Origin of the sequence: Paenibacillus sp. FSL R5-0713, from assembly GCF_037973325.1 — a bacterium.
Classification (GTDB): Bacteria; Bacillota; Bacilli; order Paenibacillales; family Paenibacillaceae; genus Paenibacillus.
The window spans coordinates 2,479,874-2,595,216 of sequence record NZ_CP150229.1; the positions used below are offsets into that span (position 1 = coordinate 2,479,874).

The following is a 115,343-nucleotide window of genomic DNA, read 5'->3' on the forward strand; positions in this document are numbered from 1 at the left end:
TCGATCGTGGTACAGAGCGTACCATTTTGGACTCGCTTGAAATTCAGGATCCGGAGCTTGCAGAGGAAATCAAAAAACGCATGTTTGTATTCGAAGATATCGTCAATGTGGATGATCGTTCTATCCAGCGTATTATTCGTGATATCGACAACGCTGATCTGCAACTCGCACTCAAGGTGGCAAGCGAAGAAGTTCGGGATGCGGTGTTCCGGAACATGTCGAAGCGGATGTCCGAAACATTCAAAGAAGAGATGGAGTTCATGGGTCCTGTGCGATTGCGTGATGTTGAGGAAGCTCAGACACGCATTGTAGGCACGATACGCAGATTGGAAGAAGCCGGTGAGATCATTATCGCACGCGGTGGAGGAGATGATATCATTGTCTAATTTGATTAAATCTTTCCAGTATGTACCCGTTGATGACCACAAAAAACTAGAAAATCATCATCATTATGGTGGTGACGAAGAGTCTGAGACGGAATTATCCGGTGATCGTGCTGAAGGTTCTGAAGCAGAGACGCTTCAAGCACGCGTGGACGAAGAAACACAACGTCTTACCGCAGAAATGCTGGAAGATGCCAAGGAGTTTGCAGAAAAGCAAGTACGTGAAGCTTCAGAAGAGGCAGAGCGCATGCTTCAAGAAGCCCGTGAACAGATCGACAGCTGGTGGCAGGAACAACGACAACAGGATGAACATCTGACCGAAGCGCTTCGTTCACAAGGTTTCCAACAGGGTTTTGAAGAAGGAAAAGTACAAGCTGAAGTAGATCTCCAGGTGCAGATCGATAAGATGATGATTGAAGCTCAGGAAGTACTCAAGGAAGCTTATGTAGCTAAAGATCAGATCATTCAAGAAGCCGAACCGTTCCTTGTGGATCTCGCTTGCGGGATTGCTGAGAAAGTCATTGATAAGCAACTTACCATTGAACCTGATCATACACTGGAATTGATTCGTCAGAGTTTGTCACGTAAACGGGAGCAGGGGTTAATCACACTTTGTGTGGCACCCGATCAGTTTACATTTGTACAGGCAGCTCGTGAAGAATTGTCTCTGTCTATTGACTCTCAGGCAGAACTGCAGATTTTGCCTGATTCAACAGTCAAAGATAAGGGATGTGTCATTCGTTCTTCGTTCGGAAGTGTAGATGCGAGAATTGATACACAGCTTGCTGAGATTAAAAAAGAACTGGTCCGCATAGCACTTGAGGATGAGGAGCGAAGAAATCAACATGAAGGTTCTTAGTTCACAGCGATATATGGAACATTTGAAGCAATTCGATCCTGTTCGTATTAACGGCAAAGTTACTCAGGTCATTGGTCTTATGGTGGAGTCAGAAGGGCCAGATGCAAGTATCGGTGACGTATGTTATATCTATCCAGGTAAATCGGCCAAGCCTCTTCAAGCCGAAGTCGTTGGGTTTCGGGATAACAAAGTGTTGCTTATGCCGCTGGGTGAACTTCAATCCATTGGTCCTGGTTGCGATGTAGTAGGTACGGGCAAGCCACTGGGTGTTCAGGTGGGCTCCGAATTGCTCGGTAAAGTATTGGACGGACTTGGACAACCGCTGGACGGCTCACTCCTTCCATCAAGAATGCCAATGTACTCCACCTCCAATACTCCGGTCAATCCAATGGATCGTCCACGTGTACTTGAAACGATGGGTGTTGGTGTAAGAGCTATCGATGGATTGCTGACTGTAGGTAAGGGACAGCGTGTGGGCATTTTTGCTGGTTCTGGTGTTGGTAAGAGTACATTGATGGGCATGATTGCTCGTAATACAGCAGCGGATGTTAACGTCATCGCGCTTGTGGGTGAGCGTGGACGTGAGGTGCGCGACTTTATTGAACGGGATCTGGGTCCGGAAGGACTGGAACGCTCCGTAGTCATTGTTGCAACTTCAGATCAGCCTGCTCTGATTCGGATCAAGGGAGCAGTTATTGCGACCACGATTGCAGAGTATTTCCGAGATCGTGGAATGAACGTGATGCTCATGATGGATTCGGTCACTCGATATGCGATGGCACAGAGGGAAGTTGGTCTGGCCGTAGGTGAACCTCCGGCAATGAGAGGATATACGCCATCGGTTTTTGCAAGTTTGCCCAAACTACTTGAACGAGCGGGTACAGGACCTACAGGCTCGATTACAGCCTTTTATACGGTGCTGGTTGATGGTGATGACATGAATGAACCGATCGCGGATGCGGTAAGGGGTATTCTGGATGGCCACATTGTGTTAAATCGATCCATTGCGAACAAAGGACATTTTCCAGCGATTGATGTGCTAGCCAGCATAAGTCGTGTTATGAAGGATATTGCTCCGGAAGAGCAGTTGGAAGCTGTTAATAATATGAAACGTTTGATGGCTGTGTACAAAGAATCGGAAGATTTGATCAATATTGGGGCTTACCAGCGGGGATCAAATGCAGCCATAGATGAATCGATAGACCAGATTGATAGTATATGGAACTTTACCAAGCAGAAAGTCGACGAGAAAGTCACCTTAAGTGAAGTGCAGGAACGTTTGATTCTTGAATTTGCAAGGAGATGAATGGGTAAACGATGAAATTTCGATATCATTTCCAGAAAGTTGTTGACTTGAAGAGTAATGAAAAAACACAGGCAGAATGGATGTTATCCACAGCGATCGGTAAACTTCAGACGGAGGAAGAACATCTGATACAACTTCTTAATGACAGAAGTAATCTGGTCGCCATTATCCAATCTGCTACGGAAAATAAAGCGTCTGTAAACAGTCTGCAGGAGATGCAGCGTTATGTACATCACCTTGACGAGTGCATTTCACGCAAAAACAGTGATGTTAAACATGCTCAGGTCAACGTGCAGCGGAATCAGACATTTCTCAACGGTAAGATGATTGACGAAAAAGTATGGCTTGGAGCGAGAGACAAGGCCAAAATCAAATTTCAGCAGGAGATGCTCCTCCGGGAACAGAACGATCTGGACGAGATGGCTACTGTACGCTTCGCTGCCAAAGCCGGACGCGCGAATTGATGTGAGCCGGACGCGAAGTTGTCTCGTGAAGGAGGAATGAACGATGGCTGTTAAAGATGATAGCGACATGGAAAAAGAGTCGGGAGGCGGTTGGGAAAAGTTTCTCATGATTTCAATCCCGATTGTATTCACCGTAGTATTGCTAGGTGTATTACTTACCCTATTTAATGTAGATATTCGTAATAACTTGTTTGAATTCGCCAACAAAATACCGGTAGTCAAGGAATGGGTACCTGATCCTGTACTGGATCCAGAGAAAGAAAAGCTGGAGAAGAGTGAGCAGCAGGTTGAAAGTGCTGAAGCCACAATCGAAAAGCTGAAGTCCCAGGTGACGGCTAAAGAAACAGAGCTCAAAGCAGCACAGGCAGCGACAACCACCGAAGCGAAGAAAGCAACGGAGCTTCAGAAAAAATTGGATGATGCGGAAAAAGCGGCTGAAACCGCAACAGCGGCAACGCCTGAAACGGAATCCGATTATCAAAAGCAAATCAAAGATTTGGCAAAGATGTATGCTGATATGAGCCCGAGCAAAGCTGCACCGATCCTGCAAAATATGACGAATGAAGAAATGGTTTTGTTATTGAATGCCATGCAATCATCTGCTCGGACCAAGGTGCTTGAAAAGATGGATCCAAAAACAGCAGCCGATGTGACCATGATGATGAAGGATGCCAAACCGTCCGGCGATCTGGCACTGGATGCACTGCAATCCCGATTGAAGAAGGAAACCGCAGCAACTTCAACTGCATCCACAACGACAAGCAAAAACCTGGATAAAAATCAGCTTAGTCAAACATTTGCTTCGATGTCTGCTTCAAGTGGTGCCAAGTTATTATTGGAAACATACAAGTTAAGTCCTGATAAAACATTGACCATCCTGAATTCGGTAGATGATGCAACACGCTCTCAATTGCTTGAGAACATGTCTTCGGAGGACTCGGTTGAAACTGCAAAAATTTTGAACAGATTAATGGGCAACAAATAGATCTCATTACACTGAACTAACCGAGAGGAGGTGAAAATAAATGTCGATTGTATATCAAATGGCATCCACAGCATCTGCAAAAGCAACGGGAACAGGTCAGGCGACTGGAGCACAATCGAAAGGTTCAGCTGCAGGGGCTAGCGGTGAATTTCTCCAAACTCTTGCACAATCGTTATCTGGAGGAAACACAGAAGGTGATAGTTCAAGCGCTGCTGGAAGTTTAACTGCTAATCCGCTGATGTTTTCCTTTGCTGCGAATGAAGAAGGGGAAGCGACATCAATCACGGATATACTGAATTCGTTGTTCACGGACTTGGATTCACTTGACGAAGCTTTGGAAAATGATCCAGCTCTACTTGCAGGTTTACAAACTCTGATTCAACAGATGTATACACAATTAAGTAATCCTTCAGGTTCTAATGCGGAAGGCTCCGACGAACCTTCGAACGGAGCGGAAAGCATAAATACAGTACCTGCAATTGAACTGTCCCAACATCCGGCAGCAGTACGTTTTGTTCTGCAGGATATGCTTACACAATTAGTAGCCGGAATGAATGATCCTGAGAGTAACGTTGCGAAGAACGCTCCGGAATTCAAGCAACTACTACAATCTCTGCAGGGTCAGCTTCAAGAGGCTGGAGTGGATACTAGCCATAACAAAGGATGGACTCAACTGAAATCCATACTGGAAACATTGACTGCAGTTAAGGATCAGACTGCACAAGTCGCTCCAAGTACTTCACTTCAAGCACCCAAACAGGATTTGGTCGTACCTCAGGTTCTTGTTGCGGCAGTGGCAAACACTGGAAGCCAGGTGAAAGATGAGACGGAGACGACATCTGCTTCGAATGCAGGTGGAGAAGTCGAACACTCAACGATCATTACTGCGGGAGAACTGTCCTTGCGTTCATCAGGTACAACAGCAGGGAAACCGGCTGAACCTGTAATGCAAACATCACAGTTTGCCAAAGAAATGACACAATTTGTAGTCAACAAGCTGGATATTGTGCAGCAAAAAGGATTTTCCGAGGCGACCATCTCACTGCGGCCTGAGCACCTAGGGAAGTTGGATGTTCAAATCACCTTGCAGAATGGGCAGTTGGTTGCACGGTTTATGACTGAACATACGATGGCCAAAGACATGCTTGAACAGCAAATGACACAGCTGCGTTCTTCACTTCAAGCCCAGGGAATTCAAGTGGAACGACTTGAGGTTACCCAGAACAGTTCAATCGGATCACAGATGTATCAGGACGGAGGCCGTCAGCCGGGAAGTAATTCTCAGCAACAACGCCGTTCGCGTGAGCGTGAGGAACAATCGGATGATGCTATAGCTACAGCAGGAATTCAGGAAGAATTGCGTAACTGGCGTAGCGAACAAGTCGATGGAAATGAATTACAGAGAGATACGTTTAGTGCAGAGGCTTAAACAGAAATGAGGTGAGCAAATGGCTAACGAAATTGTTTCAATGAATAATACCTGGCCGAATTATTCGGCAGCCAATAAAGCAACCACAAGTGCTGCAACAAAAGAATTGGGCAAAGATCAGTTTCTAAAAATCCTGATTACCCAGCTGCAAAATCAAGATCCTATGCAGCCGATGGAGGATAAGGAATTTATCGCTCAAATGGCACAGTTCAGCTCCGTGGAGCAACTGGTCAATATTTCTACACAGCTTAAAACATTGAACCAGTCACTTGGTGCTGTATCCGGCATGATTGGCATGGAGGTAAGTTGGCTTTCTTCTAATAAAGATGACAACGGAACTCTTCGTCAGGGTATTGTGGATTCCATCATTGTAAGAGATGGTGTTCAATACGCAAAAGTGGGCAACGACGAGATTAAGCTGGATGAGATCATTCAGGTGAATTATCCAAAACAGGCAGAAGAGAGTCAAACTCCGGTACAGAACGTTCAAGGCGTAGCCCCTGAAACGAACGAGAGCCAGGAAGTTGAATCATCCGCTGAACCGGGTGATACGGAAGATAGCGGGAAAACGATATGAGTGATCGCATAACGGTTGGACAATTATATGCAGGCCCGATTACACCGAATATGCTTCAAAGACCCAAAACGGGAGAATCTTCGGCTGTCCCGGAAAAACCCTTTGCCAAGGTGCTGGAAGACAATCTTCTGAAATTGAGCAATCATGCTGCCAAACGATTGGAACAGCGAGGTATTGAGCTCAAGACCGAGCAAATGGAACAGATTGGTTCTGCTTTGGACAAAGCTGCTGCCAAAGGAGCCAAAGAGTCATTGATTTTAATGCAGGATATGGCTTTTATCGTCAATGTCAAAAATCGTACTGTGGTTACAGCTATGGATAGTGAAAGCATGAAGGATAATGTGTTCACTCAGATTGATAGTGCTGTAATCATTTCTTGACCGGCTGGCCCTTCTCGGGAGCCGGAATGCCGCTGACCGACTGATGCGGTAACCAAATGAAGACTGGGAGGATTTTTAAAAATGTTGAAATCAATGTACTCAGGCGTTTCCGGGATGCGGGGTTTTCAAACAAAACTCGACGTAATTGGTAACAATATTGCGAACGTAAACACGGTTGGCTTCAAGGGCAGTCGGGTTATGTTCAAAGATATTATGAGCCAAACGACGGCGGGGGTGACTGCCCCTGGAGATGCATCTGGTGGTGTCAATGCGAAACAAATCGGTCTTGGTGTATCCGTAGGTTCGATTGATACGCTGCATCTGGCAGGTAGCCCAATGACAACGAATAATCCAACAGATCTTCGGATTAATGGAGACGGATTCTTCTTGGTACGTTTGAGTGAAGATCAGGAAGTGCCCTACCTGACTCGTGCTGGGGACTTCCACGTGGATGCTGCGCGTAACCTTTTGACATCGGATGGATTGTTCGTTCTGGATAACGGTGGTGGAAATATTACCATTCCAGACGACGTCGTTTCCTTTACGATTGGTCAGGATGGAACGATTAACCAGACTATGGCAGATGGAACGATTGAAGCAGGTCCACAGATTGGAATAGGTAAAGTTGTCAATCCAGAAGGTCTTGAGAAAATTGGGGGCAACTTGTACCGTATGACAGCTAACGCGAATCCGGACGGGGCACTGGAACCATTGACAGCAAACAGTGCTGAGGACGGAACAGGAGCGATCATTGCTGGACAGCTCGAAATGTCAAACGTGGACTTGACTGGTGAATTTACTGAGATGATCGTAGCTCAGCGTGGATTCCAGGCCAACTCCCGGATCATTACAACGTCGGATGAAATACTTCAGGAAGTTGTTAACCTGAAACGTTAATAGCTGATTAATGAATTTTTTTAAAATGTGGGGGAGCTTGCTCCTCCCACTCTGATCAAGGGGGCTTAGCATGATTTCGGTTACGCGGTTAAATGGTTCTCCCATGTGGTTAAATGCGCTGATGGTTGAAATAGTGGAAGAGACGCCGGATACGTATATTACTCTGGTAACTGGAAAGAGACTGATTGTGCTTGAAAAAGCCGATGACGTTATTTCCAAGATTAAAGATTACAACCGTGAAATCGGGGTTCAGGCAGCCACTATTAAAGTGCAGCAAACGGAGGAATCCTGATGAAAAAAATGATGCCCTGGCTTGCAACGATGTTGCTTGCAATAACACTCATTGTGGTGGTTGTGTTTGTATTTATGCAAGGACAGAACGGGAATAAGGACGACACACATACGGCGGCAGCTTCAGAAAAGAAGATGACTGCGGATGAGATTGTAGAGGTTTCCTCTGAGCTTGGAGAAATTAAAACCAACTTGGCTGATACGGATCATGTTGTAGTTGTCAGCTTCTCATTCAAGTTGTCAGACAAAACAGCCAAAGAAGATTTTGAGAAAATTAAAGAAATTACAGTGAAGCCTATTATCATTCAGACGTTTGCGGATACAAAGTCTGAGGAGCTGGCTACAGCGAAGGGCCGAGTACAATTTAATGAGAGATTGACCGGACTAATTAATGAAGCTTTACCTGAAGGTAAGTTGAGCAGCACCAGTTTTTCAGCTTTTGTAATGGCGCCAATGTAAATGAACAGAACACGCTGTAGACCTGTAAGGGGGTGAGAACATGGTGGATGTATTATCACAAAATGAGATTGACGCCCTATTAGCAGCCCTTTCTTCTGGTGAGATGGATGCGGAAGAATTGAAGAAGGAAGAAACTCAGAAGAAAATCAGATCGTACGATTTTAAGCGGGCAGTGCGTTTTTCCAAAGACCATATCAGAAGCTTGACTCGTATTCATGAAAACTTTGCACGCTTTCTCACCACTTATTTTTCAGCCCAACTGCGGACGTTCGTTCAAATCAATGTCGTTCAGGTCGAACAGTTGCCTTATGATGAGTTTATCCGTTCTATTCCTAAGATGACGATATTGAACATTTTTGAAGCGGAGCCACTACAGGGAAGAATGGTGATGGAAGTCCATCCGAACGTGGGATATGCGATGTTGGATCGCCTGCTTGGTGGAACGGGGAGTGCTCCGACAAAGATTGCATCGATGACGGAGATTGAAACGACCATCATGGAGCGAATATTCAGCCGTGCATTTGAAAGTTTGCAGGAAGCATGGAAGACCGTGTTGGATATTTCCCCAAGGATGGAAGCGCTCGAGACCAATCCGCAATTTATGCAGATTGTATCTCCCAATGAAACGATTGCTCTGATCTCGCTCAGCACCAAAATTGGTGACACGACAGGCATGATCAATCTATGTATACCGCATGTCGTTCTTGAACCTATTATGTCACGGTTGTCAACTCATCAGTGGTTTGTTTCGGAGAAGAAAACCAGAGCTCCGGAAGAATATGATGCTTTAAGAGAGCGTGTGAACAAAGCCAAATTACCCATCGTTGCGGAATTGGGAGAATCCAGAATTTCAATTGCAGAATTTCTGGGTCTGTCCGTTGGTGATGTCATTACGTTGAACAAACCAGTGGATGAGGGACTTTCCATTAAAGTGGGTGACAAACTGAAATACATGGGCAGTCCGGGGACAATCAAGGACCGTGTGGCTGTGCAAATAGACGAGATTGTCACCGAAGGAGTTGAAGAATTTGACGAGTAAGGATTATTTATCCCAAGAAGAAATCGATGCTTTGCTCAGGCAATCGGAGTCGATAAACAGCTCGGAGCCCGCTGAAAAGACGGTTGATGATTTTTTGACCGAGCTGGAGCAGGATGCCTTGGGGGAGATTGGTAACATTACATTTGGTAGCGCGGCAACAGCCTTATCCACGCTATTGGGCCTCAAAGTAGATATTACAACACCTAAAGTTTCTATTATTAGTCGAACGCAGTTTGAAGAAGCTTTTCCCAAGCCGCATGTTGCCGTTCATGTGAATTACGTGGATGGATTTGAAGGCATTAACTCGCTTGTTATCAAGAAGAGAGATGCTCAAGTCATCGCTGATTTGATGCTGGGTGGCGAAGGAAATCCGGTCGATGAAGAACTGAACGAAATCCATATTAGTGCAGTACAGGAAGCAATGAACCAGATGATGGGTTCATCTGCAACTTCAATGTCCACGATTTTTAATCGTTTTGTGAATATTTCTCCTCCGGGAATCGATATTCTCAATCTGGAGAGTGGAGAAGGTGTAAGTAATCTCCCGGCAGATGAGACTCTTATCCAAGTTTCATTTCGTTTGTTAATCGGGGATCTGATTGATTCCAATCTGATGCAGTTGCTTCCAGTGCATTTTGCCAAAAACATGGTAGATATGTTGATTGGAGGTGCTCAGGAGTCAACTGCCAGCGCACCAGTGGCATCAACCCCTGAACCTGCACCAGCACCCGTACCCGCAACGCCACCACCAGTGGCTGAGCAGCCGCCCGTTCAACACCAGCAGCCCCCACAGGCTCCTCAGCAGCCTGTTCAGGACTATAACGGATATGGACAGACTCCGATGGGGATGCCGCAAGGAATGCCGCCACAGCAGCCGTATGGCATGCCACCGCAGCAACCTTATGGTGCACCTCAACATTATGGTGGAATGCCAAATAGGAATGTTAACGTACAGCCAGTTCAATTCGCCAATTTACAAAATGGGGCGTACGGTCAGGTAGACGAAAACAATTTGAATTTATTGATGGACATTCCCCTTAAAGTCACCGTAGAATTAGGAAGGACCCAGAAGCAAATTAAAGATATTTTGGAACTGTCACAGGGTTCGATTGTCGAACTGGATAAGTTAGCCGGGGAACCTGTCGATATTTTGGTGAATAACAAACTGATCGCCAAGGGAGAAGTTGTCGTTATAGACGAAAACTTTGGTGTTCGTGTTATAGATATCGTTAGCCAATGGGACCGAATTCAGAAATTACAATAAGCACAATTTAGGGAGGACTTGAATCAAGATGGCAAACCGAATTTTAGTCGTAGACGACGCTGCATTTATGAGAATGATGATCCGGGACATTTTGTCTAAAAATGGATATGAGGTTGTTGGTGAGGCACAGGATGGTTCACAAGCCATTGAGAAATTTAAAGAGCTTCGTCCGGATCTGATCACCATGGATATTACGATGCCTGAGATGGATGGCATTGCAGCTTTGAAAGAAATCAAGAAGATTGATGCTAACGCTAAAGTGATTATGTGCTCGGCCATGGGGCAACAAGCAATGGTAATCGATGCTATTCAAGCAGGTGCCAAAGACTTTATCGTTAAACCGTTCCAATCTGATCGGGTTATCGAAGCGATTAGCAAGACACTGGGCGTTTAAGAGACATGATGATGGCTCAGGGTGATATACCAGGAGGAGCTGGCGCGGGAACCAATTATTATTTACAGCTTGTATGGGTGATTGTTGTCCTGGCCGTCATCCTGGCCCTTATTGTCTATCTGATCCGGTTCTTAAACAAACGGAATCAGCAGTGGTTACGTCAGGGCACGATTCGTACCCTGGGCGGGGTTGGACTGGGGCAAAACAAGTCGCTGCAAATTATGGAAATTGGTGGAGTTGTATATCTGCTTGGTGTAGGTGAAGACATCCAGTTGATAGATAAGGTTTCGGACCTGGAAGAGGCGCAAAGAATCATTGATTCCTTCGAACGGGATGCTGCTTCACAACAAGGGAATCTCTCACCTCTCATTGCCAAGCTCACAAAACGTTTCCGTAGAGAAGAACCGCCGAGGGAAATGGAACTAGAGGACACAACTTCTTTTCACGAAATGTTTGAATCCAAACTTCGGCAGATGCCTAACCGTAAAGAGAAGATGGAAAAGCTCCTAGATAAAGACAATACTACAGATCGGTCGAGGGATTCATGAAGAAAAAGATTTGGTTAGCGTGTTGTTTATTAGGACTTATCAGTCTGGCATCTGTAACGGTTGCCTTTGCCGAACCTATTCCGAATATTGATATTCAGATTGGGAACGGAGATGGAGGGACACCAAGCACGAGTTCACTGTCCATTATACTGTTAATTACGGTGCTTAGTATTGCTCCGGCCATGCTTGTGCTGATGACCAGTTTTACTCGGATTGTGATTGTACTAGGTTTTGTACGTACATCTTTGGGTACACAACAAATGCCACCCAATCAGGTGCTCGTCGGTTTGGCGCTATTTCTGACACTTTTCATTATGTCGCCAACGTTGTCTTCCATAAATCAGGTAGCGCTTCAGCCCTATCTCCAGGGAGATCTTACGCAAACCGAGGCACTTGAAAAAGCAGCGGATCCGATAAAGAAATTTATGTTTAGTCACACCAGAGAAAAAGATCTTCTGCTGTTTATGAAGTACAATCAGACTGAACAACCCAAGACTTATCAGGATATCCCAATTACTGTTATGGTGCCGGCATATGTAATCAGTGAGTTGAAGACAGCATTCCAGATGGGATTTATGATTTTTATTCCGTTTCTTGTTATAGACATTGTTGTTGCGAGTACACTCATGGCAATGGGCATGATGATGCTTCCGCCGGTCATGATCTCATTACCTTTCAAAATACTGCTCTTTGTCCTTGTGGACGGGTGGTATCTGGTTGTCAAGTCACTGTTACTGAGTTTTAACACTTGATCCGGAAAGTTAAAGGAGGACGGTCATGACTTCGGAATTTATTATCGGTCTGGCCGGGAAAGCGGTATACACGTCATTGCTGGCCAGTGCACCCATGCTTATACTAGCTCTGGTTGTAGGACTTGCAATCAGTATTTTTCAAGCGACAACCCAAATTCAGGAACAAACATTAGCTTTCGTGCCAAAGATTGTTGCCGTACTTTTGGCGGTACTTTTGTTTGGACCTTGGATTTTGAATATCTTGGTCGATTTTACGTTTAACATTCTCGATAATCTATACAGATACATAGGGTAGGCTTTAGCAGATGGAGACATTATTGCAAAGTTTCCCTGTCGCTCTGCTTATGTTTTGTCGAATCACATCATTTTTTGTAACTGCACCGGTTTTTTCGGCTCGAAATGTACCCGCTTCAGTTAAAATTGGACTCTCTGCTTTTGTCACATTGACCGTATATATGACATATGGCATAAACCAGACAGTACCCACGGATCTGAGTTATATTTTGCTCATCATCAGAGAGATTCTAATAGGTTTGCTTTTGGGATTTGTTGCGTATCTATTGATGACAGCTGTACAGACAGCAGGTGCTTTTATTGATATACAAATTGGTTTTGGTATTGCGAACGTATATGATCCAATGACAGGTGCTTCAGCACCGCTTACAGGTAACTTCAAATATGCATTCGCAGTGCTTTTATTCCTAACCATGAATGGACATCATTATCTCCTGGATGCCCTTGTATACAGTTATCGCTGGATCCCGTTGTCGAATGTATTTTTCATAAGGCTGGCCGATGGAAGTATTGCTGAATTTTTGATTCGTACGCTAGGTGAATCGTTTATGCTTGCGTTTCAGATGGCTGCACCTATGGTAGTTGCGTTGTTTTTAACGGATGTAGGATTAGGATTTTTGGCAAAAACAGCTCCTCAATTTAATGTTTTTGCTGTCGGAATGCCGCTTAAAGTGCTCGTCGGGCTTGCTATTTTGCTTTTGCTGGTTCCCAGCTTCGCCTTTGTATTTGGTCAATTGTTCGAAGTGATGTTCAGATCCATGGAAAAATTGCTTGGGACCATTGGGCAAAGGCCGGGATGAGTGAAACGGAGGACAAGATTCGAATGAAACTTCAACTCGACCTCCAGTTGTTTTCAGGGGAAAAGACGGAGAAAGCTACCCCAAAAAAGAGACAGGATACACGTAAAAAGGGACAGGTTGTCAAAAGCATGGAGATATCAGGTGCCTCGATTCTCCTGTTTACCTTTTTAATCATGATGGTTTTCAGTGATTTTTACAAGGAGCGTACGGTTCGACTCTTCACGGATATCTTCATCAATCGATTGAGCATGGAAGTCACTGATGAAAATGTAATGTCGCTTATGATGCGATACGGTATAGAAGTGATGTTGTTGCTTGCTCCTGTTCTGCTTGGTGTAGCATTAGTTGCTCTGATCGTTAACTACATGCAGGTAGGTTTTCTACTTGTAGGTGAAGGTTTAAAGCCGAAGCTGGAGAAGTTGAATCCGATTAAGGGATTCAAAAATATTTTTTCTCTTCGTTCGTTGGTCGAATTTGCTAAATCCATTTTGAAGATGACCATCATTGGTTATCTTGTGTATAGCACAATCACAAGTTACCAGTCCGACATTGCTTCACTTTCTCATTTTTCAATGGATGCCATTTTACATTTTGCTGCTTCAATTACTTTAAGTCTTGGAGTCAAGATTGCGGTAGCTCTGTTGGTACTTGCGATCTTTGATTACATGTATCAGAAGTATGATCATGAGAAGAAGATCCGTATGTCCAAGCAGGACATTAAGGATGAGTACAAAAAAATGGAGGGTGACCCGCTGATCAAAGGTAAAATCCGGGAACGTCAGCGTCGTATGGCTATGCAGCGTATGATGCAGGAAGTACCGAATGCGGATGTAATCATTACGAACCCAACTCACTTTGCGGTTGCATTAAAGTATGAAGGTTCCGAGATGGAGGCACCACAGATTATTGCCAAAGGTCAGGATTATGTCGCCTTGCGAATCAAGGAAATTGCCAAAGAAAACGGTGTTATTACGATGGAAAACAAGCCGTTAGCACGGGCGTTGTTCCAGAGAGCCGAGATTGGTGACGCCATACCGGCCGATTTGTTCCAAGCGGTAGCCGAAGTGCTAGCTTATGTATATAAACTAAAGGGCAGAACGAAATAAAAGGGGATCGGAGGCCGTACATTCATTGAAAATTAAAGATATAGCTGTCCTTGCGGGTATCATTGGCATTGTGTTAATGATGATTCTCCCGATCCCGACCTGGCTGTTGGACTTGTTACTGGTCGTCAATATTTCAATTGCTCTGATGATACTCCTTGTTGCCATGAACAGCAAAGAAGCATTGCAGTTTTCTATTTTTCCGGCTTTGCTGCTGATCACTACACTATTCCGACTGGCACTGAACATTTCCACAACCAAGTTGATTCTTGGTAATGGTGATGCAGGAGCTGTAGTTGCTACCTTTGGTAGCTGGATTGCTGGAGGGCAAATTGCAATTGGATTTATCGTGTTTTTGATCCTCGTTGTCGTTCAGTTTATCGTTATTACCAAGGGTTCTGAACGCGTAGCTGAAGTTGCTGCTCGATTCACTCTCGATGCGATGCCTGGTAAACAAATGAGTATTGATGCGGATCTGAATGCGGGTCTGATCAACGAGCAACAAGCTCGTGAGCGTCGTTCCAAAATTGAACGTGAAGCCGATTTCTATGGAGCGATGGATGGAGCAAGTAAATTTGTAAAAGGTGACGCAATTGCAAGTATTATCATCCTCCTGATCAATCTTATCGGTGGATTTATTATCGGTATGACTGTACATGGGATGGCTTTCGCAGATGCAATGTCAACGTACTCTGTATTGACTATTGGAGATGGATTGGTAAGCCAAATCCCTGCTCTGCTTATTTCCACAGCAGCAGGACTTATTGTCACCAGAGCGTCATCAGAAGGAAACTTGGCAGATGATATTACGGGGCAACTGTTTACATATCCAATACTTATTTATATTGTAGCTTTCGTTATTGCCATGCTCGGTTTCTTTACGCCAATTCATGTTATTACTACGCTTCCGTTGGCAGGTGTGTTGGCATATGCCGCGTGGCGCATGCAGAATAATTTGAACTTGAAACAGGAAGCGGAAGAACAGTTGGAAGAAGAACAGCAGATTGAAGAGGTCAGAAGTCCTGAAAGTGTAATTAACCTGCTTCAAGTGGATCCTATTGAGTTTGAATTTGGTTATGGTTTAATCCCGCTTGCTGATAATCAGCAGGGGGGGGACTTGTTGGATCGGATCATTATGATTCGGAGGCAGTGTGCTCTTGAACTGGGGTTGGTTGTTCCGGTTATACGGATTCGAGATAATATCCAGCTCAGACCCAATGAGTATGTGATCAAAATCAAGGGTAATGTGGTAGGTGGCGGAGAGCTGTTGTTGAATCACTACCTTGCCATGAGTCCAGGTTATGATGAGGAGTCAGTGACAGGTATTGAAACGACAGAGCCTGCTTTTGGACTTCCGGCACTATGGATTGATGAAGTAACCAAAGACAGAGCGGAACTTGCAGGATATACGGTCGTAGACCCGCCTTCCGTTGTCGCTACACATCTGACGGAATTGATCAAAAAGCATGCGCATGAGTTACTTGGAAGACAAGAAACGAAAGCCCTTGTGGATAATCTCAGAGAGAACTATTCTGCCCTGGTGGATGAACTGATTCCTTCACTGCTTTCTATTGGTGATGTGCAGAAAGTACTCGCCAAGTTATTGCGTGAGAAAATATCCATTCGTGATATGGTTACCATCTTCGAGACACTAGCTGACTATGGTACATATACGAAGGACCCTGATGTGTTAACTGAGTACGTCAGACAATCCCTCTCACGTCAGATTACTCAGCAATTCTCACAGAAAGGTGAGACACTTAGGGTGATCACCGTTGGACCTGGTCTCGAGAAGAAAATTGCTGAAAGTGTGCAACAATCGGATCAAGGTAGCTATCTTGCGCTAGATCCTGTTTCTACACAAAGTGTTTATCAGAAGCTGAGTGAACAAGTGAACCGTTTGATTCAATCAGGTCAACAACCTGTTGTATTAACTTCTCCAACCATTCGGATGTATCTGCGTCAGGTTATTGAACGTACTATGCAGGACATTCCTGTGCTTTCCTACAGTGAATTGGAGCCGAATGTTGAAATTCAAAGTATCGGGGTGGTGAACTTATGAGAGTAAAACAATACGTTGTTGAGACCATGCCCGAAGCTATGCTTCAAATTCGCAAAGACCTGGGAAGTGATGCCGTCATTCTGTCCACCAAAGAGATTAAGGTGGGCGGTGTGATGGGAATGTTTCGCAAAAAACGGATCGAAGTTGTAGCTGCAGTGGATAAGGAAGAAAACAAGCAAACGACAAAGCCCGTACAAAATCAATTCACACCTGTACCTCGTGCATTTGTACCTGAGGCTTATCGGCAAACAGCACGTTCGTTTGTTGCGGCTTCTGATGAGTCGGCGACAACGAATACAGCTGATCAAAGTGTACAGGAACAATCTGCTGCCGCGCCATCTGTGTTTGAATCGCGTAATATCAGTTCAGACATAGACAGCGGCTCAGGTTCTTCGAGCACGGATCATAAACCGCGACCGCAAGGGGCGGATTTTTCGGGTTCAACAACTGCGACGAAGCCAACAGGTTCAGACCTGCAGCAGGATAAGTTGATGACTGAATTGCAGGATCTTAAACAGATGGTGACCAGGCTTTCTAAGCAAGGTACTTCCGCGGACCCTCTGACAGAGGAACTGCAACCGATCCGAGAACGTCTGACAGAACAAGATGTTTGGCCTGAAGTTTGGGAAGCCTGGTTCGATTCAATCCAAACAAGATTGTCTGAGGATGAATTTAAGAAACAGGATGTAGAGCAAGTTGTGAAGCTTGAGGTCATGCACTTTTTGGAACAACGTATTGAAGAAGGCATCCTTCCTACCACTCGAATCGTCTATGTTGCTGGACCAACAGGTGTAGGAAAAACAACGACAATCGCAAAATTGGCTGCTGAGCAAATGTTCAAAAAACATCGTAAAGTTGGATTCATTACATCAGATACGTATCGGATCTCGGCGGTAGAACAGCTTAGAACATATGCATCTATACTGAATGTTCCACTTGAGGTGGTGCAATCGCCCGGGGATACACAACGTGCCATTTCTCGATTAGAGAATTGTGACTTGATTTTTATGGATACAGCAGGTAGAAACTACAGAAATGAATTGCTTGTTTCGGAACTGCAAAGTTTGCTTGCTCCGGTAGAGAATAGCGAAACCTTTCTGGTCATGAGTATGACTTCCAAAAGCGCTGATATGGTTCAGATTACGGAACATTTCAGTAAATATGGCCTGGATAAGGTAATTTTCACCAAAATGGATGAGACTGGGAGCTGCGGTCCGTTATTTAATTTGTTACACCGTTTTCCACTCAAGCTCGCATATGTGGCTAATGGACAAAATGTTCCGGACGATTTGTTGAAGCCGGATGCAGATTCATTGTCTAAACAGTTGCTGGGAGAAGGGCCACAATGAAGGATCAGGCAGCTGCACTTCGAAATATGGTCTCCGCGCCATTGGAATTGGAAGGTATTGAGCGAGATATTCGATCCTCTAAAATCATTACTGTGGCCAGTGGTAAGGGAGGTGTTGGTAAATCCAATTTCACACTGAACTTTGCCTTGGCACTGCAGGCTTTGGGGAAAAAGGTACTTGTGTTTGATGCCGATATTGGAATGGCTAATATTGATGTTCTTATGGGTACGTCTTCTTCCTATAATCTTTATCACCTGTTATACCGACAAAAATCTATAAGGGAGATCATACAACTGGGTGCCAGCGGCTTGCCTTACATTGCTGGTGGATCGGGCATGAAAGAGTTATTCTCATTGTCTGATCGTGATCTGGAGTTCTTCGCCAGTCAAGTGGAGGATATTGCCCAGGAAATGGATTATGTCATCTTCGACACTGGGGCAGGACTCTCCAGGGAGAATATGAAGTTCATCGGTGCTGCCGATGAATGCCTGATTATAACCACACCTGAACCGACTTCAATAACCGATGCTTATGCTTTAGTCAAAGTTATGCACGGCCAGGAAAATGCTACGCCCTTTCGGATGATCGTTAACCGGGTGGAGGACGAACGAGAAGCGGAACGGGTGGCAGATAAAATAGCTGGAGTGGCAAGGCGGTTTTTGCAGACGGATATTCCGCTGCTTGGGTATATTTCGGAAGACGCCCAGGTGGTCAAGGCGGTTAAAAGGCAAATGCCCTATAGTCTGGCTTATCCCAATGCCAAAGCCTCCAAAGATATAGAGAAACTTGCTCTTCGTTATCTGGCTGTACCTGCAACTCCGGGATCCGGAACCTTGACAGGAATCAGGGGATTTATGAATAAGTGGCTTAAACGGACAACATGATTTCTGAAAAAAGGAAACAGGGGTGACACAACATGGCGGTCTATCAAGTATTGGTTGTCGATGATTCCGCTTTTATGCGTAAGATTGTTACGGATTTGATCCAAGCGGATCCGGAATTCAAGGTCACGGCAACGGCATCAAACGGTAGAGAAGCGATTCAAAAATCACTGGAATTGAAACCCGATATTATTACAATGGACGTTGAGATGCCCGAAATGAATGGGTTGGATGCATTAAAATCAATTATGAAGGAATCCTTCGTTCCTGTGATTATGCTCTCAGGTATCAATGAACAAGGCATGAAAGAAACCATTATGGCGCTTGAAGCCGGAGCATTCGACTTCATTCGGAAACCATCTATTTCACATGACCAGGATATTGCTCAAGTCGGTAAGGCCCTGGTTGAGCGCATGCGTGCTGCGATGAATGAGATCAAGCGAAAAGCTGATCGTGAGTTATCGTTGAAAAATAGAGAGATTTCGCGAGCAACAGTTGTCCCTTCAGCTCAGCAGCTACACAAAGAAATGCCAGGCAAGGATCGAGTAGAGTCTGCGAAAAAAATGATTGAACCTGCGAAGACGAGTCAACGCTCTCTTCAAGAGCGGACTGACGTCTTTCAGGCCAAATCCAAGAAACCTATTGAGCCATTATCACCTTCGAAACCAGGCCGCTTGGAGAAAAAAACGGAACCTTTGCCGAAAGCAGAGCGGACTTTGGAGACGAATGTAGAGAGAGTAGTGAAGTCAGCTAATCCAGTGCAGACTCCGAAGGAAGTTCGGCTACCTAATGCAGCTAGACTGGCAGCTGACCAAATAGCAGCAGCCTCTGCAAAAGCCAAGGAAGTAATCAAGCCTAATCCTGTCCCTAAAGGCGCAGGGGGAGTGGAAGGAACATTCAACAAGCTTGTGGCAATAGGTTGTTCTACGGGTGGACCGAGGGCTCTCAAGACCTTACTCGAGCAGTTGCCTGCTGATTTGCCTGCACCGGTCATTATTGTGCAGCATATGCCGCCCAATTTCACACGTTCTTTGGCTCAACGATTGAATACATTCAGTCCATTGCATGTAGTTGAAGCTGAAGAAGGCATGGTCCTGAAAAAAGGTACCGCCTATATAGCACCCGGCGGATTCCATGTGAAAGTTAACAAAACAGCAGACGGGAAGTTTATCGTGAAGTTGACTGAAGATCAACCAGTGAATGGACATAGACCTTCAGTGGATACGATGTTTGAGTCACTTCTGCCGTTTACATCTTTACAAAGGCATCTTGTTTTGCTGACAGGAATGGGAAGTGATGGAGCACGTATGATGAAGAGATTATACGAAGCTGGAGTTACATCAACCTTTGCCGAGAATGAAGAAACATGTGTTGTATATGGTATGCCGCGTTCTGCTGTAGAGCTGCAATGCGTTCGTCATCTTTTGCCACTGCAGGAGATTGCGTCTAAACTTGTTCAAGCAGTGAAATAACGGAGTGTAACTCACGGAGGAGGTGCCTCACAATGGACATGAACCAATATTTATCCATGTTTATTGATGAGTCTAATGATCATCTGCAATCGCTTAACGAAAACATGCTTCAACTTGAAGGCAATCCAGAAGATCTGGGTATAGTTCAGGTGATATTCCGCTCTGCTCATACTTTGAAGGGTATGGCAGCAACAATGGGCTTTGAAGATTTGGCATCACTGACACATAAAATGGAAAATGTGTTGGATCTGGTTCGTAATGAGAAGTTAAAAATGCAGGATTACATTTTTGACACCATGTTTAAGAGTCTCGACGCCTTGGAAACGATGGTTCAGGATATTACCGAAGGTGGACAAGGTAAAGCTGATGTTTCGTCAATCGTTGCTTCGCTTCAGGCCATTGAAAACGGTGAAATGACAAACGGAGATACATCTGCTACGGAAACAAAAAAGCCAGCTAACGCTTCAATTGCTTCGGCTGTGGAACTGGATGAATTCCAATATTCGGTGCTGGATCAGTCGATTGCCGAAGGTCATCGTGTGTTCTATGTGGATGTACTCGTTAGCGAGCATAGCCAGTTAAAAGGTGTACGGGCTTACATGGTCTTTGATATGCTGGAACGTTCAGGTGAAGTCGTAAAGGCTTACCCTTCCGTTCAGGATATTGAGCAAGAGAAGTTTGAGCGCAGTTTCTCGTTGTATTACATAACAACTAAAGAGGCGCACGAACTGGAAGAAGGCATCATGAGTATCTCTGAGATTGAAAGTGCAAAGCTGATTCAACTGGATCAGGAGACTCTTCAGCAGATGGCTAATCAGGTAGCAGCTACAGTTGAAGCGCCACCCGCACCAACAGCTGTAGCTGAAGTTGCTTCGCCGGATAACAATTCTGCACCTGCAGAAGAATCCAAAACGGCACCAGCCAAAACTGCTGCGCCGAAGCAAGCTGCTGCACCTTCACGTACCATTCGTGTGGATATTGAACGTCTCGACGTATTGATGAACCTGTTCAGTGAATTGTTGATTGATCGTTCACGTCTGGAGCAATTGGCCAGTGAGACAGGCAACAATGATTTATCCGATACAGTTGCACATTTAAGTCGAGTTAGCACAGATTTGCAAAATATTGTACTGAAATTGCGGATGGTACCGGTAGATACCGTATTTAACCGATTCCCGCGTATGATCCGTGATCTGGCCAAGACACTAGATAAAAAAATCGATTTGGTTATTACGGGTGCTGAGACGGAATTGGACCGTACGGTAATTGATGAGATTGGTGATCCGCTTGTGCATTTACTGCGTAACGCGGTTGACCATGGTGTGGAATCCATTGCAGAGCGTGTAGCTGCAGGTAAACCAGAGATGGGTACAGTAAACCTGCGTGCCTTCCACAGTGGAAATCACGTGTTTATTGAAATTGAAGATGATGGTAAAGGTATCTATCGCGACAAGCTTTTGAAAACCGCGATCAAACGTGGTGTTGTAACCGAAGAACAAGGTGCCAAGATGAGTGATGATGAAGTGAATCAACTGTTGTTCGCACCTGGTTTCAGTACTGCGGATATTATCTCGGATATCTCTGGCCGGGGCGTTGGCTTGGATGTAGTAAAATCGAAGATCACTTCGCTTGGTGGTAATGTAACGATTCATTCAACTCCAGGCAAAGGTACTAACTTCTCTGTTCAGCTTCCGTTGACTCTATCCATTATCGCGGCGATGCTGGTACGACTTGGTTCTGAGAAATACGCTGTTCCGTTATCCTCCATTGTAGAGACGGCCATTGTACAACGGGAACAAGTTCGTAATATTCACGGCAATAAAATGATTACGTTCCGTGAGTCACTGATTCCGTACTTGTCCTTGAGCGAAGTTTTCTCCGTACCGGACTTCAATGACGCTGATGAGCAGGAAACAGAAATTGTCGTGATTCGCAAAGGTGACCGTCTTGCAGCAGTAGCTGTTGAAGAATTCATTGGACAAAGTGAGATTGTTCTCAAATCAATGGGAACCTATCTTCCTGCTATAGAAGGAATCTCTGGAGCAACTATTCTCGGAGATGGACAAGTAGCCCTGATTCTTGATCCTAATGCATTTATTAAATAAGCATAGAGCGAAGTCTTACATTTAATAGGGAGGTTTTTTACATGGAAGAAGAGTTGAAAGTCATCGTCTTTAAATTGGGTTCCGAAGAGTATGGTATTGAGGTAGACAAGGTTCAGACGATTGAGCGCATGATGCCAATTACCCGTGTTCCCAAGACACTTTCCTTTGTAAAAGGAGTTATCAATCTACGCGGCGTTGTTATTCCGGTCATTGATCTGCGCGGTCGTTTCTCCCTTCCGGAATCAGAATACACGGATCAGACTCGTATTGTTATCGTAGGTGTTGACGACATGCAAGTTGGCTTCATCGTAGATTCTGCTAATGATGTTATCGATATCAAGAGCAGTGCGATCGATAGTCCACCAGAAGTGGTTGGCGGCGTTAAAGCGAGATACCTGCGAGGTGTTGCTAAATTGGAAGATTCACGCCTGTTGATTATGCTTAACTTGAACGAAGTATTAAATAAAAGCGAGATTGTACAGCTGGAAAGTGTTGAGGGCTAGTACCGTGGAGATGTTCAACCGATTTGAGGTATTCCAGATGGATGTGCTCAAAGAGGTCGGTAACATTGGAGCAGGCAACGCCGCAACGGCGTTGTCTCAACTCCTCAACAGACCGATTGACATGGGTGTACCTAAAGTACAAATGCTCCCTTTTGAAGAAGTTGCCGAAAAAGTGGGCGGAGATGAACGCATCGTTGTTACCGTTTTTCTTCGTGTGGAAGGGGAAGCACCGGGAAATCTTTTCTTTATGATGACACCAGAGGCTGCTAAAATGTTGTTGAATAGACTCGCCGGGTTTGATTTGAAAGAAGGACTTGCTTTTACAGATATGGAGCAATCAGCGCTTTCCGAGATTGGAAATATTTTGGCTGGATCCTATCTTTCTTCTTTGGCAGATTTCACGAAATTGTCCATGTATCCAACCGTTCCTGGACTTGCCATCGACATGGCGGGTGCCATTCTAAGCTATGGTTTGTTGCAGTTTGGCGAGATGGGTGACGCTGCATTGTTGATTGACACATCTTTCTTTGAAGGTGAAGATCAGGTTGAGGGTCAGTTTTTCCTCATTCCGGACCCACCATCCTTTGCAAAGATATTTGAATCGCTAGGGGTGCCACTGAGCCATGATTGAGGACAAAAGCGTCGTTAAAGTCGGTATGGCGGATCTAAACATCGCTCATCTTCCCGGTGTAATCCGCACGACTGGCTTGGGTTCGTGTGTGGGATTAACAATGTATGACCCACATTTGAAGCTGGCTGGAATGGCGCATGTCATGCTTCCTACTTCAGAGATCGCACGCGAAGGGAAACTGAACACTGCGAAATATGCGGATACGGCGTTGCCTGAGCTTTTGGAAAAGATGATAAAACTAGGCGCTTCTCACTCACGTATTGTGTCTAAAATGGCCGGAGGCTCTCAGATGTTTGCCTTTGCCGGGGCTGGAGATACCATGCGCATTGGACCACGTAATGCAGATTCTTGTCGAGAGTGGCTTCAAAAACTCAATATCCCTCTTCTTGCAGAAGATACCGGTGGAAATTATGGACGAACAATTGAAATGGATTGTGAAACTGGACTTTTGACTATTCGAAGTGTACAAATGGGTGTAAAGGAATTATAAGACTATGATAGGAAACTACCGCATTAATCTTGGAGCAGGCATCGTTGGGTTTATTATTACTTTTTTTGTAGCATACAGCAGCAATGTGTTGATGACCAGTTTAATTCGCGGATTGATCGGATTCGTAGCCTGGTTTGTCCTTGCATACGGTTTACGCTGGGGATTGGGATTGCTGCTGAACCCTCAGGTCGAGGGGAATGGATATGGTTATGATTCACCAAATGCTCAAGATCAAAGAGGTTCACAGGTGGACATTAAAATCGAAGACGATGGACAAGAGCTGAATGATTTGCTCAAGAGTGGACAGAACGCTTCATCTGGGGACGATCTTCCGCCATCTGAGACGAAAGCTCCAACGGGATTCGCTCCTTTGGATCCGCCTAAACTTGTCCGGACCAAGGATCCGGAGGAATTGGCGCAGGCCGTTCGTCACCTGACAGACAAATAAGGAGGGTGAAAGCAATTGAACGAGCGTAAAGCTTCACATTTGAACCATTCTGATCTGTGGGAAAAGTGGAAAGAACATGGAGATCTTGAAGCCAAGAAAGCTTTGATTGAAAAGTATCTTCACATTGTAAATTATGTATCCGGTCGACTGGCTGTTGGTTTGCCCAAAAATGTTCCCAAAGATGACTTGGAGAGTAACGGCGTTATGGGGTTAATTGATGCTTTGGAGAAATTCGACTATGAACGTGGTTTGCAATTTGAGACGTATGCATCATGGAGAGTCCGCGGAGCCATTCTTGACGGTCTGCGTCAAGGTGATTGGGTTCCGCGTTCTGTTCGAGAGAAGGCCAAGCGTATTGAAGACGCCTACCAACAGCTGGAACAAAGCTATCTGAGGTCCGTTAGTGATGAGGAAATGAGTCAGTATCTGGACGTGTCTACCAAAGATTTTCAACATATGCTTCAGGAAGTGGCAGTCATGTCACTTTGCTCGCTGGAGGACCCCATTCGTGAAGAAGAGTCTGAGACTCGTCTGTCTTTGATGGTGGATGAAAAAGCTAAAAATCCGGATTATAAAGTGAATGAATTTTATTTGAAGGAAGCTTTGGTGCAAGGGCTTGACAAATTGACGGTAAAAGAGAGAACGGTTGTATCACTCTTGTATTACGAAGATCTTTCTCTTAGTGAAATTGCGGAAGTCATGTCTCTTTCTCCGTCTCGTATATCTCAGTTACATTCCAAGGCAATATTACGACTACGCGGCACATTGGACAAACAGAAAGATTTGTTGATGCGTAAAGATTAATAGAGATAAGTAATATAATTGGAGTTTGGGGAGTGGAAAGTCAAAAAGGGGGAAGAATTGCAGTGACACAGCGGACTGCTTTGGAACAATGTTTAAACATTGTTTTATCGGACGACAAATGCATAGCCTACCTTGAATTTTCCAAAGAGGAAGAGGGCTTTGCCTGCACGATCGATGAACTCGAACAATTCGTGGCGAACAAGGGCATCAAACAAGGTGTATTGCGGGAGGCATTACTTCTTTTTGTTAGTAACCCTGAAACCTATTTAAAAGATAAATATAAGATTGCCGAAGGAATCGCTCCTATCCAGGGAACAGATGGATTCATCAAAATTCTGGTTGGGATGGACGATACAAACGAACGGCGACCGCTTGAATCGGAAGATGGAACCGTCGATTACAAAGAAGTGACCCGGTTAAACAATGTCCGTAGTGGTCAGATCATTGCAGAGCGAATCGCTCCTTGCGAGGGCATACCAGGCAGGGCAGTAACGGGTGAGGAAATTCCTTATCGTCCGGGAAAAGAAGCTCGGTTTAAAGTTGGAAAAAACGTTGTGATTAACCCGGATGGTTCTGCAATGTATGCTGCACTGGATGGGCTGGTTACCAAAACGGACGGTAACAAACTGAATGTGTTTCCGGTCTATGAAGTCAATGGCGACGTTGACTACAATAACGGTAATATCGACTTTGTAGGCACGGTTGTCATACGCGGCAATGTACTTACCGGATTTAAAGTAAAAGCAGCAGGTGACATTCGTGTCGTCGGAGGTGTCGAAGGAGCGGAACTGGAAGCAGGCGGCTCAATCGAAATAACCGGTGGTATTATTGGGTATAACAAAGGACTTGTACAAGCAGGCCATAATGTTAAATGTACGTTTATTCAAGAAGGCAACGTGGATGCTGGTGAAGATGTTCTGGTTTCCCAAAGCATAATGCATTCCAATATTCGTGCTGGCCATGGTGTCATCTGTGCAGGAACTAAAGGTCTAATCGTTGGTGGTTCAATTCAGGCAGGTCAGAATGTATCAGCTCGTGTTGTAGGTAACAGTATGTCGACGGTCACTTCCATTGAAGTGGGGGTTCTGCCAAGGCTGCGTAACGAACTGAATGATCTGCGCAAGGAAGCCAGAGAGCAGATGGACTCCTTGGACAAAACGAAGAAGGCTCTGACTTTGTTAGACCAGTTAGCTGCCGCTGGACAATTAAGTCCGGATAAGATGTCGATGCGAATCAAGCTGAATGCTACGCAGAAATCTGCTCTTCGGATTAGCGAAGAAACGAAAATGCGTATCTTTGAAATTGAAAAGGCACTTGAAGATACAAGTAAGGCTCGTGTTGATATTCTGAAGATGGTTTATGGAGGCTCTAAAATAGTTATCGGCAGATACACGAAATTTATTAAAGATCCAGTGAGTCGAATTTCATTTTATTATCATGATGGCGATATTACGATGGTTCCATACGTTTAAGTACAGCATTCAGGCACAGGAAGAAATCCATTCGAAACCGTGAGGTGAGCGTATGAGTTTCAAAGCAGTGGAGTTGCAGATTGCGGTACCACGAACAAGCGAAGCGGGACGTTATCAAAGTGAAGCCCAGCAGCGACCGATTACGGATCAGAATCTTCTGGCAGAGCAAACGACGAAGGAAGCCAATGAAGCAAGGCAACGAAGTGAAGCAATGGACGAAACTTCACAGACTTCGGTGCGTGATGGTCATACCAATGATGGGAATCAGCAGAGTGGTTCCGATGGACAGCAGTCTGCTGAGGCTCAAGAAACTGTCAAACCTGCAGAGCACCCGTACAAAGGAAAACATATAGATCTGTCTTTATAATAAATGGTTGTTATAGACAATGCAGTCTTGCGCACCGATGGTTGAATCAGAAGGAGAGAACCCAATTTGTCACCATGGATCATTATTGTCATATTAGGGGCCTGCGCCATCGCCTACGCTTATATTATGCCTCGGAAAAATAAGGCGCAAGAGCCAGGGCATCAACTGGTGCAGGAGATGGAATCTACGCTTGAACACTACATGACCGAGATTGAAAATGATAATGATGCCCTTATTCAACGTGTGGCTGAAATGAAGGGAGAAGCGACAGCAGCCGATCAACGTATGCAATTGCAACTTCAGGAATTACAGCAGCGGTTGGATCAGCTGGAACAGAGCAAAAAGAACGAACCTGTCGCATCACCTGTTCTACACTCAGGTAATGTACCCGTACAAGCTTCCGAAGGTTTGCAAGCACAAGCGCTCGTGAAAAGTGTACAAGCAGAGGCGGCCCAGCAGGCGTTAGATTTAGACCCACAGAACGGCAAGGTCGAAACTTTGCCTGGGCGTGAATCAATTAAAGATCGATATGCAGAACTCTTTAATTTACATGCTGAGGGCAAGTCGATGGATGCCATATCCAAGCAGACAGGTATTCAGCGTGGTGAGGTACAGTTAATACTGCAATTGGCAGAACGGGAGGACAGCTAAGTCATGGACAAGCGATCCTTATGGATTGGTCTGGGGAGCGGCATGATTATTGGGGCAGTTTTGCTTCAACTGGCCACAGTTGGACAAAATGCATTAGCAGATAGTAATCTGGCCCCCGAGCAGACTACCAATATGACCAAAGAACAGCTTGAAACAGCGGCAAAAAGCCTGGATATGAAGTTGGTCGGTTCTGAAGAGGAGCTATACACAGAAGCAGAGTGGGTGGCGAAGAAAAAGAAGGAGAGCAGTGAGTTGCAGGGGAATACAGCAACACCGCCTGAGACAGTAACTTCTACGGATACACCTACAGAGCCTGAGAAGCCACAAGAGCCTGCGGCAAATGAAGTCGAAGGACAGAAAGAGATAACTGAGCCGAAGACATCAGAACCTGTAACGCCGAGCAATCCGAAAGGCGCAACAGTCTCATTTAAGGTACGTTCAGGCAATAGTCTGGCGATCGTTGCAGCAAATCTAAAAAACGCGGGAATCGTAGATGATGCTCAAGCGTTTATAAAAGCTGGCAAAGCTGAGCGAATCAACACCAAAATTCAAGTGGGTACTTATGCGCTTGAAAAAGGCGAAAGTTTTAAATCCATTATCGCAAAAATTACGAAAGAACCGTCAAACTGAGCATGCTCGGACAGGACGGTTTTTGCTTATTGAACGGTGCAATTTCAAAACTGAACAATAATTTAGTGTTGAGTTACATATCAAGGTTAAAATGATTCGATACTAGCAAAAAGTAAAAATAGAATTAGCTTCAAATACTGTTGCATCAGACCTCCAGTTGTGCTATATTAAATAACGGTGTTAAAACACACGCATGTGCTAATTTTGTTGAGGGTGCTTTCCTTATGGAGAGTCTTGGCGAAAAATGATGCCGGCGGAGGACACAATAAAACCATATTAGGAGGTGTGTGAAGATGGCAGTAATCTCCATGAAGCAGCTTCTCGAAGCTGGGGTACACTTCGGTCACCAAACTCGTCGTTGGAACCCAAAAATGGATCGTTATATCTTCACTGAAAGAAACGGAATTTATATCATCGACTTGCAAAAGACGGTGAAAAAAGTCGAAGAGGCTTACAACTTCGTTAAAGGAATCGCAGGAGAGAATGGTACAATTCTTTTCGTGGGTACTAAGAAACAAGCTCAAGATTCTGTTAAAGAAGAAGCTGAACGCGCTGGTCAATTTTACATCAACCAACGTTGGTTGGGCGGTACCCTGACTAACTTCTCAACTATTCAAAAACGTATTGATCGTTTGAAACAGTTGGAAGCTTGGGAAGAAGACGGTACATTCGCTGTATTGCCTAAAAAAGAAGTTATCTTGCTTCGCAAAGAAAAAGATCGTCTGGAGAAATTCTTGGGCGGTATTAAAAATATGAAAGGCCTGCCAAGCGCCCTGTTCATCATCGATCCACGCAAAGAGCGTATCGCTGTTGCGGAAGCTCGCAAATTGGGTATCCCAATTGTAGGTATCGTTGATACTAACTGCGATCCGGATGAGATCGATTATGTTATCCCAGGTAATGACGACGCGATCCGCGCTGTTAAATTGCTGACAGGTAAAATGGCTGATGCTGTAATCGAAGCTAACCAAGGCGAAGAAACTTCCGCTTAATAGATTCGAACATATGTTATAAACTAAATGAAAAGGGTGGTTGGCAGGTGGATAACCTCTCACTGCCCTTTTTTTAGAGTGTACGTACAATACTTAATTTTGGAGGGAATTTATAATGGCAGTTAATGCGAGTGCAGTAAAAGAACTTCGCGAAAGAACGGGCGCAGGTATGCTCGATTGTAAAAAAGCACTGGAAGAAGCAAACGGTGATGTAACGAAAGCAGCTGAATTGTTGCGTGAGAAAGGTCTTTCCGCAGCAGCGAGCAAAGCTGGCCGTGCAGCAACTGAAGGTGTTGTTGAATCTTACATCCACGCTGGTGGACGTATTGGTGTATTGGTTGAAGTTAACTGTGAAACAGACTTCGTTGGTAAAACGGATCAATTTAAGGATTTCGTTAAAGATGTAGCTATGCAAATTGCTGCAGCTAATCCTAAATTTGTTACACGTGAAGAAGTTCCTGCAGATGAGCTGGAAAAAGAAAAAGAAATTCTGAAAGCTCAAGCTCTTAACGAAGGCAAACCAGAGAAAATCATTGAAAAAATGGTTGAAGGTCGTATTGGTAAATACTACGAAGAGTACTGCCTGATGGAACAAACTTTCGTTAAAGATCCAGACAAAACGATCTCCCAATTGTTGAATGAAAAAATCAGCCAAATTGGTGAAAATATCTCCATCCGTCGTTTCGTTCGTTACGAACTGGGTGAAGGTCTTGAGAAAAAAGTAGACAACTTCGTAGAAGAAGTAATGTCCCAAGTAAACAAATAAGACGGTTTTTAAACCGGCGAGCAGGATTGATTTTCGAAGATATAAGAATGAACATACTTCGAAGCGTAAACTCCCTTATATCTCAGGAAAACAGTGCCTTACCGGTTAAACGTTTTTCCTAAAAGAGCGGAACACAACTGTGTTCCTTTCTTTTTAAGCAGGAGGCCATGCGCGAGAAGTTTTGTTGGTTGAACACCAAGCGTGTTCGATTCAAAGTGGAGGGTGAATAATTGGAACAGCCAGTATTTAAACGTGTTGTCTTAAAGGTCAGCGGAGAGTCTCTTTCCGGTCAAAACGGCTACGGTATTGATGCAGATACGATCTCGTCGATTGCCCAACAGGTAAAAGAGGTTGTTGCACTTGGTGTACAGGTTGCTATTGTATGTGGCGGCGGAAACATCTGGCGCGGAATTGCAGGTAGCGAAAATGGCATCGATCGTGCAACTGCCGATTATATGGGAATGCTGGCGACAGTAATGAACTCGCTGGCACTGCAGGATGCTTTGGAACAGATTGAAGTACCTACGCGTGTACAAACATCTATTGCAATGCAACAAATTGCAGAGCCTTATATTCGTCGTAGAGCTATTCGCCATCTGGAGAAAGGCCGGGTCGTTATTTTTGCAGCAGGTACAGGTAACCCGTTCTTTTCCACGGATACAACAGCAGCACTGCGCGCAGCGGAGATTGAAGCAGAAGTTATCTTGATGGCCAAAAATAAAGTTGATGGTGTATACTCAGCAGATCCGTTTAAAGATAGTACAGCTGTGAAGTTTGATCAGTTGACTTACATGGATATTCTTAACAAAGACCTTGGTGTAATGGATTCAACGGCATCCTCGCTTTGTAAGGACAACAACATCCCGTTGATTGTATTTGCCATTACGGAACAAGGTAACATCAAACGTGTTGTTCTGGGCGAACGTATCGGAACAATCGTTAAAGGGAGTGTAGATTAATGCCACAAGCGGTTAAACAACATGCCGAAGAGCGTATGGAAAAAGCAATTCAAGCATTGCGTCGTGACCTGGCTACTTTGCGTGCAGGCCGCGCAACTCCAGCTCTTCTGGACCGAATTCAGGTAGAGTATTATGGAGCGATGACACCACTGAATCAACTCGCTAATATCAGTACTCCGGATTCCCGTACACTGATGATTCAGCCTTGGGACAAATCTTCCATGGGTGAAATCGAGCGTGCCATCATGAAATCCGATCTGGGTCTTACTCCAGCCAACGATGGTAACATGATTCGTTTGTCTATTCCGGCATTGACGGAAGAACGTAGAGCGGAACTTGTGAAGCTGACGAAGAAGTTCGGTGAAGAAGGTAAAGTAGCGATTCGTAACATTCGCCGTGATGCGAATGATGATATCAAGAAAATGGAAAAGTCCGATATTTCCGAGGATGAATCACGGAGACATCAGGAAGATATCCAAAAATCGACCGACAAGTTTATTGCTGAAGTCGATAAGGTACTCGCTGCCAAAGAAAAAGAAATCATGGAAGTGTAAGACAAGCGCAGCCCCTCCAATACGGTGGGGTTTTGTCTCTTTTTCCAAGCTTCAGATGAAGAAACTTCAGGGATTTTGGAGGAACAGGAATGATCAAACGGGTTCGGTCGTGGTGGAATGGGGCTGACAAGCAGGAAACGCTGACTATATCCGAGGACAATATCCCGCAGCACGTCGCCATCATCATGGACGGCAATGGACGATGGGCCAAACGTTTGGGACTCCCGCGTATAGCCGGGCACCAAAATGGCATGAAGGCGGTCAAACGTGCGACCATCGCGGCGGATGAACTGGGCATCAAATATCTGACGATGTACGCTTTTTCGACAGAAAACTGGACGCGTCCAAAAGAAGAAGTGGATTTTCTGATGCGACTTCCGCAAGAATTTCTGGCCATAGAGCTGGATGAACTTATAGAAAAAAATGTGCGCATTCGCATGATGGGCCAAGAGGAACATTTACCTTCTCATACCATCAATGCCTTGCGGGAAGCCATTCGTCTTACGGAACATAATACAGGTCTCGTTTTGAACTTTGCAATGAACTATGGAAGTCGTCGTGAAATGACGGACTGTGTTAAACAGATTGCTCTGCAAGTAAAATCGGGGGAACTATCTGCAGAGGACATAACACCCGAACTCATTGACAGGCATATGCTGACGGTTGATATGCCTGATCCGGATCTGCTGATCCGGACGAGCGGAGAGCTTAGATTAAGCAACTTTATGCTTTGGCAGCTTGCATATAGTGAATTATGGTTTACGGATATATACTGGCCCGAATTTGGCAAAAAGCATTTGCTTGAAGCAGTAGCCGAATATCAGCGCAGAACAAGGCGTTACGGCGGTTTGAAATAGATGGAGGATGAAGCCGTTGAAACAGCGATTAACGACAGGAATCATAGCAGGTGTGTTGTTTTTAGGTTTTTGCATGCTGGGCGGACCCTGGTACCATGGTTTGGTATTGCTTATGGCTCTCATCGGTTATTATGAATTTGTTAAAATGACCGGGGTGAAGCCTTTTTCAGGTGTGGCCCTGATTGGATACGCTGGTGTTTTTGCCATTGTGTTTCCTTGGGAAATGCTTTGGGAGGCCAGACCGCTATCCTTATTTCAGGTCATCTGGATTGTAATGCTTGTACTGATGACCGCTTCGGTTGTTACCAAAAATAAGGTGCCCGTAAATACAGTGGCCATGCTTTTCCTTGGCGTGTTGTATATAGGAATCGGTTTCTATTACATTGCAGAATCCAGACATCTGCATCATGGGTTGTTCTGGACGTTTCTGTTGCTGGGCTCCATATGGGCCAGTGATGCAGGAGCTTACTTTGTAGGGAAACTCATTGGTAGAAATAAGCTGTGGCCTTCCATCAGTCCAAACAAAACCGTGGAGGGTGCATTGGGTGGCATCGTAATTGCAATTGTTACGTCTATTATTTTTGCATTAGTGTCAGATGGTTTGCTTTCCTGGCAGAGAGCAATTGTGATTGGGATTGCCTGTGCAGTTGTAGGTCAGATGGGTGACTTGATCCAGTCTGCTTACAAACGTGTATATAATATCAAGGATTCAGGTAATCTTCTCCCAGGGCATGGAGGCATTCTTGATCGGTGCGACAGCTGGATTGTTGTTTTTCCATTCGTACATATACTAATGCTACTGCCCTATTAAAGAAGAACATAAGTCTGAGATAACAGCATTGTTCGCCGTAGGCATTGGATAATTAAAGATGAGGTGCAGCATGAAAAAAATTGCGATTCTCGGCTCGACCGGTTCCATTGGAACCCAGACACTGGATGTAGTTGACATGCATCCTGAACTCTTTCAAGTGGAGGGACTGGCTGCCGGAGGCAATACAGACCTGCTGATTGAACAAACCAAACGTTACCGACCGAAGAAGGTATCGGTGGGGTCCAAGGAATTGGCGGATAAGGTTGCTCCACATTTGCCTGCAGGAACGCAACTGTTTTATGGCACAGAAGGACTTGTAGAAGTGGCGGCAGGAACTGATGCGCATATGGTTGTAACAGCAGTGGTGGGAAGTGTTGGATTGGAGTCGACGCTTGCAGCCATAGATGCAGGTAAACAGATCGGACTGGCCAACAAGGAGACATTGGTTACGGCAGGGCATATTGTTACTACAAGAGCGACTGCCAAAGGAGTCTCTTTACTACCCATCGATAGCGAGCACTCTGCGATTTTCCAATGCTTGAATGGTGAAAACAGAGAACGCTTGACAGGTATCACGCTCACTGCTTCAGGCGGATCATTCCGTGATCTTACCCGTGAACAGTTGAAGAGTGTGACTATAGAGGATGCGCTTAAACATCCGAATTGGTCAATGGGTTCCAAAATTACGATAGACTCGGCAACCATGGTAAACAAGGGACTTGAAGTGATTGAAGCACATTGGTTATTTGGTCTTCAATATGATCAGATTAATGTATTGCTTCATCCAGAGAGTGTGATTCATTCTTATGTGGAATTGGATGACACCAGCATCATCGCCCAACTGGGGAATCCGGATATGCGAGTTCCAATTCAATATGCATTGACTTACCCTGACCGTCTGCCATCGCCAGCACAGCGTCTGTCTCTTGCTCAAGTTGGGAAATTACATTTCCGCGAGATGGATATGGAGCGGTTCCCATGTTTAAGAATGGCATATGAGTGTGGTAAAATGGGAGGAACCGCAACAACGGCGTTTAATGCAGCCAACGAGGTTGCCGTAGCCCGTTTCTTGCGTAAAGAGATATCATTCCTTAAAATAGAAGATATTATTGCTTCTGTGCTGGAAGCACACCACAATGTGGACGAGCCTGATCTGCAGGAAATCGCCCGTTGTGATCAGGAGAGCCGTAAGCTTGCGTCCAGTCTGTAATCTCTTTTTTCATAACAAATTGGAAGAAGTGATTCTCTTGTGCGGCATCAGAGAATAATGATAATCTAGAGGGACAGACTGCGGTATGTGCCGTGAAGGAGGATGGATAGGGATTGGAAACCATACAAGTGGTATTTCTAACGGTGCTCATGTTCTTTGTCATCGTGACGGTTCATGAATGGGGGCATTACTATTTTGCCAAACGCGCCGGTATTCTTGTACGGGAATTTGCGATCGGTTTTGGTCCCAAATTGTTCTCATATAAAAGAAACGAGACCCAGTTTACATTGCGTTTGTTGCCTTTTGGTGGATATGCACGGATGGCAGGGGAAGATCCGGAACTGGTAGAGATCCAAGAAGGACAGACCATTGCGGTAAGATCAGCGGATGACCAGGTGAAGATGATCTATCTGGACCAGCTGGATAACCGTAAAAATGTAATACGTGGTGAAGTCATCTCCATTGACATGGAGAATGCCCTGAAGCTTCAACTTGATGTAGATGGTGAAATTCAGGAATACCGAATACATCCCCAATCGATGTTGGTAAGTCGGGGTAAACAAACGCAGATTGCACCGAAAGATCGTCAATTCGGAAGCAAAACGGTTGGACAGCGTGCGTTGGCTATTTTTGCTGGCCCGCTGATGAACTTTATTTTGGCCTTTGTGCTGTTCGCTGTATATGCGCAAATGGCAGGAGTTCCGGTGGAGAACCCTAAAAATCTCCAAATTGGCGAAGTGCTTGAAGGTGGGGCAGCTGATCAGGCGAACCTGCAAAAGGGCGATATTATCGAGACGATTAATGGTACTGCTATTGGTACAGATTCACAAAAAATGGTGTCGATGATTGCCGATTCCAAAGACAAGCCGATGGAATGGACGCTGCGCCGGGGGTCGGATACGTTTAATATAACGATTACTCCACGTGCTGTAGAGGGACAAGAAGGCGGTAAAGTGGGGATCGTACCTACGCTACCAACCCGATCTGTTGGATTTGCAGAGACATTTAAAGTCTCAGGTGTGGCCATGGTTGATACAACCAAAGTGATATTTGAAGGTTTTAAACATCTGATCAATCAATTCAACATGGATGATATTGGTGGTCCGGTTCGTACATTTGAAGTAACAGGGCAAATTGCCAAGCAAGGGATTGAGCAGTTAACGAGATGGGCAGCGATTTTGAGTCTGTATCTTGGGATATTCAACCTGCTACCAATACCTGCGCTGGACGGCAGCCGCCTGGTATTTTTGGGAATTGAAGCGCTGCGCGGCAGACCAGTTGATCCCAATCGTGAAGGTATGGTACATTTCATCGGATTTGCGATGTTGTTCGTCTTGATGCTGGCAGTAACGTATAATGATATATTACGTTTAATTAACGGATAATTACGTTTGGACTATGCTCTGAACTTTTCTTTCAGAGTGTAGTCGTTATGGGAGGACGCTGGAGTCTTATGTCAAAGGAAAATGATAAACAGTTCGTGACCGAAATCACACCACAGGGTGAGGATTTCTCACGCTGGTATATTGATGTTATCAAAAAAGCTGATCTCATGGACTATGCACCCGTACGCGGTTGTATTGTGTTCAAACCAGACGGATTTGAAATCTGGGAACATATTAAGGATGAGTTGGATCGTCGTTTCCGGGAAACGGGTCATCGCAATGCGTATTTCCCAATGTTCATTCCTGAGAGCTTCTTTCAAAAGGAAAAAGAACACGTGGAAGGGTTTAACCCTGAATTACCATGGGTTACGGAAGCTGGGGGAGAGAAGCTGGAAGAACGTCTGGCAATCCGCCCTACATCCGAAACGATTATTGGTCACATGTATTCCAAGTGGATTCAGTCGTATCGGGATCTTCCGGTACTGATCAACCAATGGGCTAACGTAGTCCGTTGGGAAAAAAGAACATTGCCTTTCCTTCGTACAAGTGAGTTCCTGTGGCAGGAAGGTCATACTGCGCATGAGACCGAAGAAGAAGCACGTGAAGAAACGATGAAAATGCTTGAGATTTATCGTGAAGTCGTTGAGGAGTATTTGGCTATTCCTGTAATTGTCGGTCAAAAAACCAAATCCGAGAAGTTTGCGGGTGCGGTGGATACGTACTCCATCGAAGCCATGATGAAGGATGGACGGGCTGTTCAAGCAGGTACATCTCACTACATGGGTACGAACTTTGCAAAAGCATTTGAAATTCAGTATCTTAGCCGGAACAATGTGCTGGAGCTGGCTTACACTACTTCATGGGGAGTAAGCACACGTTTGATCGGTGCTTTAATTATGGTTCACGGAGATGACCGTGGTCTCGTACTTCCTCCTAAAGTTGCACCGACACAAGTGGTCATGATCCCAATTGGACCTCCGAAAACGCGTGATGCTGTGGTTGGGCGTGCAGATGAGCTGTTCAGTGAGTTGAAAAAAGCTGGAGTCCGTGTGAAAATGGATGATCGCAGCGACGTTCGTCCAGGCTGGAAGTTCAACGAATACGAGATGCGTGGTGTTCCGATTCGTCTGGAGATTGGTCCACGTGATATGGAAAATGGCGTTTGTGTACTCGTATCACGGATCACAGGTGAGAAAAAAGTTGTAGAACAAGCGAACTTGGTAGAAGAAATCCAGTCTATGCTGACACAGATCCAGGTAGATATGTTAGAGCGTGCTCGCACATTTATGTCGGATAACTTCTACTCCGTGGATACACTCGATGAGATGAAAGAACTGATGGAAAATAAACGCGGGTTTACTCTGGCTGGATGGTGCGGTTCAGAAGCTTGCGAAGATAAAGTAAGAGAAGTCACTGGTGCAACAAGCCGGAACATTCCGTTCCAGCCTGCGGAAGAAAAGCATACGTGCCTGGCTTGTGGTGAAAAGGCAGAACACACGGTTGTGTTTGCAAGAGCGTATTAAGTCAGGATAACCTGACGAAGAGCACTTTTTCACCAGTTGAGTAATGAATGGGAGCTTCTGTCGGATAAAATGAGTCGGTGCGAGTTCGGATCGGTGACATTTTTGAATGCAGGGGCTTTTCATGCTTTAAGGGGGTACAAGGAGGAACACGATGAGCGGATTTGATGAGAAGAGAAAACGGTTTGAGTTGTTGATGAAACAGGCAGAGCTTCCGTCTGGTCTGTTAGATCCCTATTTTTTGGATGGATGGATTGAACAAGTAGAGACCAATCGAACTAATCGGGAATGGAATATTCTGATTGCGAAGGATACATTGGTACCAGCTCCAATCTATCGTACATTTTGTCTGCATATTCAAGAGAAGATGAATCATATCGCCAAAATTTCATTTGGCTTTAAATATACGGACAAGGTACAGAATGGCGATATCGTTAGTGAATATTGGAATTTGTTTCGGGAGTGGGTTACACGTGAGATTCCATCCGTGAATGGTTGGATGAACCGGACTACGTTTGAATGTGAAGCAGATCTCCTGCAACTGACGATGAGTGATGCAACGTCAATGGAATTGGCTCGTAAGAAACAGATTGATCAGGCCATTAAGACGTTCTATGAAAAATACTTTCATCTACCGCTCCGCATCAAGATGCAAGTAGGCGAAGTGGGAAGCAATAAAGAGGCCATGGAACAGTTCCAGGCCCAAAAACGTGTTGAGGAACTTGAGGTCATCGAAAAGATGATGAGTGAAGTGGATACAGAAATCCCGGTGGATGAGGAGCAGGGCGATCTGCGTTTGCAGATGGGTTACGATATCAAGGAGCCAGCAGTGCCTATGCAGGAAATCCAGGATGAAGAGAAAAAGGTTACGCTTCAAGGTACGGTGTTTGGTCTGGATCGCAAAGAACTGCGAAACGGCAATACGTTGTTTACCTTCTATCTGACTGACTTCACGGACTCCATGCAAATGAAGATGTTTGCCAAAACAAAAGAGGATGTCAAAATTCTCAGTTTGCTTGCTAATGGTAAATGGGTAAAAGTGCGTGGTCGTGTAGAGTATGACCGGTTTATGCAAATTCCTGAACTCGCAATGATTCCATCGGATCTGATTGAAGTCAAAGCACCTCCGTCTCGCAAAGACAATGCACCAGAGAAGCGGGTGGAGTTCCATCTGCACTCTACGATGAGTACCATGGATGCTGTAACTTCAATTGACAAATACGTGAAAATGGCAGCAGAGTGGGGTCATAAGGCCATTGCTGTCAGTGATCATGGCGGGGTGCAGGTATATCCCGAGGCTTCCAAGGCTGCTAAGAAAAATGGAATTAAAATGATCTACGGTCTTGAGGCTAATGTCGTGAATGACTCTGTCGCAGTTGTAATGGCTCCGCAGCCTTTGGATCTGCAAACCGCGACATACATCGTATTTGATATCGAGACCACAGGTCTTTCGGTAACGCAGAACAAAATTATTGAGATTGCTGCCGTGAAGATGCAAGATGGCAAAGAAATCGACCGGTTTGCGACCTTTGTCAATCCGCATGAGCGTATTCCCTACAACATTCAGCAATTGACGAATATTAATGATGACATGGTAAAAGACGCACCTGAACTTGAGCCTGTTATTCGTGATTTTGTGCAGTTTGCGGGAGATGGTGTACTTGTTGCCCATAATGCACGTTTTGATATGGGCTTTATCCAAGCTTCCCTGAAGCAAATTGGACTGCCGGAGCTCCCTAACCCGGTTCTTGATACGTTGGAACTGGCGCGATTGTTATTTCCGAAAAATAAAAACCACCGTCTGAATACGATGGCGGATAAATATAAGGTTGGACTCGAAAGCCATCACCGTGCCATTGATGATACGGTTGCACTCGCGGGTATCCTGATTGGACTGCTAAATGATGCTGCACAGATGAAAGGTTTGACGAGGCTCGATCGTTTGAATGATTATGTGGGTGTCGATTTGTCGAATACAAGACCTTTTCATTGTGGAATCTATGCACTGAATGATATCGGTAAGAAAAATCTATATAAGCTGGTATCTCTCTCTCATACGGAACATTTCAAGCGTGTACCTTGCATTCCCAAATCAAAACTGATTAATTTGCGTGAAGGCCTTGTTGTGATATCGGGCTGTGAAAAAGGGGAGTTTTTCGAAGCGGTACTTAACAAATCGCTCGAAGAGGCGGAAGAGATCGCCGAGTTCTATGACATACTGGAGATCCAACCACTTACCATGTATATGCATTTGGTGGATAAAGGTCTGGTGGCTACACCCGAAGAGATCAAAACAGCGATCCGTAAAGTCATCGATATAGGTGCAAAGCTTAACAAACCGGTCATAGCCACAGGTAATGTGCATTATTTGGAGCCTCGTGACAAGTTATATCGGGATATCACCATTCACGGAATTACAGGATTTAGTCCACTGAAAGATCAACGTAAACCGGATGCACATTTTAGAACGACAGAGGAGATGCTGGAAGAGTTCCAGTTCCTCGGTCAAGACAAAGCATACGAGGTTGTTGTTACTAATACGGTGGAGTTGTCTGACCGATTTGAGGAAATTAAGTTATTCCCGGACAAACTGTTTACTCCGATTCTGGAAGGTGCGGACGAAGAAATTCGTAATACCTGCTATAACACTGCCAAGTCCATCTATGGCGAAGAATTACCAGAAGTAATCGTGGCACGACTGGAGAAAGAACTCATTCCAATTATTAAATATGGTTTTTCTGCCAACTATCTGATCTCGGAACGCTTGGTTAAAAAATCGAATCAGGATGGTTATCTCGTAGGTTCGCGGGGATCGGTAGGCTCCTCTGTCGTTGCTACATTCCTGGGTATATCCGAGGTTAATCCGCTCCCAGCTCATTATATTTGTGTGAATTCAGAATGCAAATACAGCGAGTGGTTCCTGGACGGCAGTGTTCGTAGTGGATTTGACCTTCCAGAGAAAGAATGTCCGAATTGTGGTGGTACGCTTAAAGGAGAAGGCCAGGATATTCCGTTTGAGACTTTCCTTGGCTTTAAAGGAGATAAAGTTCCCGATATTGACTTGAACTTCTCTGGTGATTATCAGCCTCATGCTCATAACTATACGAAAGTACTGTTTAGTGAGAAGAGTGTTTTCCGTGCCGGGACCATTGGTACGGTGGCTGAGAAAACAGCATTTGGTTTTGCCAAGAAATATGAGGAAGAACATCACAAGAAATGGCGCGGAGCTGAATTGAATCGATTGGCTTCGGGATGTACAGGGGTAAAACGGAGCACTGGACAACACCCCGGCGGTATTGTGGTGGTTCCTGATTACATCGAGGTCGAAGACGTTACACCTGTTCAATTTCCGGCTGATGACGTTAATGCAGAGTGGAAAACGACACACTTTGATTATCATGCTTTTGAAGAAAACTTGCTGAAACTTGATATTCTGGGACACGATGATCCGACGATGATGCGGATGTTGCAGGATTTGACAGGGGTCGATCCAACGACCATTCCGATGAATGATCCCAAAGTCATGAGCATGTTTAACTCCACCGAAGCGTTGGGAGTCACACCGGAACAGCTTCGGTCGCCAGTTGCGACATTTGGTGTGCCGGAGATGGGAACGAAGTTTGTACGTCAGATGCTTGTTGAATCCCAGCCGACATCTTTTGCCGATTTACTGCAAATCTCCGGATTGTCACATGGTACAGGGGTATGGCTTGGAAACGCTCAGGATCTGATTAAGAACGGAACGTGCAACATTAAGACTGTAATCGGTTGTCGGGATGACATCATGTTATTCCTGATCTATAAAACGGGAATGGACGCCAGTCTGGCCTTTAAAATCACGGAGAGCGTTCGTAAGGGACGTGGTTTGCCACAGGAATGGATTGACGAGATGAAGAATTGTAAAGTGCCTCAATGGTACATTGATTCCTGTCTCAAAATCCAGTACATGTTCCCGAAGGCTCACGCGGCCGCTTATGTTATTTCAGCAGTACGTACGGCGTTCTTCAAGCTATACCATCCGATTGAATATTACGCAACCTACTTTACCGTGCGGGCGGATGAGATTGATATCGAACTGATGTGTCAGGGATATGATGCGATCTATCGAAAAATAACGGAAATTGAGCAATTGGGTTTCCAGGCACCTCCAAAAGAGAAAAACATGTTGCCTGTCCTGGAAATGGGTCTGGAAATGACAGCACGCGGATTCTCGCTGAAATCCATTGACTTATACCGTTCGGAAGCAACGAAGTTCATCGTTGACGGAAATTCATTAATCCCTCCATTTTCGGCGCTGGCAGGAATCGGGGATAATGCTGCTCGTAATATTGCTGCAGCTAGAGATCATGGTGAGTTTCTGTCGGTTGAGGACTTCCAGCAGAAGTCGAAAGCAAGTAAGACCATTGTTGAACTGCTGTCGAATATGGGATGTTTCCGCGGCTTGCCAGAGAGCAATCAGCTTTCTCTTTTCTAGGCCTGAATTTGGATCTTAAAATGGCGATTAATGGGGGCAACGTAATTTTTCCTTCATTAGTAAGTAAACCACCTGAATCATCGCTTACTTGTCACTATTACCAGACTATGTTATAATTTTTGAAGTGAACGAGATAGTACGAATTTCTAAAGAGTGGGGAAACCCACTCTTTAGTCTTTGGTATACAAGAATCTTGGGTATTGAATAATCTGCCAGTGCTTTTTTGCTGGTGTAACCTAAGTTGGAGGTTATTGGTTTTGAGCACAACGAACATTAAATCTACCGTGGAAGAAATGATCCAACCCTACTTGAACGAACAAGGCTTCGAGCTGGTTGACATCGAATACGTCAAAGAAGGCAGCAACTGGTTTTTACGGGTGTATGTCGACAAAGAGGGTGGCATCGACATCGACGATTGCGTCTTGATCAGCGAAAAGCTGAGCGCCAAGCTGGATGAGAACGATCCGATTCCAACCATCTATTTCCTTGAAGTGTCTTCTCCCGGTGCGGAGCGTCCACTGAAAAAACCTGAGGACGTTACCAAAGCTGTAGGCAAAAATGTTTTTGTTACAACCTACGAGCCGGTGAACGGATTGAAGGAATTTGAAGGCAAGCTGCTTTCCTTTGATGACGGGGAACTCGTGATTGAAGCGGGCAAAAAACAGCATGCCATTTCTTATGATAAGGTTGCCAGTGCGCGCCTAGCTATTTTGTTTTAAGTGCCTTGTTCACTTTATTAATGAAAAAGACACATCTCACGATAACGGCAAGGTGCTCATGAGTTCAGAGCCTTTCGCCGTTTTACGTATGAGATGCCATGTTTGAAAGGGGGATCAACATTCATGAGTATGGATTTTATTGAAGCAATGAATGAATTGGAACGGGAAAAAGGGATCAGCAAGGATGTGCTGTTTGAAGCGATCGAGGCTGCACTAATTTCCAGCTACAAGCGGAATTTCAACACGGCCCAGAATGTGCGTGTTGACATGAACCGTAATACGGGAGTTATACGGGTGTATGCCCGCAAATTGATCGTGGAAGAAGTCCTGGATTCACGTACCGAAATTTCATTGCCTGCTGCACGAGAAATCAACCCACACTTCCAGCTGGAAGATATTGCGGAGATTGAAGTTACGCCGCGTGATTTCGGACGTATCGCCGCACAGACTGCCAAACAGGTAGTGACCCAGCGGATTCGTGAAGCCGAACGCGGCCTGATCTACAACGCTTTCGTAGATAAGGAAGAAGATATCGTTACGGGAGTGGTGCAGCGTCAGGATTTGCGCAATATCTACATCGATCTGGGCAAAATCGAAGCGGCTTTACCGCTAACCGAATTGATGCCGAACGAGAAGTTTGTTCATGGTGACCGTATTAAGGCGTATATCACCAAGGTCGAGAATACGACCAAAGGGCCGCAAATCATCTTGTCCCGTACCCATCCGGGTCTCTTGAAACGTCTCTTTGAACTGGAAGTGCCTGAGATCTTTGACGGTGTAGTTGAAATTCGCTCCGTCGCTCGCGAAGCAGGGTTCCGCTCCAAGATTGCCGTACATTCCCGCAACGAGGAAGTTGATCCAGTTGGATCTTGTGTAGGTCCTAAGGGAATGCGCGTGCAGACCATTGTGGGTGAGCTGCGCGGTGAAAAAATCGACATCGTTCGTTTCTCCGATCAGGTAGACGAATATGTTGCCAATGCACTGAGTCCTTCCAAAGTGTTGGAAGTTCATGTATTTGAGGAAGAAAAGATGGCTCGGGTTATCGTTCCGGACTATCAACTGTCGCTCGCAATTGGTATCAAAGGCCAAAATGCCAGATTGGCAGCCAAATTAACTGGCTGGAAAATCGACATTAAGAGCGAGAGCCAGGCGGAACAGGAATTCGGCAGAGAAAAAGATTCTTCTTCTGAAATGCATCAGGATTCCGTCTCCGTCGACTAAAGTAAAGTACGGGGGGCGCTGACGTATGAAACCAAAAAAAGTGCCGCTGCGCAAATGTGTGGCATGCCAGGAAATGATGCCCAAAAAGCAGCTGATTCGCATCGTTAAAACGCCAGAGGATGAAGTGCTGATCGATTTGACTGGCAAAAAATCCGGACGTGGTGCCTATTTATGCGGCAAAGAGTCCTGTTTTAAGCTCGCACTCAAAAACCGGGCTTTGGATCGGGCGTTAAAAGGCAAAGTCTCACCTGAAATTTACGAGCAACTAGCAGCTGACTTCATCGCGGTTGAGGATGAATTCATAGCAGCACAGGAGCGTGAAAATGACTAATATTAAAACGCTGTCTTATCTGGGACTCTCTATGCGTGCAGGTAAACTTGTAACAGGTGAAGAAATTGTACTTAAAGCGATCCGTTCTTCCGAAGCTAAAATGGTTATTGTTGCGGGTGACGCCTCAGCCAATACACAAAAGAAATTTCGCGATAAATGCGGAACTTATAAGGTTCCTCTGTTGATCGGATTTGACCGGGATAGTCTGGGTTCAAGTATCGGTAAAGACACGCGTGTTGTTCTTGCAGTAACGGATCGAGGGTTTGCAAAAATGATCTCCAAGCAAGTCGGTATAATGTCGGAGGTGGAGTATATTGAGTAAACAGGAAAACAAGGATAAATTGCGAGTTTATGAATATGCGAAGTCCCTTAATATGAGTAGTAAAGAAATTATAACCATTCTTAAAAAGCTGGAAATTCCCGTAAACAATCATATGAGTGTCATGGAGAATGGTTCAGTCGGTAAGGTGGAACAATTTTTTAAAGATATAAAATCCACTGCTGCTTCCAAAAAAGGCAACGAAGCAAAACCAGTTGCTACTTCGGCAGTACGCAGTGACAAACCAGTGGACAGCAACAAGCCGGCCGGCGGAGTGAACACGCCGAATAGCAGTAACACATCCGGTAGTCCCGTACAAACAAAAATACAACAGGAAAAGCAGGTAGGTATGAACAATAGACCAAATTCCAACAATAACAATGGCACCCAAAGACCCAGCGGCCAAGACAGTCGCAACAGAACGAACTCTTCCCAAGGCTCAAGCCAAGGAGGACAATCAACTAACCGTCCAAGACCGGCTCAAGGTGGACAAAGCAGTACTGCATCCCGTCCGCAAGGAACGGGTCAACGTCCAAATAACAGCGGTGGCGGTCAAGTAAGAACTTCAGGACCTAACAGCGGCGGTAATACAGGTACTGGCGGCAACCGTAGCGGTGGCCAAGGTCAGAGCCAAGGACAAGGCCAACGCAGAAGTGGCCCAGGTGGTACTACTGGCAACAATAACAATAGTGGCAACCGTTCAAACAGCGGTGGCGGTGGACGTCGTTATGATGACAATCGTGGTGGCAACTATCGTGGTAACCGTGGTGGCAAGAACAATCGCAACAGAAATCAACAACAGTACCAGCAACGTGAGAAAATTGATAACACACCTAAGAAAATCATCGTTCGTGGTGATATGACCGTTGGTGAAACAGCGAAGTTGCTCCATAAGGATGCTTCCGAAGTTATCAAAAAACTCATCGCGATGGGTGTTATGGCAACAATCAACCAAGAACTTGATATCGAAACAATTCTGCTGCTTTCTGGAGAGTTCGGTGTCGAAGTTGAAGTGAAGATTGTGCTCGAAGATGACCGTTTCGAAACACTGGAAGAGAATGATGATCCTGCAGATTTGCAGTCTCGTCCTCCAGTAGTAACCATCATGGGACACGTTGACCATGGTAAAACGACATTGCTTGACGCGATTCGTTCTACGAATGTAACAGGCGGCGAAGCAGGCGGAATCACGCAACACATCGGTGCGTATCAAGTTGAAATCAACAACAAGAAAATTACGTTCCTAGATACTCCGGGTCACGAAGCGTTTACAGCGATGCGTGCGCGTGGAGCACAGGTTACGGATATTACAATTATTGTTGTTGCTGCGGATGACGGTGTTATGCCACAAACGGTTGAGGCCATTAACCATGCCAAAGCTGCTGGGCTTCCAATTATCGTAGCTGTCAATAAAATCGATAAACCGGGTGCTGATCCGGATAAAGTAAAACAAGAATTGACTAACTATGAACTCGTTCCGGAAGAATGGGGCGGAGATACCATCTTTGTTAACGTGTCTGCGAAACAAAGAATGGGTCTGGAAGGTCTGCTTGAAATGATTCTGCTCGTTGCAGAAGTGAACGAATACAAAGCGAACCCGGACAAACGTGCCCGTGGTACAGTGATCGAAGCCGAGCTGGATAAAGGACGTGGCCCAGTTGCCCGTATCCTCGTACAGCACGGTACATTGAAAGTCGGAGATGCTTTCGTAGCAGGTAACTGCTTCGGTCGTGTCCGTGCGATGGTCAATGATAAAGGTCGTCGTCTGAAAGAAGCTGGACCTTCAACACCTGTCGAAATCACAGGTCTGACAGAAGTTCCAGGTGCTGGAGATCCATTCATGGTGTTTGAAGATGAGCGCAAGGCGCGTTCCATCGCTGACAAACGTGCGATTACGCAACGTGAATCCGATCTGGGGACACATACTCGCGTAACGTTGGATGATCTGTTCCAACACATTAAAGATGGCGAGATCAAAGATCTGAACGTTATCATCAAAGGTGACGTACAAGGTTCGGTTGAAGCATTGAAAGGTTCCCTTGCTAAGATCGAAGTTGAAGGTGTTCGCGTGAAAATCATTCATAGCGGCGCTGGTGCAATCACTGAGTCCGACATCATTTTGGCTGCAGCATCCAATGCCATCGTAATTGGTTTCAACGTTCGTCCTGATAACCAGGCGAAAGCAACTGCAGATCAAGAGCAAGTAGACATCCGTCTGCATCGCGTAATCTACAGTGTTATCGAAGAAATTGAACAAGCGATGAAAGGAATGCTTGATCCGATCTACAAAGAAAAAGTTATCGGTCATGCTGAGGTTCGTAGCACGTTCTCCATCAGTAAAGTGGGTACCATCGCTGGTTGTATGGTTACCTCAGGTAAAATTACGCGTTCTGCGGAAGCACGCCTGATTCGTGACGGCATCGTCCTTTACGAAGGTAAGCTGGATTCCCTGAAACGTTATAAAGATGATGCCAAAGAAGTAGCCCAAGGCTATGAGTGCGGTATCACACTGGATAAATATAATGATCTCAAAGAGGGCGACGTTATCGAAGCCTTCATTATGGAGACAGTACAACGATAAGCAAGGAAGCATGAGGTGAACAACAATGGCTAAGATTCGTACAGGTAGAGTGGGCGAGCAAATCAAGAAAGAATTGAGTTTGCTCATCCAGTCTGAACTGAAGGACCCGCGTATCGGCTTTATTACCGTAACGGGAGTCGAAGTGACAGGAGACTTGTCGCAAGCCAAAGTTTATCTGAGTGTCTTCGGTGAACAGGAACAAAAAGATAACTCGCTCAAAGCACTGGCAAAAGCAAATGGATTTTTGCGTTCCGAGCTGGGCAAACGTATCCGGTTTCGTCATGTTCCCGAGTTGATATTCAAGATTGACGAATCCATCGCTTATGGTAGCCGAATTGAGAAGCTGCTTGGCGATATTGGTTCCGACAAGAACGAATCCCAGTAACAGAATAGAGGAGACGGCAATGCACACTTATGAACAGGCGCTCCAGGCCGGAAAGCAATTTCTGCTGGAGCATGATGATTACCTGGTCGTGTCGCATGTACAGCCGGACGGTGACGCAGTCAGCTCGACGGTAACGGTGGGCTGGCTGCTGTCATGTCTGGGTAAGACATTCACGATGATTAATGAAGGCGATATCCCGCATCGCATGCAATTTTTGTGGGAAGCAGGCAACATTGTGAACATGACCGAACAACCACCGCAGCGAAAATATAAAGCTGTTATCTGTGTGGATTGTGCAGACTTTGCCAGAGTAGGTTTGACGCGTCATTATTTCGAAGAAGATGCTGTTATTTTGAATATCGATCATCACCCTACGAATGACGGTTATGGTACTGTCAACATCATTAAGTCAGATGCTGCTGCAACGGCTGAAATTTTATTCGATTTTCTGAACCTTTTCCAAGTAACATGGGATAAAGATGTTGCGACAGCAGTTTATACAGGATTGCTTACGGATACAGGTGGTTTCCGTTATGCCAATACCAGTCCAAATGTAATGACAACGGCCTCCAGACTGCTTGAACATGGTGTGGATGGACCTTATCTTGCCCAGACCTTGCTGGAGCAGGTGACTCTTCCACAAGTTCGAATTTTGAATCAGGCACTAACAAGCCTACAGATGACAGATGATGGAAAGATAGCCTGGGTTGTTATTACACCTGATGATATGGTAGCTTGCGGAGCGGCTAATGAAGATCTTGAAGGGGTAGTAAACTACCCGCGCAACATTCAAGGCGTGGAAGTGGGTATCTTTTTCAAAGTCATCAACGAGAACGCCGTCAAGGTTTCTCTGCGTTCGGCTGGCAAGATTGATGTTGCTGCATTAGCACAGACCTTTGGCGGAGGCGGGCATGTGCTCGCAGCCGGATGTCGTCTCGAAGGCAGTCTTGATGAAATTGTTGCAAAAGTACTGAAGCAGGTGAATTCACAATGGTAAAGCCATTTGAAGGTGTACTTCCGGTATATAAACCGGCGGGATTTACTTCTCATGATGTTGTAGCCAAGATGCGTCGCATTCTCAAGATGAAGCGCATTGGTCATACGGGCACACTGGACCCACAAGTTACAGGCGTCCTGCCGCTCTGTCTTGGACGGGCGACACGCGTCGTAGAATACATGCAGGAGCTTCCGAAGGAATATCTGGCTACGCTTAGATTGGGACTGTCTACTGACACAGAGGACATGACAGGGGAAGTCATTGAGCGTGCTGAAACACCGGTGGAAGTCACACAGGTTCAGGTTCAACAGGTGCTTGAGCAGTTTCTGGGCACGATCTCTCAGGTTCCTCCCATGTATTCTGCGGTAAAGGTAGACGGCAAACGTCTTTATGAGCTTGCTCGTGAAGGGAAGACGGTAGAGCGTAAGAGCCGTGAGGTCACAATCTATGAGCTTGAGCTTACAGGGATTGAAACTCAAGGCGATACGACCGATATATCTTTCCGCGCCTTGTGTTCAAAAGGTACCTACATACGTACATTGTGTGTAGACATCGGTCGACAACTCGGATATCCATCGACCATGGTTCGACTGGAGCGTACGATATCGGCAGGTATCACTGCAGATCATTGTCTTCGTATTGAAGAAGTGGAACAACTTATGGCTGAGGGAACTTTGGCGGAGGCGCTGATTCCTGTTGACGAGGCCATTGCTTCGATTCCGGCCCACAAGGTTGGAGATGAACAGGCCAAAGGAGCACTTCAAGGTCAGAAGCTGTCTGCACGTCTTCTGGAACCGCCAGTAGAGCAACCAGGTTTATTACGGTTGTATGCTCAGGATGGTACGTTTCTGGGGATATTTGAACGGGATGAACTAAAACCAACGGTGAGGGCAGTTAAAGTCTTTTTGCCGGAATAAAGAGGTATCGGGCTTGGAGTTGTAGTGGTAATGCTCAAGCCTGGCCTATCTAGTGAAATGCAGGTGAATGATTGTGAAAACCGTAATGCTAACCTATCCGCAGACGTTACATTCGACTGAGCTGGGCGCACTTCCCCAAGTGCTTGCAATTGGTCAATTCGACGGACTGCATCTCGGACATGCAAGTGTCATTTTGTCAGCTGTCCGCATTGCGCGGGAAACGGGCATGCAGGCAGCGGTCATGACCTTTCATCCACATCCGAAGGAAGTTATGCGCAAAGGGGATTACGAGGGTTATCTAACTCCCTTGAGAGATAAAGAAGACATCCTGGCAGGAATGGGCGTTGATGTACTTTATGTGGTGGAGTTCAATGAAGAGTTCTCACGGTTGACTCCACAGCAATTTGTACACGACCTGTTGATTCCTCTTCAAACACGAACAGCGGTTGTGGGTTTTGACTTCCGTTTTGGTCATAAGGGGGCAGGGGACGAACAGCTTCTTCGTACGTTGGGAGAAGGAGAGATGACGGTGGAAACCGTTCCTCCTTTCTTGTTGAATGGTGAAAAAGTGAGCAGTTCTCTCATTCGTGGCCTGTTGAAGCGTGGGGAGATGGATGAGGCCAGTCAGTGGCTTGGCAGACCTTACAGCATCAGAGGAACCGTCATTCACGGGGAGAAGCGTGGACGAACGATTGGATTTCCCACAGCCAACCTTGAACTCACGGATCATTACGTTACTCCATCGAAGGGTGTTTATGCTGTTCGTGTGCAGTATGGCGAACAGGAACTGCATGGCGTAATGAATCTCGGTGTGAAACCTACGTTTCACGAAAGCGGGATGAAACCTACGTTTGAAGTGCACCTGCTTGATTTTGACGGACACTTGTATGACCAGGAACTAAAGGTTGAGCTCGTTCACTATATTCGTGCAGAACGAAAGTTCGACTCTATTGATGCATTGATTAGTCAGATTCGTGAAGATGCATTAACCGCCGGTCGCCTGTTATCTTAAAGGTTCTGGATTAAATGCATGTTTACATTTACTTTGACTAGGCAATTATGATATACTGTACTACGTTGTCGATGAGACAACATTAACCTTGGCTTGGTTGCTTGCTCTCACCGGCGGTGACGAGGCTAATGGCGATTATATTGAAGGAGGTGAACAGGATGGCATTGACTCAAGAACGTAAACAACAACTGATCGACGAGCACAAAACTCACGAGTCCGATACAGGATCTCCAGAGGTGCAAGTTGCTATCCTTACGGAAAACATCAGAAGTTTGACAGACCACTTGCGTACGCATAAGAAAGACCACCACTCACGTCGTGGACTTTTGAAAATGGTAGGTCAACGTCGTAAGCTTTTGGCTTACGTGAAAAACAAAGATGTTAAACGTTACAGCGCACTGATCGAAAAACTCGGATTGCGTCGTTAATTATCGTACATGTTTTCAAAACCAACCTGGCTGTTATCCGTCATTCTTTTGTCTAAAAGGACAAGCGGAACTTACAGCCGGGTTGTTTTGTAGATGAACATGTTGCCATATATTTGTAGATGGGGCTCCGTGAGGAGCTTTTGTTGTGCAGGTTAGCATGTTGAAAGATCCATACATAGCTAATGAATGCAGGACAAGCAGGAAATACTGTGAATATGCAGAATCCATTGAATTAGGAACGAATAAAAGGAGGGGTTTCATGGAACAGCGTGTTGAAATGCAGCTTGGTGGAAGAAAGCTTACGCTTGAGACTGGGCGTTTGGCCAAGCAGGCTAATGCTGCCGTTAAGGTAACATACGGGGATACCGTTGTATTGTGTACCGTGACAGCATCAAGTGAGCCGAAAGATCTGGACTTTTTCCCATTAACGGTGAACTATGAAGAAAGATTGTACGCCGTAGGTAAAATCCCGGGTGGATTTATTAAACGTGAAGGCAGACCGAGTGAGAAAGCAATTCTTTCAAGCCGTCTGACAGACCGTCCAATTCGTCCATTGTTCCCGGAAGGCTTCCGGAATGATGTACAAGTTCTGAATATTGTTATGAGTGTGGATCAGGATTGCGAACCGCAAATCGCTGCAATGATTGGTACATCAGCAGCATTGAGCATTTCGGATGTTCCATTCAGCGGACCGATTGGTGGCGTAAAAGTTGGACGCATTGATGGCCAATTCATCATTAACCCAACGATTGCACAGCTTGAAATCAGTGAACTTGAACTGGTGGTTGCAGGAACTAAGGATGCCATCATGATGGTTGAGGCTGAAGCAAACGAATTACCTGAAGAAGTGATGCTCGAAGCAATCATGTTCGGACATGACGAGATCAAAAACATTGTTGCGGTAATCGAACAACTCGTGCAAGTTGCCGGTAAGGAAAAAATGGCTGTTAAGTTGCATGCCGTTAATGCTGAAGTCAACAGCAGTGTGCGTGATTTCGCAAGTGCTCGTCTGGTTGAAGCTGTTAAAATTGCTGAGAAGCATGCTCGTCAAGATGCAATCGATGTAGTGAATGACGAAACGGTTGCTCACTTTGAAGAGAAATATATTGAAAGTCCTGAATTGCTTAAAGACGTGAAGGAAGTTCTGCACGATATCGTTAAAGAAGAAGTGCGCCGTCTGATTACGCATGATAAAGTTCGTCCAGATGGACGTGGTCTTGCTGAGATTCGTCCAATCGAATGTGATACTTCCCTGCTGCCACGTACGCATGGTTCAGGTTTGTTCACACGTGGTCAAACGCAAGCACTTAGCATCTGTACACTTGGTGCACTTGGCGATGTTCAAATTTTGGACGGAATTAGCCTTGAAGAAACGAAACGTTTCATGCATCATTATAACTTCCCACCATTCAGCGTAGGTGAAGCTCGTCCATTGCGTGCTCCAGGCCGTCGCGAAATCGGACATGGTGCTCTGGGTGAGCGTGCGCTTTCCAAAGTAATCCCTTCCGAAACAGACTTCCCATACACGATTCGTCTGGTATCAGAAGTTCTGGAATCCAACGGTTCAACTTCCCAGGCAAGTATCTGTGCCAGCACACTAGCTATGATGGATGCAGGTGTACCTATCAAAGCTCCAGTTGCGGGTGTAGCTATGGGTCTGATCAAAGACGGAGATCATGTATCCATTCTGAGTGATATTCAAGGTATGGAAGATCACCTCGGCGACATGGACTTCAAAGTAGCCGGAACACCTGAAGGTGTAACTGCGATTCAAATGGACATCAAAATTGATGGAATTGATCGTCAAATTTTGTCTGAAGCATTGGCTCAAGCCAAAGAAGGTCGTTTGCACATCTTGAGCAAAATGACTGAAGTGATGAATACACCACGTGAGCAGTTATCACAATATGCGCCTAAAATTACAACGATGCATATCAATCCGGACAAAATCCGTGATGTTATTGGTGCAGGTGGTAAAATTATCAATAAAATCATCGAAGAAACCGGTGTTAAAATTGATATTGAACAGGATGGACGTGTCTTTATCGCTTCTTCCAACCAGGAGATGAATGATAAAGCCAAAGCGATTATCGAAGGTATTGTACGCGAAGTATTGGTCGGCGAGATTTATGTCGGTAAAGTAAAACGCGTTGAGAAATTCGGTGCATTCGTTGAAGTACTTCCAAACAAAGAAGGTCTGGTGCACATCTCACAACTGTCAACAGAACGTGTTGCCAAAGTGGAAGATGTTGTAGCCATCGGTGATTCCATTACGGTAAAAGTAACGGAAATTGACCCACAAGGTCGAATCAACTTGTCCCGTAAAGCGGTTTTGACTGCTGAAGCTCCGGCTCAATCCTAGGATACCGAAGCAACAGGTTATAAATGGATAGATTGAATGAAGAGACAGAATGTGAATTTCTGGCTCTTTTTTTAACGTTTAAATACGAAAAACAAGGATGAAACCATGGCTTAGTATTCATATTCCTGCCCTTGTCCTCATATGATGGGGACAAAGACGGCGGGAGGATGGAGCTGTGGGAAACCAATCCAAAAAGCTGGCGGCTGTTCTGGCAGGTGTGACTGCGGTCATGTTGATCGGACAAGTTGGCAGTGTACGTACATACATTACGGAGATCCGTGATGGGCCAGGTACGCAAAATGCTTTTGACATGTTCAAGGAAGCAACGGGAGAAGATGCGCTGTTGTCGGCGATTCGGGATAAAGCGGCTGAGACAAAAATTGCTCCGGTAAATGCCAGGGTAGATCGGGTATGGAAAGCGATTCCTGGCTATAATGGCATGGAGATTGATGTGGAAGCGACATACCGTAAGGCACTGAGTGGAACGTTGAATACCAAAATTGCTTATATCTACCGTCAGATTGAACCGGCGATTCAGCTTAAAGATTTGGGTGCACATCCGATCTATCGGGGAAATGCGAACAAACCGATGGTTTCTTTTATGATTAATGTCGCGTGGGGGAACGAATATATCATACCGATGCTGGATACGCTCGATGCAGAGAAAGTGAAAGCCACTTTTTTTCTGGATGGAAGTTGGTTAAGCAAAAACGTTGAACTGGCCAAGGAAATTCAGAAACGAGGGCATGAGCTGTCCAATCATGCGTATTCTCACCCGAATATGAGTCGATTGAGCGCAGAACGAGCCAAGCTGGAAATTAGTAAAACGCAGGATCTGCTCCATAAAACACTGGGGGTAGAGAATCGCTGGTTTGCTCCGCCTTCAGGTGACTTTAATCAGAAGACCGTTGATATTGCTTCTTCCATGGGATTGCAGACCGTGTTATGGACAGTAGATACTGTAGATTGGCGTAAACCAAGCCCGGATGCCGTTGTTGCCAAAATTGCGAAAAATACCGAGGCAGGCACGTTAATTCTAATGCACCCTACAGCTGCTTCTTCGGGAGCTTTAAAGGGTATGATTCAATCCATTCGGGCCAAAGGTCTCGTGCTCGGAACGGTAAGTGAGACGTTGTCTTCGGAACGTGTAAACACGTCTGCGGTTGAGTGAACGTTGTTTTTTTGTTAATATCAAAAAGTTGGAACCAAATGTCGATTTCAATTTCAAGGTTGAGATCAAGGCAATTATAGAGATGTAGGAGGGCCAACCATGAAAAAAATTCAGCTGGGCAATGGCCTCAGAGTTGTCATGGAACAGATACCGACCTGCCGTTCTGTGTCTTTCGGAATATGGGTCAAGACAGGTTCGCGTAATGAGCAACCTGCAAGTAACGGAGTATCACATTTTATTGAACACATGTTATTTAAGGGAACAGATCGTTATGATGCCAAGGCGATTGCGGAACAGTTCGATGCGATTGGTGGTAACGTGAATGCGTTCACTTCCAAAGAATACACGTGTTATTATGCAAAAGTGTTGGATGAACATTTACCGATTGCTGTTGATGTGTTATCTGATATGTTTTTCCGTTCCAAAATGGATGATGGTGAATTGATCAAGGAGAAAAACGTCATCCTGGAAGAAATCTCAATGTATGAAGATACGCCTGATGATATGGTTCATGATCTGATGGCCTTGGCCGCTTATGGTGAGCATCCGCTCGCATACCCTATCCTGGGTACGGAAGAACGTCTCAAAGCGATGGATTCCAGCCATCTGCGTGCATATATGAAGGAGCACTACACAATTGAGAACACGGTCATTAGTATTGCGGGTAATATTGACGACAGTGTAATTGATCTGATGGAGAAGCATTTTGGTGCTTTTGATGTTAATGGAGTAACAGAAGCGGTGACGATGCCGGCGTTCCAAAGCGGACAGCTCTTCCACAAAAAGAAAACGGAACAGAATCATATCTGTATCTCGTTCCCAGGCTGTAAAATCGGAGATCCGCTTCAATTCGCTATGGTTGTTCTGAATAACGCTATTGGTGGAGGCATGAGCTCCAGACTGTTCCAGGAAATACGCGAGAAACGGGGACTTGCATACTCCGTGTATTCCTATCATAGTTCTCATGCAGACAGCGGACTGTTCACGATATACGCGGGTACAGCACCGAAACAGACAAAAGAAGTGCTCGACCTCACCAAAGAGGTTCTGGGCGACCTGGCTGTAAACGGCTTGTCCGAAGATGAACTCCGCAAAGGAAAAGAACAGCTGAAGGGAAGCCTGATTCTCAGCTTGGAAAGCACAGGCAGTCGCATGAACCGTCTGGGTAAAAACGAGCTAATGCTAGGCAGACACCATACGCTGGATGAGATGATTACCAAAATTGAGCAAGTAACCATGGACGATATTAACGCGGTACTTGATCTGATGTTTGCCGAGCCTTTTGCACTTGCCATGGTTGGCGCTTCGGATAAGACGATCGCTGGGTTGAGAAGGGATGATTTTGTTGCATTACGTTCAAATACAGAAACTGCCGGGCAATGAAGATATTAAACTGCCTCAAAAAATGTCGGAGCTGGCATCCGGCTTTGATGTCGTAGCTGCACTTCAGGAAGATGTTGTATTGCAGCCGGGTCAGCGTACGCTGATTCCAACAGGACTGGCAATGGCAATGCCAGCTGGATTGGAAGCACAGATTCGTCCTCGGAGCGGACTGGCTTTCAAACATGGAATTACCTGCCTCAACACACCGGGTACCATTGATGCGGACTATCGCGGAGAAGTTAAAGTACTGTTGATCAATCTGGGTCAGGAACCCTTCACGATTGTACGGGGAGAGCGCATCGCACAGATCGTCTTCCAGACGGTGCCTGCGGTTGAATTGACGGAAGTGACGGAACTTTCAGAAACGGTACGCGGTGAAGGTGGATTTGGTCATACCGGGAAATAAACAGCGTATATATACCCATTCTTTAGAGTCGTCCCTGACAGGGGCGGCTCTTTTTTACATTTGAGAAACGTACGGTTGAATGCAATTATTGTTTTCACCCCGCTGTGGGCCCCTGCATACGATAAGGCATACATGTGGTGAAAGGAGTGACGTCCCGATGCTGACCGGAGTCCGGATTGTAGTCCTGGGCGGAGATGCGCGGCAGCTTGAAGTCATTCAAAAGTGCGCAGAGCTGGATGCAACGGTAAGTGTGGTGGGTTTCGATAAAATAGAGCGTTCCATTCCGGGGATTGAGCATCAGGAACTGGAGGACGAAGTATTTGCTTCCGCAGATGTACTGGTACTGCCTGTTGTCGGTTGCGATGACCAGGGAAAAGTGAGTACTTCATTTAGTGACACGCCGATCTATTTGAAAAAGGAACATATTGCAGCATTACCGGAGCATTGTATTGTGTTCACAGGTATGGCTAAGCCTTACTTGCGCGAACTTTGTCTTGAAAATGGGCTGCGACTTGTTGAAGTACTTGATCGTGATGATATTGCACTATACAACTCCATTCCAACAGCTGAGGGAGCCATCGCCATAGCAATTCGGGAGACGGACTTCACAATCCATGGTTCGGAATGTATTGTGCTTGGCCTTGGTCGAACAGGATTCACAATGGCCAAAACACTGCAGGGACTTGGAGCAAATGTACGGGTGGGAATCAGGCGGGAAGAGGATGCTGCTCGCGCTACAATAATGGGCTGGAAGCCTTTCATGACAACGGATTTGGCCGCTCAAACCGGGGAAGTTGACTTGCTTTTTAATACGATACCGACTATGATAATCACAGCACAAATCCTGTCCAGAATGCCGCAAAAGGCTGTTATTATCGACCTCGCATCCGCTCCTGGCGGCTGTGATTTCAGGTATGCAGACAAACGCGGTATCAAAGCGCTACTTGCGCCTGGCCTCCCCGGCATTGTTGCTCCCAAAACGGCTGGCGGCATTATTGCCGACGCGTTGATCCGTTTGCTTTTGGAAGAACAGAACGCACGGGAGGTTAAATCATGAACTGGCAGGGAAAAACGGTAGGTTATGCAATTACGGGTTCTCATTGTACGTTTGAAGAGGTTATGCCGGTTATTAGCCGCTTCGTGGCTGAAGGTGCCAATGTCATTCCGATTATTTCGAATTCGGTGCTGACGACCGATACACGCTTCGGTACGGCGCAAAATTGGCAAAAACAGTTGAAAGATATAACAGGTAATGATATCATTTCTACAATTGTTGAAGCGGAGCCATTAGGGCCTTCCAAGCTGCTTGATGTGCTGGTGATTGCTCCATGCACAGGGAATACAACAAGCAAGCTGGCTAATGCGATGACCGACAGTCCAGTGCTGATGGCAGCCAAAGCGCAGATGCGCAATCAGCGTCCACTTGTACTTGCCATTTCCACGAATGACGGTCTGGGCTTGAATGCTGCGAATATCGCCAAATTGCTCGTGGCCAAATACTTGTATTTTGTGCCATTTGGGCAGGACGATCCAGTGAAGAAACCAAACTCGTTAGTCGCCAAAATGGAATTGATTCCAGAGGCTTGCTGGAGTGCCCTTGAGGGCAAACAGTTGCAGCCGATGATTGTGGAGCGTTCTTCACAAGCTTAAGAGATCAATGATTCGGTGACAACGTTTATGCGCTTGGAGAAATGAAGGGTTTGAGAGACAAAGAAAATCATGGGGGACGATATGCTGGATTGAACAGCTACTTGTGTCCACGTTCCTGTCTATAAGGCATTCCTGCTTGCGGGCAGTAAAGGTTAAGCAAGCGGGAGAGGTCTATTGTGAATGTATGCGTCATGATCTCGATAACAACCGCCACCTTTGAGTTGTGATTGTCTAAGACAATTACAAAAAAACAAAGAGTGGCATGGAATGCCGTATAAAATGCTGAAATTATCGCATCAGAACGCTCCCTAGAGTGATCCATTTGTTGATTTGACCCGTGTCCAGTCTTCTTGCGTACACAAATGGAGGAATAAAGATGCGTATCATGGTACAGAAATTCGGAGGCACGTCTCTCTCCACTGTTCAGGCGAGAGAGCATGTGCTCCGTCACGTTAAACGTGAACTTGAGGCAGGATTGAGTCTAGTCATTGTTGTGTCTGCGATGGGACGCCGAGGCGAGCCATATGCGACCGATACGTTGCTGGACTGGGCTGCACAGAACGGAAACGCACTATCCGCACGCGAAAAGGATTTACTGCTGTGCTGTGGTGAAATCATATCGGCGACGACTTTGAGCAGTTTACTCGAACATGAAGGCATTCCAACTACAGTGCTGACCGGTGCACAAGCAGGTTTTGTGACGGACGACAATTTCGGGAATGCCCGGATATTGGATGTCCGTCCTGTTCGTGTGTTGGAGCAGCTGCAGCTCGGTCGTGTCGTTATTGTAACCGGATTCCAGGGGCAGACGGAGAACGGAGACTTCACGACATTGGGTCGTGGGGGAAGTGATACGTCTGCTACAGCGCTTGGTGCAGCATTACGTGCTGAAATGGTGGATATCTACACCGATGTGAACGGGATACTCACAGCCGATCCGCGAATTGTTGAGGATGCGCGTCCGCTGACTGTTGTGAGTTATGCCGAGATCTGTAATATGGCCCACCACGGGGCCAAGGTAATCCATCCACGTGCGGTCGAGATTGCCATGCAATCCCAGATTCCAGTGCGGGTAAGATCTACTTTTGCAGACACGGAAGGAACGCTGGTCACGCATCCGGAAGGATTTCGGGATGTGCAGACAGGCATTGTTGACCGTTATGTAACAGGTATCGCCTACGTGAGCAATGTCACGCAAATTACGGTGGATGTACCTGGTGGTGCAGATCGGCTGCAACTAAAAGTGTTCAAAACCATGGCTGAGAATTCGATCAGCGTTGATTTTATTAATGTTACCCCCTCGGGAGTTGTCTATACGGTTTTTGACAGTGATTCCGAGAAAGCCATACAAGTATTGCAGGAGATAAGTCTCAAGCCACAAAGCCTGTCCGGTTGTGCCAAAGTGTCCGTCATCGGCGGAGGCATTAATGGTGTACCCGGAATTATGGCTCGAATCGTCGAGTCCTTGACACTGGCTGACATTCAGATCCTGCAATCAGCAGATTCGAATACAACGATCTGGGTACTCGTAAAAAAAGAAGATATGGTTCAGGCCCTGAGGGCACTTCACGCCTCATTCGAACTTCATTTGTAAATAACTGAAGTTAGAGGAGCCAAACCTGTTTTGAAGGAGGAATCGAATTGGACTTTGGAAGATTGATTACAGCAATGGTCACTCCGTTCAATGAACAAGGAGAGATTCATTGGGAGGAAACGGCACGTCTAATCGACTATCTGATTGTAGATCAAAAGTCGGAGACGCTCGTAGTTTCCGGAACAACAGGGGAGTCTCCAACACTTAGTGATACTGAGAAAGTTCAATTATTCGAATTTGCAGTGAAACATGCAGCCGGCCGGTGCAAAATTATAGCCGGAACGGGAAGCAATAACACGGCACATTCCATCCATTTGACACAGGAAGCTGAACGTGCCGGAGTGGATGGCATATTGTTGGTTGTTCCGTATTACAACAAACCAAGCCAAGAAGGCTTGTTCAGACATTTTGAAGCGATTGCTGGCTCTACCAAGCTGCCAATTATGCTGTACAACGTGCCTGGGCGTACAGTAACCAGCCTGTCAGCAGCAACAACGCTTCGTCTTGCAGAAATCCCGAATATCGTCGCTACGAAGGAATGTGCCTCTACAGAGCAGGTTACGCTGATTGCAGCAAGTGCTCCAGAACATTTCAGAGTCTATTCCGGTGACGATGCTTCAGGCTTGCCGGCGATTGCGGTTGGAGCACATGGAATTGTCAGCGTGGCGAGTCATGTCGTAGGGGCAGAAATGAAGAAAATGATTGACGCCTTCTATGGCGGTGCACCTCTTCAGGCCGCTCAGATTCATCAACAGCTGTTCCCTGTGTTTAAAGGCCTGTTCGAGTGTCCACAGCCTCTACCGAACCCGGTAGCGGTAAAATATGCACTGACATTGCGTGGTTTGAACGTTGGCTCTGTACGTTTGCCTCTTATTCCGCCAACGGAAGAGGAGCAGGTGTATATCAAAGGTCTGCTTAATTTGTAAACATTTTGGTTGTATATGGAACTATTTTATTAATCATGGGAATATCTTCAGATCAGGAAAAGAACCGCTCCTCTTCATAGAGGCAGCGGTTCTTTTTTTACGAGTAATGTGAGGTTTCTTTTCCATTGCTAAGGGGAAACCTACAGGTTAACGAGAGAGTGACTTGTTTTTTTTGTTTTTAATCATGTATAATGATGTCAAGTGACTGGGTGCGGTATTTTTTTGAAATTGAAAGCGACATCGTTTCGTGGTGTGGCTTTGCGGTGAAAAAGGAAGGAACGGCTAAGAGGGAATTTTCAACTCCAACTTGTTGGTAAAAGGGAATAACTTCGAAGAACTTCTTCCAAATATCGTGAATAAAGGTGTTCTTTTGCATTCATCCCAATAGATGGGCATGTGATGTATGGACTACTTTTCTTAACTTACAATAAATAATAAGGTACGACGTCCAACTACCATAGGAGGTTTAGATTCATTTGTCTAAGAAAAATAATAACGATAAACTGATGATTTTTGCTTTGGGCGGCGTAGGCGAGATTGGTAAAAACATGTACGTCATCCAATACGCCAACGACATTGTAGTCGTAGATGCTGGTCTGAAATTCCCTGAAGAAGATATGCTTGGTATTGATATTGTCATCCCTGACATTTCTTACCTGACTGAGAACCGTGACAAAGTAAGAGGAATTATCCTTACTCACGGACATGAGGATCACATTGGTGGTCTGCCATATGTTCTCAAACATCTGAATGTTCCTGTATACGGAACAAGACTTACGCTTGGACTTGTAGAGAACAAGTTGAAAGAAGCGAATTTGCTAGGTGAAACAAAACGTATTCTGATTGATGCGGATTCCGAGATTCAACTTGGAACTGCATTGAAAGCTTCGTTCTTCGCTACTAATCATAGTATTCCGGATTCTGTTGGTGTATGTGTCGAAACACCGGAAGGTGCAGTTGTTCACACAGGTGACTTCAAATTCGACCACACGCCAGTCAATGGTCAATATGCAGATCTTCAGCGTATGGCACAGATCGGAACAAATGGCGTGCTTGCGCTGTTGTCTGACAGTACGAACGCTGAGAAACCTGGATTCACACCATCGGAGAAAAATGTGGGTATCGTTCTGGAAGATATCTTCCGTAAAGCAAGTCAACGAGTTGTCGTAGCGACATTTGCTTCCAACGTACACCGTATCCAACAGGTGATCAATGCAGCAGAAGTGACTGGACGTAAAGTTGCAGTTATTGGACGCAGCATGGTGAATGTGGTGGGTATTGCTTCTGAACTGGGTTACCTTGAGATTCCGGATGGCATGATCATTGAACCTGAAGAAGTAGGCAAGATGGCTGCAGATCGTGTCGTGATTCTCTGCACAGGAAGTCAAGGAGAGCCAATGTCAGCACTGACACGTATGGCTCGTTCCACGCACCGTAAAGTGGACATCCTGCCAGGCGACACTGTCATTATCGCGGCAACACCGGTTCCAGGTAACGAAAAATATGTAGGCCGTACGATTGATGAACTGTTCCGTCTGGGCGCTAACGTGCATTACAGCGGTGCTAACAGTGGTGTTCACGTATCTGGTCACGGTAGCCAGGAAGAGTTGAAACTGATGCTCAACCTGATGAAACCGAAATTCTTCTTGCCAATTCACGGTGAATTCCGTATGCAGCGTCGCCACGCGGTTCTTGCTGAATCTGTAGGCGTTGAACCGGAAAACATTTTCATCACGGACATCGGTGAAGTGATTGAAATTCAAGGTGGAGCAGCACGTAGAGCAGGTAAAGTCACTGCAGGTAACGTATTGATCGACGGCTTGGGTGTAGGCGATGTGGGTAACATTGTACTGCGTGACCGCAAATTGTTGTCACAAGATGGTATCCTTGTTGTCGTGGTTACACTGAGCAAACAGGATGGAAAAATTGTTTCCGGTCCTGACATCATCTCTCGCGGATTTGTGTATGTACGTGAATCGGAAGGACTTCTTGATGAGGCCAACCGGATCGTTAGCAGCACATTGCAGAAGTTGATGAGTGAGAACGTTAACGAGTGGGCTTCACTCAAAACAAATGTTAAAGATGCTTTGGGACGCTTCCTGTATGAGCAAACTCGTCGTAGACCGATGATTTTGCCAATCATTATGGAAGTTTAAAATAGGCTAAACAAAACATATATTCAGGCACACAGTCGCCCCTTCTCTACGAGTAATATTGGACGGTTCCTCGTAGAGAAGGGGCTTTTTTTGCGTTTTTCAGGAAGATCCGCAATATGGTCAATATGTAAGCAATTTGGATGTAGCGGGTATAAGGCGGCTGGAAAAATCCCCATACTAAGGAATACATTAAATGTTTCTGGAGAAGGGGATTAATGAAATGAATGAACGTATGAATGGCAAGCAGGCGTCAAAATCCAATCAACCGGAAGTTGAAGCGCCAGAGATTCCGATTCAAGAGGACAAGAACATCTCGCCCGTGACAGAGACGATTCAGCAATTCGGGCAGACACAGTCGCCGGCAGGTGAATCAAATATTTTCTGTATGACCATTATTGGACAGGTCGAAGGGCATCTGATATTGCCGCCACAAAATAAAACAACAAAGTATGAGCATATCATTCCACAGCTGGTGGCTGCAGAGCAGAATCAGCGTATTGAAGGTATACTGATCATTTTGAACACGGTAGGTGGAGATGTAGAGGCCGGTCTGGCCATTGCAGAGATGATTGCTTCTCTAAGCAAACCTACGGTCACTGTGGTCATTGGAGGCGGACATAGCATTGGAGTGCCGATTGCTGTAGCTTCAACGTATTCCCTGATTGCCGGAAGTGCAACGATGACAATCCATCCCATACGGATGAACGGCCTTGTCATAGGTGTACCTCAGACGTTTGAGTATATGGAGAAAATGCAGGAGCGGGTTGTACGGTTCGTGACGTCTCATTCGAATATCTCGGAAGAGATGTTCAAAGAACTGATGTTTAAGACCGGTGAGTTGAACCGGGACATCGGCACAGCTGTAGGAAGCGCGGATGCAGTGAAATATGGATTGATGGATGCGGTAGGCGGAATTGGGCAAGCCATTGCTCAGTTAAATCAGCTCATAGGAGACAAGAGACAGACGCTGCAAGCGGGAGGTTATACCCAATGACGTTATATACAGTGATGCCCCCTGAACAACTCTGGTCAGGAATGTGGAAAGAGGGCGAAGATACAAGAGAAATCAAGATGAATGGTTTATTAATGCAGGTGAGGCCTGTAAATGACAATGAAGCCGTTATTGTACGTTTGCTGGATTGTCCACTCGAAGCCTATCTTAATCCTGCCAATATGCCCGGTTCGACCATTCCGCTTTCGGGTAACTTGGGATCAGCATAACGCGACGAATTCAGACAAATTGAGCAGAAAAAGAACATATGTACGGATTATATTTGTATGGTATAATATTCTTCTGGGGGTGACCTGATTTTGGCCAGAAGAAAAAAGAGGAAAAAAAAGGGCGCTGGTTTTAGTGGCGTTTTAAAATATGAAATTTACGGAATTGTGCTTATTACCCTTGCTGTCATAGCATTATCGGGTGAAGCCACCGTTGGACGTTCGCTTTCCAAGATGTTCGGACTGATGCTTGGTAAGTTTTATTTTGCGATTCCGCTTGTTGGTATTTATTATGGTCTCATGGTGATGATTCACCGGAAATGGCCGAGTGGCTGGACCACACGCAAAACAGGACTGGTATTGCTGGTCTTTGCCTTAACCCTGATGAGTACCGTCTCCGCAATGCACCAGAAGCTCATTCCGGTTGGTGCGCTTGAGCCTGGTGCTGTGATTACACAGGTACATAATGATATGCAAACCGAGTTATTAACCCCTGTTGTACCAGGGGAGAGGGACTCCATGCTTAACAAGGATATCAGCGGTGGTTATCTCGGAGCTGGGCAATTCGCTCTTTTCCTGTGGCTGTTCGGCAGTCTGGGTGCGAGACTCATCATGATTGTCATGTTTGTCATCAGTTTTATGTTGATTACGAGTCTATCTTATGTGGATCTGATTCGAATATTCCGAACCAAGGTCTGGGATGCCGGGAGTTCGATGTACAAGAAGATGGAATCGCGGTCTTCTGCACGATCAGCTGTAACTTCTGATGGAAGGAAAAAAGGTAACGCTCGTAAAGTGGTACCTGTCCCTGTTGAAGATGATGAAGACGAGTACGAGGATGAATTAGAGGAACAACATTTGCCAAAACGAAAAGCCCCAATATTCTTTCAGCTTTTTGGAAAATGGGGAGCTAATCGAGAGCAAGAGACATCAGGACGTGAAATGGATGAGGTCGATTCAGTTGAAACAGAACAGATTGTATACCGCGCCGAGCAAGATCACAATGTAGAGACGTGGCAGGATGCAACCGAAGACGTAGCGAACAAATCAGCTTCATCACATGTTCCGGTTCAGGCGAAACCTAACTCAGCGCCGATCATTCGAGACTTTTTTGAGCATGTCAGAGCCGAAGATGCAGGCATTGAAGATGATTTGGACGATGCTTATCCTTTCCCTGATGATCTCGCTGATCCAAACGTAGTTCAACAGGGCGAACATGACATTAAAATAACGGATGAACTGGTAGAGACAGAGTGGTCAGCATCCGGTGCAGGTATGGACGAGCTGAATGCTGAGGATGGGCTTCAGAGTGGAGAAGAAGTGCCTAATGATGCAATGTTGGGAGCAGATACTCCAACTCCTGAAGGGCAGGACACACAACCAGTGAAACCACCACCCCCTCCTCCGAAGCCGTACAAGCTGCCATCCTTCCGTCTTCTTGCCAAGCCTAACAATGCGGGTAAGGCAGGCGACCAGAAGGATTATATGCAGACAGCGCGTAAGCTGGAAGCTACACTGGAAAGCTTCGGTGTTCGTGCCAAAGTACTTGAAGTGGTTCGGGGTCCTGCTGTTACAAGATATGAAATTCAGCCTGATATCGGTGTCAAGGTCAGCAGAATTGTCAGTCTGACTGATGACATTGCGTTGGCTCTGGCTGCAAAAGATATTCGGATGGAAGCGCCGATTCCCGGGAAGTCCGCTATAGGTATCGAGGTTCCTAATGGCGAGGTGTCGGTTGTAACGATGCGTGAAGTAATGGAGACGGCAACATTCCAGGATGCAGAATCCAAAGTGACCATTGCATTTGGCCGGGACATCTCCGGACAGACAATCATTGGTAACTTGGCTCGTATGCCCCATTTGCTGGTCGCGGGTGCGACAGGTTCCGGTAAGTCTGTGTGCATTAACGGAATTATTACCAGCATATTGTACAAAGCAAAGCCGGATGAAGTGAAGTTCCTGATGGTCGATCCCAAGATGGTTGAGTTGAACGTATATAACGGCATTCCTCATCTGATGGCGCCAGTTGTAACTGATCCCAAACGAGCGTCACTTGCTCTCAAAAAGATTGTGGTCGAGATGGAGAAACGATATGAACTGTTCTCCAAATCAGGTACACGTAACGTCGAGGGTTACAACAATCTGATGAAAGACAATCCTGCGGCTGTTCTGCCTTATATTGTTGTCATTGTGGATGAGCTTGCAGATCTCATGATGGTTGCAGCCGGAGATGTCGAGGATGCCATTGCAAGACTCGCTCAAATGGCTCGTGCAGCTGGAATCCATCTGATTATTGCCACACAACGTCCGTCTGTTGACGTTATTACCGGGGTAATCAAGGCCAACATTCCATCGCGAATTGCCTTCGGTGTATCCTCGCAAGTGGATTCCCGAACGATTCTGGATATGGGTGGGGCTGAGAAGCTGTTGGGTCGTGGAGACATGTTGTTCATGCCTATGGGTGCATCCAAACCGGTTCGTGTACAAGGTGCCTTTATGAGCGATGAAGAAGTCGAAAATATTGTAAACTACGTACGTGGTCAAGGTGAAGCGCAGTATGATGAGTCCATTGTACCTGAAGTGGATGATTCCATTCAGGCAGCAGATGAAGTACAGGATGAGTTATATGAGCAAGCGGTACAGATTATTTTGGAGGCGAAACAAGCGTCAGTCTCCCTATTGCAACGTCGTATGCGGGTTGGTTACACACGTGCAGCGCGTTTAATTGACTCCATGGAAGCCCGGGGGGTCATCGGTCCTTACGAGGGTAGCAAACCACGGGAAGTGCTGGTATCGCTTGAACAGTATCAACAGAATAAAATAAGCTCATAGTGACTTGGAGCATCGGTCGTTTAAGCCCTCAACCTATTGGTTGGGGGCTTTTTGTATACTCTGCAGACTGAAGTTTTGCCATCTACTCCAAAGATCGGATGATTTGGTGCATAGGAAACAAGCAGGCTTGTCATAATAACCTTAGCGATTCTGTTAATCCCACAAGAGAAAGGTAGAGCACAGTCGATGCGAAAAATGAACCTATGGCTTTTCACTGCTATTTTGCTGATATCCGCATTGGGAATCCGTTATTTGCTTCCTGGGAATACAGCAACGGAAAGTTCAGCCGAGCGTACACCGCAGGTAGAAGAAAAGGCCTTGCCTACGTTTAGCAGCAATACAGTGAAATATGGAAGTTACGGTCAGGATGTATATGAACTTCAGGGACGTCTGAAGTATCTGGGATTTTACAATGGTAAAATCGACAGTAATTTTGGCAGCAGCACACTGAAATCCGTCAAATGGTTTCAATCCGAGTTTGGCATGAAGGCAGATGGTGTGGTTGGGGCTGAAACCAAGCTCAAGCTGTACAATGCGTCAACCAAATGGTCGCCAACAGAACCGCCGCTACACAAGGAATCCTCTGGTGGGGGTGGAGGAAGCAACAACAATACGGCAGATAAAGAGCAAGACAATATGGGATCTGCCAATGCACTCGGTCTCTCCGAGAATGAACTCAAGATTATGGCTAACGCCGTATATGGTGAAGCCCGAGGTGAACCGTTTGAAGGTCAAGTCGCAGTAGCGGCAGTTATTCTGAATCGCGTAAAATCCCCAAGCTTTCCGAGTACACCCTCAGGGGTAATTTTTCAACCCGGTGCATTTACAGCTGTAGCGGACGGACAGATCTATCTAGAACCAAACGCACAAGCCAAGAAGGCAGTTGAGCAGGCCCTGAATGGCTGGGACCCATCCGGTGGTTGTCTCTATTATTTTAATCCCAAGACAGCAACATCCAAATGGATCTGGACCCGTCCACAGGTGAAAACAATCGGGCAGCATATTTTTTGTATGTGATGATGTTGGAAGCAACCAGAAGGCGTGACTTCGGTTGCTTCTTGCCTTTTGAATGGGTTAAAATGGTTGTTACATTTAGCGTAATACGATTGCATGACAAATGACGCCGTAAAGGGGTTTTGACATTTGAATACATCAGGATTCGAACGAGGCAGCAAGAGAGAGTTTCGTATACATGTGCTTCCGACTAAACGTTTCAAAACGTTTGCTATATCGCTATATGCAGGCGTTCCCTTACGAGAAGATACAGTAACCAAAGTAGCGCTGACACCTTTTGTACTACGACGGGGGACGGAGTCCTATCCGGAAACAACGCAATTTCGTGAACAGCTGGAGCATCTGTATGGAGCCGGTTTTGGTTTTGACGTCTATAAACGCGGGGATTATCAGATAGTACAGTTTCGGATGGATACCATTAATGACTCCTTTGTTGGAGGCGATGAGCAGCTGCTGGATCGGTCATTTGCCTTCCTGGGAGAGGTTCTTACCCGACCTGCACAGGAGAATGGACATTTCAGGACGTCGTATGTACAAGCAGAGCGAGAGACGGTTCGGAAAAAGCTGGAGTCCATCGTTAATGATAAAATGCGGTATGCCGCTGAACGCAGTATCGAGGAAATGTGCAAGAACGAGCCGTACCGTCTTCACCCCCTGGGTGAGCGAAAGGATCTGCCCGGGATTGAGCCTGACATACTGACTGCGTCTTATCAGGAGTGGCTGCAACAGGCGAGTATGGATCTGTATGTGGTAGGGGATACGACACTGGAGGAGGTGGAGAACCTTGTTCAGCGTCATTTCAATGTAGATCGAACGTCCTCCTCCGATTACCAGACACAGGCCGCGGTTCGAGGAGATAAGGAAGTAGAGACCGTTGTTGAGCGACTGAATGTGAGTCAAGGAAAACTCAATATGGGACTCCGTACATCGATTACTTATGGAGATCCTCAGTATGCAGCGGCACTCATGTACAACGGGATTCTCGGTGGGTATCCTCATTCCAAACTGTTTGTTAATGTTCGTGAAAAAGAAAGCCTGGCGTATTACGCTTCTTCGCGATATGACGGACATAAGGGCATTGCCACGATTCAATCCGGAATTGAAATCCCTAATTATGAGAAGGCTGTCACCATCATCAAGCAGCAGCTGGAGGAAATGAAAAGCGGTACAATCAGTGATCTGGAAATGTCCCAGACCAAAGCAATGATTCGTAACCTGCTTAAGGAGATACAGGATTCTGCTTTTGAGATGATCGCTTATGATTTCAATCGACAGTTGTCTGGCAAAGAGAGAACGGCTGAAGAACTGCTAGCTCAGATAGAACATATTAGCAAGGAAGATGTTCGTGAGGCGGCAGAACAGTTCCGTCTGGATACGATTTATTTCTTGCGGGACGAGAAGGAGGAATAGTCGGTGGAGAGCATTCGGTATGAACATTTGCAGGAGACACTATATTACGAAGTAATGGATAACGGACTGCATGTCTATATTTTGCCTAAACCGGGATTCCAGAAAACGTATGCTACGTTTGCAACCAAGTATGGATCGGTGGATAATCATTTTCAGGTTGAGGGACAGGAAGCAGTCAAGGTTCCGGATGGAATTGCCCATTTTCTGGAACACAAAATGTTTGAAGAACCCACAGGCGATATTTTTGCAACATTTGCGTCTCACGGTGCCTCAGCTAACGCATTTACGAGCTTCGATCAGACGGTTTATTTGTTTTCAGCGACCGAATATGTGAATGAAAATATACAAACATTAGTTGACTTTGTGCAAAATCCTTACTTCACGGATCAAAATGTGGAAAAGGAAAAAGGCATTATTGGGCAGGAAATTGATATGTATGCTGACAATCCGGATTGGCGAGTTTATTTTGGATTGATCGAAGCCATGTATCAGACACATCCGGTGCATATCGATATTGCAGGAACGGTGGAATCCATTCGTACGATTACCAAAGAGATGTTGTATGAGTGCTATAACACCTTCTATCACCCGAGTAATATGCTCTTATTCGTGGTAGGTGGTGTAGATCCACAGGAAGTGATTGATATGGTTCGTTCGAACCAAGAACAGAAGGATTATAAGCCACAGGGGAGTATCGAACGTTTCTTCGAACCGGAGCCAGAGCGAGTAGGAGAAGCCAGACGGGAAGCAAAACTGGCTGTTTCACTGCCAAAATGTCTCTTTGGATTCAAGGAGACGGACATTGGACTTACTGGAGAAAAATTGTTGCGGCGGGATATGACAACGCAACTGATGATGGATCTTTTGTTTGGTTCAAGCACACGATTATTTCAGAAGCTCTATGATGAAGATCTGATCTCGGACAGCTTTGGACATGAGTATAACAGTTCGCCGCAATATGCGTTTTCAGCTATTGGTGGTGACACGAAAGATCCGGATCAACTGCTGGCACGTATACGTGAAGAAGTGGATGCCATTGTAGAAAAGGGGTTCGAATCCACGGATTTTGAACGTGCACGCAAAAAGAAAATAGGCGGATATTTGCGTATGCTCAATTCTCCGGAGAACATTGCGCATGAATTTACACGTCAGCAATTCCGTGGCGGTGATTTCTTCAATATGCTTCCGCTCTATGAATCGATTACACTGGAAGATGTAAATCTCAGACTGAGAGAGCATATTCGCTGGGATCAACTGGCTGTATCGCTAGTCGTGAGTCCTTGATATGGAGAGGGGAACAGGACAATTGAAGGCAATTGGGGAAATGACTGTACTGGTGACTGGAGCAAGCGGTGGCATCGGAGCCGCTATCGCAGAACGTTTCGCCAGAGTGGGAATGAATGTTGTTATACACTATATGAAATCGCATGAGGCAGCGAATGAAGCTGCCAGACGGTGCATGGAACAGGGCAGTGGGAGAATCATGACGGTGTCTGCGGATCTTCGCAGCCGGGAACAGATTGAACGTATGCGTGAGAAGCTGGAGTCACACAATCTCATGCCAGATATCCTCGTGAACAATGCAGGAATCTCGCACTATGGGATGTTGTCTGATGTTACAGAGGAGATCTGGGATGAAGTGATGGCCATTAATCTCAAAGGCACGTTTATGTGTACACAGGAAATGATGCCTCACATGATCTCCCAAAGGTATGGTCGAATCATTAATGTATCGTCGATCTGGGGGCTGTCTGGTGCCTCTTGCGAGGTGCTGTATTCCACAACCAAGGGCGGGATGAATGCATTCACCAAGGCACTTGCAAAAGAACTCGCACCTTCCGGAGTAACCGTAAATGCTGTGGCTCCTGGCGCCGTTCAGACATCCATGTTGAACCATCTGGATCAGAGTGAACTGAAGATGCTGGAAGAGGAAATTCCGGCAGGAAGACTTGCTCAACCTGATGAAATCTCATCACTGGTTTATTTTCTGGCCCTCCCTGAATCGGGGTATATCAATGGGCAGATTATCAGTCCAAATGGCGGTTGGTTAACGTAAGCAGCAAGTAAACTTGAGTGGCTATGAACGAAACAAGTGAAGGTTGGCCGAGAAGCATCCGTCTTCCGGATTATTTTCAAAATGCTCGTATATAAAATGCTTGGAAAGCACATATTACAACTGTTGATTTTAAATCTCATGCGTCATCTAAGGAGGATTTATCATGTCAACAGAAAAAACAGTGCTCTCCAGCTTTGACACATGGAAGAAGTTCCTGGGTGACCGCGTACTGCAAGCAGAGAAGATGGGGATGAGTGAAGAAACCATCAACAAACTTGCGTATGAAATCGGCGATTTCCTTGATGAGAAAGTCGATCCGGCGAACCATTCCAACCGGGCATTGAAAGAGTTATGGGATGTCGGCGATGCAGATGAGCGTCGTACGATCGCGTGCCTGATGGTCAAATTGGCCAAACAAAACGCATAAGATTACAGATGAAGAGCTCCCGCAAGGGGGCTTTTCTCTAATGATTACAAACGGATTACAGAGCTGTTCTTGTAATTCATTTTCATTTTATATATCATTAACGTGACCCATTTTTAGAAGATGTCTCAGTTTGCTGTCCAGTGGACACGTTCTGTTGCTGTCGAATAATGTGGAATAATGCATTACGGGGTGTTGAAATGGAATCTAAACAATGGTACATGGAATATAAAATACATAAGAACAGACCCGGTTTGTTAGGCGATATTGCCTCTATGCTGGGGATGCTTGAAGTGAATATATTGACCATTAACGGTGTGGAAGGCAAAACGCGAGGTATGCTGCTTGAATCGGATGATGATGAGAAAATCCGTTTGCTTGGTGAAATGCTTGGCAAAGTCAACAGCATCACCGTATCGGCTTTGCGTCAACCTAAATTGGTGGATATTTTGGCTGTGCGTCATGGCAGATATATTGACCGTGACTCGGATGATCGCAAGACATTTCGTTTCACACGAGATGAACTTGGGTTACTTGTGGACTTTTTGGGTGAAGTATTTAAGAGGGAAGGCAATCAGGTCATCGGTTTGCGCGGAATGCCTCGTGTTGGTAAAACGGAGTCCATTATTGCGGGCAGCGTATGTGCGATGAAGCGATGGACTTTTGTTTCCTCCACACTTCTTCGTCAGACGATAAGAAGTCAAATGTCCGAAGACGAATTGAACCCGAACAATGTTTTCATCATTGATGGAATTGTAAGTACGATTCGTTCCAGTGAGCGGCATTACAATTTGTTGCAGGATATTATGTCGATGCCAAGTACAAAGGTTATCGAACATCCGGATATTTTTGTGCAGGAATCCGAATATGATTTTAATGATTTTGATATTATTATTGAATTGCGCAATATTCCAAATGAAGAAATTATTTATGATACGTTTACGGCAAGCTATACCGACGAACTATAAGGCTCCGTACGGAATCATGGAATAGATTAGCAACAACTCATGAGATAAACATAAGGAGGAGATGGCATGTCTGAACTGGGTCAGCAGTTAAGAGAGGCCCGGCTGCAAAAAGGGATGAGTCTTGACGATGTACAGGAAATGACAAAAATTCGCAAGAGGTATCTGGAGGCCATAGAAGCAGGAGACTATAAAGTGCTGCCAGGTAGCTTCTATGTGCGTGCTTTCATTAAAACCTATGCGGAGACCGTTGGACTGAACCCTGATGAGCTGCTGGAGGGGCACAAAAAAGACGTACCGGCAGAAGAGGCGGAAGCAACGATGGAACCGGTAATACAGAAGCGTTCCAGCCGTCCGGTTGAGCGTAGTAATCGATGGATGTCTGTCGCACTGATGTGGACATTCCCTGTTTTGATCGTAGTACTGTTGTATGTATACGTGGTGTATAACAATGGTGATGAAACGGATAATCAAGGACTTGATTCGGTCAAAATTACAGACAGTCAACAACAGCCTGAAGATAAACCGGATCAGCCTGCCGATAACGGACAGGCATCTAATCCGCCTGCAACAGACTCAGGCACTGATGGTAAGGGTGAAGGCGACGCTGGCGGTAACGGTGGCGGAACAGACACGGAAGGACAGACGGATGGTCAAACTGATGGTCAAACTGATGGCCAAACAGACGGTCAGACGGGAGAAAATCAGGAAGAACCGACAGATAATTCATCGTCTGCTGTAACGGTTGCAGAAGATGGGAAGTCAGGCAATATTACGAACTTCAAAGTTAACGGAAGTGCAGGCAAACCTGTAACGGTTACGATCAAAGCCACAGGTCATAGCTGGCTGGAAGTATACAAGGGCGAGAACTCCAGCGGAGAGAAGTTGGAGTATGGTAACACAGCCGAAGGCGACAGCTATACTTTTGAGCTGGATAGTGCAGGCATGTACATTAAGTCCGGTTACGCTGCAGCGACCACGATTGAGGTTGGCGGGCAAGTTGTAACGGATGGTAAGGCAACCAATCGGATCCGTTTGAAGCTTGGTGAAGACACTGGCAATACTGCTACTTCCACAGGTGCTGAAAATGGTTCAACGGACAGTACAGAGGGTACCACTGGTAGCGAATAACCCGGTCAACTGCAGGAGACAATAACTGTGTCTTAACTTGCAGTTAACTTTTGGTGAAGTGAGGTGGATGGCTGTGACAGTCAGCTGGATCGTAACGGGTTTAGGGATCATTGTCAGCCTCCTGGGTTATTATCTGACTCCAAGTGCTTGGGGTTACGGAATATTGGGGTTTGGACTTGCACATGTGCTTTTGGGTGTGCTCGATATGTTCAGACAGCCCAACCGCAGCCGCTATTAGTTGGAAGCTGGACCAGTAAGCATTTTTGGCAGCCACTTCAGGTGGAAGCCAAAAATGCTTTTTTCTTTGTATAGAACATCTTGAAATTAGACTTTTGCTTGGGGTATCCTCTATAATGTTACAGAACATATGATTAACTGAAAGGGTGACTGTTTTGAGTTCAGAAAATTCATTTGATATCGTGTCCAAAATGGACTTGCAGGAACTGACAAATGCTGTTACACAAACCGAGAAGGAAATTGGCACTCGTTATGACTTCAAGGGCAGCAAGAGCAGCCTGAAACTGGATAAGGATGCGTTAACAATCGTATCTGATGATGAGACCAAACTTAAGGCTGTCATTGACGTACTTCAATCCAAAATGGCGAAGCGTGGTCTACCATTGAAAAACATTGATTACGCAAAGGTAGAGCCAGCATCTTCTGGTACTGTCCGCCAGCGCTTGAATTTTAAACAGGGGATTGATCAGGACATCGCCAAAAAAATCAATATTCTGATTCGGGATTCCAAGTTGAAAGTGAAGAGTCAGATTCAGGGAGACCAGCTACGGGTAACGGGTAAGAGTAAAAATGATTTGCAAGCAGTCATGCAGCTGTTAAATGGTGCCAACCTGCCTCTGGATTTGCAATATACAAATTTCAAGTAATAAGACCTTCTTGTAGCAGAAGTGTTTTTTGACATGGTATTAGGCGTATATTATACTAAGTGTGCATTGCTGGCAGTCATGCATCAAGTCCAGTCCTCATCGTTTGCTGACTTTGTGAAAAGCAGTACATCTTCTGGAAGTCACCGGAACGTTTAAAGCGGTTTTGCTTTTGAGCGGTTGACTTTATTTTTTGCGTTTCTACATAGTGGGATCATGTTAATATGGATTGACATTGAAACTGTACATTTCATGTTCCGGATGATGATAACGGGATTATGATGATTGTTTGGAGTAATGGAGGATATGAGGGAGGGCGTCTTGTGAATTTACCCAACCGGATTACGCTTGCACGAATTTGCTTAATCCCTTTTTTGATGGTGTTCCTGCTCGTGGATTTTCCATTTTATCCAGAGCCGTTGCAGCTTGGAAGCTTTTCGCTTCCGTATAATCAACTGATTGCTGCTGTTATTTTTATCATCGCCGCAAGCACAGATGGAATCGACGGATACCTTGCGCGGAAAAATAACATGGTTACCAATCTGGGAAAACTGCTTGATCCGCTCGCAGACAAGCTGTTGGTTACTGCAGTTTTGATCTCGCTCGTGGAGATGGGCAAGCTGGATTCCTGGATTGCAGTGGTTATTATTAGTCGTGAATTTGCAGTTACCGGCTTGCGCCAAATCGCATTGCTGGATGGTTCGGTTGTTGCTGCGAGTGCCTGGGGCAAGCTGAAGACGGTAGTGCAGATTGTGGCAATTGTGTTGTTGCTGTTGAACAATTTCCCGTTCTCATACACGGGTATTCACGTCGATATTATCGCAGTATGGGCAGCAGCGCTTATTACCATCTGGTCGGGTATCGATTACTTTATCAAAAACAAAAACCTGCTTCATTTAACAAAAGCATAATAGTTGGTTCTAAAAATGGGTAATCATGAAGGAAGCATTGGGTCAGGGGCAATAGGAAATTATCCTATTGCCCTTTGATCACTCACCACATGTACAGGAGGATGCTCAATGAAGGCAGAAATCATTGCAGTTGGCACAGAGCTACTGCTTGGACAAATCGTCAATACCAATGCCAGATACCTATCCCGTGAATTGGCTGCGATGGGGATCGATGTATATTTCCAAACGGTGGTTGGGGATAACCTGAACCGACTTAGTGAAGCTATTCGCATTGCACAGGGCCGTGCTGACGTTATTTTATTTTCCGGTGGCATCGGACCCACTCAAGATGATCTGACCAAGGATGCGCTCGCAGCTGTTCTTAACCGAAAACTGCATACGGATCGAATGGCGATGGATAAAATTGAGAGCTTTTTCAGAGATCGTAATGTGGACATGACAGAGAATAACCGACGTCAGGCAATTGTTATTGAGGGTGGGACACCTCTGGCCAATGAAACGGGTCTTGCGGCAGGAAATGCGATTTCTGATAATGATAAACATTATGTTGTGATGCCTGGACCACCCAAAGAGCTAATTCCAATGTTTGAACAGGAAGTCAAGCCTTGGCTGTTCCAGCATGTGCTTACAGAAGAAATGCCGATCTATTCCCGAATGCTCAAATTCGCAGGTATCGGTGAATCTGCTCTGGAGGATCGACTGCTGGATCTGATTGACGCGCAGACAGACCCTACAATTGCTCCTTACGCGAGCGAAGGCGAAGTTACGGTACGTGTCTCCACTAAGGCTGCGAGTGAAGGAGAGGCGAAGCTGAAGCTGGATGCGATGGAGGTTCAGATTCGGGAGCGTTTGACAGAACATCTCTACGCGAACGAGGATGTGCCTATAGAGTACACAATTGTAACCATGATGTCTGACATGGGGCTGACGCTTAGCGCTGCTGAGAGCTGTACAGGAGGTCTTGTCATGCAAAGTCTGACTTCTGTACCGGGAAGTGCTTCAATGCTCAAAGGTGGAATTGTTTGTTACTCCAATGAGATTAAGGAAAAGCTGCTAAATGTGCCTCATGATTATCTGGAAGGTGAAGATGCACCTGGAGCGGTAAGTCCTGAGGTTGCAAAAGTGCTTGCTGAGCAGATCCGCATGATTGGCGATGCTGATTTTGGCTTGGCTGTTACCGGTGTAGCTGGACCGGGATATTCGGAACGCAAGCCACCCGGACTTGTCTTCATCGCTCTGGCTGAACGTGGAAAAGAGACGGAAATTCATGAGCTGCGTATTAATGGTAATCGCGAGACTGTCCGCATTCGTTCAACCAAAGCGATTCTCTATCGCCTATGGAAAAAACTTGTGGCGATGGATTGATTAGTTAATAGCTTCGATTGCATTTGAAGCTCTAAAGAAGTATAATTAAGGAAGACGGAAGAACCGCAGAATTAGGCTTTACAGCCTTGTTTACGGTTCTTTTTTCTGTTTAATGGAAAGTTTCTTTGAGGAAGAGGCGCCTCGGCCTTTACAAAAAAAACGAATGTATGTTCGAAAAAAAGCTTGGCAAACGTGTTAAAACAAGGTATCATTATCTTATAAACAGTAAAGGGTGTGAGCTTATTGTCAGACCGTCGTGCCGCGCTTGATATGGCGCTCCGTCAAATAGAGAAGCAATTTGGTAAAGGATCCATCATGAAACTGGGTGAGTCCACTCATATGAATGTGGAAATTATTCCCAGTGGTTCCTTGGCTTTGGATATTGCATTAGGAACAGGCGGCTTGCCTAAAGGCCGTATTGTTGAAATATATGGACCTGAATCTTCAGGTAAAACAACTGTCGCATTGCATGCGATTGCTGAAGTACAACGTGTTGGTGGACAAGCAGCCTTTATCGATGCTGAGCATGCTCTTGATCCTCAATATGCAAGTAAATTGGGCGTTAACATTGACGAATTGCTTCTATCTCAGCCAGATACGGGTGAGCAAGGGCTGGAAATTGCAGAAGCTCTTGTACGCAGTGGTGCAGTAGATATCGTCGTTATTGACTCTGTAGCTGCATTGGTTCCAAAAGCAGAGATTGAAGGCGAAATGGGTGATTCACACGTTGGTTTGCAAGCGCGTTTGATGTCTCAGGCGTTGCGTAAATTGTCTGGTGCAATCAGCAAATCCAAAACAATCGCAATCTTCATCAACCAGCTTCGTGAGAAAGTCGGCGTTATGTTTGGTAACCCGGAAACAACACCTGGTGGTCGTGCTCTGAAGTTTTATTCTACGGTACGTCTGGATGTACGTCGTATTGAGAGTATCAAATCAGGCAATGACATGATTGGTAACCGTACTCGTATTAAAGTTGTGAAAAACAAAGTGGCACCTCCGTTTAAACAAGCGGAAGTGGATATCATGTATGGTGAGGGTATTTCGAGAGAAGGCAGTATCATTGATATTGGTACTGAGCTGGACATCGTTAATAAAAGTGGTGCTTGGTACTCTTACGAAGGTGAGCGTTTAGGACAAGGCCGTGAGAACGCGAAGCAGTTCATGAAAGAGCATAAAGATATTGCTGAAATCATTGAACAAAAAATTCGGGTAGCTAGTAACTTGACTACCGCAGTTCCTGCGCCAACAAGTGAAGAGCAACAAAAAGAAGCAGAAGAAGAACAAGAATTGTTTGAAATCAACGAGTAATCTCTCAAAGCCTCCCTTGCTGGGAGGCCCTGAGGGTGTTTCCCACTGGGCTCCATAAACTTATCTGATTGAGCTTGGATCAATCTGGATAAGTTGATTGTAGTGGGACTGCTCTTGCTGTCCAACAGCCCCTGTCCAACAGCCCCTGTCCCAGTGGACAGGGGCTGTTGGCACGCTACTGTGTAGATAAAGGCCGGGCTGAGTTCCCGGCCTTTTGTATTAGCATTCTTTATGTGAAGATGTGCTTGACGTAGTCAGAATAAAAATGATGTGAAAGGGGAGACCTGAATGGATCAACATGACGAGGATTTATATGAAGAAGCAGAACAGGATGGCCTATCCCAATTTCCGGACAACGAAGAACTTATAATTACACGTGTAGAACGGACAAAGCACAGGCAAGCTCGTTATCGAATCACTTTTGGCATCCACTCCATAACGGTTCTTGAAGATGTAATGATTAAATACAGGATGACTCAAGGCAATTCGTTTATGAAGAAGGATCTGGAAGAAATCATTGTAGCTGACGAGCGACAGCGGACGTATACACAGTCTCTGCGTTTTTTGGAGCATAAGCCGCGTACACGACATGAGTTGAGTCAGAAACTTCGTCAAAAAGAGTTTGCTGCTCCTTTAATTGAAGAGACGCTGGATCGACTTGAGCGCGAGAATTTGGTGGATGATGACCTATTTGCGAAGGAATGGACAAGACAGCGTATGGAGGGCAAGCGGAAGGGAAAACTGTGGATAAGGCAAGAGCTCCGTCAAAAGGGCATTGCCAATGATCTTATTGTTGAAGCGCTGGAAGGTGTCAGTGCGGATGCGGAATTTGAGACTGCATTGAGTGCCGGACGAAAAAAATGGAATCAGGTCAAAGGGGACGTCAAAGAGAAGAAAAATAAAACGCTTCCCTTCTTAATGAGACGTGGTTTTTCAATGGATATGGTGCGCCGGGTCGTGAATTGTTTAATTGAACAAGATGAGGCTGAAGACGCCGAAGATGACGAAGCGTTGTTATGGGATTAGCAGACTAGAGTCTCTATACTGCATTCTCTTGACAATTTCTTTCGTCAAATACTAAAATGGACATGAGTCTGTAAGAAATGGACAACCCTTTTTCCTTCCAAAAAAGCGGTTTCGGTTTCTTAAGATTTATACCATTCTTAATTATGGGTTCGCTGGAAACAGTGAATAGTACGTGGAAACATGTACATGTGAAATGAAAATCGGCGGGGGATCGCCGTGAGTATTCGTTATTCCCAAAAATATGTAAGGTTTGAAAACTGCAAATTGACCCAAGGAATGCCTTGGAGGAACCAACGAGGAGGTGAACAGTATGGAAATTGCAATCACGATCGCTCTCGTTGCAGCCGCGCTATTCATTGGGTTCGGAGTAGGATATTTTATTCGCAAATCTCTTGCAGAGGCTAAAATCTCTAGTGCGGAACAAGCTGCCGTACAAATCGTGGAGAACGCGAAGAAAGAGGCAGAAGCACTGAAGAAAGAAACAGTGCTGGAAGCGAAGGATGAAATCCATCGCATTCGCGCTGAAGCTGAAAAAGACACTCGTGAACGTCGGAATGAAATTCAACGACAAGAAAGACGATTGTTGCAAAAAGAAGAGTCGCTGGATAAAAAATTGGAATCACTCGAACGTAAAGAAGAGCAAGTGGCTAACAAAGAGAAACGAATTGATGAGACTCAGCAGCAGATCGAAATGATCTACAAAAACCAGGTGACAGAGTTGGAACGTATATCCAACCTCACTATGGAAGACGCACGCAGTATCATACTGTCCAACGTAGAACAGGAAGTTCGTCATGAGACGGCTCAAATGATCAAGGACATTGAACAACAAGCGAAGGAAGAAGCGGACAAAAAGTCCCGCGAGATTATTACACTCGCCATCCAACGTTGTGCGGCTGACCACGTAGCGGAAACAACGGTATCTGTTGTTACCCTGCCGAATGAAGAAATGAAAGGCCGGATTATCGGTCGTGAAGGACGTAACATCCGTGCGCTTGAAACCCTTACAGGGATTGACCTCATTATCGATGATACGCCAGAAGCTGTTATTCTGTCGGGCTTTGACCCGATTCGCCGTGAGATTGCCCGTACTGCCCTGGAGAAACTGGTGGCTGACGGACGTATTCACCCGGCACGGATTGAAGAGATGGTTGAGAAATCCCGCAAAGAAGTGGATGAGCGCATCCGTGAATACGGTGAGCAAGCTACCTTTGAAGTTGGCGTGCATGGTCTGCATCCGGATCTGATCAAAATTTTAGGCCGGTTGAAGTTCCGTACAAGTTATGGTCAGAACGTCTTGAAACATTCGATGGAAGTCGCTTATCTGGCTGGATTGATGGCTGGCGAACTCGGAGAAGACGTAACTCTGGCAAGACGTGCAGGTCTATTGCATGACATTGGTAAAGCGCTGGATCACGAAGTGGAAGGATCACACGTCGAAATTGGCGTGGAACTGGCGAAGAAATACAAAGAACATCCGGTTGTAATCAACAGTATCGCGTCCCATCACGGAGATTGCGAAGCGACTTCGGTCATTGCCATGTTGGTTGGTGCAGCAGATGCACTCTCCGCAGCAAGACCAGGCGCACGCCGCGAAACGCTGGAAACGTATATCAAACGACTGGAGAAGCTGGAAGAGATTTCGGAATCCTTCGAAGGTGTCGAGAAATCGTACGCCATTCAGGCCGGACGCGAAGTTCGTGTTATGGTACAGCCTGAGAAGATCGATGATGCTGAAGCCTTCCGTCTCGCCCGTGACATCACGAAGATGATTGAGAATGAGCTCGACTATCCGGGTCACATCAAAGTCACCGTCATCCGGGAAACCCGTGCGGTTGAATACGCAAAATAGAGCAATACGGAAAAGTGGCCGCGTTAATGGGCCACTTTTCCTTTTGATAGCCTCTTAAAGTGTGTTTTCAAAAAGAGGCTAGGCTTTTTCGGCTGAATTCCATATTCGTCAAAGGCTTTTTGTATAAATCCACATCTTGGAACAAGAGATAGAGTCCTGCAAAGGTTCAACATTCGAAAAAGAGAACTTTGCAGGAATTGAGGAGGCAGTAATCAGTGAAAGTTTTGTTTATTGGTGACATTGTAGGCAACGTGGGACGTAAGGCATTAAAGGAAAATCTACCGTACCTGAAATCGAAGTATAAGCCACATGTGGTGATTGTGAATGGTGAAAATGCGGCAGCAGGTCGCGGCATTACCGGGGCAATTGCAAATGAGTTTTTCAACTGGGGTGTACATGGTATTACACTTGGTAATCATACTTGGGACAATAAGGATATTTTTGATTTTATAGATGATGAGCCTCGCATGATTCGTCCAGCGAACTTTCCACCAGGCACACCAGGACGAGGATACACGGTTGTCAAAGGCGAAGGGAAAGAGCTGGCGATTGTCAATCTGCAAGGAAGAACGTTCCTGCCTGCTCTGGATTGCCCGTTCCGTGTAGCTGATGAGATTGTTGATGAGCTGCGTCAGGACTATAAATGTATTCTGGTCGATATGCATGCTGAAGCGACGTCAGAGAAAATTGCCATGGGATGGCATCTGGATGGACGTGCGTCTCTCGTTGTAGGTACACATACACATGTACAGAGTAACGATGATCGGATTTTGCCTGGAGGAACGGCATACTTGACGGATGCGGGCATGGTAGGGCCGCGTGACGGCATATTGGGCATGGAGCGTGAGGCCGTGCTGCGCAAGTTCTACACCCAGCTCCCGGTACGTTTCGTTGTGGATGATGGCAAATGGCATTTCCATGGTGTGTTTGTTGAAATTGATGAAGCTACAGGTGCGGCAACACGCATCGAAAAAATTCGTCTGATGGAGGACGAGTGGCGCATGGAATAGGGGTATTGTCCCATTTTGCAGGGAAACCCGTCTAAAAAGAAGGAATTTTTTTGCCTCCCGCGAATAACATCTAGTAAGTGGAAACAAACTTTCAACATTCCCAGGGAGGTACTTACCATGGATGTATTAAAAGTTTCAGCAAAGTCCAATCCTAATTCTGTAGCCGGCGCTCTTGCAGGGGTTCTTCGTGAACGTGGAAATGCTGAACTGCAGGCAATTGGAGCGGGAGCACTGAACCAAGCCATTAAAGCGGTAGCGATAGCCCGGGGATTTGTAGCACCAAGCGGAGTTGACCTGATTTGTATTCCAGCTTTTACAGACATTGTGATCGACGGCGAGGACCGAACGGCCATTAAGCTGATTGTGGAGCCCAGATAATACATGTAGTATGCATTGAACCTGTTTACGATGGATGTAGACAGGTTTTTTTGCGTTTTCTTCGCAATAAAATATTGAGGAGGGTTTGTCCATGTCTGATTGGCGTGTAGCTGATTTTCACTGTGATGCACTGAGCAAAATTTTGATGCAGCCTGCTCTTTCTTTTGAAGATGCTCCAGAACTGGATGTGAATTTGCAACGCATGAAAGAAGGGAAGGTAGGGTTGCAGGCGTTCGCCATCTATTTACCCGAAGTACTTGGCAGAGGCAAGTTTGAACATGTGATGGGGCAGTTGGAGATTTATCGTAGTCGTGTAGAGAGAAGTCAGGGGCGGCCTAGCGGCACACAGACGTTGTTATGGCGTGAGCAGGTGGCTCAGGTGGAGCAAACAGAGGGTCCGTGGGGATTAATCACACTGGAGGGTGTGGATGGTCTGGAGGGCAACCTGTTCTATCTGGAGTTATGTTATCAGATGGGCGTTCGAATCATTGGACTAACGTGGAATTATGCCAATTGGGCGGCTGACGGAGTCATGGAGAAGCGGGGGGCGGGTCTGACCGAGAAAGGGAAAGAACTGGTGCGCCAGTGTAATGAAATCGGAATGCTGTTGGATGTGTCGCATCTGACGGAGAAAGGGTTCTGGGAACTAGCTGACTTGAGTAAGCGTCCTTTTATCGCCTCCCACTCCAACAGCTATAGCGTATGCCCCCATGTGCGCAATCTGAAAGATGATCAGATCCAGGCCATCATTGCCCGCGAAGGGCGGATCGGACTGACGTTTGTACCCTGGTTTGTTAAACAGGAGGGGGAAGTGCTTATCGAAGACTTGCTGCCTCATATCGAGCAGATCTGTTCTCAGGGCGGACAGAACCATCTGATGATGGGGTCTGATTTTGACGGAATCTCAACGTATATTCAGAGACTTGAACACTCGGGGCATTATCCAAGACTGACGGAACTCCTGCTCAAACATTATGATGAACATTTAGTGCGCGGCTGGTTGTGGGGGAATGCGATGAGTTATCTGAGGGAACACTTGCCAGAGGGAAATCCTAAAATAAAGGGGCTTCCGTGAAATAGTAAAGTGTTCTGTGGGACAGAATGGGTTGAATAAAGCTTGTTTTCCAAATAAAGGAGGGGAATGATGGTGAAATAAGTGTATTTCATGAATTTTCACCAGTTCGTTTTCATTTCACTCCAAAAAGGGGTATAATACCATTGGATTGTTAAGAGCCTGAGTTCAGGCCATAGATAAACAAGGAGTGAAATTTACAATGAGTAAAACAGTACCTGTGGGCGTATCTGCCCGTCACATTCATGTATCCCAAGAGCACGTTGAAATTTTGTTTGGCAAAGGTTATGAACTGACTGAATTTAAACCTCTGTCCCAGCCTGGCCAATACGCTGCTAACGAAACTGTAGCGGTCATTGGTTCGAAAGGACAGTTTGATAAAGTGCGTATCCTTGGACCTGTTCGCCCTGAAACGCAACTGGAGATCTCCATGACAGATTCATTTGCGATTGGTGTTAAAGCACCAGTTCGTGAATCTGGAAGCATTGAAGGTACACCAGGAATCACGATTAAAGGTCCTGCTGGCGAAGTAACGATCGATAAAGGTGTCATCGTAGCTGCTCGTCACATTCACTTCCATACTTCGGATGCTGCTAAATGGGGTATCGAGGACAAACAAATGCTGAAAGTTCGCCTCGGCGGAGATCGCGGTCTGGTACTGGAAAATGTACTGGCTCGTGTATCTGATTCTTTCGCACTGGACATGCATATTGATACGGATGAGGCTAACGCTGCTGGCGCTCGTAATGGCGACACTGCTGAAATCATCGATTAATACCATGGAATAGCTTCAGCAGCCTATTAGGGCAGTCTGAATAACGTATAAACCTGAGCACAGCCATTAAGGGCCGGTTAATTCCAGCCTTGTTGGCAAAGCTCAGGTTTTTCTGTTTTCTAAGTGTTCATTAGAGCATGGCATGTCTCGGATTATGCGAAGGGACGTGCGGTTTGCATGTGGAACTACAGCCCAATTCATGCTATAATTTGCTGTAATGCTCTTTTAATGTTCCCGGCAAGAAATTCACGTGGAACAGGGATGAATGAACGATTTTTTATTAATTGAGGCTGTAAGGAGTGACCGAAGGAAATGGCTAAAGACTCAAAAAAGGATTACTCCCAATATTTTGATTTCTCCGATGCCAAAGTAATTTCGCAAGATGAATTCAGCAAAAAGATAAGAATCCGGGGTCGTGAGATTAACATCAAATCGGAACCTAATCATCGTCAGGAGAAACAGCGGGGCAAGGAAGACGTCCAGGTGTTATACGAAAATGCCGTTCCCGAAGAACTGAAAAACATAGGGAAAGGCAAACACTATATTGTATATACGTATGGATGTCAGATGAACGAGCATGACTCAGAGACCATCAAAGGACTTCTTGAATCAATGGGATATCAGGCTACAGAGGATCGCAAAGAAGCTGATATTATCCTGCTCAATACATGTGCCATACGAGAAAATGCGGAAGATAAAGTATTTGGTGAGCTTGGTCACCTGAAAACGCTAAAACTTGAACGTCCGGGATTGTTACTTGGCGTATGCGGGTGTATGTCCCAAGAAGAAGGCGTCGTCAACCGAATCATGCAGAAGCATGGCTTTGTGGATATGATCTTTGGTACACATAATGTGCATCGACTGCCACATCTAATCCAGGAAGCGCTGTTCAGCAAAGAAATGGTTGTTGAGGTGTGGTCCAAGGAAGGCGACATTATTGAGAACCTGCCGAAGAAACGTGAGGGTATGCGCGGCTGGGTGAACATTATGTATGGTTGCGACAAGTTCTGTACATATTGCATCGTTCCGTTTACGAGGGGCAAAGAACGCAGCCGTCGTCCTGAAGATGTCATTGCCGAAGTTAGGGATTTGGCACGACAAGGCTTTAAGGAGATCACTCTACTTGGTCAAAATGTGAATGCGTACGGCAAGGACTTCACCGACCTGAAGTACAGCTTTGGGGACTTGATGGATGCCATTCGTCAAATTGATATTCCGCGAGTGCGGTTTACAACCAGTCACCCACGTGACTTCGATGACCATTTAATTGAAGTGCTGGCCAAGGGCGGAAATCTCGTAGAGCACATTCATCTACCAGTGCAATCTGGCAGTTCGGAAGTACTTAAACGCATGAGCCGCAAGTATAGCCGGGAACACTATCTGAAACTGGCTGACAAAATTAAGAAAGCCATCCCGAATGTTGTGTTGACAACGGATATTATTGTTGGTTTTCCGGGGGAAACGGAAGAACAGTTTGAAGATACACTTTCCCTTGTCCGTGAAGTAGGGTATGATTTTGCCTATACCTTTATTTATTCCCCACGGGAAGGTACACCGGCTGCGGTGATGGAAGACAACGTACCGATGGAAGTGAAGAAGGAACGTTTGAAGCGCTTGAACGAAACGATCAACGTATATAGCCATCGAAGCAATGAAGAACAACGTGGCAAAATCGTTGAAGTGCTCGTTGAAGGTGAGAGCAAGCGGAATTCCGAAGTTCTGGCAGGACGTACGCGCAGCAACAAGCTGGTGCATTTTGAAGGACCCAAAGAGTTGATCGGTACTTTCGTACAAGTGGAAATCACCGATCCGATGACTTTTTATATTCGGGGCAACCTGCTCTCTGAGCCGGTAGCTGCCAATCAGTAATACACACACCAATAAGATGAGAACTTTGGGGTTCAATATCAGGTTCGGACATTCGCCCAAGTAGCGGAGGGGTCGGAATCGGTCTGTAGAAGTGAAGCTAAAGGCTTTCTGAAGAAAGCCACATCGGAAGCATATGCTACGCCTTTGTCTCCGGATTTTAACCTTGAAAAAGTGTAATTAGAAAAAACCGGAGACAACAGCGATCAAAAGAACGATCCGTACTCGTAGCGGTCATGGAGCAGACGTTTGAACTCATTTGAGCCCAGGTTCTCATCTTATATCATCTCATAGAATGGAGCGATTTCAGTGGCGCAGGAAGAAGTGCAGTACAACCATTACGGAATGCCTACCTACGATACGCGCAATCTGGTCATACGCGACGACATTATGGGAAAAGCCAAAGAATTGGCTGATATGCTCGGAACGAGTGAGGAAGTTAGACAGTTCCAACAGGCTGAAACCAAAATTCGTGATCATGAGCGCATCCAGCAGTTGATCGCAACGATCAAGAAGAAACAAAAAGAGATCGTTGCTTTTGAGAGCTTCAAAAATGTGGAGATGGTCAGCAAAATTGAACAGGAAATTGAAGATCTGCAAAGCGAACTGGACAGTATTCCATTGGTTACGGAATTCCAGCAGAGCCAGAGCGACATCAACTACTTGCTTCAGTTAGTGATCTCTGTAATCCGGGATACGGTTTCCGAAAAAGTAAACGTGGAGGCTGGAACGGATTCACCTCCGACAAGTTGCGGTTAAATGACGGAAGGGTGCGGACGCTGTCCGCGCCTTTTTTGACGATTATAGAATTATAAGTTTTCAGCGGAGCTGAAGGATTCGATAATCGCAAGAAAAGCAACTGCCAAACCACGAATGTGGCATCATCGATAAGGCTTCAATCAGAAGCTTTTCTTACATTGCATAACTCTTAACGTGGAGTGGCTGTCGCCAAGTACTCGGAATATCATTCCAAGCAAAGCTCCACGTTGTGGGGTTATTTTGTGTGGCGCGCTGATTTTTTAATGTTAAAGGCACATGACATCAAGAGAGCATGATACGTACAGTGAAAAAGGAGAAATGAATAATGAGCATTTTGGACAAAATGGTAGAAGACGGGGCCGAACGATTCTGGGGATTTCTCGGATGTCGATATATTAAAGGAGATGGCAAAGAAGTACAGATCGCGTTGACAGCAGGGGAACATCATACCAACTCCATGGGGATTATTCATGGGGGTGTATTAACTTCACTGATGGATCAGGCGATGGGGATGGTTGCAACAGCAGCAATGGAAGTAGATGGCTGTGTGACAACCAATCTGAATGTACATTTTCTCGCACCCATGAAACAAGGGGAATTAACGGTGACGGCTACAGTGTTACATCAGGCTGGACGCAGTGTTACGACTCAATCAGAGGTTCGTGATGCATCAGGCACCTTGGGATGCATGGCTACGGCTACTTTCCGTATAGCACGTCCGAGAACGTAAAGTATGAATCCCGCTGTTGACAAAAGATATTATTATGTCATAATGAAATTATCAAAATGAAAATAATCGGTGGTGCCCATGAACGAAAACTACGAACACTTCAATTCAGAGAGCGACGAACAAGCAGCACGTGCCTATAGTTCCAAGAAATATCGTACCCCCGATGGAGTTCCTGCGGATATCGTTATGTTCACCTTGACCAAGCGGGAGCGCAAGACGGTGACCAAGACACTTCCCATTCGGGAATTGAAAGTGATGCTGATTAAGCGCAAAGGCTGGCCTTTTGCAGGTAGATGGGCATTACCCGGTGGTTTTTGTCAGGAGAATGAATCCATCTACGGTGCAGCAAAACGTGAGTTGATGGAAGAGACAGGTGTAGACGGTGGACATCTGGAGTACTTGAATGTATACAGTCAGCCGGGTCGTGACCCGAGGGGCTGGATTATATCTCACGCATTTTTCGCGCTTGTGGAGGAATGGATGCTGGATCAACGTCAAGCAGCAGATGATGCTGAGGACGTTGGATTGTTCACGATTCAGGAGGCGTTGCAAGAATTGGAACTCGCCTTTGATCACAGAACAATCATTGAAGATGCATATCGACGCATTCAACAACAGATGCTGGAGACGACGATTGCTCGTCAGTTCCTGCCACGTGATTTTACATTAAGTGAATTATATCAGGTTATTCAAAGTGTAGTACCGGATTTTGAAGAACCAAACTTCATTCGCAAGATTACGTCTACCCGCAGTCGCAAAGGTATTGTGGAAGAAGTACGGGATGAAGAGGGGAACTTGGTGAGTTCCAACCAGTACTCGCAACGTCCGGCGCAGCTATATCGTTTTACAGAACTCGTGCCACGCCTTTCCATCTACACGTAAAAAGGTGCAGATGTGTCAATTGGATTGAATCAGGATCAACCATTTCTGGGCTAAGGGAGTGTTGACGATGAAAGCACTGATTGTGATTGATTTTACGAATGATTTTGTGACAGGTTCTTTACCTGTAGGGCAGCCGGCGGTAGAGATCGAAGAGACGATTGCAGCTGTAACCGAGGCTTATTGTAATAACAAACATGAGGTAATCATGGCCGTGGACCTGCACGAAGAAAATGATCCGTATCACCCGGAGACGGTACTTTTCCCACCTCACAACATCAGAGATACAGCGGGGAGACAGTTATATGGACGTCTTGCCCAAGTGATGGAAGTACGGAAAAACGATATTCGGTGGATGGATAAGACGAGATATAGTGCATTCTGTGGAACCGATCTGGAACTCAGACTGCGTGCACGTGGAATTACGGATATTGCACTCATAGGGGTATGCACGGATATTTGCATATTGCATACCGCAGTGGACGCTTACAGTAAAGGATTTCATATTACGGTGTATGAAGATGCTGTTGCCAGCTTTAATCCGGCAGGACATGAATGGGCGCTAGGACATTTTCGTTCCAGCCTGGGTGCTTCGGTGGTTAAGGCGAGTGAGACAGTCCTTGCGTAATTTAATCGATAATTCTGTTTGGTTCTGCCTGTTAAGAACCGGATGAATGTGGTGAATGGTGTATAGAGTTTTACGGGAGACTTGTTTGTTTAATGCGGATGAACAGAATCATGAAGAATGAGTCTCCATATGTTAACCCGTGTCCTCAATTGAAATCTGGGGGCACGAGCGGAAGTCAGAGAGGATGAGACAAATGCAGACAACTAGCCTGGCTTTACATACGGATAAATATCAGATCAATATGATGTACGCCCATTGGGTGAATGGTACTCACAAGCGGAAGGCGGTATTTGAAGCCTATTTCCGTAAGCTTCCTTTTGGCAACGGATATGCGGTATTTGCCGGATTGGAACGGATTGTGAACTACATCAGCCAGCTTCGGTTTACAATGGACGACATCAAATTTTTATCCAAACAAGAGGAAAATTACGATCCAGTCTTTCTGGAAGAGTTGCTCCAGTTTTCATTTCAGGGCACGATTCATTCCATGAAGGAGGGAGCAATTGTTTTCCCTGACGAACCGCTCATTCGGGTAGAAGGCTCCATTATGGAGACACAATTGGTGGAGACGGCAATACTTAACTTCATGAATTATCAGACGTTGATTGCAACCAAGGCTTCGCGGATCAAACAGGTAGCCCAACAGGATACGTTGCTCGAATTCGGTACACGGCGTGCACAGGAAGCGGATGCGGCCATCTGGGGCGCACGTGCTTCGTATGTAGCAGGCTTCCATGCAACCTCCAACATGCTGGCCGGAGAGCGCTTCGGAATCCCAACAGCAGGTACACACGCCCATTCCTGGGTACAGAGCTTTATGAGTGAACAGGAGGCGTTTGACGTGTATGCCAAGGTCTTGCCTGATCAGGTTACGTTATTGGTTGATACCTTTGACACATTGAACAGTGGAGTACCTCACGCCATCAAGACAGCCAAGAAGCTAGAGAGCCAAGGCAAAAAGATGAATGCGATTCGTCTGGACAGCGGTGACCTTGCGTACTTGTCCATTCAGGCACGTCAGATGCTGGATGAGGCTGGCCTGGATTATGTGAAAATTGTAGCATCCAATGATTTGGATGAAAACACGATTTTCAACCTGAAGGCACAAGGAGCACGGATTGATACATGGGGTGTCGGGACACAGTTGATTACCGCTTCTGACCAGCCATCTTTGGGTGGAGTGTACAAATTGGTAGAACGTGAAGTGGACGGTGCCATGTTGCCTACGATCAAAATTTCTGCCAATCCTGAAAAGGTGTCCACTCCAGGTAAAAAGGAAGTGTTCCGGATCATTGATCCGAAACATGGCAAAGCGATTGCGGATTATATCTGCTATCCAGATGAAGAGCAGCCGCTCCAAGGCGGACCGCTCAAGCTGTTCAACCCGCTACACCCTTACCTGAAAAAAACCGTTACCCGCTACGAAGCGGTCAATATGCTGGAGCCGATCTTTGTGAACGGACGCAAAGTGTATGAGCTGCCTAATCTGGATGAGATTCGGGCGTATCACCGGGAACAGATGAATCTGTTCTGGCCTGAATATCAACGGAAGCTCAACCCGGAGATCTACCGTGTAAACATTAGCCCTGCGGCATGGAATATGAAGCAGAAGCTTATTGCGGAACATGTGAAATCCACAGAGGAATGATCTAAACTTAAGAATGACAATGAGGCATAACCAGGTAAGAATACTGGCTATGCCTTTTTGATGGTCATGGAATGTATACATGTTTAGCGAAGCTTGAACGATTCGATGATCGCAAGCAAAATTTCGGCTAAACGCGGTCTGTCTTCAGAAAGTATGTCGATAGACGTTTTTTATATGATCCGATTAACTCGGACCCGTATGTAAGAAATCTCATGGACAGACTGCCAAGGTAGCAGGCTATACTGGAAATGGTCATGCGCAATTCAATAAGTTATTCTGGAGAACGCAGTAATTATTTCTCGGGAAAGCGCAGGAGACGCCAAATTCTGCATCTATTGATTCAATCCCGCAGCTGTAGGGGATGAAAGTAAGAGGAGGTGCAGACATGAGATGGATATTAGGACTGGTCTGGATCGCTTTTATTGCCTATGCATTGATGTTGGCACCGGGGCAGTCACCTGGAAGTGATCCAATATTCAAAGAACTGATCACCATGCAAAGCAAAGAGCCTTGGTTGCTTACTGTGTTTTCGTGGTTAGGTATTTTCCCGGCAGTTTATGCCTGTATGCTGTTAAGAACATCGGTGAAAGAACGAAGTGGCCGTGTACCGGCTTGGCCTTTTGTTCTGCTTTCTTTTGGGCTAGGCGCTTTTGCCCTGCTTCCCTACTATGTGTGGTCATCATCCGCAAATAGAGCTTCGGGTTATACAAGCTTGCATTTTGGTCGTCAGCGGGAGTCGGGAATTGGAAGAGTGGCAGCTCACAAGTTGACGCATGTAGTCCTTCTGCTGTTGACGCTGGGGACCGCATTCTACGCCTTGACGCAAGGTCATCCGGATGTATATGTGGAGGCGTTCAAGCAATCATCCTTTGTACATATTATGACGATTGATTTTGTACTGTTGACCTTGCTTTCCGTAATTGCAATATACAGGGACGCCAAAGGTAGTCGACGTTCACCAGCTTGGGCCGCGGCAGGCATCATCCCTATTGTGGGTCCGCTAATTTATCTGTTGACGCTCAGGAGAGATAGAGCTTGATGATTACGTTAAGCCTGAATGCGAACAATTCATGTGCTTAATGGAAAAATATATAAAATCCGAAAAAGGAGTGGCTATCGATGAAAAACCATTTTAACGCATATGTTGTTCGTAAAGAAGAGCAGGGCGGAGTGAAAGCGGGTATAGAGCAACTGAAGAAGGAAGATCTTCCGAATGGAGATGTAACGGTACAGGTGCAATATTCCAGTGTCAATTATAAAGACGGACTTGCGACTCTTGAGAAGGGTGGCGTCGTTCGTGAATACCCGATGGTACCGGGAATCGATCTGGCCGGAACGGTAGAAGAGTCCGTGAGTGGACGTTTTGCACCAGGAGATCGGGTAATCAGTACAGGATTCGAACCTGGCGTATCTCATTACGGAGGGTACAGCGAGTATGCTCGTCTGCGCAGTGAATGGCTGGTGCCTCTTCCACCGGGTCTCAGTGAGAAAGAAGCCATGGCGATTGGAACCGCAGGATTTACGGCTGCACTTTCGGTAGATGCGCTGTTACAGGCTGGAGTAACCCCGGCGATGGGCAAGATTCTGGTTACGGGTGCAACGGGGGGCGTTGGAAGTATGGCCGTGGCGATTCTGGCGAAACTTGGCTTCCAAGTAACAGCCAGCACAGGCAAGAAGGATCAGGAGGAGTCATTGCTCCGGAACTTGGGAGCTTCGGAGGTTATTACTCGTGAAGAAGCTGATGCTCCAGCTAAAGGAGCCATGGGGAAACAGCTATGGGCGGGAGTTGTTGATCCAACAGGAGGACCTGCACTCGCGGAGCGATTAAAACAGATTCAATACGGAGGAGCGGCAGCGGTCTCCGGGTTAACGGGAGGCACAGCTTTTGAGTCCACGGTACTTCCGTTTATATTGCGTGGTATCCAGCTTATTGGTATAGACTCTGTATATTGTCCGATGGAACGTCGGGAACGGCTGTGGGAACTGCTCGGCGGGGAATGGAAACCGGAGCGTGCGCTGGAACTGGGAATCTGCGAAATTTCTTTAGACCAGTTGCCGCATACACTTGAGACGATACTCCAAGGTGGTGCAGTAGGTCGGACTGTGGTCAATACAATATCAGATCTGCCATCCGCATAAGTTTCCAAGTCCTAAGACATGCTAATTCTACCTGATTGGGTCACAGTACATGTGGCTGGAAAGGAAGGATTGGCATGTGTTTTGATAGAAAAAGACGAAGTCTGGTTCGAAGAACAATGAAGTCGATACTTGTAAGTGGTGTGTTGATCACAAGTGTCTGGACCCTGGTGGCATGTTCGGCATCATCCATTGAGCAGGAGCGGAAGGTCTACACCCGTGAAGCGACAGATGAAGGGAATGTGCGGGCACAGAGTCAAGGACACGGATTAAACGGTGAATTGGTAAGTGAGATCAGTAAGAGTTTTGAAGCAAAAAGCATTCAGCTGATGAATAATATGTTTGAAGATGATGGCCATGGTGGGATCTCTTATATGTACTTGTTGAATGGAAGTAGTAGACATATCGTGAAAGTCCACATTTTCAGTGATGCAGCAACCCGTGCTGCCGGCATGAAACAAATGTATAGTGAGAATGCTGATGAGGCTGTCTTGGAGAATGCGCTTGGCCGGACAACGATTCGCAGCAAAGGATACGTCTCACTCGTGTATACAGCTTCGGGTGGGGAAAAGGACAAGTATGAACAGGATGTCATGCAGGTGTTCCAACATGTGCTGGGGCAACTAAGGTAAGTAGAGTGAGATACCCGTCGTACTATAACTTACAGCTGAAAATAAACCCGAAAACCCGTCTGATCTTTCAGACGGGTTTATATATTTCACGCATGACATGCCGCAGTTCAGGCAAAATGAGTTTTTCCATGGCCAATTTGACGGCACCTCTGGAACCTGGCATGGAGAATACCGCAGTGCGTCCAATCGTACCAGCGACGGCTCTGCTCAGGATGGCAGCTGAACCGATATCTTCGGTGTAACTGAGAAATCGGAAGATCTCACCGAAACCTGGAAGTTCCTTGTCGAGCAATGAGGATACCGCTTCGTATGTCGTATCTCGGGGAGCAATTCCTGTTCCGCCGCTAAGCAGCACGGCTTCAATATCATCACGAACAGCTGCATCCTGCAGGATGCTTCGAATGTTCTCCGTTTCGTCTGGTGTAATGATGTATTCAACAATCTGATACCCTGCTTCATTCAGAAGCTGATGCATGAGCTGGCCACTGGTGTCCGTGTCTTTGGTGCGCGTGTCTGACACTGTAACAATCATGCACGATACCGTGGTCGGAGCTTCCTGGCGATGTTGTTCCACTGAACTAGTCATGAAACTTCCTCCTTCAATCAACATGTCCTCATAGCATAGACCATCCGTTAGCATCAGGCAATGTACTGGGGAAGAATTGAACATGATTGCATAACGAATGCGGGATGGTGTACACTCGCTAGATACAAATAGATCAGGTTACATGAAGGACAATCAGAGAGGTGTATACGCATGAATGAAACAATTTTAAAAGAACAATCCATACCTGTATATATACTGTCAGGTTTTTTGGGGAGTGGCAAAACAACACTGCTTGTTCAGTTGATCGAACATTGGCAACAGCAGGGTTTGCGTCCCGCAGTGGTTATGAATGAGTTAGGCGAAGTCAATCTGGATGGTCAGATTGTGGATTCCGCCGTTCCCATGACAGAGATGTTAGGTGGATGCATCTGTTGTACAGTACGTGGTGACTTGGGATTGCAACTTGCTGATCTCGTTCAGGAGGAATCACCTGATGTGATCGTTATTGAAGCAACCGGTGCGGCGAATCCAATGGAGATTCTGGATGCGGTAACGGAGACCTCACTCTACATGCGACTGGAACTGAAAAGTCTCATCACGGTTGTGGATGCAGCACATCTATCTGGTCTGTATCAGGAGCAGAAGGGGCAGACCTTTAAACTGATGCAGGAGCAGATTCGCTGCGCGTCTGTGCTTCTTTTGAACAAAACGGATCGGGTGAGTGCGCAGGAGCTGAAGGACCTGGAACAGCTTTTGGCAAAATGGAATGGCTTCGCACCTGTAATCCCTACAGTCAAATGTGAGGTGGAGATGGATCTGTTGCTTCGCAGTGGGGCAGACGTGCATGTGCATGATTCAGCTTCTGAAGCAGATAAGCCGGCTCACCATGAGCATACGGAAACCTGTGGTACACATGGATGCAATCATGGACATCAGTCGGTTCAAGGCGATGCTACGAATAATGACGCATCCTATAGCCATGTTCATGACCACAGTCACGAGCATTCCGCTCCTCATGCCTCACACGAACATGTCATGGTTTATACGCATTATTTCAGTCAACCGGTGAACAGCGAGGCGTTTGAACAATTTGTATCCGCATTGCCACGTGATGTGTATCGAGCAAAAGGTATTTTATCATTTAGTGACACGGCGAGCCGCTTTTGGTTCCAGTATGCCTACCGTGAATCGGACTACATGAAGATCACACCTCAGGGAAATGTCCCTAATGTTGCTGTGTTTATAGGTGAACATTTTGACCAAACTGTCATTCGTGACCAATTACTGGAATTGGAAGCGATAAAGTAAGTTGGATGATTCAATATTCCTCCCAACTGGGTATTAAGAAGCATAGCAAACTTTGCCTGGGAGGTAACTTTAAATGACACAACAACAATATCAACAATGTATCGATGCTTGCCTGGAGTGCATGAATGCTTGCAACGTATGTTACATATCGAGTCTGAAAGAATATGATCTGGCGATGCTGCGTGATTGTATCCGTTTGAATCGGGAATGTGCGGAGATCTGTAGTTTTGCTGCACAAGCGATGACACGTGGAAGTGATTTCATTGCTGAAATATGCGAATTGTGTGTGAAAGCTTGTGAAGCTTGCGCCGCAGAGTGTGGCAAACACAACCACGATCACTGCCAAGCATGTGCAGAGGCTTGCCGCAGATGTGCAGAAGCTTGCCGGTTGATGGCAGCAGTAGCATAATTACTATTTCACTGGAACATATAATAAAAACTGATAATGACCTTGGTCCCCTAAGGGAAGGTAGTGAAACACAGGCATCTGAGACGATGCGCCTATGTGTATTGCCTTTCTGTAGGGGATTTTTAATGCAGGTTGCCAAGTCTAAACGTGGTATGTATAATGATGGGAATGAATTGAAACGAAGAATATCAATGATCGGGAGAGTAGCCAGATCCATACATGACAGCGAGCCGGGATAGGTGGAAGCCGGTATGACATGACCTGTGTGAACCGCACCCGTGAGATGGTTATCCGAAAAGATGTACGTATCCCCATTGGGGATAGGCCAGATCTGTCTGAGGGTAACTCGGCTTGCGACCGTTATACGCATCGAGCGGAACAGGTTCTGCGGGTATGCATGTTGATGCATATGAAGAGCAACCTGTTCACTTAGAGTGGTACCGCGGGAACTGTTAAGTCAGCTCTCGTCTCTTATGTAGAGACGGGAGCTTTTTTGTGTTAATTTTCAGCCACTAATGAATGGATAAGGAGTGTTTGACATGTTGATGAAGCAGGCTGCGGCCGATATTGCGCCTTTAACGGGATTGACTGAAGAAGAAGTTATGAGATTACTGGAGGTTCCACCACAAGCGGAGATGGGGGATGCAGCATTCCCTTGTTTTGCATTAGCGAAGTCATTAAAAAAAGCACCGGCAGTCATTGCAACTGAGCTCGCAACGGGATTACAGGCATCTGGAATTGAAGCGACTCCGGCCGGGCCGTATGTAAATATCCGCTTTAATCGGGAGGAGCTCGCGCCGAATCTGCTAAAAGAACTGGGAGATGCCGCATTCGGTAAGCTTCAGCTTGGTCAGGGTTCGCGTGTCGTGATTGATATGTCTTCTCCTAACATCGCGAAACCCTTTGGTATCGGACATTTGCGTTCTACTGTCATTGGTGCAGCACTGTATCGGTTGTATAACGAAGCGGGTTATACCTCTGTAAGTGTGAATCATCTGGGAGACTGGGGAACCCAGTTTGGCAAGCAGATTGCAGCATACAAAAGATGGGGCAATGATGAAGCATTGCAGGCAGAACCGATCCGTACGTCCCTGGAACTGTATGTGCGCTTCCACGATGAGGCAGAGAACGATCCTTCCCTGGAGATGGAGGCACGGGAGTGGTTCCGCAAGCTGGAGCAAGGGGATGAAGAAGCACAGCGGTTATGGGCGTTCTTTGTGGAAGTCAGCATGAAGGAATTCAACCGGATGTATGAACGTCTGAATGTACAGTTCGACCATACGTTGGGGGAGAGCTTTTACAATGATAAGATGGGCGCGGTGGTTGAAGAACTCAAGGCGAAAGGTTTACTTGAAGAGAGTGATGGAGCACTCGTGGTACGTCTGGAGGACGAGAACATGCCCCCGTGCCTGATTATCAAAAAAGACGGAACAACCATCTATCCTACACGGGATTTGGCTACGGCGGTGTATCGTCATGAGGTGATGAAGGCAGATCGCTTGTTATACGTGGTCGGAGGCGAGCAGAAGCTGCATTTCCGGCAGGTATTTGCGGTCCTTTCCCGGATGGGGCATGAATGGTCTGCGAAATGTGAACATATCCCGTTTGGATTAATGCGTTTTGAGGGACGGAAAATGTCTACACGTCGCGGTAAAGTCGTCTTCTTGCAGGAAGTGTTGGATGAGGCAGTCGCTCGTGCTTTGCAGATTATTCAAGAGAAAAACCCGAATCTGGAGAACCCTCAGAAGGTAGCTGAGGCTGTTGGTGTAGGTGCTATTATCTTCGGTGATCTGCGCAATAATCGGTTAAACGATGTGGACTTCTCACTGGAAGATGCGGTGAGTTTTGAAGGAGAGACCGGACCTTATGTGCAATATACCCATGCCCGGATTCAAAGTGTGCTTGCCAAGGCAGAAGAGGCGATACGTGTAGAAAATGAAAACCATCTGACTAACGCCAGCCTTGCGGATGGTGAGAATGAAAAAGTGACCACTTCATCCGGTATCGGAGATACCGCTTGGGCATTGCTGAAACTGCTCGGTGAATATCCCGAATATCTGGCAAAAGCAATTCATCGGAATGAGCCTTCGGTCATTGCCAAATACACAATAGATGTCGCTCAGGCGTTCAACCGCTTCTATCACGCCGAACGGATTGCGGATGCATCATCTGATGTAAGATCCTTCCGGGTGGCATTGGCCAAACGGACTGCCGAACGCCTCGCTTACAGTTTACATTTGCTAGGTGTGCAAGCTCCAGAACGGATGTGATCCCAATGACATGGAGTACACGTGGTCTTTTCAGGAAGTCGGATCAAGCTGCACCAGACTCATCAGATCGAGGTATAATGCTTCAACAAGTGAGCAAACGATTAGGTACTGCTCAAGTATTGAATCAAATTAATCTGGAAGTGAAGCAGGGCGAATGTGCTGTGCTTGTTGGCAGAAACGGCTCAGGCAAAAGCACATTGCTTCGTATGATGGCGGGTATTCTGTTACCTGACAAAGGATCGATTCATCGCACATTGAAGGGTTCTGCAAAGTATGCAGTAGATGGCCTGCCACGTGTACCCTTTACATCTAGGGAGTACTTGTGGGAGATGGGACGGATTCGGGGCATTCGCCCCGAAGAACTACGTGGGCGGATAAGAGAACTTAGCGAACTTTTATATCTTGATACCGCGATCGATCAGAAGTTACTCCTATTGTCCAAGGGCACATTGCAAAAAGTAAATTTGATTCAGGCCCTGTTAGCTGGACCGGGTGGTCTTTTGTTGCTGGATGAACCGTTATCAGGCTTGGATATTCCAGCGCAAGAGGCAGTCGTATCCCTATTGGGGGAATGGAAGGATGAAGGGACATGCATTGTTACAGCTTGCCATGAACCCTTGCTTATCGAACGTTTGGCAGACCAGGTGATTGTGTTGAAGAAAGGCAGTGTGCTCCGCTACTGGAATCGTGAGGATATACTGCAAGCTGGCGAACCGGTTGTATGTATTCAAAGTCTGGCTCCTGCTGGAGAGGATCTGGCTAATGATCCATCCATTTCACATCAACCGGGAGTGTTGTCTTTAGATCGTGATACGAGCTTGGGGAACGCAAAATCTTGGTTGTGGGATTGGAAAGTGGTTCAACAATCCACAGATGATGTCCTCCGAATGATTCTGGCTTCCGGAGGTTCGGTAGTGTCTGTACAACAGGAGGAAAGTCAATTACATATGGAAAGTCTGCTTGGAGGACAACATCCAGCTGTACATGCGAGTCGTGGAGGTGTCACAGAATCTGTGGACTTAAGCTCTTCCATGGATGGTGCGGGGGGAGAAGCCGAATGATCTATCTGACCCGATATTTGTTAAGGCATCACATTCGCTCACAGAAATATTTTGCACCGGTTATCTTTTATATCATTGCCATGTTGCTGATCTATTCTTACAAACCCAACCCAATTGCGGACAGTTACAGTGTCACGGCTATGTTGTTATTTCTGGCAGCAGCTTGGCATGGAGTCATGGTGATGAATACCGAACCTGCGAAGCAGTTTCAATTACTGGTCCTTCATGCAGGAAGCAGGCGTAAGGTTGTAACAAGTCAACTCATCTTTGCCTGGATTATGCAATTCATGCTTACCGCAATTACTGTGCTATATCCCGTTTTCGCTGGAATGTTCGAAAGACAACCCACAGGTGAGGAGTGGATGATGACCTGGTTAGGACATCTGGGATTATCGCTGCTGGGATTAGGCATCAGTGTATTCTTTCAAAAATCGTACATTCCCTTGCTTAGTCGAAGTATGCCTGCTCTCATTATTGTATTATTACTTTCGTTTATCCAAGGTTCCTTAAGTGAACGTTTGCCTGAATCGTTAGAATGGCTTGGCCGCATTCTTCCGCCAGCCTTTTATCTGGTTCGTGAGATGATGTTATTTGATGAATCGAAGATGGACTCGTTTGTTTCGGTTATGCTTTGGACTGTGCTCTACGCAATGGGGTTACTGATTATCCATGTGTGGCTGTCCGGAAGAAGAGATCTGCGGGGTTAGAAGACGCGCTTCCCGATAACTTGAATGTTGCTCTTGGTTTGGTTAGGATAGAGGGACATAGAATGGATAACATCGTACGGTTGAAGGAGGCGCTCGCATATGCAAAATACAGATATCCAGAATGGTGACATGCTGGACAGCGAACACTCCAGGGAATTGTTTGCCTATTACGGATTGGCCGTGTACTACGGGCAGGCGCTTGAACAGCAGCTGGTCAATCTGATTTTATTAATGAAAATGTCTCAGGGCAAGGCTGTGTCTGAAGAAGACCTGGAAGATCTGTACGAACGAAAGATGAGCAGTTCACTGGGGCAGCTCATTCACGAAGTACGCCATCATTTTACATTCTCTGAGGAAGAGACTCGCCAATTGAATGAATTATGGCAGCAACGTAACCGTATCGTACATCATTATTTCAAGGAACGCATTCATGAGACATTCAGTCCGGAAGGACGATCTCGCATGATTAAGGAATTGGAGGATTTCAAAGACCGTGCACAGGAGTTGGAGATCCGTCTTCAGCAATATACGGGTGCCTGGATTGCAGAGCTTGGTCTGGATGCCGAATCTGCAGCAGCTCTGCAAACGCTGGAGCGTATGCATACCGAGAGTATGCAAGCAAGGGCTTTGGAAGAGGATGAATGACAAGCAGACGGATAACGAAACGCTGGATATTAATTATGGCTCTGACTGTAGTATTCGTTGGAATCCTATGGACCGTGGTTACGGCAGTACGAATATCTGCTTATACGGATGAGGATTCATCGAGGGTATCGGATGCAGCAATCATTCTGGGTGCAGCAGTGGAGGGAGATAATCCTTCACCTGTATTTCGTGAACGCATCGAACACGGGATTGAATTATACCGTCAGGGTACAGTTCGTAATCTGCTTTTCACAGGCGGGTCGGCTGATGATGGAGAACATACGGAAGCTGAAGTGGGTCAGAAGTATGCCATCGCACATGGAGTAGATCCTGCGGACATTCGTATAGAGACCAAATCCAGAATTACCGAGGAGAATCTGGTCAATTCAATTCCAATTGGTGAACAGGCCGGTTATCACACCTATACAATTGTGAGTGATCCGCTGCATATGAAACGGGCCATGAAGCTGGCTGCCGGGCTAGGCATGGATGCCGTACCCTCTCCGACACGAACAACGGCTTATCGAACCTGGCGCAGCAAGTTTCCTTTTCTCGCAAGGGAGACCGTAATGTACATGGGATATACGATCAAAGGATGGATAGACAATCCGAAGCAGCCGTGAGGTTGCGCGCGGATTGTTTTTTGTCTGGGGGAAACAAGCAGTAGAGGAACATGGCTCCTGATGAAACTAAAAAAACCGATCTACACCGCAATCCCCTAAGGTAGCTGTGTAGATCGGTTTTTGTGTTGCCTGTTTTATTATATTATGCATTTCCTCCTGCAAAGGAGGCTGATGTTCGAACGGTGTCGGCCGATGGATTCTCGAGTGTCGCGACCGCTGCTGCTTGCGCACCTTGCTGAAGCTGGTACATCTTATAATAGCGGCCTTTAAGCTCCATCAGTTCATCATGTGCACCCTGCTCAACGATTCGCCCACGATGCAGAACCAGAATCTGATCTGCGGAACGAATGGTGGAGAGACGGTGAGCAATGATGAAGGTGGTACGTCCTTTTTTGAGGACTTCAAGTGCGTTCTGAATAAGTGCTTCCGTTTCCGTATCGATATTGGCAGTCGCTTCATCCAGAATGAGGATGGCCGGATCAAATGCCAGCGCACGAGCGAAGGAGATTAACTGACGCTGACCAGCAGACAATGTGCTTCCTTTCTCGATGACAGGTTCGTCAAAGCCTTGAGGCAAATGAGCCAGTATACGCTCAGCGCCTACATCACGCAGCGCCTGTTCAATGCGTTCACGGGAGATCTTCTCATCGCCTAGACTGACGTTGGAAGCAATGGTGCCGGTGAACAGATACGGGTCCTGAAGTACAATCCCCATATGCTCACGAATCCACTGTTTAGGCAGATCCTTAACGTTCTGACCATCGATTGTGATCTTGCCTTTTTGCGGATCATAGAACCGGAACAGCAGGTTGATGATGGAGCTTTTACCCGAACCGGTATGACCAACCAGAGCCACCGTCTGACCTTGTGATGCTTTGAACGAGATATTGTTAAGCACGAAGTCCTTTTTATAGGCAAAGGATACATCGTCGAAAACAACATTCCCCTTGTATCTTGGCATGGAGCCATCAGTTACGGGTTCTCCTTTTTCATCCATCAGCTCAAAGACGCGACCAGCAGATACGAGGGAGGAGTCCAGGTTGGCGAGCTGATTCACCATACCGGTGATCGGCTGGAACAAACGGCCCAGGACATCGACGAAGGCATACAGAACACCCAGGGAAATAATACTTGTGCCGTCCAGCACACTGGAACCGAAGTACCACAGGACCACTGCAAAGGCGATATTCCGTAATACGTTAACCAGGTTGTGTGAGGTGAAGGCATTCAGGTTGAGCATTTTGTTCTGGTGTTTCATATAGTCATCATTCAGATCTTCGAATTCCTGCTTGGTTTGTTTCTGATGGCGGAATACGCGGATAATGGACATCCCCTGAATGGACTCGTTAATGATCGCATTGATCTCACTCAGCCTTGACCGAATGATCGTGTTGTAGCGAGTGGCGAACTTGCGATAGAGCACAATCCATGTAATGAGCATCGGCACGACGAATAATGAGATCAGGCCCAGACGAACATCGAGCAGGAAGAGTGCGACATACACACCTGTAATCGTGATGATTCCTGAGAAAAAGTTCGAAAGAACGGCAACGAACAGATCCTTGACGGCTTCTGTATCGTTTGTGACCCGAGATACAACTTTACCTGCGGGCAGGTTATCAAAAAAGTGCACTGGCAGTCGCTGAATGTGGGCATACACATCGTTACGCAGTCTTTGAATGACCTTGTTGGCTGAGGACTGCAGCCAGAATGTTTTACCAAACTCCATAATGACCGAGATCACGAGGAAGATCATGTAGTACACAATTAATTGATAGATGCTGGGCATCTCCGGTTTGTAAAAAGCAAACAGTTCACCAGCGGACAGGGGGGCTGCCGCATATTGGCCTGTTACTTCACCTGCGCGTGTAACCGTGAGGATTCCATCCGCATATGTGCGGTCTCCGTCAGGGGCATTGACCGGTTCGTTTACAAAATAAAAACTTTTGCCGGCCTGTAATACCCGCACTTCGGAACCTTTGTTTTCATCCGGTTCGAACAAGCCTTCGCGTTTGTAGTTCTTACCGTTGTAGACTGCGGCTTCATCTGAAGCTGTGGTCTCATAGAAAGGCTGCTCAATCGCGAGCAAGTGATTGTCGATCATGGATTTGGCGATGAACGGCCCGGCAAGCTCGGCCGCAACACCAATGGTAAGCATAATTAATGCAGCGATAAATGTTCCTTTGGCTTTCAAGGCGTAATCAAGCAGCCTTTTGCCTGTATTAGACTTCAATGTATTGACCTCCTACGTGGACAGATTGGACTCGACCTGTTGCCGTTCATACTGTTCACGGTACCAGCCGTTCATGGCTAACAGTTCCTGGTGAGTGCCTTCTTCCGTAATTTTCCCGTGCTCCAGTACGATGATTCGGTCAGCATGTTCAATAGCAGACAGGCGATGAGTCGAGATCAGCGTGGTTTTGCCCGAGCGTTTGTTGCGTATATTTTCAATGATTTTAGCTTCAGTACGTGCATCGACAGCAGATAAAGCATCATCGAGGATCAGAATATCAGGATTAGCAATAAAGGCACGTGCCAGCGATACCCGCTGTTTCTGTCCACCGGACAGAGAGATTCCTTTTTCACCAACGAGTGTATCCAGTCCATCCGATAAGGTTCCCAGATCCCCGTCAAAAGCGGCGGTACGGATGGCTTCCATGATGACTTCATCACTGGCCCCAGGTTTACCAAATTGAATGTTCTGACGAACGGACTTGGAGAACAGCACTTGTTCCTGTGGTACATAGCCGATCCAGCTATGCAAGTCATCTTTGGCGATATCCTGAATCGGATGACCCGAGATGCTTAATGTACCCGAACCAGCAGGGTATTCATGAAGCAGTTGTTTGAGCAAAGTAGACTTACCGCTACCCGTACGACCCACAACACCCAAGGTTTGACCCCTTCGCAGCGAAAAGCTGATATGACTGAGATTGTCGACAGTGGAGCTAGGATAACGGAATGTAACATCTTGCATCGCAATTTCTTCCGGATTCGTCACGTGAGCAGGTTGCTCCACATCCTGTACAGCAGGTTCTACCGATAATGTCTCGTTGACCCGATCAAGTGAAGCGCTACCGCGCTGCATCAGGTTAATCAATTCGCCGATGGCGAACATAGGCCAGATCATCATCCCCAGGTACATATTGAATGATACGAGATCACCCAGAGTAATTTCATTATGGAATACAAGATATATGCCGTAGGCCAGTGCAATCACATAACTGAGTCCAACGAAGAGCCGGATGGTGGGTTCGAATAGGGCATCCATTCTGGCAACAGCGAGGTTTTTGCGATACACATCTTCGGTCACATCGGCGAACCGTTTTTCGTCCAGACGTTCCTGCACATAGGCACGCACGACACGGATACCGGCAATGGATTCCAGCACCTGGTCATTCATATCTCCGAATGCATCCTGTGCGAGGGTGTAACGTTGATGTACAGCTTTACCATAGATCATCATGGCAATGGCGATAAAAGGTAATGGCAGGATTGCCGCCAGGGTCAGTTTCCAACTAACCAGAAAACCCATAGCGAACAGTACGGTGGCCAGAAAGGCTGTAGAGTCTGTTAAAGTCAGCATGCCGAAGCCTGCTGTAGTGGCAATGGAACGAAGATCATTGGTGGCCCGAGCCATCAGATCGCCAGTTCTGTTTTTCTCAAAAAAGGGAGGAGTCATCCGCAGCAAGTGGTCCATAAAGCGCGAACGAAGAAGCCGTTCCACCAGATTGGCACCACCAAACAGTTTGTGCATCCAAACGTATGTAACCAGATAGATAATGATGACCGTTCCTAGAATAAGCAAGATATAACGCGTAAGTGAGGTGCCGGTAATGGAACCGCGCACAATCTCGTCGATGGCATTGCCAAGAAGACGAGGAGGCAGCAGTTCGGCAATGCCCACCAGAATAAGCAAGATGACACCGGTTAGGTATCGTTTGCGTTCCAGCCGGAAGAACCAGGCCAGGTTTTTAAGTACAGAGAACAAGTGTTATCCCTTCCTTTCGATGTCCGAAAAATGCAGATTCCGTTCATGTATGCCGAAATGTACCCACAAAAAAAGACATACCGCACGCAGGCGGTATGTCTTCATATCATCATACGGCAGCATGGCTCAGAGAACAGAGCCGCCACCATATATAAGTTCGATTGTGAGTAAACATCACAGAGGTTCTAATGAAAGACCGCCTGTAATGCCGACTTATGAACGGAATAATGATTTCGGGTGTGCTCCGGTATTTAATTGTGTGTTGAATTGAACAATCATATGTTTGTTAAACACCGTAATCACCCTTTCTTTTTTGGAAATAAATACAATGTAGACCTCGTATGTTTGCATCTTAACACCGGCTTTTACAATCTGTCAAACATTTTTCACAATTTATTTTGTCTTTATAGGAGCACTCGGGTTTGTATTCAAGTCCCTGTAGAGATATGATGGAACATATATATACAGAAGGAGCTGACACCAAATGAGTACCATACATGTATCCGATCAAGCTGCTCGCTGGTACAAGGAAGAACTGAATTTGAGCGAGGGAGACAGCATTCGATTTTTTGCCCGTTATAGCTCAGGCGGAGGTCTTCACCCTGGATTTTCGCTAGGTATTGCTGTGGAAAAACCAAGACATCCTGCCGATCAAACCGAAGTATCGGGAATTCAATTCTTTATGGAAGATCACGATTATTGGTATCTGAAAGGGCATCAACTGCATGTGGATATCGTTGATGAAGGTCAGGATATCGAATATCGTTACACTGAAATATCTAATTCTTGAAGTATTCTGCTAGGCAATAAATGAATCACAGGTCGCCACCGGCTTCCGAATAGGAGGAGGGGATAAGCAGTGAATCTGCCAGCACGAGATTTGGCCCAGTATATCGCAAAACGCTCTCATATTGTTGTAAAAGCGGCGGTGCGGGCTGAGAACGAACAAGGTGAATTACTGCTGATTCAGCATGCGGAACACGGTCAATGGCGGTTGCCAGCTGGTGAGATGCGCCCTGGGGAAGCCATAGAAGATGCTGCGCATCGGGAGTTATGGGAAGAGACAGGTTGGACCGTTGATACCATGACACTGGAAGGTCTGTATTCAGGGCCTGATCTTCGGTCTCTGCATTCGAGCGGAGATGAAGAGTATTATGTCATTGCCCTGTTCCGGACAGTGATCATTCAGGATGATCTTGTGGAGTCACGTGTCAATAGTGATGCGGGTCTTAAGTTTTACGCACAGGAGTCGTTACCACCTCTGAATGAAATTAGCCGAATTCTGTTAGCTCGGGATAATGTAGAATAAAATAAGTTGACGCAAAAATGACCTTGGCATCCACGTAAAATGGGTGACAAGGTCATTTTTTTGAAAATCGGATTCACGTGCTCTAATCATGAATTACACCTGATCCAGTGATTCATCATCCATCGCAAAATCAAAATCATCGATATCGAATACCTGTACAGGTGATTCAGACTCAATGATGCGTGCGATCAATTCAACCTGATCGGTGAGAATCGGGATACTCAGGCGCTGAGATGTCAGCAGCAATTCTGTCTCAATGGGATCGAAATACTCCCCGTACTGTGCCGTATCTATTGCATTGATAATGGCAATGGATACTTGGTCACCAAATAAAATGGAGGGGCTTTTGGCCCATGGAACAAGTAACGCACGCTCTATTTTTTTCTTATTCAGTGGTTCCTCGAAATAAGAAATCATTTCATTGATTTTAGATTTTACATGCTGATCATCTGCCGGGTTATCCATCATGGGATCAGGACTGGTCTGGAATTCATATAGCTCAAGGATGGTGGTATAAGGAAAAATATATTCAACAGGCGCGGGCGGCGCTAGCAATTGACCGTAAATAGCCACCATCACGGCTTCTGTAATAAACTGACGTGACATGGTTCCTTATTCCTCCTGGGCCATTAATAGTTGCAAAGTGAATCTATATCTTATGCAACAGCATGACCATAATATGGGTTATTCTGCTGTAGACTCGTGTACATAATTTGCATGAATAGAAGTATATCACACAACGGTGGGAAATACAGCCAATCTGCAGAGCATGTCAGGTCACAACGATCACAACCGAATCAGGATTTGCCCAGTAGCAGTGACAGTATTCCTGCAGCAATCAATGGACCCACAGGTACACCCTTGAATAGGGCAACCCCAAGTACCGTTCCGATTAACAGCCCTGCAACGACAGTTGGCTGTGTACTCATCAGCGTAGCGCCACGTCCTCCGAGATATGCCACCAGTAATCCTACGCCAATGGCGAGCAGTGATTTCCAGTGCAGGAAAGACTCACCGATCGTCTGCAGACTCATCTTGCCACTGGCAAGAGGTGCCATCACGCCAATGGTCAGAATGATGATGCCCAGTGTAAGTCCGTATTTTTCAAGCCATGGAAATGCCTGATTCAGGTTCAGGACTCGTAGCAACAACAGAAATACCATCGCTACGGTCACAGGTGTGTTGCTGCTGATAATCCCGAGAGCCGCAAAAACAAGTAGCAACAGGGAAGTCATATCCATGGTTTTCATTTCCCTTCAGTCTGTCCACGTTGTTTGCTAACGATATGTTCCGCAATGTACCGTCCATGCCAGCGCCCGGATTCAATAAAGACTTCATTGGCATTACGCCCCGAAGCGATGACTCCGCCCACATATACACCAGGTACGCTGCTTTCCATCGTTTGTTCATCATATAGAGGTTTATCCATATCATCAGACATCTCCACACCTACCGACGTGAGTAGTTGACGATCTGGACGGAAACCGGTCATTGCCAGTACGAAGTCATTATCCAGTTCCCGAGTGGAACCATCCGTGTGTATCAGACGAATTGAATCATCGAGTATTTCATTCACGCGTGATTCCAGGTGCAGTGTGATATGACCTTTTGTCACCATGCTCTCGAATAGCGGGCGTACCCATGGTTTAATATGCTGGGACAAACCACTGCCGCGATACACCATATCAATATGTGCTCCGACCCGAACCAGTTCCATGGCCGCGTCCACGGCTGAGTTGCTTCCGCCAATAATGGCGACACGTGTACGGGTATAAGGGTGGGCTTCCCGGAAGTAGTGGGTTACCTTATCTTTATCTTCTCCAGGGATGCCCAGATAGTTAGGATGGTCAAAATAACCGGTAGCTACAACGACATTGCGTCCAACATGAACGATGGCTTCCCCGCGGCGATTGAGCGTATGTACCTCAAACGTACCATCATCCTTGCGTTTGATTTCACGGGCTTCTTCATAGTTATGAACACGCAGACCAAAATGTTCGGCTACCCTGCGATAATAGGCAAGTGCTTCATAACGAAACGGCTTATCATTAGGTGTGCTGAACGGAACGTTTCCGATCTCAAGCAGCGGTGCTGTGCTGAAAAACTGCATATGGGTTGGATACAGATAAATAGATTGAACGATATTGTATTTCTCAACGATCACAGCGGACAGTCCCAGCCGTTCACATTCAATGGCAGCAGATAGGCCGCATGGGCCTCCGCCGATAATAATGACATCTTCCATGTTCTTAATCCTCCTTATTTCAAGCAATATAATCCTACCGTAAAAAGCGAGCTAATGCCAGTTCAAGAGAGAGTTAAACCCAGACAAGCTTACTTGAATCCAAAGGAGTTGACGTAGAGAGAGGAAAAGACTAATATCAAATTAGATATTTATCTAAATGAAAGCGAGATGAACGATGATGCAGCTGGAGAAAATTGTGGCTTATCATAAAGCGTTGGCTGACCCGACCCGGCTTCGCATGCTGCTGTTGTTGGCACAGGGTGAACTGCACGGACAGGCACTTGCCGAGCGGCTGAATCTGTCACAGCCCACCGTGACACATCATGCATCCAAGCTGAGAGAGGCGGCGCTGATTAAGGAACGACGGGAGAAAAATACAGTGTACTTCACACTGAATCCTTCGTTTATCCGCGAGAATGCGCAGGCCTCGGTTGACTTTATCTTTAAGCGAGAGGAGGTTACGGATATGAGTGATGTGAACGAAACACTGAAAGCGTCGGTCATGAGAAATTTTTTCTCCAAAGATGGACGACTGCGGCAGATTCCCGCTCAATACAAGAAAAAGCTGATTGTACTTGGTCATCTGGTCGAGCAGCTTGAGTTCGGTCGGAAGTATACCGAGAAAGAAATGAATACATTTATACAGAAGTATCATGAAGATTTCGCTACCATTCGGCGGGAATTTATCATGCATCAGTTCATGTATCGGGAAGAAGGGATCTATGAACTGAATCCGAAGGAAATGTGGACGCGCTGGGATCAGGTCAAATAGAGTAGGCTGGAAAAAAAGTTTGGGCTTGACAAATGCAAAGCCCAGTGTGTAACATAATGGATAATTCTACAAGGGAGGCGATTGTTTATGACAAAGTTAAATGCAGTATACGTTAATTTGAATATGAACAGCGTCTCCGGAACGGATCAAAGCATGTAATTTTGCGTTAGTTGGATAGCAGTATCCAATGTAACGTAAAGTATGTCATGCTCAGATGAAGCCACGGGTGACGCACCCGTGGCTTTTTGGTTTGCCGATAAAAGGGTGTTCCTGAATTGAATATAGCGGATGGTAAAGTATGATATCCGGTATATCTACGAGAAGGGATGATCTTTAATTCGTCTAACTACTTATTGCCGCGGGTGTATTTCTACTCGTGGTTTTTTGTTTTGATCTGAACCGGAGATGATTGTTCACTGGTCTTGAACGAAGTAAACAAACTTATTTTGGGAGGAATTTATATTTTAGATAACCATATTGAAAAGTACGGCTGGTCTGCAAAGTGGCAGGAACTGTGGCAAGTGACAGGAATGGAAGAGCAGGATAGAAAGCCAGCCAGAATTATCGCAGATCATGGACACCTGCAACGTTTGATTACAGAAGAGGGCGAACGCTGGGGGAGAATTTCGGGCCGAATGCGTCATGATAGTCTGGAAACGAGTTTGGTACCAGCGGTTGGAGATTGGGTGGCGATTACAGGCCAGGCAGGTGAAGAAGCAATTATTCATCATCTGGTGCCACGTCAGAGCAGGGTATCGAGACAGGCGGCAGGTCCAGTGACCAAAGAACAATTAATCGCTGCAAACGTGGATACACTGTTAATCGTGGCTGCACTTAATCATGATTTCAACCTTAGACGACTCGAAAGATACGTGATGATGGCTTGGAATGGTGGCGTAAGGCCAGTCATTGTCTTGAGCAAAAGTGATCTGTGCAACAATGTGGAAGAACAGATCCGAAATGTAGAAGGAATCGCTCCAGGTGTTGAAGTGCTTGCGATATCTGCAGTGGAGGACCAAGGCAAATCTTTACTGGAACGATATTTGCAGCCAGGGTTGACTGTTGCGCTCACAGGATCTTCGGGCAGTGGCAAGTCTACGCTGGTGAACTGGATGATGGGTGAGGATGTGCAACTTACACAGTCTGTTCGTGAGGGCGACAGCCGAGGGAGACATACCACAACACACCGGGAGATGTTTGTACTTCCACAGGGAGCCGTATTGATCGATACTCCAGGAATGCGTGAGCTTAACCTATGGGATGAGGGGAATGATGGGCTGTCGCATGCGTTTGGAGAAATTGAAGAACTTGCGGCAACGTGCAGATTCCTGGACTGCAGTCATACACGGGAAGCAGGATGTGCAGTGAAAGAGGCCATACAGGATGGTTCATTAGATGAAAAAAGACTGAATAATTATCTGAAAATGCAGAAGGAATTGCAATATCAGCAACGCAAGGAAGAAGTGGCATCCAGAAAGCGTACCGCTTCCAGCAAACCGGCCACTAGTCGCAAACCCAAGCACTCCCGCAGTGTGAAAGAGTGGGAGGAAGTCTGAAATCAGGCGGGCATCATCTGTTACCTTGCATAAGATAGGTCAGGAGGGATGTCATTATGCCAGATTACAGGATTATTGTAGATCTGTCTGACCACATGTTATATCTTCTTGATGGCAATCAGGTGATTAAGGGCTATCCCGTAGCCACAGGCAAGATGCTCACGCAGACGCCAAACGGGGAGTTCACGATTATTAACAAGCAATCCAATCCAGGTGGGCCATTTGGCGTGTTGTGGATGGGGCTGTCTGCTCCCCATTATGGGATACACGGAACCAATGAGCCTTGGTCTATTGGCAAATCCGTCTCCCATGGTTGTATACGCATGTACAACTCGGATGTACTGGATCTGTCGTCCAAGGTTTCTGTAGGCACTAGAGTAACGATCCGGCCCTAGGGCCGGATTTCACTTTATGGGAGGTAGTTCAAAAAGTCCGCTTTTGATTACGAATCATACCTAGCGGCATGATCAGCATCGAATATGAAACTCAACCGAAATAAGCGGGTGGCTTTCGAAGTATGTTTCCTGAGGAAACATTGTGGTTGCTCACGTAGCTCTATCTACGCTCCGCTACTCCATTTCTAGCTTCATTCCATCTTCTTGGTACTTAAAACCAGACTTTTTGAACACGTATTATAAGGTTAAGATAGCCAGTTACCAAATAAGTTCTTACAACCAGAACTGAAGTGGATGAATTTGGAATTGTAGAAAGATGAACATATAATATGGTAAAGCTATGGCAGTTATGTGAGAAAGCGAGTGATAGCGATGTTAATCCGGCCGGCGCGCGAAGGGGATGCGCAAGGAATAGCCCATGTACATACAGAGAGTTGGAAAACAACGTATCGAGGAATTGTGCCCGACGATTTTTTGGATCATTTGACTATAGAATCAAGATTGTCGCAGTGGGAGAGGACCATTCGTTCTGGCGAAAAAGATCAGATCTTGGTGGTAGCTGAACAGGATCATGGCAACATTGTCGGATTTGCTTGTGGGGGGAAGGAGCGTGAAGGCAAATTACCTTATGATGGAGAGTTGTACGCTATATATTTGCTGAAGGAAGTGCAACAACTGGGGATAGGTCGGCAACTGGCGACACATGTCGTTAATCATCTGCAGTCCTTCAATATGAAACGTTTGATCATATGGGCTTTGGAACGTAATTCAGCTTGTCGCTTCTATGAGAAGATGGGAGGCACTCCTGTCCACACACAGTCTATCCGTATTGGTGGTCAAGATCTGATTGAGGTTGGCTACGGATGGGAAGAATTGAGCCTCTTTGGAGAGAAGAGCCAGCCCGATTGATGAAAGAGGTACAGATGGGGGACAGAATACTCGGGGTGTATTGTTTACTTAAACTTAAAGAGTGGAATAGCTAATTCAGGTCTGCACGTTTGCGTAATTCTGAACAAGGTTAATGATGTATTACACCGTTGTGCAGGTGTGACATTCAATTTTGATCAGGAGGCGTATTCATATGACTTTAATGGAAACCGAACATACAACATGGACGAAACAATATATTAATGGCAGATGGGTAGATGGCTCCGGTGAGAAAACAATGGAGAATATCAACCCTTATACGGGAGAAGTTATTGCCACATGGCGCTCTTCCAATAAAAAAGATATAGATAAGGCGTATGAGTCTGCTCATAAAAATTCGATTGAGTGGGCGGAGTCATTACCTGCTGTGAAAGAAGAGGTACTGCGGAAAGTTTCATCTCTGATGGCAGAGCGAAAAGAGGAGATTATTCAACTGTTGATCACAGAATCCGGGAGTACCCGAATCAAATCGGAGGCGGAGTTTGCAGCGGCTAAACGCATTGTGGATGAGTCAGCATCTTTTCCTTATCGTATGAAGGGTGAGATTATTCCGTCCAATACTCCTGGTAAAGAGAACCGTGTAATTCGGGAGCCGAAGGGTGTGGTCGGTGTGATCGGGCCGTGGAATTTCTCTTTGCATCTATGTCTTCGATCCGTAGCTCCGGCGATTGCTCTCGGCAATGGGGTGGTGATTAAACCGGCATCAGACACTCCGATTACGGCAGGTTGGCTCATTGCTGATTTGTTCGAACAAGCCGGTCTGCCTGGGGGCGTGCTAAATGTCGTTGCCGGAAGTGGCAGTGAGATCGGGGATTACTTTGTGGCTCATCCGATTCCCAAAGTAATTTCATTCACGGGTTCCACAGAAGTTGGGCAGGGAATCGGTAAACTGGCGGGTGAACATTTAAAAGAAACGGCACTGGAGCTAGGCGGCAACAACGCCATGGTTGTGCTGGAAGATGCGGACATTGAACGTGCTGCCGAAGCCGCAGTCTTTGGCAAGTTTCTGCATCAGGGACAGATCTGCATGGCTCTGAATCGTATCATTGTGCATGCTGATATTTACGACAGATTCGTTGATTCATTTGTTACCAAAACGAAAAATGTGCAGGCAGGTGACCCGGCTAATGCCAAAACACTCGTAGGTCCTCTCATTCGGGAAAAAGAGGTAACACGATTGCAGGATCTTGTGAACAAAGCCAAGGACGAAGGCGCACGTCTATTGCTTGGTGGGACCAACAAAGGCAGTGTGCTGTCTCCTACTGTACTTGCTGATGTTAAACCTGAACAAGATATTGTGCAGCAGGAATTGTTTGGTCCGGTGGCAGTGATCATGAAGGCTCATGATGAGCATGAAGCTGTGCGTTTGGCGAATGATACTCCTTATGGACTTAGTGGTTCCGTATTCACCAAAGATCTGAATCGAGGATATCTGGTTGCTCAGCGCATTGAATCTGGTATGGTGCATGTAAATGATCAGTCCGTGAACGATGAAGCGCATGTGATGTTTGGCGGTGAAAAGGCTTCAGGGATTGGACGTTTCGGTGGTGATTGGGCAATTGAGAAGTTTACACGTACTCGTTGGATCAGCATTCAGCACCAATATCGGGAATATCCAGGAGTGAAATAAGTCGAAAAAGGATGAACTAGCAGGGTCGTTTATGAACGATTAGAGTGAGTTGCAAAAAGATCGACAAATCATGCGAAAGCCCGTCCCAGCTTGGTGGGACGGGCCTTTTGCACAATTTTACACCACAGCAAAATACGACTTAATATAAGAGTGGAAAAGCTGTTTGGCTCTGACGCTATCTGGTTATTTATGGATACACGGAAGAATCGATCCGTAAATCCAATGGCAAAGGGGCTTTAAATTCATGTCCATTGACCGCTTTATTCTGAGGAAACTGAATACCTGTCAGGAAGAACATACACGTGCCAATTTGGTTCGGCTGTTTGTCATTCGTATTCGTAAAGCCGAGATTGCGGAAGAGCATGATGCCGCCTATGTCCTTAGCAAAGTGCACTGAGTGATGGCTGATCATAACTGCAATCCGCTGTTAACGTGTATACACCTCAAAAAGGAAGCTTGTCTATAACGACAGCTTCCTTTTTCATGTCTTGTCATAAATGTGGCTTGGTAGACTCCTTTTAATATAATGATAAAGCAAGGGAGTCGTTTTCACTTCGACTGTGGAGAATCGCTTCTCCATTAACAATCTCAATACTAATTAAAGAATGCAGACATTTTTGAATGGCACGTTTACCGTTGCTAATTTTATGCTCAAGAGCACTGCTAAGCAATCTTAATGTCTTCTGCATAGGCTGTTTGTTTTCTTGATTAAAGTATACAGGGATTGATTTGTTTTGAAAGGTTATTAGGGTTCTCACTTGAAATCACCTCACGGTTGTTATTTCATACAGGTAATATTAAATTCCAATGCTTAAAATTACCTTAAAATCAGCTTATGAAAACATAAAGGTGGGTAATGTTTGAAAAGTGTTCACAATTCAATTGTGAGCGAAGGAATAAAAGTCCCGAAAAACAAAACCTAATTACCATTTAAATGGAATAGAAAATGAAAATTTTCGTATCCTCGCAATATTCAAAAGCATAACTGCCACGAAAGTTCTGAGTCAAATGTACGATATTTTAATATATACGTGGGTCATATGTAACAAAATTACAGGTGGCACATTGCAAACAGGGTGTTTATGTAAGAAAATAGGGTTGATATAACGATTCATTCTCTTTTTTTTGATTTAATCTGACATTAGGACAATTTACATATGAGACCATGGGAGGGATTCGGATGATTCTAACCGTGTATTCCGGCCGCGAGGAAGGAGAATGGTTCGACATCGATGTTCCGGATGAATGCACCATTGAACATTTGAAGACATTACTTGGCGTTCGCATTTTCGGACAGGCACCGGGAGACGGCATTCAGTACATCCTTGAAGCCAAGTTTCCGGAGGGGCTGTGGTTCTCTCCGCAGAACGCACAGCAGTTAATGGAAACAGGGCTGCGGCAAGGCAGTTGCGTACGTGTCCAGCGGGCTTTTTCAACGACTTCGGAAGAAGCGCCTGTATATGGGAGACGTTCATTATTTCAAAAGGACAGCAACGAATAGGGCTTTTGAACGTATACATTCTATTGAACGAACTAAAGGAGGTCTTCTCTTCGTGAATGTGTTATATCAGCGTTCTCCAAGAATGACACCGGTTCTCAAGGAAGAAGGACTCGAAATACTCAGGCCTCCAACAGAACCGAGCAAACCCACGTTTTCCATGATATCCATTATTGTGCCGATCATGATGACCATGGTCAGCATTGGTTTCTACGTATATATCAATATGACCGGCAAAATGGGCAACAGCAATTATATGATGTTTCAGATGATGACGGTCATGATGATGCTTACTTCTTACACCATTCCATTCTTCGTGTATCTGAGCAACAAGAAATCATATCGCAAAAAATTGGAAGAACGAAAAAC

The 115,343-nt window shown here is 45.9% G+C and carries 116 protein-coding genes and 1 other annotated feature (2 of these 117 running past the window's edge); of the genes, 109 read left to right on the forward strand and 7 right to left on the reverse strand.

Annotated elements, in window-relative coordinates; all coding sequences use genetic code 11:
- From fliG to MKZ12_RS11740, 92 genes are all read left to right on the forward strand, one after another.
- Positions 1–386, forward strand: the end of a protein-coding gene (fliG, locus tag MKZ12_RS11285; RefSeq protein WP_047842476.1) for a flagellar motor switch protein FliG. Its footprint begins 631 nt before the window's first position; the window shows 386 of its 1,017 coding nt (coding positions 632–1,017); the start codon falls outside the window, past its left edge; the stop codon is at positions 384–386.
- On the forward strand, positions 379–1,242 hold the full coding sequence (locus tag MKZ12_RS11290) for a FliH/SctL family protein (RefSeq protein WP_253433768.1): 864 nt from the start codon (positions 379–381) through the stop codon (positions 1,240–1,242). Before fliG ends, MKZ12_RS11290 begins: the two co-directional genes overlap by 8 nt.
- A complete protein-coding gene (fliI, locus tag MKZ12_RS11295; RefSeq protein WP_339241579.1) occupies positions 1,229–2,548 on the forward strand; it encodes a flagellar protein export ATPase FliI in 1,320 nt (439 codons plus the stop codon). Before MKZ12_RS11290 ends, fliI begins: the two co-directional genes overlap by 14 nt.
- A gap of 11 nt (positions 2,549–2,559) precedes the next feature.
- Positions 2,560–3,012 (forward strand): flagellar export protein FliJ, encoded by a 453-nt coding sequence (gene fliJ, locus MKZ12_RS11300; RefSeq protein WP_339241582.1) that lies wholly within the window; start codon positions 2,560–2,562, stop codon positions 3,010–3,012.
- A 43-nt stretch (positions 3,013–3,055) separates the two neighbouring features.
- A complete protein-coding gene (locus MKZ12_RS11305) occupies positions 3,056–3,997 on the forward strand; it encodes a kinesin (RefSeq protein ID WP_339260436.1) in 942 nt (313 codons plus the stop codon).
- A gap of 40 nt (positions 3,998–4,037) precedes the next feature.
- Positions 4,038–5,426 (forward strand): flagellar hook-length control protein FliK, encoded by a 1,389-nt coding sequence (locus MKZ12_RS11310; RefSeq protein ID WP_339260437.1) that lies wholly within the window; start codon positions 4,038–4,040, stop codon positions 5,424–5,426.
- A 19-nt stretch (positions 5,427–5,445) separates the two neighbouring features.
- Complete coding sequence (locus MKZ12_RS11315; protein ID WP_339260439.1) at positions 5,446–6,003, forward strand: flagellar hook capping FlgD N-terminal domain-containing protein; 558 nt, start codon at positions 5,446–5,448, stop codon at positions 6,001–6,003.
- Positions 6,000–6,383, forward strand: coding sequence for a TIGR02530 family flagellar biosynthesis protein (locus tag MKZ12_RS11320; protein WP_339260441.1), 384 nt, complete (start codon positions 6,000–6,002; stop codon positions 6,381–6,383). Before MKZ12_RS11315 ends, MKZ12_RS11320 begins: the two co-directional genes overlap by 4 nt.
- 81 nt (positions 6,384–6,464) lie before the next feature.
- On the forward strand, positions 6,465–7,280 hold the full coding sequence (flgG, locus tag MKZ12_RS11325) for a flagellar basal body rod protein FlgG (RefSeq protein ID WP_339260443.1): 816 nt from the start codon (positions 6,465–6,467) through the stop codon (positions 7,278–7,280).
- Positions 7,281–7,350: 70 nt separating this feature from the next.
- Positions 7,351–7,572, forward strand: coding sequence for a flagellar FlbD family protein (locus MKZ12_RS11330; protein WP_076208897.1), 222 nt, complete (start codon positions 7,351–7,353; stop codon positions 7,570–7,572).
- Complete coding sequence (locus MKZ12_RS11335; RefSeq protein ID WP_339241590.1) at positions 7,572–8,030, forward strand: flagellar basal body-associated FliL family protein; 459 nt, start codon at positions 7,572–7,574, stop codon at positions 8,028–8,030. The genes MKZ12_RS11330 and MKZ12_RS11335 overlap by 1 nt, the downstream gene beginning before the upstream one ends.
- A 40-nt stretch (positions 8,031–8,070) precedes the next feature.
- Complete coding sequence (gene fliM / locus MKZ12_RS11340) at positions 8,071–9,069, forward strand: flagellar motor switch protein FliM (RefSeq protein ID WP_253433786.1); 999 nt, start codon at positions 8,071–8,073, stop codon at positions 9,067–9,069.
- On the forward strand, positions 9,059–10,333 hold the full coding sequence (gene fliY / locus MKZ12_RS11345) for a flagellar motor switch phosphatase FliY (RefSeq protein WP_339241591.1): 1,275 nt from the start codon (positions 9,059–9,061) through the stop codon (positions 10,331–10,333). Before fliM ends, fliY begins: the two co-directional genes overlap by 11 nt.
- Positions 10,334–10,361: 28 nt before the next feature.
- Complete coding sequence (locus tag MKZ12_RS11350; protein ID WP_017689175.1) at positions 10,362–10,727, forward strand: response regulator; 366 nt, start codon at positions 10,362–10,364, stop codon at positions 10,725–10,727.
- An 11-nt stretch (positions 10,728–10,738) separates the two neighbouring features.
- Positions 10,739–11,275 (forward strand): flagellar biosynthetic protein FliO, encoded by a 537-nt coding sequence (locus tag MKZ12_RS11355; RefSeq protein ID WP_339261379.1) that lies wholly within the window; start codon positions 10,739–10,741, stop codon positions 11,273–11,275.
- Positions 11,272–12,027, forward strand: coding sequence for a flagellar type III secretion system pore protein FliP (gene fliP, locus MKZ12_RS11360; protein ID WP_315936325.1), 756 nt, complete (start codon positions 11,272–11,274; stop codon positions 12,025–12,027). Before MKZ12_RS11355 ends, fliP begins: the two co-directional genes overlap by 4 nt.
- 25 nt (positions 12,028–12,052) lie before the next feature.
- The gene (gene fliQ / locus MKZ12_RS11365; RefSeq protein ID WP_047842485.1) at positions 12,053–12,322 is read left to right on the forward strand and encodes a flagellar biosynthesis protein FliQ; all 270 of its coding nucleotides are present in this window, start codon (positions 12,053–12,055) and stop codon (positions 12,320–12,322) included.
- A 10-nt stretch (positions 12,323–12,332) separates the two neighbouring features.
- Entirely contained in the window at positions 12,333–13,121 is a 789-nt protein-coding gene (gene fliR / locus MKZ12_RS11370) for a flagellar biosynthetic protein FliR (protein ID WP_339241596.1), read from the forward strand.
- Complete coding sequence (flhB, locus tag MKZ12_RS11375; RefSeq protein WP_339241598.1) at positions 13,118–14,227, forward strand: flagellar biosynthesis protein FlhB; 1,110 nt, start codon at positions 13,118–13,120, stop codon at positions 14,225–14,227. The genes fliR and flhB overlap by 4 nt, the downstream gene beginning before the upstream one ends.
- A 25-nt stretch (positions 14,228–14,252) precedes the next feature.
- Positions 14,253–16,286, forward strand: a complete 2,034-nt coding sequence (gene flhA, locus MKZ12_RS11380) for a flagellar biosynthesis protein FlhA (protein WP_339241599.1) — start codon at positions 14,253–14,255, stop codon at positions 16,284–16,286.
- Entirely contained in the window at positions 16,283–17,635 is a 1,353-nt protein-coding gene (flhF, locus tag MKZ12_RS11385) for a flagellar biosynthesis protein FlhF (protein ID WP_339260444.1), read from the forward strand. The genes flhA and flhF overlap by 4 nt, the downstream gene beginning before the upstream one ends.
- Entirely contained in the window at positions 17,632–18,519 is an 888-nt protein-coding gene (locus MKZ12_RS11390; RefSeq protein ID WP_339241604.1) for a MinD/ParA family protein, read from the forward strand. The genes flhF and MKZ12_RS11390 overlap by 4 nt, the downstream gene beginning before the upstream one ends.
- Positions 18,520–18,551: 32 nt before the next feature.
- Positions 18,552–19,988, forward strand: coding sequence for a chemotaxis-specific protein-glutamate methyltransferase CheB (gene cheB / locus MKZ12_RS11395; RefSeq protein WP_339260446.1), 1,437 nt, complete (start codon positions 18,552–18,554; stop codon positions 19,986–19,988).
- 32 nt (positions 19,989–20,020) lie between these two features.
- Positions 20,021–22,093 carry a chemotaxis protein CheA gene (locus tag MKZ12_RS11400; RefSeq protein WP_339260448.1) on the forward strand — a complete coding sequence of 691 codons (2,073 nt, stop codon included), beginning with the start codon at positions 20,021–20,023 and terminating at the stop codon, positions 22,091–22,093.
- Positions 22,094–22,134: 41 nt separating this feature from the next.
- Positions 22,135–22,596 carry a chemotaxis protein CheW gene (locus MKZ12_RS11405; RefSeq protein WP_145318865.1) on the forward strand — a complete coding sequence of 154 codons (462 nt, stop codon included), beginning with the start codon at positions 22,135–22,137 and terminating at the stop codon, positions 22,594–22,596.
- Positions 22,597–22,606: 10 nt separating this feature from the next.
- Positions 22,607–23,227 (forward strand): chemotaxis protein CheC, encoded by a 621-nt coding sequence (locus MKZ12_RS11410; protein WP_338594906.1) that lies wholly within the window; start codon positions 22,607–22,609, stop codon positions 23,225–23,227.
- A complete protein-coding gene (locus MKZ12_RS11415) occupies positions 23,220–23,717 on the forward strand; it encodes a chemotaxis protein CheD (protein ID WP_017689162.1) in 498 nt (165 codons plus the stop codon). Before MKZ12_RS11410 ends, MKZ12_RS11415 begins: the two co-directional genes overlap by 8 nt.
- 4 nt (positions 23,718–23,721) lie before the next feature.
- Positions 23,722–24,165 (forward strand): hypothetical protein, encoded by a 444-nt coding sequence (locus MKZ12_RS11420; RefSeq protein ID WP_339241611.1) that lies wholly within the window; start codon positions 23,722–23,724, stop codon positions 24,163–24,165.
- Positions 24,166–24,180: 15 nt separating this feature from the next.
- Complete coding sequence (locus MKZ12_RS11425) at positions 24,181–24,969, forward strand: FliA/WhiG family RNA polymerase sigma factor (RefSeq protein ID WP_339241613.1); 789 nt, start codon at positions 24,181–24,183, stop codon at positions 24,967–24,969.
- A 62-nt stretch (positions 24,970–25,031) separates the two neighbouring features.
- Positions 25,032–26,441, forward strand: a complete 1,410-nt coding sequence (locus tag MKZ12_RS11430) for a FapA family protein (RefSeq protein ID WP_339261380.1) — start codon at positions 25,032–25,034, stop codon at positions 26,439–26,441.
- A 52-nt stretch (positions 26,442–26,493) separates the two neighbouring features.
- Positions 26,494–26,808, forward strand: coding sequence for a hypothetical protein (locus MKZ12_RS11435; protein WP_339260449.1), 315 nt, complete (start codon positions 26,494–26,496; stop codon positions 26,806–26,808).
- Positions 26,809–26,874: 66 nt separating this feature from the next.
- Positions 26,875–27,459 (forward strand): hypothetical protein, encoded by a 585-nt coding sequence (locus tag MKZ12_RS11440; protein ID WP_339260451.1) that lies wholly within the window; start codon positions 26,875–26,877, stop codon positions 27,457–27,459.
- Between the two features lie 3 nt (positions 27,460–27,462).
- Positions 27,463–28,089: a hypothetical protein gene (locus tag MKZ12_RS11445; RefSeq protein ID WP_339260453.1), complete on the forward strand. Its 627-nt coding sequence runs from the start codon at positions 27,463–27,465 to the stop codon at positions 28,087–28,089.
- 293 nt (positions 28,090–28,382) lie between these two features.
- Positions 28,383–29,081: a 30S ribosomal protein S2 gene (gene rpsB, locus MKZ12_RS11450; protein WP_024630243.1), complete on the forward strand. Its 699-nt coding sequence runs from the start codon at positions 28,383–28,385 to the stop codon at positions 29,079–29,081.
- A gap of 115 nt (positions 29,082–29,196) precedes the next feature.
- Entirely contained in the window at positions 29,197–29,847 is a 651-nt protein-coding gene (tsf, locus tag MKZ12_RS11455; protein ID WP_124114084.1) for a translation elongation factor Ts, read from the forward strand.
- Positions 29,848–30,077: 230 nt separating this feature from the next.
- Positions 30,078–30,806: a UMP kinase gene (gene pyrH / locus MKZ12_RS11460; protein ID WP_017689153.1), complete on the forward strand. Its 729-nt coding sequence runs from the start codon at positions 30,078–30,080 to the stop codon at positions 30,804–30,806.
- A complete protein-coding gene (gene frr, locus MKZ12_RS11465) occupies positions 30,806–31,360 on the forward strand; it encodes a ribosome recycling factor (RefSeq protein ID WP_253433837.1) in 555 nt (184 codons plus the stop codon). The genes pyrH and frr overlap by 1 nt, the downstream gene beginning before the upstream one ends.
- An 89-nt stretch (positions 31,361–31,449) precedes the next feature.
- Complete coding sequence (locus MKZ12_RS11470) at positions 31,450–32,217, forward strand: isoprenyl transferase (protein WP_017689151.1); 768 nt, start codon at positions 31,450–31,452, stop codon at positions 32,215–32,217.
- A gap of 16 nt (positions 32,218–32,233) precedes the next feature.
- Positions 32,234–33,028, forward strand: coding sequence for a phosphatidate cytidylyltransferase (locus tag MKZ12_RS11475; RefSeq protein ID WP_339241625.1), 795 nt, complete (start codon positions 32,234–32,236; stop codon positions 33,026–33,028).
- 70 nt (positions 33,029–33,098) lie between these two features.
- Entirely contained in the window at positions 33,099–34,238 is a 1,140-nt protein-coding gene (locus tag MKZ12_RS11480) for a 1-deoxy-D-xylulose-5-phosphate reductoisomerase (protein WP_339260455.1), read from the forward strand.
- 113 nt (positions 34,239–34,351) lie between these two features.
- Complete coding sequence (gene rseP, locus MKZ12_RS11485) at positions 34,352–35,623, forward strand: RIP metalloprotease RseP (RefSeq protein ID WP_339241628.1); 1,272 nt, start codon at positions 34,352–34,354, stop codon at positions 35,621–35,623.
- Between the two features lie 68 nt (positions 35,624–35,691).
- Positions 35,692–37,146 carry a proline--tRNA ligase gene (gene proS, locus MKZ12_RS11490; RefSeq protein WP_339241630.1) on the forward strand — a complete coding sequence of 485 codons (1,455 nt, stop codon included), beginning with the start codon at positions 35,692–35,694 and terminating at the stop codon, positions 37,144–37,146.
- 151 nt (positions 37,147–37,297) lie between these two features.
- Complete coding sequence (locus MKZ12_RS11495) at positions 37,298–41,617, forward strand: PolC-type DNA polymerase III (RefSeq protein WP_339241633.1); 4,320 nt, start codon at positions 37,298–37,300, stop codon at positions 41,615–41,617.
- A 257-nt stretch (positions 41,618–41,874) separates the two neighbouring features.
- On the forward strand, positions 41,875–42,336 hold the full coding sequence (rimP, locus tag MKZ12_RS11500) for a ribosome maturation factor RimP (RefSeq protein ID WP_062833826.1): 462 nt from the start codon (positions 41,875–41,877) through the stop codon (positions 42,334–42,336).
- A 123-nt stretch (positions 42,337–42,459) separates the two neighbouring features.
- Positions 42,460–43,557: a transcription termination factor NusA gene (nusA, locus tag MKZ12_RS11505; protein ID WP_062833827.1), complete on the forward strand. Its 1,098-nt coding sequence runs from the start codon at positions 42,460–42,462 to the stop codon at positions 43,555–43,557.
- Between the two features lie 25 nt (positions 43,558–43,582).
- A complete protein-coding gene (locus MKZ12_RS11510; protein WP_339260457.1) occupies positions 43,583–43,888 on the forward strand; it encodes a YlxR family protein in 306 nt (101 codons plus the stop codon).
- Positions 43,881–44,210 (forward strand): ribosomal L7Ae/L30e/S12e/Gadd45 family protein, encoded by a 330-nt coding sequence (locus MKZ12_RS11515; protein WP_017689142.1) that lies wholly within the window; start codon positions 43,881–43,883, stop codon positions 44,208–44,210. Before MKZ12_RS11510 ends, MKZ12_RS11515 begins: the two co-directional genes overlap by 8 nt.
- Complete coding sequence (infB, locus tag MKZ12_RS11520; protein ID WP_339241635.1) at positions 44,203–46,788, forward strand: translation initiation factor IF-2; 2,586 nt, start codon at positions 44,203–44,205, stop codon at positions 46,786–46,788. Before MKZ12_RS11515 ends, infB begins: the two co-directional genes overlap by 8 nt.
- A gap of 25 nt (positions 46,789–46,813) precedes the next feature.
- Positions 46,814–47,173 carry a 30S ribosome-binding factor RbfA gene (gene rbfA, locus MKZ12_RS11525; protein ID WP_062833829.1) on the forward strand — a complete coding sequence of 120 codons (360 nt, stop codon included), beginning with the start codon at positions 46,814–46,816 and terminating at the stop codon, positions 47,171–47,173.
- Between the two features lie 19 nt (positions 47,174–47,192).
- On the forward strand, positions 47,193–48,170 hold the full coding sequence (locus tag MKZ12_RS11530) for a bifunctional oligoribonuclease/PAP phosphatase NrnA (RefSeq protein WP_339260459.1): 978 nt from the start codon (positions 47,193–47,195) through the stop codon (positions 48,168–48,170).
- Positions 48,164–49,087, forward strand: coding sequence for a tRNA pseudouridine(55) synthase TruB (truB, locus tag MKZ12_RS11535; protein WP_339260461.1), 924 nt, complete (start codon positions 48,164–48,166; stop codon positions 49,085–49,087). Before MKZ12_RS11530 ends, truB begins: the two co-directional genes overlap by 7 nt.
- Positions 49,088–49,172: 85 nt before the next feature.
- Entirely contained in the window at positions 49,173–50,099 is a 927-nt protein-coding gene (locus MKZ12_RS11540) for a bifunctional riboflavin kinase/FAD synthetase (RefSeq protein WP_339243024.1), read from the forward strand.
- A gap of 158 nt (positions 50,100–50,257) precedes the next feature.
- Positions 50,258–50,527 (forward strand): 30S ribosomal protein S15, encoded by a 270-nt coding sequence (gene rpsO, locus MKZ12_RS11545; protein ID WP_056700672.1) that lies wholly within the window; start codon positions 50,258–50,260, stop codon positions 50,525–50,527.
- 259 nt (positions 50,528–50,786) lie between these two features.
- Positions 50,787–52,889, forward strand: a complete 2,103-nt coding sequence (gene pnp, locus MKZ12_RS11550) for a polyribonucleotide nucleotidyltransferase (RefSeq protein ID WP_339241644.1) — start codon at positions 50,787–50,789, stop codon at positions 52,887–52,889.
- A 175-nt stretch (positions 52,890–53,064) separates the two neighbouring features.
- On the forward strand, positions 53,065–54,060 hold the full coding sequence (locus MKZ12_RS11555; RefSeq protein WP_339260463.1) for a polysaccharide deacetylase family protein: 996 nt from the start codon (positions 53,065–53,067) through the stop codon (positions 54,058–54,060).
- 99 nt (positions 54,061–54,159) lie between these two features.
- Positions 54,160–55,443, forward strand: a complete 1,284-nt coding sequence (locus MKZ12_RS11560; protein WP_076326816.1) for a pitrilysin family protein — start codon at positions 54,160–54,162, stop codon at positions 55,441–55,443.
- Positions 55,403–55,849, forward strand: a complete 447-nt coding sequence (dut, locus tag MKZ12_RS11565; protein ID WP_339241652.1) for a dUTP diphosphatase — start codon at positions 55,403–55,405, stop codon at positions 55,847–55,849. Before MKZ12_RS11560 ends, dut begins: the two co-directional genes overlap by 41 nt.
- Positions 55,850–56,006: 157 nt before the next feature.
- Entirely contained in the window at positions 56,007–56,906 is a 900-nt protein-coding gene (gene dpsA, locus MKZ12_RS11570) for a dipicolinate synthase subunit DpsA (RefSeq protein WP_339260465.1), read from the forward strand.
- Positions 56,903–57,499 (forward strand): dipicolinate synthase subunit B, encoded by a 597-nt coding sequence (locus MKZ12_RS11575; RefSeq protein WP_062833836.1) that lies wholly within the window; start codon positions 56,903–56,905, stop codon positions 57,497–57,499. Before dpsA ends, MKZ12_RS11575 begins: the two co-directional genes overlap by 4 nt.
- A 376-nt stretch (positions 57,500–57,875) precedes the next feature.
- On the forward strand, positions 57,876–59,093 hold the full coding sequence (gene dapG, locus MKZ12_RS11580; RefSeq protein WP_339260466.1) for an aspartate kinase: 1,218 nt from the start codon (positions 57,876–57,878) through the stop codon (positions 59,091–59,093).
- A gap of 47 nt (positions 59,094–59,140) precedes the next feature.
- Positions 59,141–60,019 carry a 4-hydroxy-tetrahydrodipicolinate synthase gene (gene dapA, locus MKZ12_RS11585; protein ID WP_339241657.1) on the forward strand — a complete coding sequence of 293 codons (879 nt, stop codon included), beginning with the start codon at positions 59,141–59,143 and terminating at the stop codon, positions 60,017–60,019.
- A gap of 476 nt (positions 60,020–60,495) precedes the next feature.
- Positions 60,496–62,175, forward strand: a complete 1,680-nt coding sequence (locus MKZ12_RS11590; RefSeq protein ID WP_062833839.1) for a ribonuclease J — start codon at positions 60,496–60,498, stop codon at positions 62,173–62,175.
- Between the two features lie 220 nt (positions 62,176–62,395).
- A complete protein-coding gene (locus MKZ12_RS11595; protein WP_339241658.1) occupies positions 62,396–63,169 on the forward strand; it encodes an ATP-dependent Clp protease proteolytic subunit in 774 nt (257 codons plus the stop codon).
- Complete coding sequence (locus tag MKZ12_RS11600; RefSeq protein ID WP_036609282.1) at positions 63,166–63,396, forward strand: YlzJ-like family protein; 231 nt, start codon at positions 63,166–63,168, stop codon at positions 63,394–63,396. Before MKZ12_RS11595 ends, MKZ12_RS11600 begins: the two co-directional genes overlap by 4 nt.
- A gap of 90 nt (positions 63,397–63,486) precedes the next feature.
- Positions 63,487–66,225, forward strand: a complete 2,739-nt coding sequence (locus MKZ12_RS11605) for a DNA translocase FtsK 4TM domain-containing protein (RefSeq protein ID WP_339260467.1) — start codon at positions 63,487–63,489, stop codon at positions 66,223–66,225.
- A gap of 186 nt (positions 66,226–66,411) precedes the next feature.
- Complete coding sequence (gene sleB / locus MKZ12_RS11610; RefSeq protein WP_339260469.1) at positions 66,412–67,242, forward strand: spore cortex-lytic enzyme; 831 nt, start codon at positions 66,412–66,414, stop codon at positions 67,240–67,242.
- A gap of 126 nt (positions 67,243–67,368) precedes the next feature.
- On the forward strand, positions 67,369–68,649 hold the full coding sequence (locus MKZ12_RS11615) for a pitrilysin family protein (protein WP_339260470.1): 1,281 nt from the start codon (positions 67,369–67,371) through the stop codon (positions 68,647–68,649).
- A gap of 3 nt (positions 68,650–68,652) precedes the next feature.
- A complete protein-coding gene (locus tag MKZ12_RS11620) occupies positions 68,653–69,933 on the forward strand; it encodes a pitrilysin family protein (RefSeq protein ID WP_339241665.1) in 1,281 nt (426 codons plus the stop codon).
- 1 nt (position 69,934) lies between these two features.
- Positions 69,935–70,705: a 3-oxoacyl-ACP reductase FabG gene (gene fabG / locus MKZ12_RS11625; RefSeq protein ID WP_339260472.1), complete on the forward strand. Its 771-nt coding sequence runs from the start codon at positions 69,935–69,937 to the stop codon at positions 70,703–70,705.
- Between the two features lie 163 nt (positions 70,706–70,868).
- Positions 70,869–71,132, forward strand: coding sequence for a DUF3243 domain-containing protein (locus MKZ12_RS11630; protein WP_017689119.1), 264 nt, complete (start codon positions 70,869–70,871; stop codon positions 71,130–71,132).
- 197 nt (positions 71,133–71,329) lie between these two features.
- On the forward strand, positions 71,330–72,097 hold the full coding sequence (locus MKZ12_RS11635) for a DUF3388 domain-containing protein (protein ID WP_036609270.1): 768 nt from the start codon (positions 71,330–71,332) through the stop codon (positions 72,095–72,097).
- A 66-nt stretch (positions 72,098–72,163) separates the two neighbouring features.
- The gene (locus MKZ12_RS11640; RefSeq protein WP_339260474.1) at positions 72,164–73,225 is read left to right on the forward strand and encodes a RodZ domain-containing protein; all 1,062 of its coding nucleotides are present in this window, start codon (positions 72,164–72,166) and stop codon (positions 73,223–73,225) included.
- Positions 73,226–73,292: 67 nt separating this feature from the next.
- Positions 73,293–73,463: a hypothetical protein gene (locus MKZ12_RS11645; protein ID WP_017689116.1), complete on the forward strand. Its 171-nt coding sequence runs from the start codon at positions 73,293–73,295 to the stop codon at positions 73,461–73,463.
- Positions 73,464–73,617: 154 nt separating this feature from the next.
- Positions 73,618–74,109 (forward strand): YajQ family cyclic di-GMP-binding protein, encoded by a 492-nt coding sequence (locus MKZ12_RS11650; RefSeq protein WP_253433904.1) that lies wholly within the window; start codon positions 73,618–73,620, stop codon positions 74,107–74,109.
- Between the two features lie 320 nt (positions 74,110–74,429).
- Positions 74,430–75,017, forward strand: a complete 588-nt coding sequence (gene pgsA, locus MKZ12_RS11655; protein ID WP_062833849.1) for a CDP-diacylglycerol--glycerol-3-phosphate 3-phosphatidyltransferase — start codon at positions 74,430–74,432, stop codon at positions 75,015–75,017.
- Positions 75,018–75,125: 108 nt separating this feature from the next.
- Positions 75,126–76,382: a competence/damage-inducible protein A gene (locus tag MKZ12_RS11660; protein ID WP_339260476.1), complete on the forward strand. Its 1,257-nt coding sequence runs from the start codon at positions 75,126–75,128 to the stop codon at positions 76,380–76,382.
- A gap of 243 nt (positions 76,383–76,625) precedes the next feature.
- Positions 76,626–77,690, forward strand: a complete 1,065-nt coding sequence (gene recA / locus MKZ12_RS11665; RefSeq protein WP_062833851.1) for a recombinase RecA — start codon at positions 76,626–76,628, stop codon at positions 77,688–77,690.
- Between the two features lie 288 nt (positions 77,691–77,978).
- Positions 77,979–78,716 (forward strand): regulatory protein RecX, encoded by a 738-nt coding sequence (locus MKZ12_RS11670; protein WP_339260477.1) that lies wholly within the window; start codon positions 77,979–77,981, stop codon positions 78,714–78,716.
- 310 nt (positions 78,717–79,026) lie between these two features.
- A complete protein-coding gene (gene rny / locus MKZ12_RS11675) occupies positions 79,027–80,568 on the forward strand; it encodes a ribonuclease Y (RefSeq protein ID WP_036670418.1) in 1,542 nt (513 codons plus the stop codon).
- 215 nt (positions 80,569–80,783) lie between these two features.
- A complete protein-coding gene (locus tag MKZ12_RS11680) occupies positions 80,784–81,578 on the forward strand; it encodes a TIGR00282 family metallophosphoesterase (RefSeq protein WP_145146946.1) in 795 nt (264 codons plus the stop codon).
- A 117-nt stretch (positions 81,579–81,695) separates the two neighbouring features.
- Positions 81,696–81,956 (forward strand): stage V sporulation protein S, encoded by a 261-nt coding sequence (locus MKZ12_RS11685; RefSeq protein WP_007430104.1) that lies wholly within the window; start codon positions 81,696–81,698, stop codon positions 81,954–81,956.
- A 91-nt stretch (positions 81,957–82,047) separates the two neighbouring features.
- Positions 82,048–83,031, forward strand: coding sequence for a dipeptidase (locus MKZ12_RS11690; RefSeq protein ID WP_339260478.1), 984 nt, complete (start codon positions 82,048–82,050; stop codon positions 83,029–83,031).
- Positions 83,032–83,230: 199 nt separating this feature from the next.
- Complete coding sequence (locus MKZ12_RS11695; RefSeq protein WP_017689107.1) at positions 83,231–83,803, forward strand: phosphate propanoyltransferase; 573 nt, start codon at positions 83,231–83,233, stop codon at positions 83,801–83,803.
- 312 nt (positions 83,804–84,115) lie between these two features.
- Entirely contained in the window at positions 84,116–85,672 is a 1,557-nt protein-coding gene (miaB, locus tag MKZ12_RS11700) for a tRNA (N6-isopentenyl adenosine(37)-C2)-methylthiotransferase MiaB (RefSeq protein ID WP_339260480.1), read from the forward strand.
- A 306-nt stretch (positions 85,673–85,978) separates the two neighbouring features.
- On the forward strand, positions 85,979–86,428 hold the full coding sequence (locus MKZ12_RS11705; protein WP_036609251.1) for a YlbF family regulator: 450 nt from the start codon (positions 85,979–85,981) through the stop codon (positions 86,426–86,428).
- Positions 86,429–86,753: 325 nt separating this feature from the next.
- Positions 86,754–87,158, forward strand: coding sequence for a PaaI family thioesterase (locus MKZ12_RS11710; protein WP_339241680.1), 405 nt, complete (start codon positions 86,754–86,756; stop codon positions 87,156–87,158).
- Between the two features lie 78 nt (positions 87,159–87,236).
- Positions 87,237–88,040 (forward strand): NUDIX domain-containing protein, encoded by an 804-nt coding sequence (locus MKZ12_RS11715; protein WP_339241682.1) that lies wholly within the window; start codon positions 87,237–87,239, stop codon positions 88,038–88,040.
- A 67-nt stretch (positions 88,041–88,107) separates the two neighbouring features.
- A complete protein-coding gene (locus MKZ12_RS11720) occupies positions 88,108–88,665 on the forward strand; it encodes an isochorismatase family cysteine hydrolase (RefSeq protein ID WP_339260482.1) in 558 nt (185 codons plus the stop codon).
- A gap of 193 nt (positions 88,666–88,858) precedes the next feature.
- Positions 88,859–90,313 carry a nicotinate phosphoribosyltransferase gene (locus MKZ12_RS11725; RefSeq protein WP_091017227.1) on the forward strand — a complete coding sequence of 485 codons (1,455 nt, stop codon included), beginning with the start codon at positions 88,859–88,861 and terminating at the stop codon, positions 90,311–90,313.
- 385 nt (positions 90,314–90,698) lie between these two features.
- On the forward strand, positions 90,699–91,352 hold the full coding sequence (locus tag MKZ12_RS11730; RefSeq protein WP_339260484.1) for a hypothetical protein: 654 nt from the start codon (positions 90,699–90,701) through the stop codon (positions 91,350–91,352).
- A gap of 80 nt (positions 91,353–91,432) precedes the next feature.
- The gene (locus tag MKZ12_RS11735; protein WP_339260486.1) at positions 91,433–92,452 is read left to right on the forward strand and encodes an oxidoreductase; all 1,020 of its coding nucleotides are present in this window, start codon (positions 91,433–91,435) and stop codon (positions 92,450–92,452) included.
- Between the two features lie 74 nt (positions 92,453–92,526).
- Positions 92,527–93,081: a hypothetical protein gene (locus MKZ12_RS11740; RefSeq protein WP_339260487.1), complete on the forward strand. Its 555-nt coding sequence runs from the start codon at positions 92,527–92,529 to the stop codon at positions 93,079–93,081.
- Positions 93,082–93,148: 67 nt separating this feature from the next.
- Here MKZ12_RS11740 and MKZ12_RS11745 read toward each other — a convergent pair whose 3' ends face one another.
- On the reverse strand, positions 93,149–93,667 hold the full coding sequence (locus tag MKZ12_RS11745) for a molybdenum cofactor biosynthesis protein B (RefSeq protein WP_339241689.1): 519 nt from the start codon (positions 93,665–93,667) through the stop codon (positions 93,149–93,151).
- A gap of 171 nt (positions 93,668–93,838) precedes the next feature.
- Here MKZ12_RS11745 and MKZ12_RS11750 point away from each other — a divergent pair, with 171 nt between their 5' ends.
- The 7 genes from MKZ12_RS11750 to MKZ12_RS11780 all read left to right on the forward strand — a co-directional run bounded on the left by MKZ12_RS11750 (position 93,839) and on the right by MKZ12_RS11780 (position 100,651).
- Complete coding sequence (locus MKZ12_RS11750) at positions 93,839–94,936, forward strand: GTP-binding protein (RefSeq protein WP_339260490.1); 1,098 nt, start codon at positions 93,839–93,841, stop codon at positions 94,934–94,936.
- Between the two features lie 73 nt (positions 94,937–95,009).
- On the forward strand, positions 95,010–95,345 hold the full coding sequence (locus MKZ12_RS11755) for a four-helix bundle copper-binding protein (RefSeq protein WP_253433942.1): 336 nt from the start codon (positions 95,010–95,012) through the stop codon (positions 95,343–95,345).
- 182 nt (positions 95,346–95,527) lie between these two features.
- Positions 95,528–95,820 (forward strand) — a binding site (T-box leader).
- 64 nt (positions 95,821–95,884) lie between these two features.
- Entirely contained in the window at positions 95,885–97,615 is a 1,731-nt protein-coding gene (argS, locus tag MKZ12_RS11760) for an arginine--tRNA ligase (RefSeq protein WP_339260492.1), read from the forward strand.
- Positions 97,616–97,620: 5 nt separating this feature from the next.
- Positions 97,621–98,676, forward strand: a complete 1,056-nt coding sequence (locus MKZ12_RS11765; protein WP_339260494.1) for an ATP-binding cassette domain-containing protein — start codon at positions 97,621–97,623, stop codon at positions 98,674–98,676.
- The gene (locus MKZ12_RS11770; RefSeq protein WP_339260496.1) at positions 98,673–99,383 is read left to right on the forward strand and encodes a hypothetical protein; all 711 of its coding nucleotides are present in this window, start codon (positions 98,673–98,675) and stop codon (positions 99,381–99,383) included. Before MKZ12_RS11765 ends, MKZ12_RS11770 begins: the two co-directional genes overlap by 4 nt.
- Positions 99,384–99,482: 99 nt before the next feature.
- Positions 99,483–100,028, forward strand: a complete 546-nt coding sequence (locus MKZ12_RS11775; RefSeq protein ID WP_053061520.1) for a hypothetical protein — start codon at positions 99,483–99,485, stop codon at positions 100,026–100,028.
- Positions 100,025–100,651: a YdcF family protein gene (locus MKZ12_RS11780; RefSeq protein ID WP_339260498.1), complete on the forward strand. Its 627-nt coding sequence runs from the start codon at positions 100,025–100,027 to the stop codon at positions 100,649–100,651. The genes MKZ12_RS11775 and MKZ12_RS11780 overlap by 4 nt, the downstream gene beginning before the upstream one ends.
- Before the next feature lie 142 nt (positions 100,652–100,793).
- On the opposite strand, the gene MKZ12_RS11785 is transcribed toward MKZ12_RS11780, so the two are convergent.
- Both MKZ12_RS11785 and MKZ12_RS11790 read right to left on the reverse strand, forming a co-directional pair.
- The gene (locus tag MKZ12_RS11785; protein ID WP_339260500.1) at positions 100,794–102,884 is read right to left on the reverse strand and encodes an ABC transporter ATP-binding protein; all 2,091 of its coding nucleotides are present in this window, start codon (positions 102,882–102,884) and stop codon (positions 100,794–100,796) included.
- Positions 102,885–102,896: 12 nt separating this feature from the next.
- Positions 102,897–104,642, reverse strand: a complete 1,746-nt coding sequence (locus MKZ12_RS11790) for an ABC transporter transmembrane domain-containing protein (protein ID WP_091031779.1) — start codon at positions 104,640–104,642, stop codon at positions 102,897–102,899.
- Positions 104,643–105,126: 484 nt separating this feature from the next.
- On the opposite strand from MKZ12_RS11790, the gene MKZ12_RS11795 reads away from it, so the two are divergent.
- Positions 105,127–105,432, forward strand: coding sequence for a HesB/YadR/YfhF family protein (locus MKZ12_RS11795; protein WP_339260502.1), 306 nt, complete (start codon positions 105,127–105,129; stop codon positions 105,430–105,432).
- A 69-nt stretch (positions 105,433–105,501) separates the two neighbouring features.
- Positions 105,502–105,951 (forward strand): NUDIX domain-containing protein, encoded by a 450-nt coding sequence (locus MKZ12_RS11800; RefSeq protein WP_339241699.1) that lies wholly within the window; start codon positions 105,502–105,504, stop codon positions 105,949–105,951.
- Positions 105,952–106,044: 93 nt separating this feature from the next.
- Here MKZ12_RS11800 and MKZ12_RS11805 read toward each other — a convergent pair whose 3' ends face one another.
- The 3 genes from MKZ12_RS11805 to MKZ12_RS11815 form a co-directional block, all read right to left on the reverse strand.
- Entirely contained in the window at positions 106,045–106,557 is a 513-nt protein-coding gene (locus MKZ12_RS11805; protein ID WP_339260504.1) for an ADP-heptose synthase, read from the reverse strand.
- 191 nt (positions 106,558–106,748) lie between these two features.
- The gene (locus tag MKZ12_RS11810) at positions 106,749–107,192 is read right to left on the reverse strand and encodes a DUF441 domain-containing protein (protein ID WP_339241702.1); all 444 of its coding nucleotides are present in this window, start codon (positions 107,190–107,192) and stop codon (positions 106,749–106,751) included.
- A gap of 5 nt (positions 107,193–107,197) precedes the next feature.
- Positions 107,198–108,196 (reverse strand): YpdA family putative bacillithiol disulfide reductase, encoded by a 999-nt coding sequence (locus MKZ12_RS11815; RefSeq protein WP_339241703.1) that lies wholly within the window; start codon positions 108,194–108,196, stop codon positions 107,198–107,200.
- Between the two features lie 178 nt (positions 108,197–108,374).
- On the opposite strand from MKZ12_RS11815, the gene MKZ12_RS11820 reads away from it, so the two are divergent.
- The 6 genes from MKZ12_RS11820 to MKZ12_RS11845 all read left to right on the forward strand — a co-directional run bounded on the left by MKZ12_RS11820 (position 108,375) and on the right by MKZ12_RS11845 (position 113,873).
- Positions 108,375–108,968: a metalloregulator ArsR/SmtB family transcription factor gene (locus MKZ12_RS11820; RefSeq protein ID WP_339243025.1), complete on the forward strand. Its 594-nt coding sequence runs from the start codon at positions 108,375–108,377 to the stop codon at positions 108,966–108,968.
- 422 nt (positions 108,969–109,390) lie between these two features.
- Complete coding sequence (gene rsgA, locus MKZ12_RS11825; RefSeq protein ID WP_339260506.1) at positions 109,391–110,524, forward strand: ribosome small subunit-dependent GTPase A; 1,134 nt, start codon at positions 109,391–109,393, stop codon at positions 110,522–110,524.
- A 56-nt stretch (positions 110,525–110,580) separates the two neighbouring features.
- Positions 110,581–110,919 carry a L,D-transpeptidase gene (locus MKZ12_RS11830; RefSeq protein ID WP_076318547.1) on the forward strand — a complete coding sequence of 113 codons (339 nt, stop codon included), beginning with the start codon at positions 110,581–110,583 and terminating at the stop codon, positions 110,917–110,919.
- A gap of 372 nt (positions 110,920–111,291) precedes the next feature.
- Positions 111,292–111,828, forward strand: a complete 537-nt coding sequence (locus MKZ12_RS11835) for a GNAT family N-acetyltransferase (RefSeq protein WP_339260507.1) — start codon at positions 111,292–111,294, stop codon at positions 111,826–111,828.
- A 172-nt stretch (positions 111,829–112,000) separates the two neighbouring features.
- Positions 112,001–113,476, forward strand: a complete 1,476-nt coding sequence (locus MKZ12_RS11840) for an aldehyde dehydrogenase family protein (RefSeq protein WP_339260509.1) — start codon at positions 112,001–112,003, stop codon at positions 113,474–113,476.
- Positions 113,477–113,720: 244 nt separating this feature from the next.
- The gene (locus MKZ12_RS11845; protein WP_339241709.1) at positions 113,721–113,873 is read left to right on the forward strand and encodes a hypothetical protein; all 153 of its coding nucleotides are present in this window, start codon (positions 113,721–113,723) and stop codon (positions 113,871–113,873) included.
- A gap of 121 nt (positions 113,874–113,994) precedes the next feature.
- Here the strand turns inward: MKZ12_RS11845 and MKZ12_RS11850 are convergent, their stop codons facing one another.
- The gene (locus MKZ12_RS11850; RefSeq protein WP_074094612.1) at positions 113,995–114,234 is read right to left on the reverse strand and encodes a hypothetical protein; all 240 of its coding nucleotides are present in this window, start codon (positions 114,232–114,234) and stop codon (positions 113,995–113,997) included.
- A gap of 422 nt (positions 114,235–114,656) precedes the next feature.
- Here MKZ12_RS11850 and MKZ12_RS11855 point away from each other — a divergent pair, with 422 nt between their 5' ends.
- Positions 114,657–114,977, forward strand: a complete 321-nt coding sequence (locus tag MKZ12_RS11855; protein ID WP_339241711.1) for a hypothetical protein — start codon at positions 114,657–114,659, stop codon at positions 114,975–114,977.
- A 52-nt stretch (positions 114,978–115,029) separates the two neighbouring features.
- Positions 115,030–115,343, forward strand: partial view of a type VII secretion protein EssC gene (essC, locus tag MKZ12_RS11860; RefSeq protein ID WP_339260510.1) — the start only. 3,691 nt of this gene lie beyond the right edge of the window; only the first 314 of its 4,005 coding nucleotides appear in the window; it begins with the start codon at positions 115,030–115,032; its stop codon lies beyond the right edge, outside the window.

Bases quoted from the DNA above. Each gene is read 5' to 3' on its own strand.
- fliQ (WP_047842485.1), top strand. From the start codon at position 12,053: ATGACTTCGGAATTTATTATCGGTCTGGCCGGGAAAGCGGTATACACG.
- fliJ (WP_339241582.1), top strand. From the start codon at position 2,560: ATGAAATTTCGATATCATTTCCAGAAAGTTGTTGACTTGAAGAGTAAT.
- MKZ12_RS11335 (WP_339241590.1), top strand. From the start codon at position 7,572: ATGAAAAAAATGATGCCCTGGCTTGCAACGATGTTGCTTGCAATAACA.
- flhF (WP_339260444.1), top strand. From the start codon at position 16,283: ATGAGAGTAAAACAATACGTTGTTGAGACCATGCCCGAAGCTATGCTT.
- MKZ12_RS11695 (WP_017689107.1), top strand. From the start codon at position 83,231: ATGAGTAAAACAGTACCTGTGGGCGTATCTGCCCGTCACATTCATGTA.
- MKZ12_RS11715 (WP_339241682.1), top strand. From the start codon at position 87,237: ATGAACGAAAACTACGAACACTTCAATTCAGAGAGCGACGAACAAGCA.
- dapG (WP_339260466.1), top strand. From the start codon at position 57,876: ATGCGTATCATGGTACAGAAATTCGGAGGCACGTCTCTCTCCACTGTT.
- nusA (WP_062833827.1), top strand. From the start codon at position 42,460: ATGAGTATGGATTTTATTGAAGCAATGAATGAATTGGAACGGGAAAAA.
- tsf (WP_124114084.1), top strand. From the start codon at position 29,197: ATGGCAGTTAATGCGAGTGCAGTAAAAGAACTTCGCGAAAGAACGGGC.
- MKZ12_RS11320 (WP_339260441.1), top strand. From the start codon at position 6,000: ATGAGTGATCGCATAACGGTTGGACAATTATATGCAGGCCCGATTACA.
- MKZ12_RS11390 (WP_339241604.1), top strand. From the start codon at position 17,632: ATGAAGGATCAGGCAGCTGCACTTCGAAATATGGTCTCCGCGCCATTG.
- MKZ12_RS11575 (WP_062833836.1), top strand. From the start codon at position 56,903: ATGAACTGGCAGGGAAAAACGGTAGGTTATGCAATTACGGGTTCTCAT.
- MKZ12_RS11820 (WP_339243025.1), top strand. From the start codon at position 108,375: ATGCAGCTGGAGAAAATTGTGGCTTATCATAAAGCGTTGGCTGACCCG.
- MKZ12_RS11770 (WP_339260496.1), top strand. From the start codon at position 98,673: ATGATCTATCTGACCCGATATTTGTTAAGGCATCACATTCGCTCACAG.
- MKZ12_RS11470 (WP_017689151.1), top strand. From the start codon at position 31,450: ATGATCAAACGGGTTCGGTCGTGGTGGAATGGGGCTGACAAGCAGGAA.
- MKZ12_RS11740 (WP_339260487.1), top strand. From the start codon at position 92,527: ATGTGTTTTGATAGAAAAAGACGAAGTCTGGTTCGAAGAACAATGAAG.
- MKZ12_RS11600 (WP_036609282.1), top strand. From the start codon at position 63,166: ATGACGTTATATACAGTGATGCCCCCTGAACAACTCTGGTCAGGAATG.
- MKZ12_RS11435 (WP_339260449.1), top strand. From the start codon at position 26,494: ATGAGTTTCAAAGCAGTGGAGTTGCAGATTGCGGTACCACGAACAAGC.
- MKZ12_RS11480 (WP_339260455.1), top strand. From the start codon at position 33,099: ATGAAAAAAATTGCGATTCTCGGCTCGACCGGTTCCATTGGAACCCAG.
- MKZ12_RS11560 (WP_076326816.1), top strand. From the start codon at position 54,160: ATGAAAAAAATTCAGCTGGGCAATGGCCTCAGAGTTGTCATGGAACAG.
- MKZ12_RS11595 (WP_339241658.1), top strand. From the start codon at position 62,396: ATGAATGAACGTATGAATGGCAAGCAGGCGTCAAAATCCAATCAACCG.
- MKZ12_RS11765 (WP_339260494.1), top strand. From the start codon at position 97,621: ATGACATGGAGTACACGTGGTCTTTTCAGGAAGTCGGATCAAGCTGCA.
- MKZ12_RS11635 (WP_036609270.1), top strand. From the start codon at position 71,330: ATGGAATCTAAACAATGGTACATGGAATATAAAATACATAAGAACAGA.
- MKZ12_RS11540 (WP_339243024.1), top strand. From the start codon at position 49,173: ATGCTAACCTATCCGCAGACGTTACATTCGACTGAGCTGGGCGCACTT.
- sleB (WP_339260469.1), top strand. From the start codon at position 66,412: ATGCGAAAAATGAACCTATGGCTTTTCACTGCTATTTTGCTGATATCC.
- MKZ12_RS11690 (WP_339260478.1), top strand. From the start codon at position 82,048: ATGTCTGATTGGCGTGTAGCTGATTTTCACTGTGATGCACTGAGCAAA.
- MKZ12_RS11835 (WP_339260507.1), top strand. From the start codon at position 111,292: ATGTTAATCCGGCCGGCGCGCGAAGGGGATGCGCAAGGAATAGCCCAT.
- dpsA (WP_339260465.1), top strand. From the start codon at position 56,007: ATGCTGACCGGAGTCCGGATTGTAGTCCTGGGCGGAGATGCGCGGCAG.
- MKZ12_RS11330 (WP_076208897.1), top strand. From the start codon at position 7,351: ATGATTTCGGTTACGCGGTTAAATGGTTCTCCCATGTGGTTAAATGCG.
- MKZ12_RS11845 (WP_339241709.1), top strand. From the start codon at position 113,721: ATGTCCATTGACCGCTTTATTCTGAGGAAACTGAATACCTGTCAGGAA.
- MKZ12_RS11305 (WP_339260436.1), top strand. From the start codon at position 3,056: ATGGCTGTTAAAGATGATAGCGACATGGAAAAAGAGTCGGGAGGCGGT.
- rpsB (WP_024630243.1), top strand. From the start codon at position 28,383: ATGGCAGTAATCTCCATGAAGCAGCTTCTCGAAGCTGGGGTACACTTC.
- MKZ12_RS11355 (WP_339261379.1), top strand. From the start codon at position 10,739: ATGGCTCAGGGTGATATACCAGGAGGAGCTGGCGCGGGAACCAATTAT.
- MKZ12_RS11310 (WP_339260437.1), top strand. From the start codon at position 4,038: ATGTCGATTGTATATCAAATGGCATCCACAGCATCTGCAAAAGCAACG.
- MKZ12_RS11750 (WP_339260490.1), top strand. From the start codon at position 93,839: ATGAATGAAACAATTTTAAAAGAACAATCCATACCTGTATATATACTG.
- MKZ12_RS11755 (WP_253433942.1), top strand. From the start codon at position 95,010: ATGACACAACAACAATATCAACAATGTATCGATGCTTGCCTGGAGTGC.
- MKZ12_RS11445 (WP_339260453.1), top strand. From the start codon at position 27,463: ATGGACAAGCGATCCTTATGGATTGGTCTGGGGAGCGGCATGATTATT.
- cheB (WP_339260446.1), top strand. From the start codon at position 18,552: ATGGCGGTCTATCAAGTATTGGTTGTCGATGATTCCGCTTTTATGCGT.
- MKZ12_RS11640 (WP_339260474.1), top strand. From the start codon at position 72,164: ATGTCTGAACTGGGTCAGCAGTTAAGAGAGGCCCGGCTGCAAAAAGGG.
- MKZ12_RS11350 (WP_017689175.1), top strand. From the start codon at position 10,362: ATGGCAAACCGAATTTTAGTCGTAGACGACGCTGCATTTATGAGAATG.
- MKZ12_RS11315 (WP_339260439.1), top strand. From the start codon at position 5,446: ATGGCTAACGAAATTGTTTCAATGAATAATACCTGGCCGAATTATTCG.
- fliI (WP_339241579.1), top strand. From the start codon at position 1,229: ATGAAGGTTCTTAGTTCACAGCGATATATGGAACATTTGAAGCAATTC.
- MKZ12_RS11730 (WP_339260484.1), top strand. From the start codon at position 90,699: ATGAGATGGATATTAGGACTGGTCTGGATCGCTTTTATTGCCTATGCA.
- MKZ12_RS11670 (WP_339260477.1), top strand. From the start codon at position 77,979: ATGGATCAACATGACGAGGATTTATATGAAGAAGCAGAACAGGATGGC.
- MKZ12_RS11725 (WP_091017227.1), top strand. From the start codon at position 88,859: ATGCAGACAACTAGCCTGGCTTTACATACGGATAAATATCAGATCAAT.
- MKZ12_RS11645 (WP_017689116.1), top strand. From the start codon at position 73,293: ATGGCTGTGACAGTCAGCTGGATCGTAACGGGTTTAGGGATCATTGTC.
- MKZ12_RS11510 (WP_339260457.1), top strand. From the start codon at position 43,583: ATGAAACCAAAAAAAGTGCCGCTGCGCAAATGTGTGGCATGCCAGGAA.
- fabG (WP_339260472.1), top strand. From the start codon at position 69,935: ATGGAGAGGGGAACAGGACAATTGAAGGCAATTGGGGAAATGACTGTA.
- proS (WP_339241630.1), top strand. From the start codon at position 35,692: ATGTCAAAGGAAAATGATAAACAGTTCGTGACCGAAATCACACCACAG.
- flhB (WP_339241598.1), top strand. From the start codon at position 13,118: ATGAGTGAAACGGAGGACAAGATTCGAATGAAACTTCAACTCGACCTC.
- MKZ12_RS11815 (WP_339241703.1), bottom strand. From the start codon at position 108,196: ATGGAAGATGTCATTATTATCGGCGGAGGCCCATGCGGCCTATCTGCT.
- MKZ12_RS11400 (WP_339260448.1), top strand. From the start codon at position 20,021: ATGGACATGAACCAATATTTATCCATGTTTATTGATGAGTCTAATGAT.
- MKZ12_RS11630 (WP_017689119.1), top strand. From the start codon at position 70,869: ATGTCAACAGAAAAAACAGTGCTCTCCAGCTTTGACACATGGAAGAAG.
- fliR (WP_339241596.1), top strand. From the start codon at position 12,333: ATGGAGACATTATTGCAAAGTTTCCCTGTCGCTCTGCTTATGTTTTGT.
- MKZ12_RS11810 (WP_339241702.1), bottom strand. From the start codon at position 107,192: ATGGATATGACTTCCCTGTTGCTACTTGTTTTTGCGGCTCTCGGGATT.
- MKZ12_RS11530 (WP_339260459.1), top strand. From the start codon at position 47,193: ATGCACACTTATGAACAGGCGCTCCAGGCCGGAAAGCAATTTCTGCTG.
- rpsO (WP_056700672.1), top strand. From the start codon at position 50,258: ATGGCATTGACTCAAGAACGTAAACAACAACTGATCGACGAGCACAAA.
- MKZ12_RS11720 (WP_339260482.1), top strand. From the start codon at position 88,108: ATGAAAGCACTGATTGTGATTGATTTTACGAATGATTTTGTGACAGGT.
- frr (WP_253433837.1), top strand. From the start codon at position 30,806: ATGCCACAAGCGGTTAAACAACATGCCGAAGAGCGTATGGAAAAAGCA.
- MKZ12_RS11495 (WP_339241633.1), top strand. From the start codon at position 37,298: ATGAGCGGATTTGATGAGAAGAGAAAACGGTTTGAGTTGTTGATGAAA.
- MKZ12_RS11745 (WP_339241689.1), bottom strand. From the start codon at position 93,667: ATGACTAGTTCAGTGGAACAACATCGCCAGGAAGCTCCGACCACGGTA.
- MKZ12_RS11685 (WP_007430104.1), top strand. From the start codon at position 81,696: ATGGATGTATTAAAAGTTTCAGCAAAGTCCAATCCTAATTCTGTAGCC.
- truB (WP_339260461.1), top strand. From the start codon at position 48,164: ATGGTAAAGCCATTTGAAGGTGTACTTCCGGTATATAAACCGGCGGGA.
- MKZ12_RS11775 (WP_053061520.1), top strand. From the start codon at position 99,483: ATGCAAAATACAGATATCCAGAATGGTGACATGCTGGACAGCGAACAC.
- MKZ12_RS11805 (WP_339260504.1), bottom strand. From the start codon at position 106,557: ATGTCACGTCAGTTTATTACAGAAGCCGTGATGGTGGCTATTTACGGT.
- rny (WP_036670418.1), top strand. From the start codon at position 79,027: ATGGAAATTGCAATCACGATCGCTCTCGTTGCAGCCGCGCTATTCATT.
- MKZ12_RS11795 (WP_339260502.1), top strand. From the start codon at position 105,127: ATGAGTACCATACATGTATCCGATCAAGCTGCTCGCTGGTACAAGGAA.
- MKZ12_RS11515 (WP_017689142.1), top strand. From the start codon at position 43,881: ATGACTAATATTAAAACGCTGTCTTATCTGGGACTCTCTATGCGTGCA.
- MKZ12_RS11405 (WP_145318865.1), top strand. From the start codon at position 22,135: ATGGAAGAAGAGTTGAAAGTCATCGTCTTTAAATTGGGTTCCGAAGAG.
- MKZ12_RS11780 (WP_339260498.1), top strand. From the start codon at position 100,025: ATGACAAGCAGACGGATAACGAAACGCTGGATATTAATTATGGCTCTG.
- MKZ12_RS11855 (WP_339241711.1), top strand. From the start codon at position 114,657: ATGATTCTAACCGTGTATTCCGGCCGCGAGGAAGGAGAATGGTTCGAC.
- MKZ12_RS11830 (WP_076318547.1), top strand. From the start codon at position 110,581: ATGCCAGATTACAGGATTATTGTAGATCTGTCTGACCACATGTTATAT.
- rbfA (WP_062833829.1), top strand. From the start codon at position 46,814: ATGGCTAAGATTCGTACAGGTAGAGTGGGCGAGCAAATCAAGAAAGAA.
- pnp (WP_339241644.1), top strand. From the start codon at position 50,787: ATGGAACAGCGTGTTGAAATGCAGCTTGGTGGAAGAAAGCTTACGCTT.
- MKZ12_RS11710 (WP_339241680.1), top strand. From the start codon at position 86,754: ATGAGCATTTTGGACAAAATGGTAGAAGACGGGGCCGAACGATTCTGG.
- MKZ12_RS11735 (WP_339260486.1), top strand. From the start codon at position 91,433: ATGAAAAACCATTTTAACGCATATGTTGTTCGTAAAGAAGAGCAGGGC.
- argS (WP_339260492.1), top strand. From the start codon at position 95,885: ATGTTGATGAAGCAGGCTGCGGCCGATATTGCGCCTTTAACGGGATTG.
- MKZ12_RS11415 (WP_017689162.1), top strand. From the start codon at position 23,220: ATGATTGAGGACAAAAGCGTCGTTAAAGTCGGTATGGCGGATCTAAAC.
- miaB (WP_339260480.1), top strand. From the start codon at position 84,116: ATGGCTAAAGACTCAAAAAAGGATTACTCCCAATATTTTGATTTCTCC.
- MKZ12_RS11660 (WP_339260476.1), top strand. From the start codon at position 75,126: ATGAAGGCAGAAATCATTGCAGTTGGCACAGAGCTACTGCTTGGACAA.
- MKZ12_RS11840 (WP_339260509.1), top strand. From the start codon at position 112,001: ATGACTTTAATGGAAACCGAACATACAACATGGACGAAACAATATATT.
- MKZ12_RS11420 (WP_339241611.1), top strand. From the start codon at position 23,722: ATGATAGGAAACTACCGCATTAATCTTGGAGCAGGCATCGTTGGGTTT.
- fliP (WP_315936325.1), top strand. From the start codon at position 11,272: ATGAAGAAAAAGATTTGGTTAGCGTGTTGTTTATTAGGACTTATCAGT.
- fliM (WP_253433786.1), top strand. From the start codon at position 8,071: ATGGTGGATGTATTATCACAAAATGAGATTGACGCCCTATTAGCAGCC.
- MKZ12_RS11410 (WP_338594906.1), top strand. From the start codon at position 22,607: ATGTTCAACCGATTTGAGGTATTCCAGATGGATGTGCTCAAAGAGGTC.
- flgG (WP_339260443.1), top strand. From the start codon at position 6,465: ATGTTGAAATCAATGTACTCAGGCGTTTCCGGGATGCGGGGTTTTCAA.